Annotated in this window: 113 protein-coding genes (2 of these 113 only partly in view); all 113 read right to left on the reverse strand. The window is 37.9% G+C overall.

Annotation, left to right across the window (positions count from 1 at the left end; all coding sequences use genetic code 11):
- Positions 1-268, reverse strand: partial view of a 2-oxoglutarate ferredoxin oxidoreductase subunit beta gene (locus tag ACP3VS_RS00920; RefSeq protein WP_206700921.1) — the 5' portion only. It extends 110 nt beyond the left edge of the window; only the first 268 of its 378 coding nucleotides appear in the window; it begins with the start codon at positions 266-268; its stop codon lies off the left edge, out of view.
- Positions 269-476: 208 nt separating this feature from the next.
- Positions 477-1,343 (reverse strand): 2-oxoacid:ferredoxin oxidoreductase subunit beta, encoded by an 867-nt coding sequence (locus tag ACP3VS_RS00925; protein ID WP_012293343.1) that lies wholly within the window; start codon positions 1,341-1,343, stop codon positions 477-479.
- A complete protein-coding gene (locus tag ACP3VS_RS00930; protein WP_426388300.1) occupies positions 1,343-3,082 on the reverse strand; it encodes a 2-oxoacid:acceptor oxidoreductase subunit alpha in 1,740 nt (579 codons plus the stop codon). The genes ACP3VS_RS00925 and ACP3VS_RS00930 overlap by 1 nt, the downstream gene beginning before the upstream one ends.
- A gap of 258 nt (positions 3,083-3,340) precedes the next feature.
- The gene (locus tag ACP3VS_RS00935; protein ID WP_004224903.1) at positions 3,341-3,607 is read right to left on the reverse strand and encodes a stage V sporulation protein S; all 267 of its coding nucleotides are present in this window, start codon (positions 3,605-3,607) and stop codon (positions 3,341-3,343) included.
- A 178-nt stretch (positions 3,608-3,785) separates the two neighbouring features.
- Positions 3,786-4,583, reverse strand: coding sequence for a TIGR00282 family metallophosphoesterase (locus tag ACP3VS_RS00940; protein WP_031419033.1), 798 nt, complete (start codon positions 4,581-4,583; stop codon positions 3,786-3,788).
- 130 nt (positions 4,584-4,713) lie between these two features.
- Positions 4,714-5,700 (reverse strand): glycosyltransferase family 2 protein, encoded by a 987-nt coding sequence (locus ACP3VS_RS00945; protein ID WP_197223899.1) that lies wholly within the window; start codon positions 5,698-5,700, stop codon positions 4,714-4,716.
- A complete protein-coding gene (locus tag ACP3VS_RS00950) occupies positions 5,700-7,220 on the reverse strand; it encodes an oligosaccharide flippase family protein (protein ID WP_036167476.1) in 1,521 nt (506 codons plus the stop codon). Before ACP3VS_RS00950 ends, ACP3VS_RS00945 begins: the two co-directional genes overlap by 1 nt.
- A 32-nt stretch (positions 7,221-7,252) precedes the next feature.
- On the reverse strand, positions 7,253-8,380 hold the full coding sequence (locus tag ACP3VS_RS00955) for a glycosyltransferase (protein WP_332289567.1): 1,128 nt from the start codon (positions 8,378-8,380) through the stop codon (positions 7,253-7,255).
- Positions 8,381-8,408: 28 nt separating this feature from the next.
- A complete protein-coding gene (locus tag ACP3VS_RS00960; protein ID WP_281486688.1) occupies positions 8,409-9,494 on the reverse strand; it encodes a glycosyltransferase in 1,086 nt (361 codons plus the stop codon).
- A gap of 10 nt (positions 9,495-9,504) precedes the next feature.
- Entirely contained in the window at positions 9,505-10,203 is a 699-nt protein-coding gene (locus tag ACP3VS_RS00965) for a CpsD/CapB family tyrosine-protein kinase (RefSeq protein WP_012293336.1), read from the reverse strand.
- Entirely contained in the window at positions 10,203-10,919 is a 717-nt protein-coding gene (locus ACP3VS_RS00970) for a YveK family protein (protein WP_012293335.1), read from the reverse strand. Before ACP3VS_RS00970 ends, ACP3VS_RS00965 begins: the two co-directional genes overlap by 1 nt.
- 69 nt (positions 10,920-10,988) lie before the next feature.
- Complete coding sequence (locus ACP3VS_RS00975; RefSeq protein WP_230591371.1) at positions 10,989-11,924, reverse strand: O-antigen ligase family protein; 936 nt, start codon at positions 11,922-11,924, stop codon at positions 10,989-10,991.
- A 253-nt stretch (positions 11,925-12,177) separates the two neighbouring features.
- Complete coding sequence (locus tag ACP3VS_RS00980) at positions 12,178-12,942, reverse strand: tyrosine-protein phosphatase (RefSeq protein ID WP_012293333.1); 765 nt, start codon at positions 12,940-12,942, stop codon at positions 12,178-12,180.
- A 146-nt stretch (positions 12,943-13,088) separates the two neighbouring features.
- A complete protein-coding gene (gene rny, locus ACP3VS_RS00985) occupies positions 13,089-14,648 on the reverse strand; it encodes a ribonuclease Y (protein WP_012293332.1) in 1,560 nt (519 codons plus the stop codon).
- A gap of 523 nt (positions 14,649-15,171) precedes the next feature.
- Entirely contained in the window at positions 15,172-16,233 is a 1,062-nt protein-coding gene (gene recA / locus ACP3VS_RS00990) for a recombinase RecA (RefSeq protein ID WP_031419019.1), read from the reverse strand.
- Between the two features lie 160 nt (positions 16,234-16,393).
- Positions 16,394-17,653: a competence/damage-inducible protein A gene (locus ACP3VS_RS00995; RefSeq protein ID WP_012293330.1), complete on the reverse strand. Its 1,260-nt coding sequence runs from the start codon at positions 17,651-17,653 to the stop codon at positions 16,394-16,396.
- A gap of 17 nt (positions 17,654-17,670) precedes the next feature.
- Positions 17,671-18,249 (reverse strand): CDP-diacylglycerol--glycerol-3-phosphate 3-phosphatidyltransferase, encoded by a 579-nt coding sequence (gene pgsA, locus ACP3VS_RS01000; protein WP_031419015.1) that lies wholly within the window; start codon positions 18,247-18,249, stop codon positions 17,671-17,673.
- Positions 18,250-18,296: 47 nt separating this feature from the next.
- Positions 18,297-19,235 (reverse strand): helix-turn-helix domain-containing protein, encoded by a 939-nt coding sequence (locus tag ACP3VS_RS01005; protein ID WP_426388302.1) that lies wholly within the window; start codon positions 19,233-19,235, stop codon positions 18,297-18,299.
- Between the two features lie 16 nt (positions 19,236-19,251).
- The gene (locus tag ACP3VS_RS01010) at positions 19,252-20,037 is read right to left on the reverse strand and encodes a DUF3388 domain-containing protein (RefSeq protein WP_008178931.1); all 786 of its coding nucleotides are present in this window, start codon (positions 20,035-20,037) and stop codon (positions 19,252-19,254) included.
- 226 nt (positions 20,038-20,263) lie between these two features.
- Positions 20,264-20,521, reverse strand: a complete 258-nt coding sequence (locus ACP3VS_RS01015) for a DUF3243 domain-containing protein (protein ID WP_008178933.1) — start codon at positions 20,519-20,521, stop codon at positions 20,264-20,266.
- A 44-nt stretch (positions 20,522-20,565) separates the two neighbouring features.
- Positions 20,566-21,294 carry an elongation factor P 5-aminopentanone reductase gene (gene ymfI, locus ACP3VS_RS01020; RefSeq protein ID WP_012293326.1) on the reverse strand — a complete coding sequence of 243 codons (729 nt, stop codon included), beginning with the start codon at positions 21,292-21,294 and terminating at the stop codon, positions 20,566-20,568.
- Positions 21,294-22,592: an EF-P 5-aminopentanol modification-associated protein YfmH gene (yfmH, locus tag ACP3VS_RS01025; protein WP_012293325.1), complete on the reverse strand. Its 1,299-nt coding sequence runs from the start codon at positions 22,590-22,592 to the stop codon at positions 21,294-21,296. The genes ymfI and yfmH overlap by 1 nt, the downstream gene beginning before the upstream one ends.
- Positions 22,589-23,860 carry an EF-P 5-aminopentanol modification-associated protein YfmF gene (yfmF, locus tag ACP3VS_RS01030; RefSeq protein WP_012293324.1) on the reverse strand — a complete coding sequence of 424 codons (1,272 nt, stop codon included), beginning with the start codon at positions 23,858-23,860 and terminating at the stop codon, positions 22,589-22,591. Before yfmF ends, yfmH begins: the two co-directional genes overlap by 4 nt.
- A gap of 175 nt (positions 23,861-24,035) precedes the next feature.
- Positions 24,036-24,995, reverse strand: coding sequence for an ABC transporter permease (locus ACP3VS_RS01035; protein ID WP_012293323.1), 960 nt, complete (start codon positions 24,993-24,995; stop codon positions 24,036-24,038).
- A 1-nt stretch (position 24,996) separates the two neighbouring features.
- Complete coding sequence (locus ACP3VS_RS01040; RefSeq protein ID WP_012293322.1) at positions 24,997-26,043, reverse strand: ABC transporter permease; 1,047 nt, start codon at positions 26,041-26,043, stop codon at positions 24,997-24,999.
- Complete coding sequence (locus tag ACP3VS_RS01045; protein ID WP_031419011.1) at positions 26,043-27,590, reverse strand: ABC transporter ATP-binding protein; 1,548 nt, start codon at positions 27,588-27,590, stop codon at positions 26,043-26,045. Before ACP3VS_RS01045 ends, ACP3VS_RS01040 begins: the two co-directional genes overlap by 1 nt.
- Before the next feature lie 441 nt (positions 27,591-28,031).
- On the reverse strand, positions 28,032-29,114 hold the full coding sequence (locus ACP3VS_RS01050; protein ID WP_012293320.1) for a BMP family lipoprotein: 1,083 nt from the start codon (positions 29,112-29,114) through the stop codon (positions 28,032-28,034).
- A 54-nt stretch (positions 29,115-29,168) separates the two neighbouring features.
- Positions 29,169-29,897, reverse strand: a complete 729-nt coding sequence (locus ACP3VS_RS01055; protein WP_008178950.1) for a GntR family transcriptional regulator — start codon at positions 29,895-29,897, stop codon at positions 29,169-29,171.
- 186 nt (positions 29,898-30,083) lie between these two features.
- Complete coding sequence (locus ACP3VS_RS01060; protein WP_031419009.1) at positions 30,084-32,375, reverse strand: FtsK/SpoIIIE family DNA translocase; 2,292 nt, start codon at positions 32,373-32,375, stop codon at positions 30,084-30,086.
- Between the two features lie 153 nt (positions 32,376-32,528).
- A complete protein-coding gene (locus ACP3VS_RS01065) occupies positions 32,529-34,196 on the reverse strand; it encodes a ribonuclease J (protein ID WP_012293318.1) in 1,668 nt (555 codons plus the stop codon).
- Between the two features lie 259 nt (positions 34,197-34,455).
- A complete protein-coding gene (gene dapA, locus ACP3VS_RS01070) occupies positions 34,456-35,355 on the reverse strand; it encodes a 4-hydroxy-tetrahydrodipicolinate synthase (protein ID WP_012293317.1) in 900 nt (299 codons plus the stop codon).
- 13 nt (positions 35,356-35,368) lie between these two features.
- Complete coding sequence (locus tag ACP3VS_RS01075) at positions 35,369-36,406, reverse strand: aspartate-semialdehyde dehydrogenase (protein ID WP_012293316.1); 1,038 nt, start codon at positions 36,404-36,406, stop codon at positions 35,369-35,371.
- Positions 36,407-36,488: 82 nt separating this feature from the next.
- Positions 36,489-37,079 carry a dipicolinate synthase subunit B gene (locus tag ACP3VS_RS01080; protein WP_012293315.1) on the reverse strand — a complete coding sequence of 197 codons (591 nt, stop codon included), beginning with the start codon at positions 37,077-37,079 and terminating at the stop codon, positions 36,489-36,491.
- Positions 37,073-37,852, reverse strand: a complete 780-nt coding sequence (locus ACP3VS_RS01085) for an NAD(P)-dependent oxidoreductase (protein ID WP_012293314.1) — start codon at positions 37,850-37,852, stop codon at positions 37,073-37,075. Before ACP3VS_RS01085 ends, ACP3VS_RS01080 begins: the two co-directional genes overlap by 7 nt.
- A gap of 9 nt (positions 37,853-37,861) precedes the next feature.
- The gene (locus ACP3VS_RS01090; RefSeq protein WP_012293313.1) at positions 37,862-38,125 is read right to left on the reverse strand and encodes a hypothetical protein; all 264 of its coding nucleotides are present in this window, start codon (positions 38,123-38,125) and stop codon (positions 37,862-37,864) included.
- Between the two features lie 1,132 nt (positions 38,126-39,257).
- The gene (locus ACP3VS_RS01095; RefSeq protein ID WP_426388303.1) at positions 39,258-40,481 is read right to left on the reverse strand and encodes a M16 family metallopeptidase; all 1,224 of its coding nucleotides are present in this window, start codon (positions 40,479-40,481) and stop codon (positions 39,258-39,260) included.
- An 83-nt stretch (positions 40,482-40,564) separates the two neighbouring features.
- On the reverse strand, positions 40,565-42,679 hold the full coding sequence (pnp, locus tag ACP3VS_RS01100) for a polyribonucleotide nucleotidyltransferase (RefSeq protein WP_012293310.1): 2,115 nt from the start codon (positions 42,677-42,679) through the stop codon (positions 40,565-40,567).
- A gap of 447 nt (positions 42,680-43,126) precedes the next feature.
- Positions 43,127-43,651, reverse strand: coding sequence for a DoxX family protein (locus ACP3VS_RS01105; RefSeq protein ID WP_031419005.1), 525 nt, complete (start codon positions 43,649-43,651; stop codon positions 43,127-43,129).
- Between the two features lie 388 nt (positions 43,652-44,039).
- Entirely contained in the window at positions 44,040-44,309 is a 270-nt protein-coding gene (gene rpsO / locus ACP3VS_RS01110; protein WP_008178982.1) for a 30S ribosomal protein S15, read from the reverse strand.
- A 153-nt stretch (positions 44,310-44,462) separates the two neighbouring features.
- Positions 44,463-45,413, reverse strand: coding sequence for a riboflavin biosynthesis protein RibF (ribF, locus tag ACP3VS_RS01115; RefSeq protein WP_012293307.1), 951 nt, complete (start codon positions 45,411-45,413; stop codon positions 44,463-44,465).
- A gap of 12 nt (positions 45,414-45,425) precedes the next feature.
- Positions 45,426-46,337 (reverse strand): tRNA pseudouridine(55) synthase TruB, encoded by a 912-nt coding sequence (gene truB / locus ACP3VS_RS01120; protein ID WP_012293306.1) that lies wholly within the window; start codon positions 46,335-46,337, stop codon positions 45,426-45,428.
- Between the two features lie 125 nt (positions 46,338-46,462).
- A complete protein-coding gene (gene rbfA / locus ACP3VS_RS01125; protein ID WP_012293305.1) occupies positions 46,463-46,804 on the reverse strand; it encodes a 30S ribosome-binding factor RbfA in 342 nt (113 codons plus the stop codon).
- Between the two features lie 72 nt (positions 46,805-46,876).
- Entirely contained in the window at positions 46,877-47,155 is a 279-nt protein-coding gene (locus ACP3VS_RS01130) for a DUF503 domain-containing protein (protein ID WP_008178987.1), read from the reverse strand.
- Positions 47,155-49,422 (reverse strand): translation initiation factor IF-2, encoded by a 2,268-nt coding sequence (infB, locus tag ACP3VS_RS01135; RefSeq protein WP_031419004.1) that lies wholly within the window; start codon positions 49,420-49,422, stop codon positions 47,155-47,157. Before infB ends, ACP3VS_RS01130 begins: the two co-directional genes overlap by 1 nt.
- Positions 49,423-49,436: 14 nt before the next feature.
- The gene (locus tag ACP3VS_RS01140; protein WP_008178997.1) at positions 49,437-49,745 is read right to left on the reverse strand and encodes a YlxQ family RNA-binding protein; all 309 of its coding nucleotides are present in this window, start codon (positions 49,743-49,745) and stop codon (positions 49,437-49,439) included.
- Positions 49,742-50,020 carry an RNase P modulator RnpM gene (gene rnpM / locus ACP3VS_RS01145; protein ID WP_036167453.1) on the reverse strand — a complete coding sequence of 93 codons (279 nt, stop codon included), beginning with the start codon at positions 50,018-50,020 and terminating at the stop codon, positions 49,742-49,744. The genes ACP3VS_RS01140 and rnpM overlap by 4 nt, the downstream gene beginning before the upstream one ends.
- A 136-nt stretch (positions 50,021-50,156) precedes the next feature.
- The gene (gene nusA / locus ACP3VS_RS01150; protein ID WP_012293302.1) at positions 50,157-51,296 is read right to left on the reverse strand and encodes a transcription termination factor NusA; all 1,140 of its coding nucleotides are present in this window, start codon (positions 51,294-51,296) and stop codon (positions 50,157-50,159) included.
- 30 nt (positions 51,297-51,326) lie between these two features.
- A complete protein-coding gene (rimP, locus tag ACP3VS_RS01155; RefSeq protein ID WP_012293301.1) occupies positions 51,327-51,797 on the reverse strand; it encodes a ribosome maturation factor RimP in 471 nt (156 codons plus the stop codon).
- A 340-nt stretch (positions 51,798-52,137) separates the two neighbouring features.
- On the reverse strand, positions 52,138-56,469 hold the full coding sequence (locus ACP3VS_RS01160) for a PolC-type DNA polymerase III (RefSeq protein ID WP_426388305.1): 4,332 nt from the start codon (positions 56,467-56,469) through the stop codon (positions 52,138-52,140).
- 272 nt (positions 56,470-56,741) lie between these two features.
- Entirely contained in the window at positions 56,742-58,448 is a 1,707-nt protein-coding gene (locus ACP3VS_RS01165) for a proline--tRNA ligase (RefSeq protein WP_426388306.1), read from the reverse strand.
- A 148-nt stretch (positions 58,449-58,596) separates the two neighbouring features.
- Positions 58,597-59,859, reverse strand: coding sequence for an RIP metalloprotease RseP (rseP, locus tag ACP3VS_RS01170; RefSeq protein ID WP_012293298.1), 1,263 nt, complete (start codon positions 59,857-59,859; stop codon positions 58,597-58,599).
- A 46-nt stretch (positions 59,860-59,905) separates the two neighbouring features.
- Complete coding sequence (gene dxr / locus ACP3VS_RS01175) at positions 59,906-61,051, reverse strand: 1-deoxy-D-xylulose-5-phosphate reductoisomerase (protein WP_426388307.1); 1,146 nt, start codon at positions 61,049-61,051, stop codon at positions 59,906-59,908.
- A 62-nt stretch (positions 61,052-61,113) separates the two neighbouring features.
- Positions 61,114-61,914 (reverse strand): phosphatidate cytidylyltransferase, encoded by an 801-nt coding sequence (locus tag ACP3VS_RS01180; protein ID WP_012293296.1) that lies wholly within the window; start codon positions 61,912-61,914, stop codon positions 61,114-61,116.
- Positions 61,911-62,705, reverse strand: coding sequence for an isoprenyl transferase (locus ACP3VS_RS01185; RefSeq protein WP_008181400.1), 795 nt, complete (start codon positions 62,703-62,705; stop codon positions 61,911-61,913). Before ACP3VS_RS01185 ends, ACP3VS_RS01180 begins: the two co-directional genes overlap by 4 nt.
- A 315-nt stretch (positions 62,706-63,020) precedes the next feature.
- On the reverse strand, positions 63,021-63,578 hold the full coding sequence (frr, locus tag ACP3VS_RS01190; protein ID WP_031419001.1) for a ribosome recycling factor: 558 nt from the start codon (positions 63,576-63,578) through the stop codon (positions 63,021-63,023).
- The gene (pyrH, locus tag ACP3VS_RS01195; RefSeq protein ID WP_012293293.1) at positions 63,578-64,303 is read right to left on the reverse strand and encodes a UMP kinase; all 726 of its coding nucleotides are present in this window, start codon (positions 64,301-64,303) and stop codon (positions 63,578-63,580) included. The genes frr and pyrH overlap by 1 nt, the downstream gene beginning before the upstream one ends.
- Before the next feature lie 214 nt (positions 64,304-64,517).
- Positions 64,518-65,405 (reverse strand): translation elongation factor Ts, encoded by an 888-nt coding sequence (gene tsf, locus ACP3VS_RS01200; protein WP_012293292.1) that lies wholly within the window; start codon positions 65,403-65,405, stop codon positions 64,518-64,520.
- Positions 65,406-65,507: 102 nt separating this feature from the next.
- Positions 65,508-66,227 (reverse strand): 30S ribosomal protein S2, encoded by a 720-nt coding sequence (gene rpsB, locus ACP3VS_RS01205; protein ID WP_004269262.1) that lies wholly within the window; start codon positions 66,225-66,227, stop codon positions 65,508-65,510.
- 156 nt (positions 66,228-66,383) lie between these two features.
- Positions 66,384-66,959, reverse strand: coding sequence for a hypothetical protein (locus ACP3VS_RS01210; RefSeq protein ID WP_031418999.1), 576 nt, complete (start codon positions 66,957-66,959; stop codon positions 66,384-66,386).
- 9 nt (positions 66,960-66,968) lie between these two features.
- Positions 66,969-67,277, reverse strand: coding sequence for a hypothetical protein (locus tag ACP3VS_RS01215; RefSeq protein WP_012293288.1), 309 nt, complete (start codon positions 67,275-67,277; stop codon positions 66,969-66,971).
- A gap of 23 nt (positions 67,278-67,300) precedes the next feature.
- The gene (locus ACP3VS_RS01220; RefSeq protein ID WP_008180720.1) at positions 67,301-68,071 is read right to left on the reverse strand and encodes a FliA/WhiG family RNA polymerase sigma factor; all 771 of its coding nucleotides are present in this window, start codon (positions 68,069-68,071) and stop codon (positions 67,301-67,303) included.
- 703 nt (positions 68,072-68,774) lie between these two features.
- Positions 68,775-69,146, reverse strand: a complete 372-nt coding sequence (locus tag ACP3VS_RS01225) for a hypothetical protein (protein WP_426388308.1) — start codon at positions 69,144-69,146, stop codon at positions 68,775-68,777.
- Complete coding sequence (locus ACP3VS_RS01230) at positions 69,146-69,652, reverse strand: chemotaxis protein CheD (protein WP_012293285.1); 507 nt, start codon at positions 69,650-69,652, stop codon at positions 69,146-69,148. The genes ACP3VS_RS01225 and ACP3VS_RS01230 overlap by 1 nt, the downstream gene beginning before the upstream one ends.
- Positions 69,652-70,284 carry a chemotaxis protein CheC gene (locus tag ACP3VS_RS01235; RefSeq protein WP_012293284.1) on the reverse strand — a complete coding sequence of 211 codons (633 nt, stop codon included), beginning with the start codon at positions 70,282-70,284 and terminating at the stop codon, positions 69,652-69,654. The genes ACP3VS_RS01230 and ACP3VS_RS01235 overlap by 1 nt, the downstream gene beginning before the upstream one ends.
- Before the next feature lie 9 nt (positions 70,285-70,293).
- Positions 70,294-70,740, reverse strand: coding sequence for a chemotaxis protein CheW (locus ACP3VS_RS01240; protein ID WP_008180734.1), 447 nt, complete (start codon positions 70,738-70,740; stop codon positions 70,294-70,296).
- A gap of 27 nt (positions 70,741-70,767) precedes the next feature.
- A complete protein-coding gene (locus ACP3VS_RS01245) occupies positions 70,768-72,840 on the reverse strand; it encodes a chemotaxis protein CheW (RefSeq protein ID WP_426388309.1) in 2,073 nt (690 codons plus the stop codon).
- A gap of 15 nt (positions 72,841-72,855) precedes the next feature.
- Positions 72,856-74,007: a protein-glutamate methylesterase/protein-glutamine glutaminase gene (locus ACP3VS_RS01250; protein WP_031418992.1), complete on the reverse strand. Its 1,152-nt coding sequence runs from the start codon at positions 74,005-74,007 to the stop codon at positions 72,856-72,858.
- Positions 74,008-74,883 carry a MinD/ParA family protein gene (locus tag ACP3VS_RS01255; protein ID WP_012293281.1) on the reverse strand — a complete coding sequence of 292 codons (876 nt, stop codon included), beginning with the start codon at positions 74,881-74,883 and terminating at the stop codon, positions 74,008-74,010.
- Positions 74,880-76,076, reverse strand: coding sequence for a flagellar biosynthesis protein FlhF (gene flhF / locus ACP3VS_RS01260; RefSeq protein WP_012293280.1), 1,197 nt, complete (start codon positions 76,074-76,076; stop codon positions 74,880-74,882). Before flhF ends, ACP3VS_RS01255 begins: the two co-directional genes overlap by 4 nt.
- Positions 76,076-78,106 (reverse strand): flagellar biosynthesis protein FlhA, encoded by a 2,031-nt coding sequence (gene flhA, locus ACP3VS_RS01265; RefSeq protein ID WP_012293279.1) that lies wholly within the window; start codon positions 78,104-78,106, stop codon positions 76,076-76,078. Before flhA ends, flhF begins: the two co-directional genes overlap by 1 nt.
- 24 nt (positions 78,107-78,130) lie before the next feature.
- On the reverse strand, positions 78,131-79,219 hold the full coding sequence (gene flhB / locus ACP3VS_RS01270) for a flagellar biosynthesis protein FlhB (protein ID WP_012293278.1): 1,089 nt from the start codon (positions 79,217-79,219) through the stop codon (positions 78,131-78,133).
- Position 79,220: 1 nt separating this feature from the next.
- Positions 79,221-79,994 carry a flagellar biosynthetic protein FliR gene (fliR, locus tag ACP3VS_RS01275; protein ID WP_012293277.1) on the reverse strand — a complete coding sequence of 258 codons (774 nt, stop codon included), beginning with the start codon at positions 79,992-79,994 and terminating at the stop codon, positions 79,221-79,223.
- Positions 79,995-79,998: 4 nt separating this feature from the next.
- Complete coding sequence (gene fliQ / locus ACP3VS_RS01280; protein WP_012293276.1) at positions 79,999-80,268, reverse strand: flagellar biosynthesis protein FliQ; 270 nt, start codon at positions 80,266-80,268, stop codon at positions 79,999-80,001.
- A 13-nt stretch (positions 80,269-80,281) separates the two neighbouring features.
- Entirely contained in the window at positions 80,282-80,947 is a 666-nt protein-coding gene (gene fliP / locus ACP3VS_RS01285) for a flagellar type III secretion system pore protein FliP (RefSeq protein ID WP_012293275.1), read from the reverse strand.
- Positions 80,944-81,624, reverse strand: a complete 681-nt coding sequence (locus ACP3VS_RS01290; RefSeq protein ID WP_012293274.1) for a flagellar biosynthetic protein FliO — start codon at positions 81,622-81,624, stop codon at positions 80,944-80,946. The genes fliP and ACP3VS_RS01290 overlap by 4 nt, the downstream gene beginning before the upstream one ends.
- Before the next feature lie 4 nt (positions 81,625-81,628).
- The gene (locus ACP3VS_RS01295; RefSeq protein ID WP_008180756.1) at positions 81,629-81,991 is read right to left on the reverse strand and encodes a response regulator; all 363 of its coding nucleotides are present in this window, start codon (positions 81,989-81,991) and stop codon (positions 81,629-81,631) included.
- A gap of 21 nt (positions 81,992-82,012) precedes the next feature.
- A complete protein-coding gene (gene fliY, locus ACP3VS_RS01300; RefSeq protein WP_012293272.1) occupies positions 82,013-83,236 on the reverse strand; it encodes a flagellar motor switch phosphatase FliY in 1,224 nt (407 codons plus the stop codon).
- Complete coding sequence (gene fliM / locus ACP3VS_RS01305; protein WP_012293271.1) at positions 83,229-84,224, reverse strand: flagellar motor switch protein FliM; 996 nt, start codon at positions 84,222-84,224, stop codon at positions 83,229-83,231. Before fliM ends, fliY begins: the two co-directional genes overlap by 8 nt.
- Before the next feature lie 31 nt (positions 84,225-84,255).
- A complete protein-coding gene (gene fliL, locus ACP3VS_RS01310) occupies positions 84,256-84,684 on the reverse strand; it encodes a flagellar basal body-associated protein FliL (RefSeq protein WP_008180761.1) in 429 nt (142 codons plus the stop codon).
- Entirely contained in the window at positions 84,674-84,895 is a 222-nt protein-coding gene (locus ACP3VS_RS01315; RefSeq protein ID WP_012293269.1) for a flagellar FlbD family protein, read from the reverse strand. The genes fliL and ACP3VS_RS01315 overlap by 11 nt, the downstream gene beginning before the upstream one ends.
- Before the next feature lie 104 nt (positions 84,896-84,999).
- Positions 85,000-85,968: a flagellar basal body rod protein FlgG gene (gene flgG / locus ACP3VS_RS01320; RefSeq protein WP_012293268.1), complete on the reverse strand. Its 969-nt coding sequence runs from the start codon at positions 85,966-85,968 to the stop codon at positions 85,000-85,002.
- A gap of 86 nt (positions 85,969-86,054) precedes the next feature.
- The gene (locus tag ACP3VS_RS01325) at positions 86,055-86,423 is read right to left on the reverse strand and encodes a TIGR02530 family flagellar biosynthesis protein (protein ID WP_012293267.1); all 369 of its coding nucleotides are present in this window, start codon (positions 86,421-86,423) and stop codon (positions 86,055-86,057) included.
- Between the two features lie 15 nt (positions 86,424-86,438).
- Positions 86,439-87,125: a flagellar hook assembly protein FlgD gene (flgD, locus tag ACP3VS_RS01330; RefSeq protein ID WP_012293266.1), complete on the reverse strand. Its 687-nt coding sequence runs from the start codon at positions 87,123-87,125 to the stop codon at positions 86,439-86,441.
- 3 nt (positions 87,126-87,128) lie between these two features.
- Positions 87,129-88,388, reverse strand: a complete 1,260-nt coding sequence (locus tag ACP3VS_RS01335; protein ID WP_426388310.1) for a flagellar hook-length control protein FliK — start codon at positions 88,386-88,388, stop codon at positions 87,129-87,131.
- A 24-nt stretch (positions 88,389-88,412) separates the two neighbouring features.
- Positions 88,413-89,021, reverse strand: coding sequence for a MotE family protein (locus tag ACP3VS_RS01340; protein ID WP_012293264.1), 609 nt, complete (start codon positions 89,019-89,021; stop codon positions 88,413-88,415).
- A gap of 4 nt (positions 89,022-89,025) precedes the next feature.
- Positions 89,026-89,475, reverse strand: coding sequence for a flagellar export protein FliJ (gene fliJ / locus ACP3VS_RS01345; RefSeq protein WP_012293263.1), 450 nt, complete (start codon positions 89,473-89,475; stop codon positions 89,026-89,028).
- On the reverse strand, positions 89,476-90,801 hold the full coding sequence (fliI, locus tag ACP3VS_RS01350; RefSeq protein ID WP_012293262.1) for a flagellar protein export ATPase FliI: 1,326 nt from the start codon (positions 90,799-90,801) through the stop codon (positions 89,476-89,478). It lies immediately after the preceding gene.
- Between the two features lie 5 nt (positions 90,802-90,806).
- On the reverse strand, positions 90,807-91,598 hold the full coding sequence (gene fliH / locus ACP3VS_RS01355) for a flagellar assembly protein FliH (protein WP_036160963.1): 792 nt from the start codon (positions 91,596-91,598) through the stop codon (positions 90,807-90,809).
- A complete protein-coding gene (gene fliG, locus ACP3VS_RS01360) occupies positions 91,591-92,604 on the reverse strand; it encodes a flagellar motor switch protein FliG (RefSeq protein ID WP_008180783.1) in 1,014 nt (337 codons plus the stop codon). The genes fliH and fliG overlap by 8 nt, the downstream gene beginning before the upstream one ends.
- A gap of 15 nt (positions 92,605-92,619) precedes the next feature.
- On the reverse strand, positions 92,620-94,215 hold the full coding sequence (fliF, locus tag ACP3VS_RS01365) for a flagellar basal-body MS-ring/collar protein FliF (RefSeq protein WP_031418985.1): 1,596 nt from the start codon (positions 94,213-94,215) through the stop codon (positions 92,620-92,622).
- 117 nt (positions 94,216-94,332) lie between these two features.
- On the reverse strand, positions 94,333-94,638 hold the full coding sequence (gene fliE, locus ACP3VS_RS01370; protein ID WP_025113930.1) for a flagellar hook-basal body complex protein FliE: 306 nt from the start codon (positions 94,636-94,638) through the stop codon (positions 94,333-94,335).
- Between the two features lie 23 nt (positions 94,639-94,661).
- Positions 94,662-95,123: a flagellar basal body rod protein FlgC gene (gene flgC / locus ACP3VS_RS01375; RefSeq protein WP_012293259.1), complete on the reverse strand. Its 462-nt coding sequence runs from the start codon at positions 95,121-95,123 to the stop codon at positions 94,662-94,664.
- A 3-nt stretch (positions 95,124-95,126) separates the two neighbouring features.
- Entirely contained in the window at positions 95,127-95,519 is a 393-nt protein-coding gene (gene flgB, locus ACP3VS_RS01380) for a flagellar basal body rod protein FlgB (protein ID WP_012293258.1), read from the reverse strand.
- A gap of 580 nt (positions 95,520-96,099) precedes the next feature.
- Positions 96,100-96,879, reverse strand: coding sequence for a GTP-sensing pleiotropic transcriptional regulator CodY (gene codY, locus ACP3VS_RS01385; RefSeq protein WP_012293257.1), 780 nt, complete (start codon positions 96,877-96,879; stop codon positions 96,100-96,102).
- Between the two features lie 87 nt (positions 96,880-96,966).
- On the reverse strand, positions 96,967-98,367 hold the full coding sequence (hslU, locus tag ACP3VS_RS01390; RefSeq protein ID WP_012293256.1) for an ATP-dependent protease ATPase subunit HslU: 1,401 nt from the start codon (positions 98,365-98,367) through the stop codon (positions 96,967-96,969).
- Positions 98,367-98,912, reverse strand: coding sequence for an ATP-dependent protease subunit HslV (gene hslV, locus ACP3VS_RS01395; RefSeq protein WP_008181271.1), 546 nt, complete (start codon positions 98,910-98,912; stop codon positions 98,367-98,369). Before hslV ends, hslU begins: the two co-directional genes overlap by 1 nt.
- 21 nt (positions 98,913-98,933) lie before the next feature.
- A complete protein-coding gene (xerC, locus tag ACP3VS_RS01400; protein WP_012293255.1) occupies positions 98,934-99,833 on the reverse strand; it encodes a tyrosine recombinase XerC in 900 nt (299 codons plus the stop codon).
- A 285-nt stretch (positions 99,834-100,118) separates the two neighbouring features.
- Positions 100,119-101,432, reverse strand: coding sequence for an FADH(2)-oxidizing methylenetetrahydrofolate--tRNA-(uracil(54)-C(5))-methyltransferase TrmFO (trmFO, locus tag ACP3VS_RS01405; RefSeq protein WP_012293254.1), 1,314 nt, complete (start codon positions 101,430-101,432; stop codon positions 100,119-100,121).
- Positions 101,433-101,450: 18 nt separating this feature from the next.
- Entirely contained in the window at positions 101,451-103,529 is a 2,079-nt protein-coding gene (gene topA, locus ACP3VS_RS01410) for a type I DNA topoisomerase (RefSeq protein ID WP_031418983.1), read from the reverse strand.
- Between the two features lie 91 nt (positions 103,530-103,620).
- A complete protein-coding gene (gene dprA, locus ACP3VS_RS01415; protein ID WP_012293253.1) occupies positions 103,621-104,517 on the reverse strand; it encodes a DNA-processing protein DprA in 897 nt (298 codons plus the stop codon).
- A gap of 167 nt (positions 104,518-104,684) precedes the next feature.
- Positions 104,685-105,587 (reverse strand): succinate--CoA ligase subunit alpha, encoded by a 903-nt coding sequence (gene sucD / locus ACP3VS_RS01420; RefSeq protein WP_012293252.1) that lies wholly within the window; start codon positions 105,585-105,587, stop codon positions 104,685-104,687.
- A gap of 17 nt (positions 105,588-105,604) precedes the next feature.
- Entirely contained in the window at positions 105,605-106,765 is a 1,161-nt protein-coding gene (gene sucC, locus ACP3VS_RS01425) for an ADP-forming succinate--CoA ligase subunit beta (RefSeq protein ID WP_025113922.1), read from the reverse strand.
- 162 nt (positions 106,766-106,927) lie between these two features.
- Complete coding sequence (locus ACP3VS_RS01430; RefSeq protein WP_012293250.1) at positions 106,928-107,230, reverse strand: EscU/YscU/HrcU family type III secretion system export apparatus switch protein; 303 nt, start codon at positions 107,228-107,230, stop codon at positions 106,928-106,930.
- Positions 107,227-109,116 carry a hypothetical protein gene (locus ACP3VS_RS01435; protein WP_036160958.1) on the reverse strand — a complete coding sequence of 630 codons (1,890 nt, stop codon included), beginning with the start codon at positions 109,114-109,116 and terminating at the stop codon, positions 107,227-107,229. Before ACP3VS_RS01435 ends, ACP3VS_RS01430 begins: the two co-directional genes overlap by 4 nt.
- Positions 109,117-109,166: 50 nt before the next feature.
- Entirely contained in the window at positions 109,167-109,928 is a 762-nt protein-coding gene (locus ACP3VS_RS01440) for a ribonuclease HII (protein ID WP_012293248.1), read from the reverse strand.
- 154 nt (positions 109,929-110,082) lie between these two features.
- Entirely contained in the window at positions 110,083-110,955 is an 873-nt protein-coding gene (ylqF, locus tag ACP3VS_RS01445; protein ID WP_012293247.1) for a ribosome biogenesis GTPase YlqF, read from the reverse strand.
- A 57-nt stretch (positions 110,956-111,012) separates the two neighbouring features.
- On the reverse strand, positions 111,013-111,576 hold the full coding sequence (gene lepB, locus ACP3VS_RS01450; protein ID WP_012293246.1) for a signal peptidase I: 564 nt from the start codon (positions 111,574-111,576) through the stop codon (positions 111,013-111,015).
- A gap of 105 nt (positions 111,577-111,681) precedes the next feature.
- Positions 111,682-112,026 (reverse strand): 50S ribosomal protein L19, encoded by a 345-nt coding sequence (gene rplS / locus ACP3VS_RS01455; RefSeq protein ID WP_008181294.1) that lies wholly within the window; start codon positions 112,024-112,026, stop codon positions 111,682-111,684.
- Between the two features lie 116 nt (positions 112,027-112,142).
- On the reverse strand, positions 112,143-112,880 hold the full coding sequence (gene trmD, locus ACP3VS_RS01460; protein ID WP_025113917.1) for a tRNA (guanosine(37)-N1)-methyltransferase TrmD: 738 nt from the start codon (positions 112,878-112,880) through the stop codon (positions 112,143-112,145).
- Positions 112,880-113,395, reverse strand: coding sequence for a ribosome maturation factor RimM (gene rimM, locus ACP3VS_RS01465; protein WP_031418980.1), 516 nt, complete (start codon positions 113,393-113,395; stop codon positions 112,880-112,882). The genes trmD and rimM overlap by 1 nt, the downstream gene beginning before the upstream one ends.
- 368 nt (positions 113,396-113,763) lie before the next feature.
- Positions 113,764-113,997 carry a KH domain-containing protein gene (locus ACP3VS_RS01470; protein ID WP_004269410.1) on the reverse strand — a complete coding sequence of 78 codons (234 nt, stop codon included), beginning with the start codon at positions 113,995-113,997 and terminating at the stop codon, positions 113,764-113,766.
- 15 nt (positions 113,998-114,012) lie between these two features.
- Entirely contained in the window at positions 114,013-114,285 is a 273-nt protein-coding gene (gene rpsP, locus ACP3VS_RS01475; protein ID WP_004269411.1) for a 30S ribosomal protein S16, read from the reverse strand.
- Between the two features lie 94 nt (positions 114,286-114,379).
- On the reverse strand, positions 114,380-115,343 hold the 3' portion of the coding sequence (ffh, locus tag ACP3VS_RS01480; protein WP_031418979.1) for a signal recognition particle protein. It continues 395 nt past the right edge of the window; only the last 964 of its 1,359 coding nucleotides appear in the window; its start codon lies off the right edge, out of view; it ends in the stop codon at positions 114,380-114,382.

Here is a 115,343-nt window from a genome sequence, read left to right on the forward strand (position 1 = left end):
ACATTTCAAAACGAGCGGGTTCTAACGTAAAGACATCCTGAAAAATAGTCATTGGTTCTATTTGCTCATCCTTTAAAATAGACAAAAAGCCCAAAAATAACGAATGATCTTTGACCTCTATCAGTTTGCCCTCTACTAGCGCGTCAATATTTTCAGGTTGTTGAAAATTACAGTGTGTTGCCACATACCGCTCTAAATTCTGAGCACGCTGCCTTTCTTCACGTTCCCTTTTCTTTGCAATAAAATCAATGACGTTATTCACGTGCATCGCCTCTTTTTTTTCTTTTATTGTAGCATTTTCGGGGAGATTTTTACCTCTACCAGCCCCTTCTATTTGTTTTAGATTCACAACTTGAATATGATTTCACATATTTTTTGTATCTTTACTGCTGTTTTCTAACTCTACAAGCAATACATTCATACAACCAAAAAAGCATTTGGACTATTACCAGTCCAAATGCTTTGATTCTAGCATTTTACATAAATTCTTTTACTAATTCATTGAACTCATTTTCGCTCATTTTGATATCAATATCTGTTAATGGTAACTCGGAGTAACCAGGTACTTTTTCTTGATAGGACGTTGTTTCTGTATCATGATAAATAACGCCTGTTACTAAGCCCTCGTTCTCCATCACTGTACGCATTGCCATACCGCGATCAGTGTGGTCATAGCCTTCAACATCCGCTAGCTTTGTTAAGTTCTCTTTAAACCAATCGTATGTGTTCACTTTGTTATATGTGACACAAGGTGAAAAGACATTGATGAATGAGAAGCCTTTATGATTGATACCCGCTTCGATTAAAGCTGTTAACTCTTTAATATCAGTCGAGAAGCCTTGTGCCACAAATGTAGCACCACTTGTTAACGCAACTTCTAAAGGTTTTAACGATGGCTCAATTGCTCCACCTGGTGTGGATTTAGTAATAAATCCAGCAGCAGAGCGAGGCGATGTTTGACCTTTTGTTAAACCATAAATTTGGTTATCCATGACAATATACGTAATATCGATGTTACGGCGAATTGCATGAATGGTGTGCCCCATACCAATCGCAAATCCATCACCATCACCACCAGAAGCGATGACATGTAAATCACGATTAGCCATTTTTAACCCTTGTGCAATCGGAAGTGCACGACCATGAATACCATGAAATCCGTAAGAATTAATATATCCTGAAATACGACCCGAACAACCAATCCCAGAAATTACTGCAAGTTCATTTGGTTCAATTCCCACATTCGCAGCAGCACGTTGAATAGCCGCTTGTACAGAGAAGTCTCCACAGCCTGGGCACCAGTTTGGCTTTACTGCATTACGAAAATCCTTAAATGTTGCCATTAGCGAGTCAACTCCTTCACACGATTTTCTAATTCACCTGGCAAGAATGGTGTACCATTATATTTAGTGATTGTCGCGATTTTATCGTGACCACCTATGTTCATCTTCATAATGTTTGCCAATTGACCCGTATAGTTATTTTCCACAACGATTACTTTTTTCGCTTTCGCTACAAGTGGTGCCATTTCCGCAGATGGGAATGGATGAATTAAGCGAACATGTGCATGATTAACTTTCATTCCTTGCGCATTGAGTCGTTCTTGTACTTCTTCAATAGCGCCCCTTGTTGAGTTAAAGCCTACTAATAAAATATCCGCCTCTTCATGTGGAGCATTCACAAACACTGGATTATCAAATTTCAAATTCTCTAACTTACGGAAGCGTTTATCCATTTGAGTTTGACGATTACCCGTTGCTTCAGATGGCTTCCCTGTTTCATCATGTTCCACGCCTGTAACGTGGTGAATACCATGTAATGTACCAGGTAATACCCGAGGTGAAACCCCATCTTCAGTATCTTCATAGCGTTTGAAATAGGCTTTATCAGCGGCTTCTTCAAGATCATCAATCACAATTTTACCACGACGAATTTCAATCTTACTGTAATCAAATGGTTCTACAGATTGTTTCCCTAACGATAATTGTAAATCAGTCATTAAGATAACTGGTAATTGCAATTCCTCCGCAATATTAAATGCTTGAATTGTGTCAAAGAATGCTTCCTCCATTGTAGAAGGTGCAATAACTACTTTAGGAATTTCGCCATGTGTTCCGTATAGCATTGCCATTAAGTCTGATTGTTCTTGCTTTGTTGGTAGCCCAGTTGAAGGACCTCCGCGTTGTGTATCCACGACCACTAATGGCTGCTCCGTCATACCTGAAAGACCAATTGCTTCCATCATCAGTGAAAGACCAGGTCCAGCCGATGCTGTAAAGGAGCGAACACCACCAAAGTTAGCGCCAATCGCCATTGTTGCTGCGGCAATCTCATCTTCTGTTTGGATGACTGTGCCGCCGAATTTTGGTAGTTTCTTAATTAGATACTCCATAATTTCAGAAGCTGGTGTAATTGGGTAGGCTGCCATAAAGCGTGTCCCAGCTGCTAATGCACCAAGTGCTACTGCATCATTACCAATCATAAACATCCGACGTTTTCCATCTGCTGGAGAAAGCTCCCATGCACCTACGCGATCACCTAACAGCTCATTCATGATTTGACGACCACGAGTAATGGCCTCCATGTTTTTTTGAACGATCTCTTCGCCCTTTTTCCCAAAAATATCATCGACAACATTTTGGAACACTGCGTCCTCTAGGTTTAGCAATGATGCGGTTGCACCGATGGCTACCATGTTTTTCATCAATGAAGTGCCAAGCTCTGCTGCTATTTCTGTAAACGGTACAACAAATAATGGAGCCTTTGAATCTTCTGGTTTAACAGGATCAAATTTGGCATCCGCTAAAATAACACCATTTTCTGTAAGCTCTTTATAATTGACATCGATTGTTTCCTGATCGAACGCCACTAAAATATCTAAATCATCCGCAATTGCACGTACTTCTGTTGGACGAACTGTAATTTTATTATTCGTATGGCCACCTTTAATTCGAGAAGAGAAGTGACGATAACCGTATAGGAAATAGCCTAGACGATTCATTGCCATTGAGAAAATCTCACCTGTACTCTCAATCCCTTCACCCTGTTGCCCACCGACTTTCCATGAAAGCTGATGTAACATGTCAACAACTCCTTAAATCCAATGTGTACTATTATTTTTCCTTCATAAGTTTAACACGAAGAAACCTTCTGCACTATTGTTTCTCAACGATTTAGGCGAAAATCAGACCTTTGACTGAAAATCCTGTTCATAAAGTTGTAATTTTCAAATCTAAGCAAAATAACGAACCTATTTCAAGTGACATCTATCATATGTAAACAGGAAAACGAAAAAATGCCCGTCACTTATTATGTGACAAGGCATTTTACTTATTACTTTTTATCGAATACGTTTTTCCACTAGCAGCTTCAAGGCTGTACGTTCTTCACCAGCAATTAAAATATCGGCAAACGCCGGCGCGCAAATTAAATCTGTGCCACTTGGCGCTACAAATCCGCGTGCGATGGCCACTGCTTTCACGGCTTGGTTAAGTGCACCTGCCCCAACTGCTTGCATTTCTGCTTGCCCTTTTTCTCTGATTACCGCGACTAATGCACCTGCAACTGAATTTGGATTAGAGCGTGATGATACTTTTAATGAATCCACAATTATTCCTCCCCGTTTCGCGAATAGTGTTTACGCTCAACAACTCATGTCCCCCTTTTTGGACCTCAAGTTATTGTCCGTAGCACATTTTATGCGCCGCAAGACGGAAATAGACTAGTTTCACAAAGAATCCTGTTTCCTCGGAAAAAGTGCTGTAAATCAACATTCTTCGACTTATTTATCCTTGAAATGGATAATCTTCATTTATATAAATGCGTTCACAGGATTTAGCCTTCCCTGTTTGATTATCAATCTCTACAAAGAAACCACTTAATACCTCACGCCCTTTTTTCGGTACTTCAAAACGAGAAGGCATATTTGTTTGGAATTTATAAATGACACTTTCCTTCGTCATCCCTAAAATCTCATCATACGGACCTGTCATACCTACATCCGTAATGTAAGCTGTACCATTAGGATAGATACGAGCATCTGCTGTTTGAACATGTGTATGTGTCCCAACAACGGCAGAAGCCTTCCCATCTAAGTGCCAGCCAAGTGCAATCTTTTCACTAGTTGCCTCCGCATGGAAATCTACAAATACAAGCGGTGACGTTTGACGAGCTTCTTCAATCAATTTTTCTGCCATTGCAAATGGATCCTCATGTGGTGGTAAAAATACACGACCATGTAAATTAATGACAGATATTGTCACACCATTTTTAGAAATTTGCACCATACCTTTACCTGGCGCTTCTTCAGAAAAATTGGCTGGACGTATTAAATAATCAGCATCATCAATAAAATCAAATATATCTTTATTATCCCATGTATGATTACCCATTGTAATAACGTCTACACCCATTTGTAACAGGTCATTATAAATATTACGTGTAATTCCTCGACCTGCCGCAGCATTTTCACCATTGGCAATGACAACATCGACATTATATTTCTTTTTTAAACGAGGTAAATATTTCTCTACCGCATCTCGACCAATTGAACCAACAATATCGCCAATAAATAAAACTTTCATTTTTTCAACCACTCTTTCTTTCCATTACGTCTCTAAAAATTTGCCTTTAGAGACTTTACGTACCTTGAATAACATCATTAATTGTAACGCTAGGTGGAGGATTAAGCAAAATAAAATAAAAATCTGGCCATTATATCACTTTGGCTTTTTTCACCTTTATGTAGATAAGTGTAGAGGATAATGTAAGCCAATTCATTTTTATGAGCTTTAAAAAGATAATCTGTTTTAGATTACGGTTGATAAGCTTCACCTTCAAAACAGCTGGGTATGCTAGTAAAAAGGATTGAATGGCACTTTTAATGGCCTGCGGATTAGTTGGACATTGATGGAGAATAACAAGGAGCCCTTCAAATTGGTAATTTAAAAAGCTATTCTTTACTTCCTCATAAACTTCTCCATTTTGTAATTCCTCAAAAAGCTTTTTATACAACAAATCATAATTGTTTCTTATATTGCTCATAGCCCTGCTTGTAAGTGAATTTTGATTGTCAACATTATAGTAATAAAGCTGTCTTGGGACGTAGCAGATGGATTGATTTTTTATTACTGCTCTCGATAGAAACAACGTGTCTTCTGCAAAATTCATCGCTTCATCAAATCTTAGCCTATGCAAATCTATAAAGGATTTTTTATATAGTTTACAGCTGGCAAAACCAAAGTGCTTTTCACCTATTTCTGTAAATAATTTATTTAAACAAACAGTTGCACTATAAGTATAGTATGTCTTTGAAGGATAATATAGCTGCCTACTTCCCACTTCCTCCTGCCAAAATAAATCGCATTTAGCAATATTGCTACCTGTCAGCCTACAGGCGTGATACAGTTCTTCCAGCATAGTTAGCTCTAGCCAGTCATCCGCATCAACAAAAGTAATATATTGTCCATTAGCTTGTTCTATGCCTAAATTTCTTGCCTTACTAACACCACCATTGTCAATATCTAAAACAGTTATACGAGTGTCCTTCTGTGCAAATTTTTTTAAAACCGACAATGATTGATCATCGCTACCATCATTAATCGTAATAATTTCTATGTCCTTTAAACTTTGATGACAAATACTCGTAAGGCATTTGTTCAAATAGTTCTCGGCATTATAGACAGGGACAATCACACTCACTAAGACCAAAATTTTGCCCCTCCTTTACGTAATGACTCTATCCACCTTCTTCTCTGCTCTTTTGTCATGCCAATAGAGAAAAGGCTCCCGCCTGTCAAAACTGTATAATAAAAAATATAAAGGATGATAGAGCTCCAAATGATGGGAGGTTTCGTTAAATCCCATAGAAGCTGACTACAGCAAATAGCCAAAATAAATGCTAGAACTAGCCTGCTAATGGTCCGCCAAAAACCCAAAATATCCAAACCAATTTTTTTATAGTAATAAATATTCATGATAACTACATTTCCTATAAATAAAGAACATGCCGTAATAATTGCTGTGCCAATTTTCCCATAAAAAAAGATAACTGGTATGGATACAATCATATTGACCAGCGCCACAATCATTAATAAAATCGTTCTAAATTTAAAAAGATTTTTCGCTTTCAACACATTAATACCTAAATTTTGTATGAGATCAATACTGAATGGCACCATAATAATAAGAACAATCGCATAGATGGCCAAAAAATCTTTGCCTAACCATAGTAATAAAAATTCTTTTCCAAAAAGAAAGAATCCACCGAGCATATATCCCACTACTAAAAACTGAATAGCGCCCACTTTAATGAATAATTGGTTAATTTCTAATAACCCTTCTTCTTTTGTGACAAGCATAGAAATACGAGGTAGAAATAATCCACTTATGGCTAAAGCTAGTGACATAAATATTAATACTATTTGCATAGCCACTGCATAAATTGCAACATCCTCAGTTCCTTTTAATATGCCTAATAACACTTGATCCGTTTGCCAATAGATTTTATCAACGATGACTGTAATGAAAATAAAAAATGAATAGATAAAAATTTCTTTTATCAGCTTTTTGTTTTTCAAAGTAAAAGTAAATCGAATGGATAAGACCTTCATACAATAAATGGCATCCATTACTAAAAAGAGAATATTATAAATAGCGATAATATAGATTAACGTCACCGCATCGGTTCCCTGTAACAGAAAAAACAACATTGTCAAAGGCTGTACAATCACCTGTAGTAATGTTGTAAATTTAATAAAAATAAATTTTTCATATGCTTGTAAGATAGAAGTAAAAACACCTAGTGGGAATTGCACCGCTACACTAATGGTCATTATATAGCCCATTACTTTGGCTTTGGCTAATTGATCTCCTGATAAGCTTTGTCCAAAAATCATCTCTACCTGTGAAAATAGGAAAAAGCCTATCAATAATGTAAGACAGCCAATACTAATAAATAACTTCAAAAAAAATCCATTTAATGATGCCTCTAATGCCTTATCCGCAATTGCTCTATTTCTAGCAATATAGCGTACAATCGCATTGCCCAGCCCTAAATCTAAAATAGAAAGATAGCCAACAAGGACAATCATTAAAGAATATAATCCAAATTCTTTCTGACCAAGAAGCGAAATCATCAAGGGTGTAAAAAGAAGGGAAGAAATCATCGTGCAGCCGATTGTAAGATACGAAAGAATGGCTCCAATCTTAATTTCTTTCATGTGCACGCCTTTCTGTTAGTGAGGATTGGCTTTCATTCTTTTCTTTGAATAATAGCGGGATATAGAGATTGATATTGCTCTGCCACATGCTTAATTTCAAAGTTTGCTAAAACATGTGCACGACCAAGATTAGCTTTTTGTTCATATGTCTTTGAATCGTAATTTAATGCCCTATTGATGGCTTTCGATAAAGCGACCGCATCCTTAGATGGTACAACCTCTCCATAATTCCCTACTAAAAATTCACAATCCCCAACATTTGTAGTCACACAGCAAGTGCCACTGGCAAGTGCCTCTACCAACACATTCGGTAGCCCCTCTCCAGAAGATGATAAAATGAATAGATCAGCTGCAGCCATTAATTGTGGAATATCGTCTCTACTACCTAATAGGAATGTAAACTGCTCTAACTGCGCGTTTTCAATCATTTGCCGCAATACCTCATTAGAGCTTTCTATCTCATAGCCAACTAAAAACATATAAAAATCTTGTCGTTTTTGCTTTAACTGCTTTAAACTTGCCAGCAAATTTTCATAATCCTTTAAAGGGTCCCATCTACCTACATGCAATAAAATAGGTTGGTTCACTATGTTGAATCGCTCCAAATAATATTGACGCTTCTTACTAGGCTTATAAAAATCTGTATTTACACCATTTACAATAATTCGGTGCTGCTTATTCTTGTACCCAATAGCTTCATGGATTTCTTTCACCTTTGGACCACAAGAAATAATAGCGTCCACATGTTTAGATAATTTTGCACAAAGCATCGCAATAAAAATTGTCCTTCGTTTATTGTCATCTTTATTTAAATTACTATGGTGAATACCCCAAATTAATTTCTTTTTGAGTAATTTTGAAAGAATGTATCCAAGAAGATTAGCATGATACATCCAAGTTTGAATAATATCACTCTCTCGACATCGTTGATAACAACGAACAAAGGCAATTCCCATACTGCGTCGCATATCACATATTGTTACTTTGATGTTTAATTGTTGTTCAATATACTTACCATAAGTTCCTATCTCTGTTAGACAAATAACCTCTATCTCATACATGTCCCTATCCACGTTTTGTAAAAGACGGTAAAGCATTGCTTCTGCTCCGCCAAGACCTGTGGTAGTGATGATATGAGTAATTTTAATTTTTTTTTGGATAGTCTCATCCTTTGAATTAGTTTACTAGCTATGTGTAAAGCGCACATAATCTAATTGCTATTTCTTCTGCATCAAGACCTTTATTTTTAAGACTCTTCCTAATAATTTGCGGATTTGGTTTTACATTCATTTTTATAATAGCTTGCAGCCAACTATTAATATCTCCCTGTAGCTCTAAATACTGTAGTAATCCCACATTAAGATCTACCTCTTTTGGCAGTGTGGAAGAAACGATGGCTGGTGTACCACAAATTTGAGCTTCTAATAATACAATGCCAAAGCCCTCGAAATAAGACGGTAAAATAAACTTATCCATGAGTTGAAGGAGCTTAATACTATCTGCCCGTGGTCCCAAAAATTGAACATAATCCTCTACTTTTTGTTCCTTGACGAGAAGGCGAATTTCCTGCTCTAAGGGGCCATCTCCTATCAAAAGCAATTTAAATGGAATGTTTTGTTGCTTTAATTTAACAGCAAGCTCAATTAAAAAGGAATGATTTTTCACAGGTACAAAGCGACCAATATGCCCAATTACTAAATCCCCATCTTGAATCCCTAAATCTTCTGCTAAACTCTTTTTCTCTTCTGGCGATAAACGCTTTATCTTCTGCATATCAATTGGATTGGCAATAACCTCGTAGGGTCTTTTATGAAAGCAAAATTCACCCGCTTTTTGACTACACGCTACCAATTTCGTGGCATTTCCAACGCTTAGCCTTTTCAACAATGCTAACAGGGCTTTATTGTTCCATTCTTCAGCAACATTCGTATGGCTATGTAATACACGACATGATACACCTGCTAAACGAGCTGCTAGCATGGTAAAAACTGCTCGGTAGCCTGTATGATCATGAACGGCATCATATTGATATTGTTTTATAATCCTATAAATATTCCGCATATAAGAAAGTGGACCTTGCTCGGTAATATACGTTTCGTAAAATATTTTCGAACCTTGCTGTAAGAGAATATCATGATAAGTCCCCTTATTAAATGACACAAAATCAAAATGGTATGAAAATTTATTAACATTCATCCAAGTATCTACAATCATGGTCGTTATACCGCCATAATCAGTAGTGGGGATAATATGCAAAACCCTTTTCAATGTCATTCTCCACCTTTTATTCTTTTCCATAATATTGCTCGTACGTGCTGCCCTTCATTTTATAATTATTCAAGATGACACCTAATATATTGGCTTTAGCAATCGTTAAGATGGATTTTGATTTTACAACAGCTGCTTTTCCTACTGTGCCCGTATTAACAACTAAAAGAGTACCATCACATTTATTAGATAAAATTTGTGCATCCGATAAAAAAAGTAATGGTGGTGCGTCAATCATCACAATATCGTAGCGTTCTTTCACTTCGTGCAACAATAAAGTCATAGTTTCAGAGGCTAATAATTCTGTTGGATTAGGGGGGATAGCGCCACTCGAAATGATTTCCACACCATCTACAAAGGTTGCTTGAATCACCTCTTGTAAGGTCGCTTGACGTGATAATACAGATGATAAGCCAAAAACATTATCAAGATAAAATGTATGATGGAGCGTGGGCTTACGCATATCAGCATCAATAATGAGGACACGTTTTCCCTCCTGTGAAAACACAACACCGATATTAGCCGCATTGGTCGATTTTCCTTCACCTGCGATAGAGGAGGTGACTAGAATAGTTTTAACATCTTGATTGGGTTGCGAAAATTTAATATTCGCCCGAATGGTGCGATATTGCTCAGAAGGAATTGACATCATATCGGAAACTGTTACCAGCTTGCGAGCCATTGGGATTTTTTTTGTTTTTCTTTTGAACAGCATTAGGAGGACCCCCCGGCTCTTGATTTTTTACTATTGAGTAATTCAATATTACTGACAACTCCAATCACAGGTAATGATAATATTTCCTCGATATCCTGCTCTGTTTTAATCGTCCTATCAAGCGTTTCTAAAAAATAGGCGAGCACGAGTGCCAAGCTGAAACCACCAATAGTCGCTATTAGGAGGTTCAGCAATTTATTGGGTTTCACCGGTACTGGATGTTCACTGGATTGGGCAACAAAGAGAATATTAATATTGTCCACATGCATTAAAATAGGAATTTCCTCTTTAAAAATCTCAGCTATCGTATTGGCAATCTTCACAGCCCTTGCTTCATCTTCATCCTGTACACGAATATTAACCACTTGTGAATTATTGGCGCTTGAAACCTCTATTTGCTTCATTAATGTTTCGGGAGATGTTTCTAGTGCTAGGACATCAATTACCTTTGTTAAAATAACAGGACTTTTGATAATAACATTGTACGTATTAATTAAACGAAGGTCCGTATCAACATTCTGCGCTCCTATTAGTTGCTGATTCTCATAGCTTTTTTGATTGACCAATAATTGAGTTTCCGCTTCATAAATAGGTGTTTGAAGAAAATAATTAATGAAAACAGCAATGCCAATGGACAGTATCATCAGTATTAGGATGAAGAACCAGCGTTTTTGCCATACTTTTACTAGACTTTGAATTGTCATTTCTTCATTCACAAAATGGATCCCTCCTAATGTAGGCAGATAGCTGCAATGCTAATAAAGTATATTAAACAAGCCTATCGCTTATTCGGTCAATGTCGTCTTTTTGTCCGTATCTCTCAAGCTACCACTTACAACAAACACAAGAATATGGAGCACGTTAAAATAAAGAATTTCAAATGTAGAAACCCCTAACATTGCAACTATAATTAACGTCATCAAAACGGTAAGCTGGGCATTCATTCGGCGATAGCCTTTAGCAATGGCTAGCAAAAAACAGCAATAGCTAATCAATGCCAGTAGACCCGCTTCCTGTAAAATATTCATAAATGTATTGTGAGCATGAGATACACCTATAGTCCATAATGATTCCACACCATGCCCCCAAAATTGAACATGCTCAAAAACATATTGCCAAATTTCAAGGCGGCCATCTGTCATATTCGTAGACTTCTTTTCCATTTTTAATAAAATACTTTGTACAGCATCTTGCATCCTATTCATTTTCAAAAAAGCTATTAATACAACTAGAACAGTACCTGCAAAAAGAGCACTAAACTTTAGGAATGGCAGGAAGGCTTTATTCAAGCTTTTGATACTAGAAACAATTACTACAATCGTCACTAGTGCAACCGTGAACAATGAAGTACGTGCATTAGAAAGCAGTATGATATACATACAAATTAAATATATCGTCGTATAAAAAACAAATAATAAAATTAATTTCGGCTGTTGTCGTTCATGTAATATTTTCACGGCTAGCTGATAGAGTCTTATAAGTACAACAACCACTAACCCCATCATAGAAAACCCCATGGTATTGGGATTCTCAAATACACCTGCAAACCCTCCAAACATATAGCGCGCTTGTTGGAAACATACAAATATAAATGGGACATAGGCTATTAAAACACTATTCACAACAATATCCATGACATGCTCTTTCACAAGGTCATTAAAGAAAATAGAAACTGCTAAAAACATGCAATATAATTGAAGACTATTTTTCAATAAATTCATATCTTGGTTTACCCCTGCGGCAATGATACAAAAGAACGTATACATACTAAAAAAAATACTAGCTTGTACATTTTGAATAATAATTTTTTTATGACAAAGTATAGAGATACTAATTATAAAAAGGCTGAGAACTAAAGATAATTTATGGTAAATGCCATCGACGGGCTGCATAAGGCTCATTAAAATAAGAGCGCTAAACATTAATGTGATGAATAGTTTCATATTATTCTCACACTCAATTCTACATAGCTTATCAAAATAAAAGCCACCGCTTCTTCACAACAATATCCTCAAGTTCAAATCGCATGATAGGCTTGTTAGCTAAAACATTTGCATTATTCATGAGGAGTCGCTCAACCATCTCTATTTCATTCTTTTTCTCTAGATATTGAAGTGCCGCTTGGAAGCAAAACGTTCTTGTGCTTACATTATGGGCGTCAGAGCCAATCATATGAATGTAATTTGCTCTTACTAAAGCCAATGATAGTCGCTGCACCTCCTTACCAAATAAGCCTGTTAAACTACCTGTCGTTATTTGTGTAAATGCGCCTTCATGGATGAGGTCATCAAGTCTTTTCGGATTTTCTCTAATAGCAAGGTTTCGTTCAGGATGTGCCAAAATCGGTATATATCCAGCACATTTTAAACGTCTAATTATCTCTTTCGTATAAGCAGGGATTGTAGTTGAAGGAAGCTCTAATAGAATGTAGTGGGTGTGAGCTAATGTATGAAGTTGCTTTTGCTGAAGATGAGCCAAAAGCTCATCATGTAAACGAACTTCATGTCCTGTGTGGAGGGTGATTGGGATTTTTTGTTGCAGCAGTAACTGTTGTAAATAACGGACTAGCGCTTCTACCTTGCGATATGGGACATGATAATGTGGATGCATAGCATGTGAGGTACAGACTATATCTGTGATCCCCTCCCGTGCAGCTTGCCTCAACATGTTTAAGGAATCCGTTTCTTCTTTAGGTCCATCATCCACATCAAATAATATATGGGCATGAAGATCTATCATTTTGATCACATCTTTCTTCTTTAATCCATCTGCAGAAAATCTAGCCTTTTTCTTTTTTATGATGGATGCTCCTCAAACATGACTCTGGCTAAATTAAAAAAGAGGCTCTCTAGATATGAATCTAGAGAAACCTCTAACTTTCAATATTATTTCGCGTACTCTACAGCACGAGTTTCGCGAATGACTGTTACTTTAATATGACCTGGATAATCTAATTCTTCCTCAATACGCTTGCGAATATCACGTGCAAGACGATGAGAAGCTAAATCATCAATTTTTTCAGGTTGTACGATTATTCGGATTTCACGTCCCGCTTGAATTGCATAAGATTTCTCTACGCCATCATAGCTTTCTGAAATTTCCTCTAATTTTTCAAGTCTGCGGATATAGTTTTCAAGTGTTTCACTTCGTGCACCTGGACGAGCTGCTGACAATGCGTCAGCTGCCGCAACTAATACCGCGATAACAGATGTTGCTTCTGTATCACCATGATGCGAAGCAATACTATTAATAACGACTGGGTGTTCCTTGTATTTTGTTGCTAATTCCACGCCAATCTCAACATGGCTACCTTCTACCTCATGGTCAATGGCTTTACCAATATCATGTAATAAGCCTGCGCGACGAGCTAACGCCACATCTTCACCTAATTCAGCTGCCAGTAAACCTGCCAAATGCGCGACTTCAATTGAATGTTTGAGAACATTTTGTCCATAGCTTGTACGATATTTCATGCGGCCTAAAATTTTCATTAAATCTGGATGTAAGTTATGAATGCCAATTTCAAATGTAGTTTGCTCACCAGTTTCGCGGATTTGTTCATCCACTTCACGACGAGATTTTTCCACCATTTCTTCAATACGAGCTGGGTGAATGCGACCATCCTGTACAAGTTTTTCAAGTGCAAGTCGAGCCGTTTCACGACGGATTGGATCAAAGCCTGATAAAATAACCGCTTCTGGAGTATCATCAATAATTAAATCAATGCCTGTTAACGTTTCCAACGTACGAATATTACGGCCTTCACGACCAATGATGCGACCTTTCATTTCATCATTTGGCAAGTTTACAACAGATACTGTTGTTTCAGCTACATGGTCTGCAGCAAATCGTTGTAGTGCCAATGATAAGATTTCACGTGCCTTTTTATCTGAGTCTTCTTTTGCACGTGTCTCAGCTTCCTTCGTCATCACAGCAATATCAGTTGCTAGCTCTTTTTCTACTTCATTTAAGATAATTGATTTTGCTTCTTCTCTAGTTAAAGCAGAAATACGTTCTAGTTCTGTTTTTTGTGATGCAACGAGCTCGTCCACTTTGCTCTCCATCTGTTCAATATGCTGTTGTCTTTCAGCTAGAGCTTGTTCTTTACGCTCTAAGCTTGCTTCTCTCTTATTTAGAGTATCATCCTTGCGATCAAGATTCTCTTCTCTTTGCAATAAACGGTTCTCTTGTTTTTGAAGTTCTAAACGACGTTCACGAATGTCATTTTCGGCTTCAGTACGAAATTTGTGAGTTTCATCTTTGGCTTCAAGTAGTGCTTCTTTCTTTAATGCCTCCGCTTCTCGTTTTCCTTCTTCAACGATTGTTTCAGCGACATGTTTAGCACCAGTGATTTTTGAGTCATTCACTTTTTTCATGTAGATATAGCTAACAGCGGCACCAACGATGAGTCCAAGCAAAGCGGAGATGATAGTAATTCCATCCATATGAACACCTCCTCTTGCTATTTGGGTATTACAGTTTCAGTCGGCGCATACATCTATGTCCCTCGGCAAATTGTACAAGATTTTGTTAGCCTTTAAAACAAAATCCGTTTAATTGACCAAAGGTATTATCTGCATTCAGTAGGCGTTTTGACATCCTTCGAAAAGGATATTTAACTATAAAACTTTTGCTAAATGAAGATAAAATGTACTGCCTATTTAAAGTCATAATTCAGAAATTATACATATTTAATTGTATAGCTAGCCATCAGCTCTGTCAAGGATAGTCGGGCACCTGTTCGCCCTCTAAACAGAAAAAAAGTAAGTCCTATCCATTCAGTGAATTTTTTCCCTATAACTTTTACACTAGAAAAAAATTTACCTTTTATACCTTTTACGTCCACCCAGTACATAAGAAATAATTTCTGAGGCATATAGCTTCTATCTTATTATGTGTAAAAATTTTAGATTATAGACAAAAAAAGCATTGTTCCCTTAATAAATTGGGAACAATGCAATCGTTTGATTATTCTTCATCAAGAAGTGACATTAATTCTTCATCCATCTCGTCTTCTTCATGCGCAGCAATTGTATAGGAAGAAGCTGCAATACCATAAGAGGATCGAATTTTGTTCGAGATATCTTCCAAAACAGCAGGGTTTTCTTTTAAATACTGTTTTGCATTTTCTCGCCCTTGACCTAGACGCTCATCACCGTAGGCATACCAAGAACCACTTTTTTGCACGATGTCTAATTCTACACCTAAATCAACTGTTTCGCCTTCTTTAGAAATACCTTCTCCATACATAATATCAACTTCAGCTGTACGGAATGGCGGCGCTACTTTATTTTTGACAATTTTAATTTTCGTACGGTTACCAACAATATCATTACCTTGCTTAATAGCTTCTGCACGGCGAACTTCTAAACGTACAGAGCTGTAGAATTTAAGGGCACGTCCACCTGGTGTTGTTTCAGGGTTTCCGAACATTACCCCAATCTTTTCGCGAATTTGGTTAATGAAAATAGCAATCGTTTTTGATTTGTTAATAGAACCTGAAAGTTTACGTAATGCCTGTGACATTAAGCGGGCTTGTAAGCCGACATGAGAATCCCCCATATCTCCTTCAATTTCAGCTTTTGGCACTAGAGCAGCAACGGAGTCAATAACAATAATATCAATTGCACCACTACGAACTAGTGCTTCTGCAATTTCAAGTGCTTGCTCCCCTGTATCTGGTTGTGATAATAATAGCTCATCAATATTGACACCTAATTTTTGAGCATAGATAGGGTCTAATGCATGTTCTGCATCAATAAATGCTGCTTGTCCACCTTTTGCTTGTACTTCAGCAATAGCATGTAAAGCAACTGTTGTTTTACCTGACGATTCAGGACCATACACTTCAATAATACGTCCACGTGGATAACCACCTACGCCTAATGCAGCGTCAAGTGCTAGTGATCCACTTGACGATGTGGCAATTTCTAAATCGGTTTTTTCACCGAGTTTCATAATTGAACCTTTACCAAAATTCTTTTCAATTTGTTTTAAAGCCTGTTCTAAGGCTGCTTTACGATCACTCATTCATTTTCCTCCTTTGAAAACTGTTCACTGTGTTTGTCTATCTCTACTATACTTGTTTTTGAGAAAACACGCAAGAAAAAAGCGAACATTTATTCGATTTTTATACAAAATAAAAATTTGGATAGTTTTCCTCTACCCAAATTCCTATTTTCACTCTATGTTAATATCGTTTTGTATAACCGCGTTCTTCTAAAAGCTGCATTAAATAATGGCATGTAAATTTCACTGCACGAAGTCGATTTGTATTTCGCATACCAGATAAATGAAGTAAGTATGTAAGTGGCTCCTCATCATTGATGGCAATACCAATCCAAACCGTTCCTACTGGCTGATGGTCATGTGCTGTAGGCCCTGCTTCTCCTGTTAGCCCAATTCCAATGTTTGTACCAAATTGTTTCCGAACTGCACTTGCCATTGCAGCAGCACATTCACCACTAACAACGCCGTGCGTATCTATTAATTCTTGTGAAATACCAAGATGCTTTACTTTTGCTTCTGCCGCATAGGTCACGACACCTCCAATGAGTGCGTCCCCTACCCCTGGAATTTCTGCAAGCTCCGATTGAAACAATCCTGCTGTTAAACTTTCCGCAGCAGAAATAGTAAGATGATTATCTAAGAGCATTTCAACTGTCTTTGAAGCAAGTGAATCATCATCCATACCATACTGATAGTCACCAACAAGGGCCTGTATCTCAGCCACTTTGGCTGCAATAAGTTGCTGGGCTTGCTGTTCTGTTTCTGCCTTTGCTGTTACGCGCAATGTTACCTCACCATCCGACGCAAGTGGAGCGACGGTTGGATTTGTTTGAGCATCTAAAATATCCTGTACCTGAACTTCAAGTTCGGCTTCACCAATGCCATAAAAACGCATCACATGTGAGGCAATAATCCCTCCATCATTAAGCATCGCGGCAAGTTTAGGCTTCGCCTCAAATTGAAACATAGGCTCAAGCTCTTTTGGTGGCCCTGGAAGTAAGATATACGTATGATTATTATTGTTGAAAATCATACCAGGCGCCATTCCATGGTGATTGGCTAGTATTTCGCTTCCAGCTAGAATTAAAGCCTGTTTCCGGTTATTCTCCGTCATAGGACGTCCTCGCTTGGCAAAAAACTGCTCAATATAAGTTAATGCTACCTCATCAAACTCAAGAGAAACACCGAGATGGCGAGCAATCGTTTCTTTTGTTAAATCATCTTTCGTAGGTCCTAGTCCTCCCGAAAATATAATTAAATCTGCACGAGATTCTGCCACTTCAATAGCTTGTTCTAAACGTTTTGCATTATCACCAACTACTGTATGGTAAAAAACATTAATGCCTAGCTCGGATAACTGGTTCGAGATAAATCTCGCATTTGTATTCGTAATTTGACCTAGTAATAGCTCTGAGCCCACCGCTAGAATTTCAGCATTCATGATTCACAAGACCTTTCTTATTTAGACTCAAGTAAAACACGTCGATTAAGGTAGAAGTAGTCCCACCCAGACCATAGCGTAAAGAACAATGCTACATATAGCATTATCATATCAAAAGGAATACCAATGAGTTCGAAAATTGTGTTGTGTAAAAGCGCAGCAGCGATTGCTACTATTTGTGCCCAAGTCTTGATTTTGCCAAGCTGATTGGCCGCTACGACCTCTCCTCCACCTGCCAAAATAAGGCGTAAACCCGTAACAGCGAATTCACGGCTAATAATAATAATAATCACCCAGGCTGGTGCCATATCAAGCTCTACCATTAAAATAAAAGCTGCTGATACAAGTAATTTATCAGCTAAGGGATCTAAAAATTTCCCAAATGTAGTCACAAGATTATACTTACGTGCATAATAACCATCTACCCAATCAGTTGTCGAAGCTAAAATAAAAATAAGTGCACCTATAAAATGATGGATTGGCATCTCTGCCCCAAATAGAGTCAATGTTCCCCAGCCAAAATCAAACATCATAACAATGACAAAAAATGGAATAAGCAAGATTCGTGAGATGGTAATTTTATTTGGTATGTTCATTTTTCTAACACCTTTCATGATGAAAGAAAGTAGCCATCACATGATGACTACTGTTCTTTATTGAAATTGATGACGATATTTTGAGTTACAACTTGCTGTGCATATGTGAGAAGCTCGTCATTAATATAGATTTTAGCTTGCGTAGAATTACCAAGACGAATACGAACATAATTTTGAGTCGTCGCGTCGAATTCTACCACCTCACCAGCATTATAAACACGAGTATCCGTTAATAATTCTTGTTGCTGTTGATTACGAATACCAACAAATGTAGGACCTGAAACCTCAATTTTCAGTTTCAGTGTATCTGTACCTGTTAACGTGTATGAAGTTGTTGCTCCATCTGTTTCAACAGTACCCGCGGAAATGGTTTGCTTGATCTCTTCAGTTTGATCAGTTTGATCTTCATCAGTTGGTGTTTCTTCTTTAGAATCTGTATCTTTTTGGTCATTTTTCAGAGCATCTTTTTCTTCTTTTTCTTCTTTTTCTTTCTTATCTTTCGCACTATCAATAGGCTTAACATTCGTATCGTATTCAATTTCAGGAGACGTTGTGTTGCCTTCGCTTGTCCCTGGACTGTTTTTAGATTGCCATAGCACCCATATTGCTACAATGATTACGACAATAAATAACGCAACAATGATTTTCGGCATTGCCTCCATCATTTTATTGGAAGGGCCTTTCGTGACCTTTCTTCTGCTTGGACTATTCGTGATAGATTGACTTACTTGATCATTTGGAGTACTTGGCAGTTCATTTTTATAAGTCTCTAATATTTCTTCTGCATTTAAACCAACCGCATCTGCATATTGTTTAATAAAAGCTCGTACATAAAACGAGCCAGGCATAATGGAATAATTGCCCTCTTCAATTCCTACTAAATAACGCTTTTGAATTTTCGTTATTTCTTGTAAATCGTCTAAGCTGTAGCCTTTAGACAGTCTCGCCTCTTTCAGTCGAGTCCCTAATTCTGCCACTAATAACACCTACTTTAACATCAAATTAAAAATTAAATCCACCAAATGAATCGGATTCGGACATATGATTTTTTTCCATTATTTCATAAGTAATTTCTTCATCTGTGTGATGACGTAATTCAATAATATAATCAAAATCCTCTATTTTATATTCGGAATGCTGAACAAACATATCTGGATGCTCTACAACCTTGATGCATGGCATATTCATCATTTCACGCACTAATTGTAGATGTCGCTCATCAGATGAACGACGAGTCACAATACCATCTAAAATAAAGATATTATTACGACTAAATTCATCCCCCACTAATTTATTACGAACCGTTTGTTTTATCATCGTGGATGATAGAAAAATCCACTTTTTATTGGCACAAACACTTGCTGCTACTATAGACTCCGTTTTACCAACACGTGGCATGCCACGGATACCAATCAGCTTATGTCCCTCTTTTTTAAAGAGTTCGGCCATAAAATCGACTAAAATACCAAGTTCATCTCTTACGAAGTGGAAAGTGTTTTTTTCGTCTGCATCTCTTGGAATATAACGACCGTGTCTAATAGCTAAGCGGTCTCGAAGTTTTGGTTGTCGAAATTTGGTTACGTTAATATGTTCCATTGTCGAAACAATTGTACGAAAACGTTCAATTGCCTCATCGTTGTCTGTATGCACTAACATACCACGCCGATCCTCATCGACACCATTGATTGAAATAATATTGACACGAAGCATCCCTAAAAGTGAAGCAATATCTCCTAATAATCCAGGGCGATTCACCTGAATCTCATATTCAAAGTACCAATCGCTCAACACACTCGTTCCCTTCCTATTAGTTAACGTAAAAAATCCTTTATAAGTTCCATCATAGCTGATTTTTTATGTAATGGAAAGTTAGAATACATGGAATTGCGGCGTTATTTTTAAAAACTTACTATTTTTTTTGAATGCATAGAAATAAGGCTTACATACGTTCCCGTTTTCACAAAAAAATAAATTTTTTATATAGAAAAAAGAGGAGATAAGCTCTCCTCTTTTTTTATTGCACATGCTTATTTTGGACAAGCTTAACGACACAATTCGCCAATGCATGCTTTTCATCTTCAGAGGCAACGCCCCATAAATCCGACAGCACTCGCTCTTGCTCGTTTTTAGGATCTACATTTGAAGCTAAATATTCACCAATTTGGACAGCAGCTGCTTGAATCATTTTCTTAGGCATGCCACTTGATTCAGCTTGCATAACGTTTTGTCCTAAAAACGATGTCCATTTTTGCCAGTTTTCTAAAATGGTCATATGTTTCTCCTCCTTTACACATGTAGTATGTGTAAAAAAGAAGATTATATGTACCAACCACCATTTAATCGAATGATTTGTCCTGTCACGTAATCGGCTTTCCCAGACAAATAAAAACGAACCATCTCAGCCACGTCTATTGTTTGTCCAATTGAGCCTAGAGGAATATCCTCCAAAATATAATTAAGCTCCTCTTTGCTTAAATGACTGTTCATCGATGTATTAATGAAGCCCGGAGCAATGGCATTTACTCTGATACGAGATAATGCTGCTTCCTTTGCATAGGATTTAACAAATGCATGTTGTGCTCCTTTTACAGTTGCGTACAGCGCCTCCCCAGCAGATCCAGCTTCTCCCCATATAGAGCCGATAAATAATACATAGCTGACATCATGCTGACGAAGCTTTTCAGATAGTAAAGCTGTCAGCCTCATCGGATTTTGAACATGGACTCTCCATAATGCGTCCATATCTTCCACTGTTGTATCCTCTAGCAGCGAATAATGCGCTTGTCCATTTGCGAAAATAATAGCCTGCACATTAAAAATCTGTGCGGCTACCATTTCTGCTCCTGTTACAATTGAAAAATCCCCCTGTACAAGCATAAATTCTTGTGCAGGGAAAGTTTTAGTAAGTGTATCGCATAAAGTTTCTGCAGCATTTTTATTAGTTGAATAGTGTAAATAGATAGACCAGCCTTCTTCAGCCAAGCTATGACAAATAGCGTGACCAATTTCACCTGAAGCACCTAGTACAAGAGCAAACTTTTTCACTAGGCATCCTGCTTACTTGGTAAAATTTTAAACACGGTTTGTTGAGATTCACCCTGAACTGAGACAAACGCTTTGTACAAATCATCAATTGTTAATTCCTCAAGAACTGGTACAACATCAAATAAATTCATGTCATTAAAGGAATAACGAGTAAATTGGTTAGCGATAAATTCTATAGAATTCAAAGCACGTAAGAAGAAACCAATTTTTTTGCGTTTAATACGTTCAAGATCAGCACTTTCAAATTGTGAATTCCCTTCAAATTTGGCCAATTCTTCTTTAATTGCCGATGTTAATTTATCAGGCTCTGAAGAATCAGAACCAATCATTGCAAATCCAAAACCATTTTCTAATGTAAAATCAAACGCATATGTTTCATCAATTAAACCTTCTTCGTAAACACGTTCATAAAAATTAGATGTACGTCCAAAAATAAGTTCCAGCGCAATTTGAACAGATAGCTCATGCTTTAACATTTCTCGACCTGACAAATTGGTTTCTTTTGCCTTCAATCCAACATAAACCTTAGGCTTTTGTACATCCATGTTTAATGTTCGTTCGCTAATCGCTACCTCAGTTGGTTCTTCCTCAAAGAAACGTTCAATGGATGCAGGTTCAGAAAACTCTTTTTTACCCTGATTTTCACGGATAAAAGTCATCATTTCCTCTGGGTCAACCGCACCAATCACAAATAATAGCATATTAGATGGGTGATAAAACGTATTGTAGCACGTATATAAATGATCCGCCGTAATGCCATCAATCGATTCAATTGTCCCAGCAATATCAATTTTTACGGGGTGATGATGATACATATTTTCAATCGTACCAAAATATAAACGCCAATCTGGTTGATCATCATACATCGTAATTTCTTGCCCTATAATTCCTTTTTCTTTGTTGACAGTCGCTTCTGTAAAGTATGGCTCCTGTACAAAATTCAATAACGTTTCAGTACTTTTGTAAATGTTATCAGTTGAAGAGAATAAGTATGCCGTACGCGTAAACGATGTAAAGGCGTTAGCAGAAGCACCATATTCACTGAACTTTTGGAAGACATCTCCATCTTCTTTTTCAAACATCTTATGCTCTAAGAAGTGAGCGATTCCATCTGGCACAGTAATGCTTTCTGTTTGACCAATCGGTATAAACGTGCGATCAATAGAACCATACTTCGTTGTAAAAGTTACAAATGTTTTAGAAAAACCTTTTTTCGGCAATATATATACATCTAAACCATTTTCAAGCTTTTCATAATAAAGGGTTTCATCTAGTTGCTTAAATTCAATTGTTTTCATTGTGCGGCTTGCTCCTTTCCACTTAAGAAATAGACCGCTTCAAGCTGCACTTGCTTCGCCATGTCCACAACATCTTCCTTCGTCACAGCTTTCCACTTATTTGCCCAAGATTCTACAGAGAACTCCTCCGGTAAATCTTTATATTGATCAAAAATTTCGATTTGTCCACGGGCAGAATCCAAGGACTCTTTTAATTGATTCGTGAGCATAGCTTTTGTTTGTTCTAGTTCTAAATCTGTTATGTTACCAGACTGCATTGTCATAAGCTGTTCTTTAATTAAAGATAACGCCTTTTCCTCATTTTTAGCCTCAATCCCAGAAACTACAAATACAAGACCATAATGTGAAGCATAGGAGCTAGAAGCATAATAAGCCAGACTCTCTTTTTCACGAACATTCATAAATAATTTTGCATGTGGATAACCACCGAAAATACCATTAAAAATCTGCATTTTAGCAAAGTCTGGATTACCAAATCTTACAGGCGTACTAAAGCCAATGTGAAGCTTCCCTTGCTTCATCTCATGCTGTTCTCGAACATAATCGTTTTGAGGATGCTGTTGCGGAAGAACGGCTGGCACTTCTTCAGGCGTACGATCATTAAATGGTAGCGCTTTTTTTAATTTCGCTACAATTTCCTCTTCATTAATATCCCCAGCAACATAAATATCTATTTTATCGTTAGCTAGCATGGATTGATAAGCCTCAAATAAGGAGGAAGGTGTAATTTTTTGAATTTCCTCGACACTACCATTTGCCGAAATAGATGCTGGTTCATTTGGTCTTAGGATTTGCTGTAAGCGGAATTGAGCAAAGCGAGATTTATCATCGAAAATAGATTCAATACGTTGTATAACTGTCTTCTTTTCTCGTTCCACAATGGATTCCTTAAAGACTCCATTTTCTAAATTAGGCTCAAAAATAGCCGTATGCAGTAAACCAAGTACGTCATTTAACACACTTGTATTTGCTAAATAGTGATCATTTACAGTCTCCACATTCATGAGGACTGTATGCTCATTCCCTCTTTTAGACGTATCAAAATATAAAACAGTGCCATATAGATCGTCTAAAAAGCTTCGAAAAGCAGCGGTTGTTTTATATTTAGCATTACTATGCTGCAGGACATTGGTTAATACAGTACGTTCCGATGCACTTTTAGCCGTTAATGCTCTTCTCCATTTAATTGAAAAATTTACGGTTTTAAATTGGGTCGTTTGTCGGATATGCAAATTGACACCTTTGGCAAAAGGTATAGTTTTAAACATATGAAACCCTCCTATCCTTCTTAATATAACGATGTACTACACATACTATACATGTCTACTGTCTATAATTGCAAAAAGAATCCAAAGTATGTATGGGAAAAATTATAAATTATATGCATTCAACATGGAAAAAAAGACTGAGCATATTTCACTCAGTCTTTGATCATGACTTATTTTAACGCTTACCTTTAATATATGGTTGTCCACTTGCCTTAGGAGCATTCGCTTTACCGATAAAGCCTGCTAAAGCAAGGATTGTTAGCACATACGGTAAGATTTGTAAATAAACGGCTGGAACATTTTCGATGAAAGGAATTTGGTTCCCCGCAATACTTAATGTTTGTGCCAAACCGAAGAATAGGGCTGCACCTAGCGCACCAATTGGATGCCATTTCCCGAAAATCATGGCAGCGATCGCCATGAAGCCTTGACCAGCAATTGTTGCATGTGAGAAGTCATGTGTAATTGTTTGTGCATAGACAGCACCACCAAGTCCACCTAGAGCCCCAGAAATCATAACAGCAATATAACGCATTTTATTGACGTTAATCCCCATTGTATCTGCTGCCATTGGGTGCTCACCTACAGCGCGAAGGCGTAAGCCAAATGGAGTTTTATAAATAATAAACCAAGCACCAAATGCTACCACAAACGCCAGAATAGACGTACTGTAAACATCATGGAACAATAAACGACCAAAGAATGGGATGTCCTCTAAATAAGGAATTCCAAAACGGCGAATCGGTTGGTCAATCATATCTGTTTGACCTTTATCATAAATCATTTTTACTAAGAATACAGTAGCAGCTAAACCTAGTAAGTTAATAGCTACCCCTGATACCGTTTGATCAGCTCGGAAGGAAATAGAAGCAACGGCATGGAAAAGTGAGAAAATCGCACCAATTACAATAGCCGCTAGCATTGCTACCCAAACAGTTGCCGCACCTAATGATGAAGCAAATTCTAAATTAATAAATATACCAACAAAAGCACCAACAATCATTAAGCCCTCTAGCCCGATGTTGACAACACCAGAGCGTTCAGAGAATACCCCACCGATGGCTGTAAAAATCAAAGGTGTTGCATAAAGAATCGCTGAAGGGATGATGAAATATAACATTTCTAAAAAGCTCATGTTATTGTCCCTCCTTTTTCTTGCTCAGCTTCTGTAAGCCTACTCGAATAATATAGCCTGATGCTACGAAGAAGATAATTAACGCGATGATAATCGATACAATTTCTTCTGGAATACCGGCAGCATTTGGCATATTTAATGCACCATATTTTAATGAACCAAAAAGTGATGCCCCGAATACTACGCCAAGTGGTGTATTTGCACCAAGTAAGGCTACGGCGATACCATCGAACCCAATTCCTGTGAAGCCAGGTTTAATGGATGCGTTTTGGAACGTACCTAGAGCTTCCATCGCTCCCCCAAGACCCGCAAACATACCTGAAATAGTCATCGCTAAAATAATGTTTTTGTTAACACTCATACCCGCATAATCTGCAGCGTTTTTGTTGAACCCTACAGCTTTCAGCTCATATCCACGAGTTGTTTTTTCTAAAATGAACCACATAACTACAACCATTAATAGTGCAACAATGATCCCATAGTGAAGACTTGAGTTGTCTGTAAGCTCTCTTAAAAACGGAGAACGTAATGAAGCTGATTCATGAATACGTTCTGTTTTAAAGCTACCATCTGACAATTTTTTAATGACCGCGTTGGCAATATATAACGCAGTATAGTTAAGCATAATTGTCGCAATTACTTCATGCACTTTAAATTTCGCTTTTAAGAAACCTGCAATAAAGGCCCAAAATGCACCTGCTGCTGCTGCTGCAAGTAATGCCAATGGTAAATGAATGACTTTAGGTAGCTCAAATGCATAACCAACCCAAGCTGCAGCTAGCCAACCTAAAATAAGCTGACCTTCAACACCAATATTAAACAGCCCTGTACGGAAGGCAAACGCTACTGCAAGACCTGCCAATATATATGGTGTAATTTGACGAATTGTGTTCCCTATTGAGTATGAATCTCCAAATATACCTGTCCAAAGAGCGATATAACCTTGTACTGGGTCATAGCCACTGACTACCATGACGATAGCCCCTACAATTAAACCGATAATGATAGAGATGATAGGAACGAGTATATTAATGACACGATTTGACATTAGTCGTTCCCCTCCTTCGCATCATGCTTATTATTTTTTTTACTTTGGCCGGCCATTAATAAGCCAAGCTCTTGTTCTGTTGTTTCTTTAGGATTTAATTCATCCACAATTTGACCATCATAAATAACGGCAATGCGATCCGATACATTCATAACCTCATCTAATTCAAAGGAAATTAACAGAACGGCTTTTCCTTTATCGCGTTGCTCAATTAGACGCGAGTGAATAAATTCAATTGCCCCTACGTCCAGACCTCGTGTTGGTAGAGCGGCAATTAATAAATCAGGATTACGGTCAATTTCACGACCAATAATAGCTTTTTGTTGGTTACCACCAGATAATGCACGGGCAGGTGTCATTTCGCCATTCCCTGTACGCACGTCGTATTCTTTAATAATTTGATTAGCTTTCTCTGACACTTTTTTATAGTCCATGACAAAGCCTTTTGCTATAGGAGATTGGTAATACGTTTGTAGCGCAATATTATGACCAATTGGGAAATCTAACACTAGACCATGCTTATGACGGTCTTGCGGAATATGTCCAACACCTTCTTCTGTAATGCTACGCGGCTTCAAATTTGTAATATTTTTACCGTTTAGTTCGACAGTACCACTTTTAATTTTACGAAGACCTGTAATCGCCTCGATTAATTCTGATTGACCATTTCCATCAATACCTGCTATACCGACAATTTCACCTTTACGAACCTTTAAGTTCAGACCTTTTACCTTATCAATATCACGGTAATCCGTTACAACTAAGTCATGGATCGCAAGTACTTCATCAGTTGGATTCGCATCCGTTTTTTCTGTTTTAAATTCAACTTGTCGGCCAACCATCATTTCAGCTAGCTGATCAGGATTTGTGTCAGCGGTTACAACAGTGCCAATTCCTTCACCTTTACGGATAATCGTTACACGATCGGACACTTCCATAATTTCTTTTAGCTTGTGGGTAATCAAAATAATAGATTTTCCCTCCGCAATAAGACGACGCATAATTTGAATTAATTCCATAATCTCTTGTGGTGTTAAAGAGGCTGTTGGTTCATCAAAGATTAAAATTTCAGCACCACGATATAATGTTTTTAATATTTCAACACGTTGTTGCATACCAACAGTGATGTCTTCAATTTTAGCATTAGGATCAACATCCAAGCCATACTTCTCAGAAAGGGCTTGTACTTTTTTTGCTGCATCTTTTATATTGACAATACCCATTTTAGTTGGCTCGGAGCCTAAAATAATATTTTCTGTTACTGTAAAATTCTCTACCAACATAAAGTGCTGATGCACCATACCAATCCCTAAATCATTGGCAACATTTGGGTTTGTAATTTTCACAGCTTTCCCACGAACGCGAATTTCGCCACCCTCTGGTTGATACAAACCAAAAAGGACGTTCATCAAAGTCGATTTACCTGCACCATTCTCTCCAAGCAATGCATGGATTTCGCCTTGTTTCAGTTGGAGGGTGATATTATTATTCGCCACGAAATTACCGAATTCTTTCCGGATTCCTAGCATTTCAATCACATGTTCCAATATTGTCACTCCCTTAATAGGCACTTTTATAAAGTAATTCCGCCTTAGCGTTTAGTATCTGCCTCTACTATGACTGATGGCACAGATTAGCAATACATCCAGTATTCGAAATGTATATAAACTAGATGACCGTTAGAGCTTTTTTGCTACAGTTCACTAATTCTTTAGACCGCTTTCGTTACCAAAGGCTATCTTTTATTTACTGATTAATCCCACCTATAGAGGTAGGTGTTTTGCTAAATTAATACAGGAAAGGTCATCGTTAGAAACCTTTCTTCTATTAACTTGTTACCATCATTATGAAAATCATTAATACTACCTCTAAAAGGTTCATATAAATCTAGTTAAATAGAGAATTGCGAATAATCTAAATATAACGATAGATTGAAAAATCATCATAAGGTCCTTCTTAAAAGTCCCTTATGATGATCAAAAGATGAATTATTTTTCCACTTTTTCTGGAACTTTGATTTCACCCTTAGCAATTTTTTCTTTATATTCATCGATTACTTTTTGTACATCTTCTGGAATTGCACCGCGAGAATCTGCAAGTTTAACCCCATCTTCAGCTAAACCATAAACAAGTGTTTCTCCACCAGGGAAGTCACCGTTTTTCGCTCTGTTTGAAATATCTACTACTGCTGTGTTAACGCCTTTTAACATTGAAGTTAAAGTTACATTTGTTTTATCGTCTACTTTACCTTCTTCGTATTGGTCAGCATCTACACCGATTACCCATACATCCGCATTTGGATCTTTTGCTTTACGTTCTTTTGCTTCTGAGAATACACCATTACCAGTTGCCCCAGCAGCGTGGAAGATTACATCTACACCTGAAGAGTACATGCTGTTAGCAGTGATTTTTCCTAGATCTGCTTTATCAAATGCACCCGTATATTTTACTTGGATATCGATATCTGGATTTACTGCTTTAGCGCCTTCAACAAAACCAGCGTGGAAGCGGTTAATAACTGGAATATCTACGCCACCTACGAAGCCGATTTTACCTGATTTAGACATTTTTGCTGCAGCAACACCAGCTAAGAATGCACCTTCTTGCTCTTTGAACAGTACGTTTACTACGTTGTCTGCTTTAACTTCAGCATCAATCAATGCAAAGTGATTGTCTGGATTTTCAGCTGCTACTGCATCGATTGCATCAGCCATCATGAAACCGATACCATAAACTAAGTTAAAGTCACGACGTACTAAGTTGTTTAAGTTTGTTTCATAGTCAGCATCTGAAGCTGATTGTAGGTAGTCAAAGCCACCATCACCTTTTTTAAGACCGTGTTCTTTTCCGTAAGCTTGAACACCTTCCCATGCAGATTGGTTGAATGATTTGTCATCAACGCCACCTACGTCAGTAACCATTGCTACTGAAAATGATTCTTCTGATGTTTCTCCACCTGAAGCATTATCATTTTCTTTTGCAGGTTTTTCGTCTTTTGTACCACAAGCACCTAAAATTGCGCTTGCCGCTAATACTGATGTTAATACTAAACCAAATTTACGTTTTTTCATTTAATTAACCCCCCAAAGGTATTGTAATTAGCAGGAAAAAAATTTAGAAATGTTCTACACCCGTTTACGAACTACATGGAAGCTGAATTTATCAGCTCGGAAATAATTTTTTGAATAGAGCACTACTTGATCATGGTCATCGTAATGCAACTGCTTTAACACTAAAAGAGCTGTTTCACGTCCACAATTCAAAATCGGTGAAGCTTGTTCATGATACCCAACTGGATCAATATACGTAACCGCATAGGCAACATGAATTTTTCCAGATTGCTCAAGAGCAGAGAACAGTGAAACTTCTTTTTTTTCGACAAAGTCAGTAGGCAGGAAGCTTGCGGGTAGCTTGTCTATACAGTAAACTACTGGCTCACCATCCGCTGTTCTGACACGTTCAATTGTGAGTATTTTATCGTCGCCATCACATTGGAAGCGTTTTAAATCTTCCTCAGAAGGAATGTGCTCAGCCGCTTTTAAAAAACGCGAACCAGGCTCCATACCCGCTGCCTCGATCATAGAAGAAATGCTCGATAAATGCTCGATGCCTGATGTAAACAACGGCTTAGGGTTAACAAAAGTCCCAACCCCATGTCGGCGCACAATCACATTTTCCTCTTCCAACAGTCGAAGTGCTTCTCTAAGTGTTGCTCGACTGACTCCGAGTGATTTCGATAATTCAAATTCTGAAGGCAGCTTTTCATTTTCTTTAAAAATGCCAGCCTCAATGTCAGATTTTAAACGATCGATAACTTGAAGATAGAGATGACGATGATCTGCTTTAATAGTCACATATATCACCACCAAATCAGAGATCAGACATCTGATGTACAACATTCCTACTAATCGTTCATAAATATAACATTTTTGCAGAATGAAATAAACAGTTTTAAATAAAATCTGTTATAGAATTCATTCTTTCTTCAAAATCGTTGCAAATAATGGACAAAAATACAGGAAGGACCATCCATTTACTGTTTAATTGTCGTATTGATGAATAAGTACTTGACGAGGTTTACTGCCCTCAGGAGGCCCTACAATACCGCGTTGTTCCATCTGATCAACAATACGTGCAGCCCTTGAATAACCTATACGAAAGCGACGCTGAAGCATTGACACAGATGCTGTTTGCATACTGACAACTAATTGCACTGCTTCGTCATATAATTCATCGGTTTCCTCTAAAATTGTTTCTTCTTCAGTAGGAATCATCTCCTCTTGATACTGCGCCTTTTGCTGTTCTATAACAAAATTCACAACACCCTCCACCTCTTGATCCGATAAAAAGGCCCCCTGTACCCTTTTTGGTTTCGATGCACCGGCTGGTAAAAATAACATATCTCCGCGACCAAGTAATCGTTCTGCTCCGCCCATATCTAAAATCGTTCTCGAATCAATGGCTGAAGAAACCGCAAATGCAATTCTGGATGGAATATTAGCTTTAATGACACCTGTTAGAACATCTACACTAGGTCTTTGCGTTGCAATAATCAAATGGATTCCAGCTGCACGTGCCATTTGGGCTAAACGGGTAATTGAATCCTCCACATCACTAGATGCGACCATCATTAAATCTGCTAACTCATCTACAATGACTACAATGTAAGGTAGCTTTGGATGCTTTTCATCTGTTTGTTCATTGACCTTTTGAACATGATTATTATAGCCCTCAATATTTCGTGTTCCTGTATGTGAAAACAGGTCATATCGACGTTCCATTTCAGAAACCACTTTTTTCAAGGCTTGAGAAGCTTTTCGTGCATCTGTCACAACAGGCGCCAATAAATGGGGAATACCATTATAAACGTTTAATTCCACCATTTTCGGGTCAATCATCATCAGCTTTACCTCATGAGGTTTTGTACGCATTAGTATGGACACTACGATGCCATTTATACAGACACTTTTCCCACTACCTGTTGAACCCGCTACCAGTAAATGCGGCATTTTATTGAGCTCTGCAAGAACAGCTTGTCCCGTAATATCTCGTCCAAACGCTACTTGCAACAATGCTTCCGGCTTAGCGCCATCCTTCGATTCTAATACTTCTCGTAAAGTGACAATGGCAACCTCACTATTTGGCACTTCAATACCAATCGCCGATTTTCCAGGGATTGGTGCCTCCATACGGATATCCTTAGCAGCCAGTGCTAAAGCTAGATCATCTTGCAAATTAACAATTTTACTTACCTTGACACCAATATCAGGCAAAATTTCATATTTTGTAACAGCCGGCCCCAAATGAACTTGTGTCACCTTTGCCTTTACGCCAAAGCTTTGCAATGTTTGTTCGAGCTTTTTGGCATTCGCCTGGATAACGGAATATTCTCCACTTTGGTCATGTTGGGGTGGTAATTGTAATAGATTATAAGATGGAAGCTGGTAGTCTGCATTTTCTACAGTATCTGTCCCTTGCATATGGACCTCATCTATTGCTTCATCCTGTTCATGTTCCACTAAATCTGCCTGATCAAATATGGCTCTTTCCTGAGACACATTTTGTGTAAATGCAGAGATAATTGGCTCATGATGTATTTCTTCTTCTTGCTCAGGCATATCAGTAGTTTGATTGACCGCTGCAACCTCGTCCACACTTTCAGCTCTAGAACGACGATTGCTTGGCTTTTTAGGTGCATTTTTTTTCTTATCTCGATGTTTCTTTTTCCATTTACCAAATAAATCTGGCATTTTCTCTGCCAAATATGGCACCAATGCTTTCCCAGTCACCAAAATCAATCCGATAAAGAAAATAACCCAAGCAACAACCCTCGCCCCTGATGCTTCAAACAGTACATGAAGACCACTAAATAATAGGGCACCAATCATTCCACCACCAAGTGCATTACTGCGATGAATAATTCCCTCGGTATTGATTAAAATTCGCCATGATTCACGTAGAACCGAATCTGATAATAAGCCACCTGATTTTGATAATTGCTCAAATAAAATGCCATGACTAAAAATGGTTAAGCTCATAATAATAAGGAGCATACCCAAAATTAAGCGGTCTTTCATACCGACCTTTTTACGACCAATCATCATTAATAACGCCACGAATATTAGCATAAATGGAACCGCAAAATGTAAATTACCTAAAAGAAACATTGCGAATGTTTGTAGCGTACGTCCTATCATACCGTATTCAAAAATCATGATGACTGCCAGCGCAATTAAGAGCAGTCCTAGAATTTCATACATAAGGGGAGACATTTCTTTTTTTTCTGTTGTTGCTTTGCTTTTAGTAACCTTTTTTCTTTTACTAACTGCCATTTCTATCACCTTCTTCTGCAATCCATTTTATATATGTAGCGAATCATACCATGTAGAACTCTAACATTCCAAAAAAAGGATTTTCCACCGCAATTGGGAGAAAATCCTTTTCCATTTACTTTTCCTCAAAGCCTTGACGATGAGTCATTTGTATTAATATTCCATAATGATTGGGATAATCATTGGACGACGCTTTGTTTTCTGGAATAGGTACGTATTTAAAGTATCACGAATTTCTTGCTTAATATTCGTCCATTCAAATGTATCTTTCCCGACATATTTTTCAATGACAGTCCTTGCGATGTCCGATGCCTCGACCATTAACTCTTCTGATTCACGAACATATACAAAGCCGCGTGATAAAATTTCGGGACCAGATGCAATTTTCTTTTGGGCACGATTTAATGTAACGACCACAATGAAAATACCATCCTGTGATAATAATTTACGATCACGAAGAACAATATTCCCCACATCGCCAACACCGATCCCATCGATTAAGACATTACCAGCTTGTACACGTCCACTCATGCGCATTTTATTATTTTTATATTCGACAATATCCCCTTTATCAGCGATAAAGATTTGTGATTTTTGCATGCCTAGCTGTTGAGCTAATTTAGAGTGAGCAATCAGCATACGGTATTCCCCTTGAACAGGAATAAAATATTTTGGCTGCATTAAATTTAACATAAGCTTTAAATCTTCTTGACTACCATGACCTGATACGTGCACATTTTTGCTAGAAGTTAGAATTTCAGCACCAGCTTTAGAAATGGAGTTCATCGTATTAGCCATTTGCACTTCCATACCTGGTGAAGGTGTAAATGTAATTAAAACTGTATCACCTTGCTTAATTTTAATATCACGATGATGCTTACGTACGATTTTTTCTAGAGCGTCTAAAGGCTCCCCTTTATTACCTGTTGTAATAATGATAATTTCATCGTCTTGATATTTTTGCATTTCTGAAATTGGAATAATCGTATCTTCTTCTACTGTTAAATAGCCAAGCTGTACACCTAAATCTACAGCCTTTTCTAATGGTTTCCCGACAATCACTACTTTACGGAATGATTTTTGAGCTTGGGCAAATACTTGTTGAATTCTAATAAAATTCGATGCATAAACAGCTACTAAAATACGTCCCGGTGCTGAGTGGAATGTTTTTGATAATTGTTCTTCAATGACAATTTCCGATGTCGTATAACCTGGTCGTTCAGCTTCACAAGACTCAGATAATAGAATAAAGACGCCGTCTTCCCCTAACTGGGCCATTTTCGCTAAATCAGGTTTAAATTTACCTGTCGCCGATTGATCGAATTTGAACTCTCCTGTATGAACAATCGCGCCTTCAGATGTATGGAACACCACCCCTAACGAATCGGGAATACTATGTGTTGTGTGGAAGAATGTTACATACGTTGAGTTAAAATTCATACGACTACGATTTGTTACTTCAAAAAACTTTACCTGATGTGGTGCAGGTAATTCTTTCAAATGTTCCTTTGCTAGAGCAATTGTTAATTTTGAACCGTACACTGGTGCTTTTATTTTTTGCAATACATAGGCAATAGAGCCAATTGCATCTTCATGACCGTGTGTTAAGAATATACCTTTCACACGCTCTTTGTTTTCTTCTAAGTACGTAATATCAGGGATTACGATATCTATGCCTAGCATCTCGTCCTCTGGGAACATTAAGCCGCTATCTACTACAAATAGCTCTTCATCAATTTCTACTACGTACATTGCTTTTCCAATTTCGCCCACACCCCCAAGAGGGATGATTCGAATCAATTCATTTTTCTTTTTTGTCAATTTATTTCCTCCTAAAAAATATCCCGAACAGCAACCACTTAACATTTATTATACGGTTTGCTAAGCTTTTGCACAAATTAAAAATACATGTTTCACATCAGAAATATATTTTCTTATCTTTTTCTTATTACTAGTAGATGGAAATACAGATATTGGATTTCTATAGAAATAGAGTTATTAAAGTATTTTTGAGGATGCAATGTTATGAATTTCTCAACTAAAAAACGAGGCTGATTTGAATAATCAGCCTCGTCTATATTTATCTAAAACTTCTCGCTTTTTCTTGATACGTATCCCAAATTTTATCAAAATTTTCCTTCTCTTCATCTGTCATTTCCATCATTGGCAAACGAACATTGAGTGTATCAAAGCCTAGTTTTGTCATCGCATATTTAATAGGTGAAGGGTTTGGTTGAGCGAACAGCGCACGTACAAGAGGTAATAATGCTCGGTGAATTTTGGCTGCTAGCTTATGATTTCCTTCTTCAAACGCTTTAATCATTAATTGCATGTCATTGCCTACTACATGAGCAGCAACGGAAATAACGCCTGCCCCACCTATCGCCATTAGTGGCAATGTTAGGCCATCATCTCCACTGTATACTAAGAAATCATCATCTGGATCAACATTTTCGATAACATCGCCCATCTGATCTAAATTGCCGCTTGCTTCTTTAATCCAAGCGATGTTAGGAATCTTACTTAGTGCAACAGAAGTTTCATAGGCCACATTCACACCAGTACGCCCAGGGACATTATAGAGCATGACTGGTAGACTCGTTTGTTTAGCAATCGTTTCAAAGTGAGCAAAGATTCCACGTTGATTTGGCTTATTGTAGTAAGGAGCTACAAGCATTATGCCGTCTGCTCCATTTTCTTCTGCTTTATGAGTCATTGCTATAGAGTATGCTGTTTCATTGTCCCCTGTACCTGCAATAACTGGCACGCGACCAGCTACCTTTTCTACGGTAAAACGAACAACCTCTATTTTTTCTTCGGTGGACATAGTTGGATTTTCAGAAGTCGTACCACAAGCAACTATACAATCTGTACCATTGTCAATCAAATGATTAATAATACGTTCTAATTCTGGATAATTTATCGTGCCATCATCTTTGAACGGCGTAATCATAGCCGTTCCAATTCGACCTAAATTCATCCTTACACCCCTCTTATAGTAAGTTATCCTCAAGCATTGCTTCTGCAATTTGGATAGAGTTTAATGCAGCGCCTTTTAATAGATTGTCAGAAACGATCCATAGATGGAATCCTTTTTTGTTGTCTAAATCTTGACGGATACGTCCTACAAAAGTAGCGTCCTCCCCTTCTGCATAAATAGGCATTGGGTAAGTTTGTGTTGCAATATCATCTTGTAATACTACACCTGGTGCATTGCGTAATACGTCAAAAATCTCTTGGATTGATGTTTCTTTCTCTACCTCAATATAAACAGACTCTGAGTGACCTGAAACGACCGGCACACGAACGCAAGTAGCAGCAACTTTTAGCTCTGGTGCATGCATAATTTTTTTCGTCTCATTAATCATTTTCATTTCTTCGTATGTAAATCCATTATCTGTGAATTTATCAATTTGTGGAATGACATTACGAGCGATTGGGTAATGGCGCTTATCACTACCAGATGGTAAAATATTTGCTTCTACATCCCTACCTGCTTCCCAGTTTGCGCTTTGTGTTTTTAACTCTTGAATAGCAGAAATACCTGCACCTGAAACCGCCTGATACGTTGAAACCAGCACTTTTGTTAATCCAAATGCTTTACGAATTGGCTCAAGCGCAGCTACCATTTGAATTGTCGAGCAGTTTGGGTTTGCAATAATCCCTTTATGCTTCGCCAGGTCGCCTCGATTCACTTCAGGTACAACAAGTGGTACCTCTGGATCCATTCGGAAATGGCTCGTATTATCAATAACTACTGCACCTCGCTTTGCTGCTTCGGGTGCAAGCACAGCTGATACAGAACCACCAGCTGAGAATAAAGCGACATTGACGCCTTCAAAAGCTTCAGGTGTCGCTTCTTCAATTGTATATGTTTGACCATTAAACTCGATTGATTTCCCTGCTGAACGTGCAGAAGCTAGAAATTTAATGTTCCCTATTGGAAATTTACGTTTGATTAATTGCTCCATCATTTTTGAACCTACTGCTCCTGTTGCTCCAACAACCGCAACTGTTAACTGCTTTGTCATCTGTCATCTCTCCTTGAATACATGTTCCATAATGTGTGCTATTGTATCACAAAAATACTGAAAATTGTGTGTAATCTATGATTTATTTGAAATATTGTATCAACAGCGGTTGTAATTGCTTTTTCTGAGTAATTGCTGCATGAACAGTATCTACCATTCGGTCAAAATCAGCAATAAGGGAATTGGGTTTGGAATGAGGAGAGTCCTGACCAAATGGGATAAAATAAATATTTTTGGCATTTAACAACTTCATTATATTGATACCATTTAAGCCGAGTGCATCATTCGTTGAAATTCCTAAAACTACAGGTGATCCATTACGTAAAGTTGCCTTTGCTGCCATAAGTACAGGGCTATCTGTTGCCGCATTTGCAAACTTACTAATACTATTACCTGTCATTGGAGCAATCACCATAGCATCCAGTGGATTGGATGGGCCAAATGGCTCTGCTTCTTTTATTGAAGAAATAACTTTTTCTCCAGTTAAAGCTTCTATTTTTGCAATCCATTCCTCCCCTGTACCAAAGCGAGTTGCTGCATGTAAAACGGAATGGGTAATGATTGGTATAACTGTAGCACCTACATCCATAAAATTTTGAATTTTAGGTATGACATCTTCATACGTACAATGGGAAGCTGTAATACCTAGGCCAATTCGTTTCCCCGTTAACAATTTTCTTCCTCCTCTATGGCCTTGCACAGAATTTCAGCAGCATTATGTGCAAAGTATTTCCCAGGCAATGATGGCAACAGCACATATGTTTGAAGTTGCTCAGCATCTATATCTAAGCAGCCTGGCTCTGAGGCTAAATCATATAAAACTGCTGGAACATGATCTTTAAACGATTCTGTAATCCATTTAGCTGGAATGGTATTAATAAATGTACCTTCATTAATTGACCATAAACGATCATCTAAGTCCGTAGCTTTATAGCCATATGCTTTAGCTTCACTCACTTGTACAACCGAACGTGCAACAATATGAACATTAGCTCCCATCTTAACAAGTAAAGAAGCGAGCATTTTGGCGATACGTCCGAAACCTGCGATTGTAAAGTTTTGTCCGTAAATACATTTTTGCTCGAGTCCGTAAAACGTGGCGATAAACCCCTCTGCTGTTAATCTAGCATTTTGCCAAATAAACGATTCTTGTTGCAAGTAGCAAAGGGATTCATTTTTTTCTAGCAGATGCTTCCAATGCATAGTTAAACGACCTGTATAGAATTTAACCTGTGATATACCATATAGCTGTTCCACTTCTATTTTTAAAGGAAGGATAGGTAGAATAATTTTATTTGGTTGAAATTCTAAAACAAGCTTATTTAACTCCTCGTTCCAAACTGTCGTTCTTTTATAAAACACTGTTCTCGATGGACTTCTTAACATTGTTGCTAGTTCCTTTAATCTGGAGTCCTCACCGATAACGAGCCATTTTTCGTTTTCCAAAAGCTCACCTCACTGTAAATATTCTGACTGTACTGTAGATGTCTTGTTAAATAAAATTCGATCTTCACCAATTAATATAATTTCGTTCCAAGGGATCATTTCACTAACTTTCATTTTCTTTTTTTGGAAAGGTAATTTATCTTTGACAATTTCAAAACCATGTATTTTTCCTGTTTGCACATCTAATAGGCATTCTGTATGAGCCAGGATGCCAAAATGTACACCGCCCTCAATTTGAATTAACTCTTTATCCACCATCTCAGATAGTAGCATTCCTCATCTCCCTCCTTGAGCCGTTACCTCAATATATGCCGAGTTTTTGTAAATCGTGCCCCCTACCAAAAGTAGGAATATATTGCATTCACACTCCCTTCTGTATGTAGTGTATATACACAGATATGTGAGGTGAGGAGTTTGCATATCCAGTTAAGCAATGCCAGTGATAAGCCCATTTATGAGCAAATCACTATCCAGCTCAAAGAAGCCATTCTAGCCAATAAATTCTAAGCAGGTGATTCCCTACCATCCATTCGCGCTTTAGCTAAGGATTTAAAAATATGTGTAATGACTACAAACATGGCTATGCCGATCTAGAACAGGACGGCGGCTTTACTGAAACAGTCGCTGGGAAAGGTAGCTTGTTACAGAACGTAACCAGGATTTCCTACGTGAGGAGCTTTTGAGACAGGTAGAGGAACATGTACAGAAGGCCGTAAGATTAGCGAAAACAGTTGATTTATCAAATGAAGAATTACAAAATTTATTCACTTTCATGTTAGAGGGGGATCAGTAAGAATGTATGCCCTAGCAATCCATGAGTTACAAAAGGATTTGAAGGATTTTCACTAAAAGGTGTAAGTTTTCAGTACCTCCAGGAACGGTAATGTGCTTCGTTGTTAAAAAAGGAATATGGCGATTTATTAATTTTTAACAAAAATCTTGTCGAGCATGAACAATCGATAAAAAAAGACATTGGCGTGGTTTTGGACGAATTACATGCCCTGAAACGCTTATTGCGACTCGGCTCGACAATGAAAAAGGGATTAAATCATGGAATACAGATTATTACTTTGAACGATTTGCTGTTCAGTCATGACCTTTATCCGGTGTCCCCATTTGCGCTCGGATACTGTCTTGACAGTCGAAGCATATGTAGTTTCTTGATGTTTTGTTACATCTTTTTTAATTTCTTGGTCTGTACCTTTCTCTTCTTGTTCAGCATATCCTACCCGTGCAGGTGATAATGCAGGTGCTCCAACATATAGCTAATTTTCCACATTTTATATTTCCTCGTGAATGGTAATGATTTACAATATTGATTACATGCCTAATTGATACTATAAAAAAAGAGGTGTCTCCATAATCATTTGAGACACCTCTCTTAAGGCTTTACGATGAGGTAATTTTATTCACTTGGTCCAATAATTGAAATAGCTGGCTCTGCCTTCAAAATTTTAGCAATCAATCGATCCACTGAGGCCATAGATACAGCATCTATAGAAGCTAATACCTCGTCTACTGTACGATGTTTACGATGAACGAGCTCACTTGTACCATTACGATTCATACGTGCGCCAGTTCCCTCTAATCCAAGAACAAAGCTACCCTTCAGCTGCTCTTTTGCATTATCAAGCTCTTCTTCTGTGACGCCATCCGCAACAATATCGAGTAAAGTAGCATCAATAGTATGTTGTAGCTGCGCTAATTGTTGACGGCTAGTACTGCCGTATATGGTGAACGCCCCAACATCTGCATAACAGGACTGGTATGAGAAAATGGAATATGCTAGTCCTCTTTCCTCCCGTACTTCTTGAAACAATCGTGAGCTCATATTGCCACCAATAATATTATTTAACGCAATAAAGCTATACATATCAGGGTCCTTTACACCAATAGCTGGGTAGGAAATAGCTAGATGTGCTTGCTCAGTATCTCGAATTTTTGAGATTTCTCCAGGATGAAATGAGGGATTTGTCAGCACAGGTGCAATCGCAACAGAAGAAGGCTGATATTGTCCAAATAATCGTTCAATCGTTGCCATTAGTTGTGGTGAAATATTGCCCGCAATGGAAATAACTACAGACTCAGGACCATAATGCTTAGCCATGTAATGTCGAATCGCCTCTGCAGTAAATGTCTTTAAAGTAGCTGCACTGCCCAATATCGGACGGCCCAGTGCATCATTTGGATACATGACACTCCATAGCTTTTCATGTACATCATCGTCTGGAGCATCTTCACTCATTAAAATTTCCTCTAATACCACTTGCCGTTCTTTTTCTAATTCTTCTTCTGCAAATGTAGAATTAAAAAACATATCAGCCAAAATGGAGACTGCTAGCTCTGCATGATGATCTAAAACTTTTGCATAATAACATGTATTTTCTTTAGATGTAAAGGCATTTAATTCTCCTCCTATCCGATCAAATTCTTCCGCAATTTGACGAGCCGAACGAGTTGCTGTTCCTTTAAACAACATATGCTCTATAAAATGTGTAATACCGTTCTCTTCAGGTAGCTCATAGCGTGAACCCGCATTAACAAAAATACCCAAAGCGACTGATCTTACATGGTTAATTTGCTCTGACACAATACGAACACCGTTCTGACATGTATGTACTTGAACCAAAAAATCTCCCCCAACTGTATATTTCTTTATTATGAATAAACTATTTAAAAAGGCTGCGCATTAGACGCAGCCTTTTATCTTTATTATTTTTGTTGTTCAGCGCGTTCTTTTTCCTCTTGTAGTACTACTTTACGAGATAAATTCACACGACCTTGTTTGTCAATTTCAATTACCTTTACTAGTAATTGATCGCCTAGTTTTAAGACGTCTTCCACTTGCTTAGTGCGTTCCTCTTGAATTTCAGAAATGTGAAGCAAGCCATCTTTACCTGGGAAAATTTCACAAAACGCGCCGAATTTTTCAATACGCTTCACTGTCGATAAGTAGTATTCACCTACTTTAGCTTCTCGTACGATATCCTCAATAATTTGTTTTGCACGTGCATTCATTTCTTCATTAGCTGAAGAAATATAGATTGTACCATCTTGTTCTGTATCAATCTTAACGCCCGTTTCTTCAATGATTTTATTAATTTGTTTTCCGCCAGGTCCAATAACATCACGAATTTTATCTGGATTGATTTTAACAATTACGATTTTAGGTGCAAATTCAGATAATTGTTTACGTGGCTCTGCAAGTGTTGCAAGCATTGATTCTAAAATATGCATACGGCCTACTTTAGCCTGTGTCAATGCTTCTTCTAAAATATTGCGAGATAACCCATCGATTTTAATATCCATTTGTAGAGCTGTTACACCTTTAGCTGTACCAGCCACTTTAAAGTCCATATCACCTAGATGATCTTCCATTCCTTGAATATCCGTTAAAATAGAATAATGTTCACCTTTTTTAATAAGGCCCATTGCAATACCTGCAACTGGTGCTTTTAATGGAACACCAGCATCCATCATAGCTAACGTGGATGCACAAATAGAAGCCTGAGAGGTTGAACCATTTGATTCAAGTACTTCTGATACACAACGAATTGTATATGGGAAAACTGATTCATCAGGAATGACTGCTTCCAGTGCACGCTCCCCTAAAGCTCCATGACCAATTTCACGACGACCTGGTCCACGAATTGGTCCTGTTTCACCAACCGAGAATTGAGGGAAGTTATAATGGTGCATAAAGCGTTTTGATTCTTCGACACCTAAACCGTCAATAATTTGCACATCACCAAGCGCACCTAATGTACAGATAGAAAGTGCTTGAGTTTGTCCACGTGTAAATAGACCTGAACCGTGTGTACGCTGTAATAAGCCTGTTTCAGAAGAAAGTGGTCGAATCTCGTCTAGCTTACGACCATCTGGACGAATTTTATCTTCAGTAATTTGACGACGTACTTCATCTTTTACCATCTTATCAAGAATTGTATAAACCTGCTTCATCGTGTCATCATCGGCTTCTTGCTCTTCATAGGAAGCAATAATACGATCTTTTACAGCTTGAATTGCCTCATCACGAGCATGTTTCTCAGCCGTTTGAATAGCATCATGCATATCAGTCTCACAAGCAGCTTTTATATCCGCTTGAATTGCTTCATCAATTTCAAATAATGTAACTGGTTTCTTTTCTTTTCCTACCTCAGCTACAATTTGCTCTTGGAATGCGATGATTTTTTTAATTTCTTCATGCCCAAACATAATCGCTTCTAACATTACCTCTTCAGGAACTTCAAGTGCGCCTGCTTCAACCATGTTGATAGCGTCTTTGTTCCCTGCTACAGATAAATGAATTGTCGATTGGTTCGATTGTTCCACTGTTGGATTGACAATGAATTCCCCGTCAATATAACCAACTTGTACACCTGCGATTGGTCCATCAAAAGGAATATCAGATATAGCTAATGCTAATGAAGAACCAACCATTGCTGCCATTTCAGACGTACAGTCAGAATCATTTGACATAACCATAGAGATTACTTGAACTTCGTTACGGAAACCATCTGGGAACATCGGACGAATTGGACGGTCGATTAAACGGCTCGCCAATATAGCTTTTTCAGATGGACGCCCTTCACGCTTAATAAAGCCGCCAGGAATTTTACCTGCAGCATATAGACGCTCTTCATAGTTTACTGTTAATGGGAAGAAATCAAGTGGTTTAGGTGATTTTGACATTGTGGCTGTAGATAATACTGACGTATCGCCATAGCGTACTAATACAGCACCGTTTGCTTGTTTTGCTAACTGTCCTACTTCAATTACAAGTGGACGGCCAGCCCATTCATAGGAATAGACTTTCTTTTCGTTCATTCAATGAACCCCTCTCTATTATAAAAACACTTACTTCGTCTGTATGTACTAATTGTAAGTGTACCAAAAATGCTTGTTCTATGCTAAAAAATATTTCATGAAATAATCATACATTTAAATTCAGTTATTGCCAATTTATTTAAGATTTATTTCTATATTTTATTGAAAAAACATTTTTATACTTTTGTTATATGGAATTAATTTAAATTGATTCCTTCCTGACGAAAAGTAATGTATGTAAATAGATATAAATGCTTCTTCACATTATTATTTCAAGTGCAGGCTATACACAATAGATTTATTATAACACGGTACTTGTCATACATCCTACTAGTATAAAGAAAGTTAAGTATGTAGTAAAGTTTAAGTGTGTCAAGAGAAGAAATTTAAAATAAATGCCCCGTCAAAATAGCATTCACGGGGCATTTCGCGTCTTCTTTATGTAAATTATGTCGTTTTAGACACCGGTCGACCTATTTTATCTTTGTTTTTTACTTTTTGGATCATATTGCTGAAAGCTGGTAGGACGAAACGATCCAATCCAAACTTACCGGCATTGAAGCCTGCTGCTGCTATAAAGATAGCAAGTAAAATATCCCAAGGGTTACTTGATATAGTACCTGCCATTAAAAATGCGAAGTTCATAACCATCCCAAAAAATGCAGCATATGTTGTTAAACATCCTAGTATTAATCCCAGGCCGACTAAAAATTCTCCCCATGGAATAAGGAAATTAATAATTTCAGCATTGGGTAAAGCAAATGATTCAATAAACTTTACGTATAGTGGATATGCTAAATCCTCACCGCTCGTTACTGGATTTGCTATAGCATTTGCTAAAAAACCGGATGCATCAAATCCATTCATCAATTTTCCCCAACCGGCTGTTAGCCAATGCCAACCTAGATATATGCGAATAATGGTCAAGATTCCTGCAACAATATTATTCTCTCTTAATATTTTGTTAAACATTCAACTGCACCTTCTCACCATAAATTTTGTTTTTACATTTCACAAGCTGAAGTAAGCTGTTATAGATGGTGGACTGTTATGAATGGCCATTCATTGCTATAAAAAAAACAACCACTATTGATTAGTTCATTGATTCAACTCTATTTCTTTTGTCGCATGGACAACAAAGGTAGATTACCATATAACTAGTTGAATTTGGTTGCGAAATGTGATTAGAATATATCATCCTTTTATTGACTAGAACATGTTTTTTCTAGCTCGTTCACCGGAGCGTAAAAAAGTTATGGCTGATTATCGAACAAAATATAAATAGAGACGAGAAATAAACCATCCTTTTATTCAAAAAAAAAAAGACTGTAGACAAAAGTTTGTCTACAGTCCGCTGTAATTAGCGACGTAAGCCTAAACGGTTGATTAGTTCACGGTAACGTTGTACGTCAGTTTCACGAAGATATTTTAATAAGTGACGACGACGACCTACCATTTTAAGAAGACCACGCTCAGAGTGGAAATCTTTTTTGTGTGTACGTAAGTGAGTATTTAGAGCATTGATTTCTGCTGTTAATACTGCAACTTGTACTTCTGGTGAACCAGTGTCACTTTCGTGAGTACGGTACTCAGCGATAATTTCGTTTTTACGTTCTTTTGTAATAGCCATTTGTATGGACCTCCTAAGAAAAATTATTTATCCCCATTAGCACAGTAAACGTTGGAGTCTTCGATATACCGAGCTAAGGTTGAGCATTATGCACTTATGAATGTTACCATAAATGATTGAGTCAAGCAAGTAAAAACCGTAGCTCAGTTGACTCTATTGTAAATCGTTAAAATATTGTATAGCTTCTTGTTTATCTTTTTCAATTTGCGTTTTTAAAGCATCAATACCGTCAAATTTTCTTTCGCTTCGTATACGTTTATACCAAGCTACATGTACTTCTTCGCCATAAATATTCTTATCAAAATTTAAAATATGAACCTCAATGGACAATTGCTTATCGTTCGGATCTTTAAACGTTGGTTTGTAGCCTACATTACAGACACCATCATACCAAGCATTTTGGACTAGCAGACGGACAGCATAGACCCCACTTGCAGGAATAAAAGTTCCTTCTAAAGCTTGGACATTTGCTGTTGGGAAGCCAATTGTTCGACCACGTTTATCTCCATGTACAACCATTCCGTTTATTTCAAATGGACGCCCTAATAATGTTCTCGCTGCTTCCATATCACCCTCTTGTAAAAGTTGACGAATACGGGTTGAGCTGATTTTCTCCACATCATCCGTCTTCTTCTCAACGATTGTCACACCATAATCCCCATTGCTTAATGCACGCATATCGTCCATTGTACCTTTACCAAATGCCCCAAATGAATAATCGAAGCCAGCTGTCACATGTTGTATATTTAATCCACGAATAAATGTATCAATAAATGCGGCTGGAGATAGTTTAGCAAAATCAGATGTGAAATGGACAACAAACACTGTATCCACGCCTTGTTCCTCAAAAAGCTGCAATTTCTGCTGTAAGAGTGTAATATAGAAAACCTTTTCGTTACGCCCTCCAAGGACTAATGATGGGTGCGGGTCAAATGTCATTACTGCGCTTGGAATTTGCCGCTTCTCTCCCTCTTCCTTTGCTGCCTTGATAACTGCCTGATGCCCTCTATGTACACCATCGAAAAAGCCAAGCGCTAATGAATAGGGCTGCATGCTTTCTCTTTGCTGTAATTGATGTGGGTATTTTAAATGAATGACCTCCATTGAAAAATCCTCCTACTCTATCGTCGGAAACATCTTGTGTGGTTTCATCAAGCCTGCCTTTGAAGGGTGAGCTTGATAAACCGCAACTGCCTTTCCATTGATTCCAAAGACAATTTTATCATGTATCTTTAACAATGTATCTGCTGGAAGCACTTGTCCATTAAAAATTTCTTTTTCATTGGCAGAAGTAATCTCAATATATGGATAGTCTGTTAATGCATACTCGACAGGTAAAATACAAGTAGCCACCTGCTCTTCATCCATGAGCTCAGCCACCTGTGCCAGCGTAAAACAGTTATCGCGCGTAAAGGTACCTGAAGCAGTACGTACGAGCTCTTTCATATGGGCTGGATAACCAAGTTCCTCCCCAATTTGGACAGCTAATGTACGGATATAAGTTCCTTTACTACAAGCGATACGAACAGGGAATGTAATCTCCTGTCCCTCGTAGGATTCATTGTCATCGAGAAGTTCTAGAGCATAAATGGTAACTTGGCGAGTCGGTCTTTCAACTGTCTCACCTTTTCGAGCATATTCATAGAGGCGTTTACCATTTACCTTAACAGCAGAAAACATGGGTGGAGTTTGTTCAATAATTCCTGTTAATGAAGCTAAAACCTCTTGTAATTGCTCACGAGAAAACTTTTTAATAGTCTGATCCTGTGCAACCGTTTCGCCCTCTGCATCCTCCGTTGTCGTTGTACGACCAATGGATATAATAGCTTCATAGGTTTTACCTGCATCTGTTAAATATTCTGCAATTCGAGTGGCTTGGCCAATACAAATTGGTAGTACACCCTCCACGCCTGGATCCAATGTCCCTGTATGTCCAACCTTTTTTGTACGTAAAATTTTGCGTAGTTTAAAGACACAATCGTGGCTTGTCATGCCTCTTTCTTTCCAAAGCGGTAAAATACCGTTCATATAAATCCTCCCAAATTGCCTTTAAAATAAATATTGCACCTAGCATATTTGCCAGGACAAAAAACTTCTTCATGAAGATAAAAAGCCTGCCTGCATGAACATGCAAATGGCAGACTTTTATTAGCTTATTCTTTGTGTAAATCTCTTAGCAAAGTATCAATACGATTTCCGTACTCAATCGATGAATCGAATTCAAAGATTAACTCTGGTGTACGTCGTAAACGGATACGTGAACCAATTTCTGATCGAATAAAACCAGAAGCCTTTACTAAAGCTTTAAGCGTTTCCTCGCGTTCACGTTCATTGCCTAAAGATGTGATATAAATAGTCGCTTGCTGTAAATCACCAGTTACCTCAACACCTGTAACAGTAACAAAACCAACACGCGGATCTTTAATTTTACGGCCAAGAATATCACCAAGCTCTTTTTTCATTTGCTCAGCAACACGGTTTGAACGTAGAGACATAATTTGTCACCTCTATTTCAGTACAGATAGTTGGTCTTTTTATGCTATAGTATCCCAACTACCTACTATTCCTTATAAATAGTCTCGCCACACATTAAGCTGTTCCCATGATGGATTTGACTCTAAATAATGGAGCGCGTGATTAATTTCCCGTTCAGCTGCTTCTTTCGATGATGAAACAGCTACAAGTGCTAATTTTGTGCGCTGCCATACATTTTGATGGTCAATTTCCGCAATAGAAACATTAAATTTCTGCTTTGTGCGGGTAATCATACGCTGTAAGACAGCACGTTTCTCTTTTAACGAATGGGCAGTTTGAATGATAAATTCAACCTCTGCGTATACAATCATTATACTCGTTTAACTTCTTCCATAATGTAGGCTTCAATAATGTCGCCTTCTTTAATATCGTTGAAGTTTGTAATAGTAATACCACATTCGTATCCTCTTGCTACTTCTTTTACTTCGTCTTTGAAGCGCTTAAGCGTATCTAATTCACCTTCAAAAATAACTACGTTATCACGGATTACACGTACGCCTGAATCACGCGTTACTTTTCCTTCAGTTACATACGAACCAGCAATTGTACCAACTTTTGATACTTTAATTGTTTGGCGAACTTCTGCTTGCCCAATAATTTTTTCTTCAAATTCAGGATCAAGCATACCTTTCATCGCTTGCTCAATTTCTTCAATTACTTTGTAAATGATACGGTGTAAACGAATATCTACGCCTTCTTCTTCTGCAGCACGTTTTGCATTGACATCTGGACGTACATTGAAACCAATAACAATAGCATTGGAAGCAGCAGCTAGAGAAATATCAGATTCCGTAATGGCACCTGCACCAGTGTGAATAATTTTCACATTTACGCCTTCTACATCAATTTTCATTAATGAAGCAGCCATTGCTTCTACAGTACCTTGTACGTCTGCCTTAACGATTAAATTCAGCTCTTTCATTTCGCCTTGGCTCATTTGCTCAAATAAGTTATCAAGCGTTACACGTTGTTTTTCAGAACGTTGTGCTTGGATAGCTGACATCGCACGAGTTTCCCCAACTTGACGAGCTGTTTTTTCGTCTTCAAAGACAACAAAACGGTCTCCTGCTTGAGGTACATCATTTAAACCAGTAATTTCTACTGGTGTTGATGGTCCAGCTTCTTTCACACGACGGCCTTTGTCGTTCACCATTGCACGAACTCGACCAAATGTATGACCAACAACGATTGGGTCACCCACTTTTAATGTACCATCTTGCACTAACAGCGTAGCAACTGAACCGCGTCCTTTGTCTAGCTGAGCTTCAATGACTGTTCCAAGTGCTAAACGGTCAGGGTTTGCTTTCAATTCTCCTACTTCGGCAACAAGTAAAATCATTTCTAGTAATGTGTCAATGCCTTCACCTTTTAATGCAGAAATTGGTACGAAAATTGTTTCTCCGCCCCATGCTTCAGGAACTAAGCCATGTTCAGTTAATTCTTGCATTACACGATCTGGATTGGCTGATGGTTTATCCATTTTATTCACAGCTACAATGATTGGTACTTCCGCTGCTTTTGCGTGATTGATTGCTTCTACTGTTTGTGGCATTACACCATCATCAGCAGCTACTACTAAAATGGTTAAATCTGTTACTTTTGCACCACGTGCACGCATTGTTGTGAAAGCAGCGTGTCCAGGTGTATCAAGGAAGGTAATTTTCTTGTCACCTTCTGTTACTTGGTAGGCACCAATATGCTGCGTAATGCCCCCAGCTTCACCTGCAGTTACTTTAGTATTACGAATTGAATCTAATAATGTTGTTTTACCGTGGTCAACGTGACCCATGATTGTTACAACTGGCGGACGTTCTGATAATTCAGCTTCATTTACTTCTTCTGTTTGCTCGAAGTGTGTCTCTAAGTCCGTGATATCTACACGAATCTCCTCTTCCACTTCTACACCATAGTCTGCGCAAATTAATTCAATTGCATCCTTATCTAATTCTTGGTTAATTGTTGCCATTACCCCAAGCATAAATAATTTTTTAATAATTTCTGATGGCTCACGGTGTAATTTTTTTGCTAATTCTGCCACTGATAATGATTCAACAAAAGTAATTTTTTCTGGAAGTTCCTTTTGTTTAACTGGTATTGATGGTTGATGCGTTTTTGGATGGCGACGTTTGCCTCCATGAATCCCTGGTTTTGGACGTTGGTTGTAACCACCGCCACCTCTACGATTATTATTATTGTTATTATTATTATTTTGTGTCATATTTCTATTTTGATTACCTTTTGTATTCTTAGATTTTTCGTTAGACGAATTTGAGTGTTGCTGATTATTTACTTTAGGCTTAGAAGTAGCAGATTGCTGCCTTTGACCTTCTTGCTTTTTCACCGAATGGTTTTGTTGGCCATTCGATTGAGATTTTTGTGAAATGTTTTGAGTTGCTTGTTTTCCTACATTTTTCTCAGGTGTTGCTTTAAATGTTTGGTTTAACTTTGACACGATGTCTTTCTCTAACATAGACATATGATTAGTTACACTCACATTTAATTTACTAAGTGCTTCAATAACCTCTTTACTCGTTTTATTCACTTGTTTCGCATATTCATGAACTCTGATTTTGGTCATCTGCTCACCCCCGATTATTTTTCGTTGAGTAGACTAGACAATTTACTTGCAAAACCTTTATCGGTAATCGCTAAAGCCACTCGGGCCTCCTTACCTGTAGCATGTCCTAGATCATAACGATCTCCAATTACATGATACTCAACGTTGTAGTACGTGCACTTATCTTGAATTTTCTTACTTGAGTTTTTAGAAGCATCGTTTGCAAGCAGTACTAACTTAGCATTGCCATTGCGGACTTCCTTTACTACTAACTCTTCTCCTGAAATCACTTTACGGGCTCTTGCCGCAATTCCAAGCAAATTAAATATTGCTTGATTGATCATAAAATTGACTCCCTACGAATTAGCAAAATAAGCTCCTCGTAAATTTCTTCAGGTATTTTCACATCAAGTTGGTGCCCCAATACATTTTTCTTACGAGCGATATCGATTGCCTTCTCTGATTTAGAGACATAGGCACCACGCCCAGGTTTTTTCCCGGAGACATCTACACTTACTTCGCCCTCTTTCGAACGAACAACACGTATCATTTCTTTCTTAGGTAGCATTTCTCCAGTTGCTACACATTTACGAAGAGGTACTTTTTTGTTAACAGCCATAAGAATCACCATTCCTCTCTGAAGCTTGTCGTAAGAGGTGGACAAGTCATGCTCTACTTGACGCTCTGACAGTATTCAGTCGGCGTAGGGGGCCCACTGAATACTGTCAGTTAACTCGTCACACGGGCTTTCTTACTTATTCTTCGTCGTCCTGATATAAGTCTACTGCCACTTCTTCAAAATCACTTTCTTCATCCACAGCAGGTACGAAAGTGCTTGTAGCAGACGGATAGATACCTAATTCACGTGCATCTGTCTCACTCTTAATATCAATTTTCCAGCCAGTAAGCTTTGCAGCTAATCGTGCATTTTGTCCACGTTTACCAATAGCTAGTGATAATTGATAATCTGGTACAACAACCGTTGTAGATTTTTCTTCTTCGTTTACTTGTACATCTAAAACTTTTGATGGACTAAGCGCATTGGCAACGAATACAACAGGATCTTCCGACCATTCTACGATATCGATTTTTTCACCGTTTAGTTCGTTAACAATCGTTTGTACACGAGCACCTTTAGCTCCCACACAAGAGCCTACTGGATCTACTTCTTCATTGTGTGCATAGACAGAAATTTTTGAGCGATCTCCTGCTTCACGAGCAATCGATTTAATCTCTACAATTCCTTCATAAATTTCTGGTACTTCCATCTCAAATAATCGGCGTAATAAGCCAGGATGTGTTCGAGATACAATCACTTGCGGACCGCGTGTTGTACGTTCAACCTTTGTAATATACACTTTAATGCGATCATGTGGATGGTAAGTTTCGCCTTGGATTTGTTCATTGACTGGCAATGCAGCCTCAACTTTTCCTAAACCTACATAAATATTTCGCGCATCTAAACGTTCCACAACACCAGTTACGATATCATCTTCACGATCGACATATTGCTCGTAGATTAAACCACGTTCCGCTTCACGTACACGTTGTGTTACTACCTGTTTGGCTGTTTGTGCAGCAATACGACCGAAGTTACGTGGCGTTACTTCTTGTTCCACGATATCTTCTAATTGATAAGCAGGGTTAATAACCTTTGCGTCTTCTAAAGAAATTTGTAGACGATCGTCCTCTACTTCTTCCACAACATCTTTACGTGAAAACACACGAATAGAGCCCTTATCTAAATTTAAGTCCACACGAACATTTTGTGCTTGGTTAAAGTTGCGTTTGTAAGCTGTAACTAATGCCGCTTCAATTGCTTCAATCAACACATCTCTTGAAATTCCTTTTTGTTCTTCTAGCGCATTCAGCGCATCTAACAAATCACTACTCATTTTGTTTTCACTCCTAAATATGCATTATGCTTAAAAATCGATGGCTAGTCGTGCCAATGCGATTTTTTCTTGTTCTATTGTTACTGTAATTTTACGCGTTTTAATGCGTACTTCCATCACTAATGTATGTTCCTCGTAGGATGTTAAGTAGCCTTGGAATTCCTTCATGTCCTTAATGGGCTTATAGGTTTTTACATAAATAAACTTACCAATTGCTTTTTCAAAATCAGCATCCTTTTTTAATGGACGCTCCGCTCCAGGTGATGAAACTTCTAAATAATAGTTTTGTGTAATTGGGTCTTTTTCATCCAATAACAAACTTAGTCGTTCGCTTACTTGAGCACATTGGTCAATGTCGATGCCCCCTTCTGGTGTATCAACATAGACGCGTAAAAACCAGTTACGTCCTTCTTTTACGAACTCAATATCCACTAACTCCAGATTTAACTCATCTACTATTGGTTTAGCGAGCTCTTCAATTAAAGATGGTACTTTGCTCATTATTTCCTCCTGTATCTATTCTAGCGTGTCAATCATTCATTACAGTATTGGTGGTGTAATGAACCATAATAAAACAGAAATTCCACCAGTTGCTTTGGTGAAATTTTACGGTCTTACCTGCTGTTAGTCAAAATTTGTTTTGCTACGGTATAACAACAGAAAAGAGCGGGTAAGCCCCACTCTTTTGCTGGAAAAATATCAACAAATTATTACCATTAGAATAGCATAGTTCTTGGTATAATGCAAATTTCCTTCATGAAAGATAACCATATTGTGACAGGATTTTGAAATGACTAGATTTTACAGATCAAACTTTGAATGATTAGCAGCTCATTGATCCTTAAAAGAGTGATAGCTGATTAGCATCCGGCATTCCTTCCAAACAGCCCAACTGATCCATGTATTCAATTAGTGTTTTCGAAACACGACCGCGTTGCTGTAAATCTTCCTTCGATAAAAACTCTCCATCTTCTCGAGCAGCCACTATCGTTTTGGCTACGTTCGTACCAAGTCCTGGGATTGCATCAAAAGGTGGAATTAATGTATTGCCTTCAATGACAAATTCACTTGCCTGTGAGCGGTACAAGTCAACTTTTTGGAAGCTCATGCCTCGCTCACACATTTCCAGTGCTAGCTCCATCACTGTTAATAAGTTCTTTTCTTTTGTAGAGGCATCTAGACCTTTTAAATTGATTTCGTCAATACGGGCCCGAATCATTTGTGAACCTTGAACCATAGCAATTAAATCAAAGTCATCTGCACGTACCGTGAAATATGCTGCATAGTACAGGATTGGAAAATGGACCTTAAACCAAGCAATACGAACCGCCATTAATACGTATGCGGCAGCATGGGCTTTCGGGAACATATATTTTATCTTTTTACATGACTCGATATACCATCCTGGTACTTTATTGGCGAGCATCTCTGCTTCAAATTCCTCTGATAAGCCTTTCCCTTTACGTACAGACTCCATGATTTTAAATGCTAACGATGGCTCTAGACCTTGGTAAATTAAATACACCATAATATCGTCACGACAACCAATTACTTCTTTCAAGACACATGTCCCGTTATGAATTAATTCTTGTGCGTTACCTAGCCATACGTCTGTTCCATGAGATAATCCGGAAATTTGCACAAGCTCTGAGAATGTAGAAGGCTTTGTATCCTCTAACATTTGCCGTACGAAGCGAGTACCGAATTCAGGAATACCTAATGTTCCCGTCTTACAGCCAATTTGTTTTTCAGTTACACCTAACGATTCAGGTGAACTAAAAATTTGCATAACGACAGGATCATCAGTAGGAATCGTTTTCGGATCTATTCCTGATAAATCCTGTAGCATTCTAATAACTGTCGGATCATCGTGTCCAAGTATATCTAGTTTTAAAATATTATCATGAATCGAGTGGAAGTCGAAATGGGTTGTGCGCCATTCTGCATCCTGAGCATCTGCTGGGAACTGTACTGGAGTGAAATCAAAAATATCCATATAATCAGGTACTACGATAATTCCCCCTGGGTGTTGCCCACTAGTTCGCTTAACCCCTGTACATCCTTGCACTAAACGATCCACCTCAGCTCCGCGGAAATGTAAGTTGTGATCATTCGCATAGCCTTTGACATAACCATATGCTGTTTTCTCCGCCACCGTACCGATTGTTCCTGCACGGTACACATAATCCTCACCAAATAATACCTTGGTATAATTATGGGCCTTCGGCTGGTATTCACCAGAAAAGTTTAAATCGATATCGGGTACCTTATCCCCTTTAAAGCCAAGGAAGGTTTCGAATGGGATATCTTGTCCATCTTTTTTATAAGGTGTTCCGCATTCTGAGCAGTCTTTATTCGGTAAATCAAAGCCTGAGCTAACCGAACCATCATCAAAAAACTCGGAATGCTTACAATTTGGACAAACATAATGCGGAGGCAATGGGTTAACCTCCGTAATTTCCATAAAGGTTGCCACTAATGAAGAGCCTACGGAACCACGAGAACCTACTAAATAACCGTCAGCTAAAGATTTCTTAACCAGCTTCGCAGAAATTAAATAAATTACACCAAAACCATGTCCTAATATAGATTTTAGTTCTTTTTCAATTCGAGCTTTTACAATTTCGGGTAGCTCCTCACCGTAAATATGATGAGCCATTTCATACGTTAAATTGGTTACTTCATCATCAGAGCCTTCAATTTTTGGTGTATATAAATCATCCTTAATCGGCTTAACATCTCCAATGCTATCAGCTACTTTTTGTGCATTCGTCACAACAACTTCTTTAGCTAGATCTGGTCCTAAGAAATCAAATTCTTTTAGCATTTCATCCGTTGTTCTAAAATGCACCTCAGGTAGTTTGGATCGATTTAAGATGTTTGCACCACCTTGAGAGCCAACAAGTATTTGTCTAAACATAGCATCAGTTGGGTCTAAATAATGAACATTTCCCGTTGCGACAACTGGTTTATCGAGCTTCTTCCCTAACTTAACAAGCTTTCGAATGATATCCTCTAATGTCCATTCATCACGGACGACATTCCGTTCAATTAATGGTGCATATACCGCCTTCGGTTGTACCTCAATATAATCATAGAATTTTGCCACCTGTTCGGCTTCTTCCGGTGATTTATTCATCATCGTTTCAAATAATTCACCATTACTACAACCAGAACCGACTAATAAACCTTCTCGATATTGCTCTAGAACAGCTCGTGTCACACGAGGAACTCGATAGAATGTCTTTGTATGGGAGTGTGAAACAATTTTAAATAAATTCTTTAAGCCCGCATTATCAACAGCTAAAATAGTACAATGCATCGGTCGACCTTTTTTATAGGCATCCCCACCACCGATATGTTTATTAAAATCATCATGGTATTTAATGACTAATTCATCGGCATCTTTTAATAATTGTAAAAGTAAATAGCCTGTCGCCTCTGTATCGTATATCGCTCGGTGATGTTGTGTTAATTCAATATTGAATTTTTTACAAAGTGTATTTAAACGGTGATTTTTCATTGTAGGGTAAAGTAATCTAGCTAATTCTAATGTATCAATGACTGGATGTGTTGTTCCTTCAAGACCAAATTTTTTATAGCCTGTATATAAGAAACCAATATCAAATGACGCATTATGAGCAACAACAATCCCATCCCCAATAAATGCATGAAACTCTTTAATGACTTGCTCTACTTCTGGGGCATGACGAACCATATCATCGGTTATACCTGTTAATTCAATGGTCGTTGCTGAAAGCGGATGATGCGGGTTTGCAAAGCTTTCATATTTATCGATGACATGGCCATCTTTAATCTTTACTGCCGCCAGCTCAATGATTGTATCGTAAGCAGTGGATAATCCGGTTGTTTCCACGTCAAAGACAACATAAGTGGCATCTGCTAATAAGCGATGCTCTGGGGCATATGCAATAGGTACACCATCATCGACTAAATTAGCCTCCAAGCCATAAATTACTTTAATGCTATGTTTTTTCCCTGCTGCATAGGCTTCTGGGAAGGATTGTACAACAGCATGATCTGTAATAGCTACTGCTGGATGACCCCATTTTGCTGCCTGTGCAACAAGACGATCAACGGGCGTCACAGCGTCCATTTGACTCATCGGTGTATGCAAATGTAGCTCTACTCGCTTTTCACCCTCTGGTGCCAGATCCTGACGTGTTTCTTTTTTTATTTCATTAATATCATTCGCCATGACGATTAAATCACGAATAAATGTGTCTGTTTGGACGGAGCCTCGAACTTTAACCCACATTCCCTTTTTTAGGTGCTGCATCAATTCGGCATCGTCATTATCACGTGAGAACATTTTGACGATAATAGAGTCCGTATAGTCAGTAATTTTAATTTGTAATAAAGAACGGCCACTTTTCAGTACTTTAATTTCCGTATCAAAGACAAAGCCTTCCACAATAACACGGCGTTCTTCTTCAACAATGCGTTTAATTTCCATAATTTCATCATCTTTAATATGCATACCAAGCTGGAATGGACGATCACCAAGGTTCGCAATAGCTGGATTGTCCTTCTTCTCCTGCTCTCGTTTTTGGAAGTCCTGCATCGCTTGTTGAGATAAAGCCGCTTCTTCCATACGTTTTTGTTCCATAAACGCTTCCTGAGCAGCAATCATTTCTTCAGTTTGTTCTTGAAGTACAAAGTCTATCACCATTTTTGGAAAACCGAATTGACAATAGCTATCTGCTAGCTTGTCGGCATACTTCGTTTTTAACATCATAAATTCCATTTCCTGCATACAGGCCAATGTAATTTTCTGACCATTCCACATCGGCACTTGAGAGATGAGGCAATTTTTCAAAGTTGGTGCCATCTCATCAATTTGCTCGACAACATTTAGCCAATAAGCTTGAACAAGTTCCTCCGTTACACTTTTCTCTTGTGTCTCAATGGTTGTATAAACTTGTGCGATTGCTGAAAATTTATCTGTTAAATGGGTACGGAAAAGCTGGTAAAGCGGAAATGGCAGTATATCACGCAATTGAATAGTAAAATGCCATAGTCTATCCTTTTTATGGACTGTTAGCCGTGATAACTCACCTTCCTCGAAAAATGACATGTACACATCATCTGTTAACTCTAGTTGCTGCAAAAGCATTCGAAATCTCGTTCTTGCCTCTTGTTGCTGTTCCAATTTATCGACACCTACTTTCAGGAGGAGGCAGTCCATATAAGCCTCATATTCTAATTTATCTTCAACATAGGACAAGAATGCCAGAAAAAAATTCGCTCCCTAACTGCGGGCGCTCTTCAAGCTTAACAGAGAGTCTAAACTATCTGTTTTGTTTGCTTGGCTCACTGTCCCGCAGAATTGTCGCGAATTTATTTATCCCTATTTTATCAAAATTACATGAAAGCCTCTATTAGAAGCATTCACTTCCATTTAAAACCAATCATGACAGGTTATTAATTTTTACGGAAAAATTCATTTAAGCGGTCAATCACTTCTTCCTTTTTCCATTCAAATGTTTCTCCAGTTTGTCTGAACTTCACTTCCACAATACCTTCTGTTGCTTTTTTACCAACTGTTACGCGAACAGGTAAACCAATTAAATCAGCATCCGCAAATTTAACGCCAGCACGCTCAGCACGGTCATCTAGTAGTACATCATAGCGATATGATTTTAGTAAGCCGTAAAGCTCATCTGCTAAAGCTACTTGCACTTCATCTTTAGTATTTACAGGTACAACATGGATATCGTATGGAGCTAATTGTGTTGGCCAAGTGAAGCCATTTTCATCTTGGAAATGCTCAGCTACCGCAGCTAGAATACGAGAAACACCAATACCATAGCAACCCATAATAAATGGTTGAGATTTCCCTTGCTCGTCTAAGAAAGTACCATTCATTTTAGCAGAATATGTAGTACCTAGTTTAAAAATATGACCAACCTCAATGCCTTCCGCAAATTTAATCGTACCTTGTCCATCTGGAGAAGGATCACCCTCTTGAATAAAACGAATATCTAAGTAGTCATTCACAGCAAAATCACGCTCAGGATTAACATTTACTAAATGGAATCCATCTTCATTCGCACCTGCAATACCATTACGAATAGATTTAATCGCATGATCAGCTACTACTTTTACGTCTACAGGTAACTTCACTGGCCCAATGGAGCCAACACCACAACCTAATAGCTCACGAATCGCTGCTTCACTTGCAAGCTCTACAGAACCCGCTTCAAGCGCATTTTTCAATTTAATATCATTGATTTCATGATCTCCACGCGCAAGAACAACTACAAGCTCTCCATCTACATCAAAAACAAGAGATTTTATAACATGGGCAGGTTTTACTTGTAGGAATGCTGAAACTTCCTCTATTGTTTTTTGATCTGGTGTCGCTAATTTTTCAACTTCTTTTAATGCTTCATCAGATGTCTGGTAATCTGCAATAACTTCAGCCATTTCAATATTTGCTGCATAGTCAGATGTATCTGAATAGGCAATTGTATCTTCTCCAATTTCTGAAAGGACCATGAACTCATGTGTACCTTTTCCGCCGATAGACCCTGCATCTGCGATAACAGCACGATAGTTTAAGCCAAGACGTGAGAAAATATTAGAATAAGCACGATACATATCATCATATGTTTCATCTAAGCTTTCACGAGACGCATGGAAAGAATACGCATCTTTCATAATAAATTCTCTTCCTCGTAGTAAACCAAAGCGAGGACGTTTTTCATCACGGAACTTCGTTTGAATTTGATAAAGTGTTAACGGTAATTTTTTATAAGATTTAATTTCATCACGTACTAACGTTGTAATTACTTCTTCATGTGTTGGCCCTAATGCAAAATCACGGTCATGACGGTCTTTCAAGCGCATTAATTCTGGACCGTATTTTTCCCAGCGACCTGACTCTTGCCAAAGCTCAGCAGATTGTAGAGATGGCATTAATAGCTCAATCGAATTGATGGCCTCCATCTCTTCTCGAATAATTGTTTCAATTTTTGATAACACACGTTTTGCAAGCGGTAAATACGAGTATACCCCACTTGTATTTTGACGAATAAACCCTGCACGTAGTAATTGCTTATGTGACTTTACCTCAGCATCAGCAGGTACTTCACGTAACGTTGGGATAAATGTTTTACTTTGCTTCATTCAGTGTTCCACCTTTTTTAATAGATAAGTTTATACTCTCAATAGCATAAACAAATTTAGCTTTGAGCGCAATGTTTCGTAGAAAATGCGCCCAAAGCTATAAATAAAATTCCTTTTAATTGTAAAGTTAGAATTTACTAGTCATTGATTAAAAGAAAAATCTCTGTATATCATTCCATGTGACAACTACCATTAAAATCATTAGTAGAACAATTCCTACAAAATGGACAATTCCTTCTTTTTGACGGTCAATTGGTTTCCCACGTAAAGCTTCAAAACCAAAGAATAATAAGCGACCACCGTCTAAAGCAGGTAATGGAAGTAAGTTCATAATTCCTAGATTTATACTTAACATTGCAGCCCAATTCATTAAGTTCATAATTCCATACTGAGCAACTTGCTCGGTTGCTTTATAAATACCTACAGGACCGGATAAAGCGTCTATTGTAAACTTACCAGTAATCAGCATACCTAGAAGCTCAAATATTTTGACAGTCATATTATAGGTTTCTTGTGCCCCATAGACAACAGCCTTTAGAGGATTAAATTCTCTCGGGCTATCGTAAAGCACTCCAATTTGACCATACTTTTCTCCATCCTGTTGGACTTCCTTCACAGTCATGTTTAAGTTGACAGATTGTCCATCTCGATCTACGGTCACCATAATCTCTTCGTTTGGATGATCCTGAATAATTGCAGCTAAATCCTGCCACTTTTCAACAGCCTGTCCATCAATGGCTGTCACTCTATCACCTGCAAGCATCCCAGCCTCCGCAGCTGGATTATTTTCTACAACTTCAGAGATAACTGGCTCATATGTTGGAACTCCGTGAATTAATCCAATAACTAAATAAATTACAAAAGCTAGAATAAAGTTAAAAAATGGACCTGCGAAAATAGTCATCGCTCGTTGGCCAACCGTTTTTGCATTAAATTGACGATCATGAGGTGCAATGACCAGCTCTCGTCCATTTTCCACAAGAATACAATCTCTCGCTACTTGATAACGAACTAATCTTTCTTCTTCATCATAGCCCTCTACAAACAAATCTTTTTCTAAATCAGCACGCTCAACTTCTAAAAATAACAAATCTGGTAATTGCTTATTATTTTGATTGAAAATAATTTTTTTAACAACATTATCTTCATTGACAACAAGCCCTATTCGATATCCTGGCTGTAATTCAGTGCCATCCATATCTTCGCCAGCCATTCGTACATATCCACCGATAGGCAATAAACGAATAGTATACATTGTTTCTCCATGTGTTCTACCATAAATCTTGGGTCCCATACCGATGGCAAATTCACGTACTAGAATACCTGCTCGTTTGGCGAATAAGAAGTGTCCAAGTTCATGGAAGAAGACGAGTAAACCAAATATTAAAATAAATGCAATGGCTGTTTGCATAATACCCCACCTTTAAAAGCGATTAGTTAACGATACATTGCTCTCGTTATTTTACCATGTCTAACACTATTTTTCTTGTTTCACTGTCCACCTGTAAAATCGTTTGTAAATCTGGTATTGCAATGTTTTGGTGTGCTTGCATCACACGTTCAATCGTCTCATCGATTTGAAGGAATGTTATTTTCCCTTGTAAAAAAGCTGCAACTGCTGCTTCATTTGCTGCATTCATTGCTGTTAGGATGGTTCCACCAGTACGGCCAGCCTCGTATGCTAAGCGCAATGCTGGGTAACGTTCAAAGTCCATTTCTTGAAAATGCAATTGACCAATTTGCGCTAAATTTAGTCTCTGACCATTATGTAACGGGATACGATCAGGGTAACTTAAAGCATATTGGATAGGAACGCGCATATCTGGTGTGCCTAATTGTGCAATCACACTAGTATCATGATACTCAACTAGAGAGTGAATAATACTTTCTCTATGCAAAAGTACATCTATTTTTTCATATGGCATATCGAATAAAACATGCGCCTCAATTACTTCTAAACCTTTATTCATCATTGTTGCAGAATCTATCGTAATCTTTGCGCCCATAGACCAATTCGGGTGATTCAGTGCGTCAGCCACAGTCACATGTTTTAATTGGTCCCGTGTTTTATCGCGGAAGCTACCACCTGAAGCAGTAATAATTAAACGTTCAATATCTTTGGGGTTTTCACCATTCATCGATTGGAAGATAGCAGAATGCTCACTATCAACTGGCAAAATAGTTGCGTTGTATTTTTTCGCTTCAGCCATTACTAAATGTCCAGCTGTCACAAGTGTTTCTTTATTTGCAATCGCAATTGTTTTTCCCATTCGAATGGCTGCTAAAGTGGATTCCAGCCCAACACTTCCAAGTACAGCATTAACAAGAACTTTCGAAGCCGGATGTGTAGCAACCTCCACTAAGCCTTGTGCGCCAAATGTGAAGTGAATAGTCGGATACTCCTTAGCAAGCAGTAGCGCATCTTCTTCTAGCTGCACAGAAACTAATTCGGGCTTTAAGTTATCAATCATTTCTCGTGTTTTCTCCATATTTTTCCCTGAAGAGAAAGCAACTAATTGAAAAGCTTCACGTTGTTCTTTTAAAATATCGTAGGTTTGCCAACCGATTGAACCAGTTGCACCTAATAAACTAATTTTTTTCACAACACATTGTCCCCTTTTTCTATCTAAGCAAATGTATGAATAGAAGTCCTTTATAGTTCGGATTAATTACCAAACAAATGTAAAAAATGAAGTAAAGGCACAACGAACAATAGACTATCGAAGCGATCTAATATCCCGCCATGCCCCGGTAAAATATTACCTGAATCCTTTACATCAAAATGACGCTTAATAGCAGATTCCACCAAATCGCCCATCTGACCAATAATGGAGGCGAAAATTGTTACGAATACAAGTGTTATATAACCATTTGCAAATGGGTAAATAAGTTGCATACCGACAGCGAAAATGACAGCAATGACAATTCCACCGATGAAGCCTTCAATCGTTTTCTTTGGTGAGATTTCAGGCCATAACTTGTTCTTACCAAATTTTCTTCCGACAAAATAGGCACCTGAATCCGTTGTCCAAACGACCAATAAACAATAGACAACGTACTCTAAACCTACATTTCTTGTTTCAATTAAGTAATGGAACCCTAAACCCACATAAAATGCGCCTAATAAAATAAAACCAACTTCATCAAAAGTTATTTTATTTTTTACCAAGACTACATAAATAAGGAGTAGCATCATTAGACCATAGACTACCATTAGAGTAGACGAATAGCCTATTAAGTCTACAACCTTTTCACTCCAGTCCTTCGGGATAACAAGCAAAATTAAAGTGACCAGCCCTAAAAAGCCAGGCACAGAAAAAATGGAAATACCTTTCATTTTAAGTATTTCATAAAAACCGACAATAGCCATTGCTAGCACAAGTATGGCAAATGGTACTTTTCCATAAATAACGAATGGTATGAAAAATGCTGCTGCAATTATTGCGGTAATAATTCGTTGTTTCAAGTTGTTTCTTCTCCCTTCAACCCACCATAACGGCGATTACGTTTTTGATAGTTTTCCACCGCTTCCAGTAAGGTTTCCTCACTAAAATCTGGCCACAATGTATCTGTAAACCAAAATTCTGTATAGGCAAGCTGCCAAAGCATAAAGTTACTTAAGCGCACTTCACCACTTGTACGAATTAATAAATCCGGTTCAGGCAAATGGGCCGTCATTAAATGAGATGTTAAGCATTCTTCTGTTAGGTCTTGCATTGTTAATTGACCGTCCTGTACTTTTTGAAGCATCATTTTCATGGCATTAACCATCTCAGAACGACTTCCATAATTCAGGGCGAAATTTAAAATAAGACCTGTATTATGCTTCGTTTCTTCCATTGCCTCATACAACGCTTTTTGTGTATGGGCAGGTAATAAAGATGGATCTCCAATCATTTCGACACGTACATTGCGTTCCATCATCTCGGGTAAAAAGGAACCTAAAAACTCGACTGGTAGCCGCATCAAAAAATCTACTTCAGGTTTTGGCCGTTTCCAGTTTTCAGTGGAAAACGCATATACAGTTAATACCTTAATGCCTAAATCTGACGCAAATCTCGTGACCTTACGTACGGTCTTCATTCCCTCATGATGACCAGCAACACGGGGCATAGCTCGTTTTTTTGCCCAACGTCCATTTCCGTCCATAATAATCGCTACATGGGCAGGAATCGGCTCGCTTTTAGTTAGGGCCACACGCTCCTCCAATGATAGTGTATCCATATTTATTTGTTTACCTAATAGCTTTTTAAACATGCTAACTCCCCCACTACAACTAATCGGACGTATACTAACCTATCATAACAAACAAAAGCGCTTTTTGTCTTTTTTTTCCCCTCTAAATTGACTATGTATGTACTAGCGTATTTTAGAACTATACACATTTTTAAAGAATAAGTTTGTTAAAAAATTAATCAATATTTATGTGATGCACAGCTTTGTATATTTCATCTATGCTTTTCTCTATGATTCAGCTCATATTCGAATGGTAAAGAGAAAAGACGTCCTGTTATGTATAGGACGCCTTCATCTCATCAAAAAGTTCCATCATAGACATGTAAAACGTTTGTTTTACACTTCTAAAATTTCTTTTTCTTTATCTTTCGTTACTTGATCCACTTTGACAATGAATTCATCTGTTAATTTTTGAATATCATCACCATAGCCACGTAGATCGTCTTCTGTGATTTCGCCAGCTTTTTCAAGTTTTTTCAAATCATCATTCGCATCACGACGTACATTACGTACAGCAATTTTTGCGTCTTCTGCTTCTTTTTTCACTTGCTTCACTAAATCTTTACGACGCTCTTCAGTAAGAGCAGGAATCATTAAGCGAATGATAGAGCCATCATTTGTTGGTGTGATACCGATATCTGATTTCATAATTGCTTTTTCAATTTCACCTAAAATTGTTTTATCATAAGGTGTAATCACTAATAAGCGAGCTTCTGGTACAGAAACACCCGCAAGCTGATTAATTGGTGTCGGGGCGCCATAATAATCAACCATAATACGATCTAATAACGATGCGTTAGCACGCCCTGCACGAATTGAAGATAGTTCACGTGTGAAAGCTGCAATTGTTTTGTTCATTTTTTCTTTTGCTTGTTCTAATACTTGTTTTGCCATTATGCATTCCTCCTAACAACTGTTCCGATTTTTTCGCCTAGTACAGCACGTTTAATGTTGCCTGGTTCCGTAATTGAGAAAACAATTAGTGGAATATCATTATCCATACATAGGGTAGAAGCTGTTGAATCCATTACTTGTAAGCCTTGTTGGATAACGTCTAAGTATGTGAGTGTATCATATTTAATGGCTGTTGTATCCACTTTTGGATCTGCTGAATAAACGCCGTCAACATTGTTTTTAGCCATTAAAATCGCATCTGCATCAATTTCTGCTGCACGTAATGCTGCCGTCGTATCGGTTGAGAAGAACGGATTACCTGTCCCTGCTGCAAAGATAACGACACGCTTTTTCTCAAGATGTCTAACTGCTTTACGACGAATGTATGGCTCCGCTACTTGAGTCATCACGATAGAAGATTGAACACGTGTTTCAATGCCTAATTTTTCAAGAGCATCTTGTAAAGCTAGGGAGTTCATTACAGTTGCAAGCATGCCCATATAGTCAGCTGCTGCACGATCCATCCCCATTTCACTACCTATTTTTCCACGCCATATATTACCGCCACCTACAACAACAGCAACTTCTACATCAAGATCCACTACTTCTTTTACTTCTTCTGCAACAGACTTGATTATTTTTGGTGATAAACCGAAGCCCGCTTCTCCAGCTAACGCTTCACCACTTAGTTTAATAACTACTCGTTTATATTGCGGTACACTCATTGTAAACCTCCGTAAGACTTTATTTAAAAAATCTCTATTCCCTTTTCCATTATAGTATATCTAACAATAATTGCTAGTTGAGAATAAGGCAGAATAGAAAATTCTATTACTATTTTCGTTCATTTCGGAAAAATAGGGAACACGCTATGTTGTGTTCCCCATTTTTTTCTAGAAAATCTAGATATTATTTGATTAGGATCAAATGCCCGCTAAATTAGTTACCTTTAACTTGGCTCATTACTTCTTCTGCAAAGTTATCTTCACGCTTTTCGATACCTTCACCTACAGCATAACGTACAAAGCCGTTTACTGAACCACCAGTAGAAGCTACGAAATCACGTACTTTTTGGTCAGAGTTTTTAACGAATGATTGATCAAGTAGGCACACGTCTTCGAAATATTTACCAAGACGACCTTCAACCATTTTAGCAACGATGTTTTCTGGTTTACCTTCGTTAAGAGCTTGCTCAGTTAATACTTTACGCTCACGTTCAACTTCTTCAGCAGAAACTTCATCGCGAGAAACATAAGTTGGGTTGATTGCAGCGATGTGCATTGCAACATCTTTCGCTGCTGATGCATCAGTAGAACCTTCTAAAGTTACTAATACGCCAATACGGCCTCCCATGTGTAAGTAAGCACCGAATGAATCTGCATCCGTTTTTGTTTTGATTTCAAAACGACGAAGTGTGATTTTTTCTCCAATTGTTGCAACAGCTGTAGAAATTTGATCTTCAATTTTTACACCTTCAGCATTTGTAAGCTCTAGAGCAGCTTCAACTGATGCTGGTTTCGCAGTAAGTAATTGCTCCGCTAAAGATGAAACCAATACTTGGAATTTGTCGTTTTTTGCAACGAAGTCAGTTTCAGCGTTAACTTCAAGGATGATTGCTTCGTTACCTTGTTCTAAAATGTAAGTAGTACCTTCCGCAGCGATACGGTCAGCTTTTTTAGCAGCTGAAGAAAGACCTTTTTCACGTAGGAAATCGATTGCAGCTTCTAGATCGCCATCAGTTTGTACTAGCGCTTTTTTACAATCCATCATACCAGCGCCAGTTTTTTCGCGTAATTCTTTTACTAATTGTGCAGTAATGTTTGCCATTTAGTGTTTCCTCCTCAAATTGGTTGAACAAAGTTTTAATGATAGGTTCTAAAAAAGGTGATAAGGGTTTTGAGCCACTTATCACCTTTTTGTAAACGTGAATTACTCAGCAGCAGCTTCTACAGCTGGAGCTTCTTCTTCACCTTGTTTTGACTCGATTAAAGCGTCAGCCATTTTAGCAGTTAAAAGTTTAACAGCGCGAATAGCATCATCGTTAGCAGGGATTACGTAGTCGATTTCATCTGGATCACAGTTTGTATCAACAATACCTACTAGAGGGATGTTTAATTTACGAGCTTCAGCAACCGCAATACGTTCTTTACGTGGGTCAACCACGAACATTACGTCTGGAAGATCGTGCATATCACGGATACCGCCTAAGAATTTGATTAGACGCTCGTGTTCTTTTTTAAGTTGGATTACTTCTTTTTTAGGAAGAACTTCGAAAGTACCTTCTTCTTCCATTTTTTCGATTTGTTTCATACGTGCAACACGTTTTTGAATTGTACCGAAGTTAGTAAGAGTACCACCTAACCAACGTTGGTTGATGTAGTAGTTGCCTGAACGTTCAGCTTCATCTTTGATCGCTTCTTGTGCTTGTTTTTTCGTACCAACGAAAAGAACTTTACCACCGTCTTGACCAACTTGACGCATGAAGTCATAAGCTTCCTCTAATTTTTTAACAGTTTTTTGTAAGTCGATGATGTAAATCCCGTTACGTTCTACGAAGATATATTTCTTCATTTTTGGGTTCCAACGACGAGTTTGGTGACCGAAATGTACACCAGCTTCAAGTAATTGTTTCATAGAAATTACTGACATGTGAATTTCCTCCTAGTATGTTTGGTTTTTATCCTCCGCATTTATCTTCTGCAACAAGCTACCCTAATCTTAGAGCACCACTTACTACATCAAAATGCGTGTGTAGTAATAACACCATTTGCAACTATATCATAGCTTTTCCCAGTTAGCAACAATTTAGTGATGAAATTTCAGTAAAAGCTCGATTTCTGTTTTTCCCTTTTGCAGTTGTTTCGCTATTTCTTCTGTTGATTTACCCTGCTTAGCTAAATTTAATGCCTGTTGCTCCATTGTTAGCTCTTTAACTTCTTCCTTTTGCTCTACTTTTAAAGGCATCGGTGAGGAAGCTATTGTTTCAGTTGTCTGTCTCTGACGGGAATAAGCATTGGCTACAATATTTTTAGGAACATAGAGCCTAGCATCTTTATCTAAGCTTAATGGACGGTCCTTTTTCAGCTCTTGCTCTGCTGCCGAATAAGCCTGCTCCTGCTGAGGTTCATAGCTTACCGTTTGCTGAACGCTAGTTGCTGCTAACTCTGAAGGTGAGACATTTTGTAGTTCTTTAATAAGACGGTCGTTTTCATCTTTCATTTCTGTTAAATAGACACTAATGGTATCGTCCATTTCACTCATTAAGCGTTCTTGCTTCTTTTCTAAATCCTTAAATTTTGCTAGCTTAGTATTTAAAATAATAAGGAAGTAAAATGTAAGTAGCTGTAAAAAGAATAGTACCGCTATTAGTATGGTTGTCATTGTAAACTCCTATCCACTAAAATCCACGAAATTACCTTTAAACGGATGTTGTGCCTGTTTTTCTTGTTGATCCTGTTGCTTTTTCTTCTTTTTGTAAATATCCGTTAAGTATTCGCCACCTGCATCTTCATCCTCATTTATTTCATCCATACCTTCTGATGTATTGACAATTTTTTGCTTGCGTTCTATTTCCTTTTTTAACGCTTCATTGGCATGTGCTTGTTGAGCTAAAGCTTGTTGTTGTACTTGATCAGCCATTTTCCCAGCTTCAAATGTTTTAGGAATCGCAATTTGCAATTCAACCCCTTTTAAACTCATCGGAATCTCTCCCTCAAGGATATTTACGCATTCATCATTTCGCTAGATAATAATTTACGTAACTTTAAAAGCGCTTTGGAATGGATTTGGGAAATACGTGATGTTGATAATTCAAGCATTTCACCAATTTCAGTCAAAGTTAGTTCCTCCGTATAAAATAAACTTAGAACCAATTGTTCTTTTTCATTAAGCTTCTGAATATTTTCTGCTAAATCATCTAATAACTCTGATTTAACCACCGATTGTTCAGGTGTTTTTGTCGTATCGTCTCGTATGACAAACGACTTTCCATCTACCTCTTCTTGGTCTTGTTGTTCATTAATGGAAAGAACATTAGAAAAAAAATGCTCTTGTACTGTCTGATAAACATCTTCCACAGGTACTTCCATATGCTTCGCAAGTTCCTCAGGTGTAACATGACGCATATATTTTTGCTCTAATTGCTCAATCTGAGCATCTAATTTTTTGGCTTTTTCTCGCGCTGAGCGTGGTAGCCAATCTTCCTTACGAAGCCCGTCTATAATGGCTCCCCTTACTCTAAATGAAGCATATGTATCAAATTTCAAATCTCTATTAATATCAAATTTATTTAATGCATCAAATAATCCTATCATTCCTAAGCTCGTTAAATCATCTCGAGATACACTCTTTGGTAAACCCGCACTAATACGTTGAACATGATAAGATACTAAAGAAATATATTTTTTTATGAGTAAATCACCAGCATCTGGATCACGCTCATGTATCCAGCGATTCCACAGTTTTTGCTCATCGTTCAGAATTGGTTGTGTCATGAAATCCACCTCTCTAAAAAACGCCTTTACGCGCCCGTTTGCCACTGACTACTTGCGCTCATAAAACTTTTCTTTCATAAGGATTTCTCCATTATTTTTTATAAAATCCATAACCGTTCTACTCTTAGCATCACGCAACAGAGTAAAAAAATGGATAAGCTATTGCCATCTTTCCTACTATTATAACAAAAATCGACTATAATTTCATTTGTTTCTCTTAGTCTCTCTTCGTTTTATACAAACAAATTATAATTGTCCCCCTGTTATACATTAACCTAGTATACAGTTTGAAAATATGTCTAAATTATTAAGCTTTTACTTTTTAATTTTGTTAGTTCTTTTTACATATATACTAATTCTTATAAGAAGTATTTTGACTCTTTATCTATTGATTTTTTCAGGTATAAATACCTTTAAAATTGCAATATACTCACCATTTGTCTATAACAGCCAAAAAAAGGATGGCTAGTTGACCGAAGCGTAATAGTACCACTTTTGACATTATTGCTTTCCATAAAATTAGATACGATATGCCATTAAAGATAATTATCTTACGTTGAGAGTTGCGGGCGATTGCTTCAGCAGCAAGAAGCATCCACTAAGACTATGTTTGCACTAGTAAATTTCACAAAAGTTTCCCCCTACCATACAGTTTTTCCTGAGCGATCAAATAAAAAAGAGCCGCTCATGGCGACTCTCTGTTTTAAGCATTCACTTGTTGTTCTTCTTCTCGATTCATCATCGTTCGAACCACTTGTGCAATCTCCTCTGAGTTCTCATCTTGAAATTCAACGGTTGAATTAGCCGAAGCAACTTCTTGATTTGTGCCTTCAGTAGTCGTTTGTTCATTGTCTCCTAGTTCACCTTCCACTGCTTCCTCATTTACCTCTGGCGTATACAATATGTATGCTATTAAAGTACGTACGATATACATCACAAGGAATACAATGATTGCTGTGATAAAAGATCCGATAATGACTCGAAGGGGAGTGTAAGGCTTTTGAAATGTACTAAAAAAATATATAGTAAAAGCTATTAATGCTCCCCATAGGTTATAAAATATGGAACCAAACATTAGATTTCGCTCACTCCTTGGTTAACTGTTCGAATATGTAATGACGATGTGGCAGGATTAAATTCAATCGTTCTACCACTGTTTCCACCAGTATCCTCGGCCACTAAAGGAATTCCATGTCTTTTCAATTCATTTTTAACAGCTTCTACATTACGAGGACCGATGCGCATTGAATCTTTGTCCGAAGTAAATTGAAACATCTGTGCGCCCCCAGCAATTTTTGCCTTTAGTTTAAATTTTTGAACGCCCTCTAATTTTAATAGATCAATCATTGCTGCTATTCCCGAATCTGCAAATTTTGCTACATTGATTGACTCAGATCTTCCCAAGCTTGAATCTGGTAACATCACATGGATTAAACCAGCAATTTTTTTTGACTCATCATATAAAATAACGCCAACACAAGAACCCAGACCAGAAGTTCGAATCGTGTTAGGTAGCTTTACTACATCCATTTGTGCAATTCCTACTTTAACCACTTGCCCACTATTACTGCTTAGCATCATCAGGAAACCCCTAATGCTTTAAAAATAGCATCAAATGAGTCGGGATCTGGTAATAGGAAGAAATGACCTCTCACAGTTTCATGGTCTTCTACACCTTCTTCAAAAATGGATGTATTTATAACAATGACATTATCACTTACATGTGATAATTCTATTAAACCAATACTTATAATTGCACCAAACATATCAACGCTTAGGCCTGGCACAGTTGGATAAATTTTCAAATTAGTGAAGTCCGATAAGGCAGATAAATAGGAACCTGATAAAATATTTCCCATTTCTTGCATAGCTGATAACCCTAGTTCAGAAACAGGTCGTTTTTTAAAATCAAATGTCTCATCATGAATGAGTCGACGAATAAAACGGTTTGCCTGTTCAATAGGGAGTATAAAGAACATACTTCCTTCAGCATCACCTTCAATGCGAAGGTAAATACCAACAACGACATTTTCTGATCCGCCAGCCAATTCCATCATATCGTTAAAGGACACCATTTCTACCTTTGGCACACGCATATCAATTTTTTTCCCAAGTAAATTGGAAAGTGCTGTCGCGGCATGCGCAGCACCAATATTGCCAATTTCCTTTAATACATCTAAATGTAGCGAGGTAATCTTTTGATTAAATGTCATGATCGATCCCTACTTTAGTGGATTTAATACTTTTTCTAAATGTAATAAGATTAATAATCGTTTTTCTACTTTAGCAACACCTGAAATAAATTCTTCCTCAAGTGAGCCAACAACTTCTGGTTGTGGTTCAATCGCACTTGCAGGAATATCAATTACATCGTTTGCTGAATCTACAACAAAGCCTACTTCCATATCTTCTAGTGAGATAATGATAATACGAGTTGTTTCCTCATGTTCTGAAATAGGTAATTCAAAGCGTTCACGTAAATCCACTATTGGTGTTACGACTCCGCGAAGATTGATAACACCTTTTACATATTTCGCCGTTTTCGGTACACGCGTAATATGCATTAACTTTTCTATACCCTGAACATGGGACACTGGAATTGCATATTCTTTATTGGCTAGTTGAAATACAATTACTTTAATACTTTCTTGTTCCACTGCGTTTGTCATCTTTTACACCTCTCTTATTCATTCACCTTATTTTATTAATGCGTTACAATCCACAATTAAGGCTACTTTACCATTTCCTAAAATAGTCGCACCTGAAATAGCAAAAATATTTGTTAAGTAATTTCCTAAAGACTTCAAGACAATTTCTTGTTGTCCAATGAAGGAATCCACCACTAAACCAGCAAGTTTTTCACCTTTGCGAACAATCACTACTGAATGGAATTCTTCATCTTGCGGCTCTGTACGAGGTACTTCAAAGATTTCCTCTAAGAATACCAACGGTACAACCTTGCCACGGAAGTCGATTACTTTTTGATTATGCGCATTCATAATCTCCGATGAACGGATAATAGATGTTTCAATTATAGATGATAATGGAATTGCATAAATTTCTTTTTCAATTTCCACAAGCATGACAGAAATAATCGATAATGTTAGTGGTAATTGGATAGAAAAGATGGAACCAACATCTTGTGTCGATTCAATTGAAATATTACCGCCAAGTGATTCAATCGTCGTTTTAACAACATCTAACCCTACTCCACGACCAGATACATCAGAAATGACATCAGCAGTCGAGAAGCCTGAAGCTAAAATAAGCTCATTGATTTGATTATCAGACATTGAGTAAGATTGTTCTTGCGTCACAATACCTTTTGAAATAGCTTTCGCTAGTACTTTATCACGATTAATTCCTGCACCATCATCTTCAATTTCAATAAAGACATAGTTCCCACTATGGTAAGCTCGTAGGACAACCGTACCTTCTTCTGGCTTACCTTTTGCACGGCGCGATGTTGGGTTCTCAATGCCATGGTCTACAGAATTTCGGATTAAGTGAACAAGCGGGTCACCAATTTCATCGATAACTGTACGATCTAGCTCTGTTTCAGCACCAATAATTTCAAGATTAATTTTCTTATTTAAATCTCGTGATAGCTGACGAATCATTTTTGGGAAACGGTTGAACACTGTTTCAACTGGCACCATACGCATTGTTAAAATGATTGTTTGCAAATCACCCATAACACGGCTCATTCGCTCCACAGTTTCGTTTAGTTCACCATGGTTTACCTCTGTGGCAATAGATTGTAATCGACCACGGTCAATGACAAGTTCTTCAAACAAATTCATTAAAATATCAAGACGTTCAATATTTACACGAATCGTTTTATTCCCAACAGGTGCATGATTTTTTTCAACCTTTGCTGGTGCTGCTGTTTTTACAGACTGCGCGACTGGTTCAGGTTTAGAAGGGTCAGGAGTAGATGTAGATTCTACTTCCGCTACAGCCAATGCAGTTGCAGCCACTTCTTGCTGTGATTCATATTCTCTTTCACTAAATTTCTTTTGGTCAATTGCTGTAACAATAACTTCTTCAACCTCTGAAACTTTCATGATCTTTTTCTGCATATCTTCTGCTGATTCTTTTGTCACAAAGGCTACATAAAACTGTTGATCAAATTGTTCATCTTCTAGCTTTTCAACAGATGGACTCGATTTAATAACCTCTCCATCTTTTTCTAAAATCTCAAAGACCATAAATACACGTGCAGCCTTTAATAGACAATCTTCTCGTAATTTTACTGAAATTTCATAGGCATGGAAACCTTGTTCAGCCGATTGTGTGATAACTGTTTGTTCAAAACTATCATATTCTAAAACACATTCCACAGATGCTGGTTCTGCAACGGTTGCAACCACCTCTGGTACTGCTTCCTCACCTAACTCTATTCGCTTAAGTTGAGCGACAGTTGCTGACACATCACGTTTACCATCACCGCCGTTCGCAATATCCATAACCATTTCTTCTAGATGGTCAACAGATTCAAAGACCACATCCAAAATTTCAGGTGTTACATGGATTTTTTCATTACGAATTGCATCTAATACATTTTCCATTTTATGTGTTAAATCGGCTAAATCTTCAAAACCCATTGTGGCAGACATACCTTTTAAAGTATGGGCAGATCGGAATATTTCCCCAACAATTGCCAAATCATCTGGATTTTTTTCTAATGCTAATAAATGTTCACTACATGCTTGTAAATGCTCTTTACTTTCTTCGATAAACATCTCTAAATATTGATTGACTTCCATAAGAGGACACCCCTTTTAAGGCAAATATTTCATTATTGTTAGTGCTATATCATCTACATCGGCTACTTCATCAACTAGTTGCGTTTCTACCGCTGCTTTTGGCATACCATATACAATGCAAGTTTCTGCTGACTCAGCAATGGCAATAACATTACCGGTTTTTTTTAATGCTTTCAGTCCATTCGAACCATCATGCCCCATACCGGTCATAATCACTGCTACTTTATCAAAATCCTTATATTGACTAACATCTTCAAACATCACATCTACTGATGGTCTATGACCTGATCTTGGCGCTTCTTGATTATCAAGAACAATACCAAAGGTTGTCCCTACTTTCCTAAGCTTTAGGTGATAGCCACCTGGGGCAATATAAGCCACTCCATTTTGTAAAATATCTCCTTGCTCCGCCTCCTTAACAACTACTTCACTTAGCTGATCTAGACGCGTAGCGAGAGATTTTGTAAATCCAGCAGGCATATGCTGGACGATGAGGATAGGAGCTTGAATAGACTTAGGAATTTTTGTAATGACCTCCTGTAGCGCACGAGGTCCTCCTGTAGATGTACCGATTAGCACAATCTTTTTCCCCGCTTTATTCCATTCAGTATGCGACTTAGTTATAGCTACTTTAGAAGCAGTAGCATTCACAGGAATAGGTATTTGATGTTGTTGTAAATCTTTGTTTACGGTACTCACTTTTGTTACTGAATCTTGTTGTCGTTTACTACCAGAAGGTTTTTTCAATTTGGAAATTGGCACCATTGCTGCTTGTTCTACTTTGTGAACAAGCTCACTTTGGATTTTATGTAAATCAAGAGATATTGTTCCGCTTGGCTTTGCGACAAAATCTACAGCACCACTTTCAATAGCTGCTATAGCATTTTCTGTTCCACGCTGAGTGGTGCTAGAGAGCATGATTACAGGAACTGGACATTGTATCATTATTTCTTTTAATGCATCTAGCCCATTCATTTCAGGCATCTCAATATCCATTGTCACAACTGATGGCTTCAATGATTGTATCTTTTTGATTGCATCTTTTCCATTTCGTGCAGTTCCAACTACTTCCACCTTCGAGTTGCCAACAAAAAAGTCACTAATTAGCTTTCTCATAAAAGCAGAATCATCCACAACTAATAGCTTGCTTTTATGTAAAAAGTCCAATTAATCACGCCCTTTCGAAAAAATACTTCTTAGTTTCGTTAAAAATTTCTTCGCTGTCTGATCATGTGCATGTATTTCCTCCACACGGTGCTCCATAAAACGAATCACTATGAGTTGTAATGTCTTAGAAATCAGTGCGTCTGGATAAGCAAGTGAAAATGGGACTTGCTCACGCACAGCCTTCCGCACAATCGAATCTTCGGGTAATGAACCGAGAATCGTGACTTCTTTGTCTAAAAAACGTTTCATGGCTAATTTTAAACGTTCGTTTGTTTCGATGCCTTCTTCTTTACTAAATGCACGGTTACAGAGGACAAAAAACTGCTTATCAGCATCTCGCATATGAATATATTTCATCATAGAATAAGCGTCCGTAATTGCGGTCGGCTCTGCCGTTGAAATTACAATAATTTCGTCTATTGATGTGAGTAAATCTAGCGACCAATTTGTGGCACCTGCCCCCATATCAAATAAAATATAATCATAGTTTTTCTGAAGTTGTTCAAATGCTTGAATAAGCTGCTCAAACATCATTTCGGACCAATTAAAAATATTTGTCATGCCCGACCCACCTGATATATATCTTAAACCATGGGGTCCTTCAAATATTACCTCTTCTAGTAGCTTATTTCCTTCTAAGAAATCTTTCAAACTATTGGAAGCACTTTTCCCAATTAAAATATTGATATTTCCCATCCCAATATCCATATCTACAATGACAACTTTTTTCCCCTTTTGGGCCAAAGACAAGGCAAAATTCATCGTGAAGTTACTTTTACCAACCCCACCTTTGCCACTGACAACTGCAATTGCTCGACCTAAATCGCCTTGCTGCTTCATCATTTTCAAGCGTAATGTTTCAGCTTGGTCTCTCATTTCTCTTCACCTTGAAAAAACAAATTAAGTACTGCTTCTAAATCAGCTTCTTCAATATCTTCTGGTACTTCTTGACCATTCGTATAGTAAGCAAGTCCTTTATTATATTTAATCATTAAATTGAGCATTGTGCCAATAGAATTTGTTTCATCAATTTTTGTGAATATAAATTTTTCAATTGGCAGCTGATTAAATTGGTCGATAATGTTCGCCATATCCTTTTCTTTCGTGGTCATCGCCAGTACTAAAAAGGATTCTGCTTGATCATCAAATTTTATAAGACGTTGAAGATCATCCACATACTTGATCTCTTTATAATTTCTACCAGCTGTATCAATAAACACTAAGTCTAAATGTGATAACCTTTGAATAGCTTGTTCGAAATCTGTTGCATTGTAAGCAATTTCAACGGGTGCCTGTAAAAGGCCAGCATAGGTTTTTAGCTGTTCTATTGCTGCGATTCGATACGTATCTGTCGTAATAAATCCAATTTTCTTCTTCTTTTCTAAAACTGCTCTAGCTGCCATTTTGGCGATTGTCGTTGTTTTACCCACGCCTGTAGGACCTAATACGTTGATATATTTTCTTTCATAGGACAATCCTCCAATAGGCAGATCTTCTAATCTCTTACGTAGTAGATTTTTCGTTACCATTTTACATTGTGAGAAATTTATTTCTGACGCTTCTTTGAAATGCATAAAAAGCTCATCACCTATCGTTGTGATGAGCTCTTCATTTAGCTCTTGCTGTCTTAAGTATTCAATGAAGGGTAAGAGTTCATCGGGATATTGAGCTTGGGTAGTCTTTTTATGCATCGATTGCATTAAAGATTTTAAATCTGCAATTTCCTTCCTCAATTCTTCTGAAATGCCAGTGTCCTCGTTTTTAACTACATTTGGCGATGGTTGATCTTGATGAATTTTTGCTTGAATCGCATTTGTAATATCTTGTAGTCTCACATTTTCCTTAGTTGCGATAGGTAGTGCTACAGGCGTTGGTGCTGGAGCCACTTGACTTGGCTCCATCCCATCCACTCCTGCAACTACTTCGAAACTTTTTTGTTTAATCATACCGAAAAATTTCTTCGTGATGACAACTTTAGAATTCAAAATGACAGCGTCCTCACCAAGTTCTGCACGTACTTGCTTCATAGCCTCTGGTATGGAAGATGCATAATATTTTTTCATTTTCATTAAACATTCACCACCCCAACACTTTGAATTTCAATAGAAGCATCCAACTCATTATAAGAAAGAACTGGAATTTGCGGGAAATAACGCTCCGTTAGCTGTCGTAAATACATACGCACTGCGGGAGAACATAAAATAATAGCCGATTGTTCCATAAAGGACACACGCTCTATTTCTGCTGCAATTGTCTCTAGGACCGTTTGGGAATCTTGAGGATCCATTGCTAAATAATTTCCGTGATCTGTTTGCTGAATACTATCAGCAATCATTTTTTCTACTTTACCTGAAACTGTAATAACTTTTAATGCTGAACTATCTCCCACATACTGAGATGTAATTTGACGGGCCAATGATTGACGAACATACTCGGTTAAGATATCTGTATCACTAGTTACCTTTGCATAGTCTGCTAGAGTTTCAAAAATAATTGGTAAGTTCCGAACAGAAACATTTTCTCGCAGTAGTTTACCAAGTACTTTTTGGATTTCTCCAGTCGATAAAGGTGTCGGTGTTAGCTCTTCTACTAAAATAGGATGAGTTTCTCGTAAGTGATCTATTAACTGCTTCGTCTCTTGACGACCTAATAATTCGTGAGCATTCGCACGAATTATTTCGGTTAAATGCGTGGATACCACACTTGGTGGGTCCACAACCGTGTAGCCATAAATTTCAGCATCTTCCTTCACTTGCTCTGTAATCCACTTAGCTGGCAATCCAAATGATGGCTCTACTGTATCAATACCTTCAATAGAATCATCATCACCTGGGCTCATAGCTAAATAATGATCCAGTAAAAGCTCACCTCGTGCCATTTCGTTTCCTTTAATTTTTATTCGATATTCATTTGGTTGAAGCTGAATATTATCTCGAATACGAACAACCGGGATGACAATCCCTAATTCTAGTGCTAACTGACGACGGATCATAATGACACGATCTAATAAATCCCCACCTTGAGCAGCATCTACTAATGGAATTAATCCATAACCAAATTCAAATTCGATTGGGTCCACATTTAATAAATTCACAACATTTTCAGGGCTCTTCATGCCGTCTGTTGCCACTTCTTCTTCAATTTCAAGTAATTCCTCTTCATCCTCTGGTTTCTTACGTTCCATCATATAAGCTCCAGCAATGAGGGATAGACCTATTGGGAGTGTTACCCAGTTAGGAATTGGTGTAAATAATCCTAGTAATACTATGGTACCTCCAGCTACATAGAGTAACTTTGCTTGAGCAAATAATTGTCCTGTTATATCCTGACCAAGACTTCCTTTAGAAGAGGCGCGAGTTACCACAATCCCTGTTGCTGTTGAAATAAGCAAGGCAGGAATTTGGGAAACAATACCGTCCCCAACGGTTAGCTTAGAAAAATGAGTTGCAGCTTCTGCAAATGGGAGTCCCATTTGGACAACTCCGATGATGATTCCGAATAATAAGTTGATAATAACCATGACCATCGAGGCAATGGCATCCCCTTTTACGAATTTTGTGGCACCATCCATCGCTCCGTAGAAGTCCGCTTCGCCCGCTACTTTTTCACGTCGTTCGCGTGCTTCCTTTTCGGAAATTATTCCTGCATTTAAGTCAGCATCAATACTCATTTGTTTACCTGGCATTGCATCGAGTGTGAAACGAGCTGCTACTTCAGCTACCCGCTCTGCACCCTTTGTAATCACAATAAACTGAATTAATACTAGAATTAAAAAGACAACTAAACCTACGAGAATATTTCCCCCGACTACGAAATCACCAAATGTTTCTACGACAGATCCCGCGTCCCCATTTGCTAAGATCGCACGGGTTGTGGAAACACTCAGTCCTAATCGGAATAAGGTTAAAAGTAAAATAACCGAAGGAAAAATAGAGAAGTCTAATGCTTCCTTCATACTCATTGCTGTTAGCAGTACAATTAATCCTAATGTAATATTAATGACAATTAAGAAACTTAACATCCACGGAGGAAGAGGGATGATGAGCATCGCAACGATTAAAATAACCGCACCTAAAACCCCAATATCGCGAACTTTCATTTGTGTCCCTCCTACTAAAAAGCTTTAAATTTTACGTTTAATACGGTAAACATAAGCGAGTATTTCTGCTACTGCCTTGAAAAATTCTTCTGGTACGGGATCACCAATTTCAACTTGATCATACATGGCGCGAGCTAAAGGCCGATTTTCCACCATAATGACGTCATGCTCTTTGGCAATCAGCTTTATTTTTTGAGCGATAAAGTCTGTACCCTTTGCAATTACCCGAGGTGCATCCATGCTTTCCTCGTCATATTTGAGGGCAATCGCATAGTGAGTAGGGTTAGTAATAACCACATCTGCACTTGGAATCTCTGACATCATCCGACGCATCGCCATTTCGCGCTGACGTTGTTTGATTTTCGATTTAATCAGCGGGTCACCCTCACTATTTTTATATTCATCTTTAATATCTTGCTTAGACATTTTAAGATTTTTTTCATAATCAAATTTTTGATACAGCCAATCCAAAATGGATACACAAAGTAAAACTAATGATGCCGCTATGCCCATAATGCCGACAAGTTTTCCGACTGTAATGAGCGTTATCCATGGACTTTTAAAGGATAAAGCTAAAACCTCTGGCAGGTTTGTCCAGATAATAATTGTCGTTACACTACCGATAAAGCCAATCTTTAATACAGATTTCAGCAACTCTACGATTGCCTTTACCGAAAATATTCTTTTCAACCCTTTTATAGGGTCCATCTTTTTCAGATCAAATTTCATTGGCTCCAAAGTAAATAAAAAGCCAAATTGCAAAAAGTTACCTGCAAGTGCTCCAACAACAGCTATTGCCATAATCGGTACAATAATGAAAGCCATTTGAATTAATGTGTCTATAAATAAGTGCATCACACTGTCAATAGTCAGTGTTTCGATGCGTATGTTATGGATAAAGGTTTGTCTAAAAAACGCTAATAGCTCATCCCGTAAAGAACCTGCAAAGAAAAATAAGAAGATAAAGACCATCAGCATGACGATGGCACTTGTTACATCTTGACTCTTAACAACTTGTCCCTTTTTTCGAGCATCTTGGCGTTTCTTTGGCGTCGCCTTTTCAGTTTTTTCTCCTGAAAAAAACTGGATATCTAAATTGAGTAGTAGTTTCATGTTATCCACCACCTAAAATGGCCATTAAATCACGCATGCCGTAAATCATAATAGTGATTAACTTTTGAATAACTTGAATCATTACAGCCATCATTGTAAATAACACTAAAAAACTAACTCCTATTTTAATAGGAAAACCAACAACAAATATATTTAATTGTGGTACTGTTTTCGCAGTTATTCCTAAAGCTAAATCGACTAAAAATAGGGTAGCCACAACAGGTGCAGCCATCTGAAATGCAATGGCAAAAACGGCTGTAAATGTTGTGATGATAAATTGCGGAAAGCTATCATTTGTAAAACTAGGGAATTGATCCATAGGTAAAAATTGATAACTATAGTAAATTCCATCAAGAATCATATGATGTCCATTAATGGCTAATAATAAAAGGAATGCTAGCATATTAAAGAACTGTCCTATTAATGGACTTTGAGCACCTGTTTGCGGATCAATAATATTGGCAATGGCAAAACCCATTTGGAAATCAATAAAGCTCCCTGCAATTTGAATGGCAGACATAATAATATAACCTACTAGACCGAGTAACAGGCCAACAAGTGCTTCTTTCATCACTAATAATATGTAATCATCATTGAATGCAAATGGCTCAACATCAATTGTGTAATACATCATCCAAGCTAAAACCAATGCGAGAGTAATTTTGACTTGTGGTGGTATGGTTCTATAGGAAAAAAAAGGAACCGTAACAAAAAATGCTGAAACACGCACAAGCACCAATAAGAAAACCGTTAAATGCGGAATTAATTCATTCATGGACTCACCCTATATAACGTGTTAAATTCTCAAAAATGTCTCTCGCATAGCTAGTAACTTGAGATAGCATCCATGGGCCAAAGAACACGATGGCCACTAAGACGGCGACAATTTTCGGTACAAAAGCTAATGTTTGCTCTTGAATCGAAGTCGTAGCTTGAAAAATACTTACAGCCAAACCAGTGATTAAAGCTACTAATAGTAATGGACCGCTTGTTAGAAGGATAATCATAATGGCACGTTCTGCAACGGAAATAACCAATTCACCTGTCATACTGTATCATCCCCTAAAAACTTTGTAGTAGCGATTTCATGACGAGATACCAGCCATCGACCAGAACAAACAATAAGATTTTGAACGGCAATGAAATCATTACTGGCGGTAACATCATCATCCCCATCGACATTAATGTACTCGCAACAATCATATCGATCACTAGGAATGGAATAAAAATCATAAAACCTATTTGAAATGCTGTTTTAATTTCACTTAAAGCAAATGCTGGCACAAGCATTGTCAGTGGGATTTCTTCCACTGATGCTGGTTTTTCTGCTTGATTGTACGATAAAAACAAGTCTAGATCCTTTTGTCTAGTATGCTTACTCATAAATTCTTTAAATGGCAAGCTTGCCCGATCATAAGCTTCCTCTAAACCAATTTCTTCAGAAAATAGTGGTTGCAAAGCCTCTTTATTGACCTCTTGAAAGGTTGGCGCCATAATGAAGAACGTTAAAAATAAGGCTAAACCAACAATCACCTGATTAGGTGGCATTTGTTGTGTAGCCAGTGCCGTACGCACAAAGGATAAAACGATGACAATACGAGCAAAGGATGTCATTAAAATTAAAATACTTGGTGCCAGTGATAAAACAGTTAGTAGTAATAAGAGCTTAACAGATGTTGAGACGTTGGTTGGATCGCTATTGGAAAAAATATTGATTAAATCATTCATTTATCATCCTTCTCCTTTTGCTTCCATCTCTCAATCTCTTCACTGCGCTCCTGTTTAATTTCGGATATCTTTTTTTCAAAGAGCTTGCCAAATGTCTCTTGCTTTTGTTCATTTTGCAAATTCTCTCTATCTTTTTTCTTAAACTTAGAAAATACTTCTGCAATATAAGGTGATGTTGCTGCAAGTTCTTGCCTTTCGTTATATAGTGCTAACAGTGCTTCTATTTCTTCAGGATCAGTAATTTCACGTAATAGCTGAACGTCTTCACCGACCCCCACTAAATACATGGTTTTACCTACTTGTAAAAGCTGTACTGATTTTTGCGCACCTAACGATAAACCGCCTAAATTTTGTATCATTTGATTACGTTGAAAGTTTAAATTACGTTTATTTAAAAACTTCATTAAACCATAAAACAAAGCTACAACAAAAATAAGCGCTAAAACCATTTTTATGTATTCCCATGCAGATATATCTCCAGCTGCTGATACACTTGGTTCTTGTTTAGCAGCTGGATCAGTCGTATCTCCATAACAAGCTTCTGGGTCTTTAATGCAATCTGTCACACTATTCGTATCAGAGTCTGCATAAACAGAAGTTGGTGTCGGGTACAAAAACAGGAAGGATACAAGAAATGCAAAAATCATCGTTAAACGAAATGATTTTAACATTTTCATGCAATCATCCTAGCGCTTTTTGGATCGCTTCAATTACTCGGTCTGCTTGGAAAGGCTTAACAATAAAGTCTTTCGCACCAGCTTGAATTGCATCGATTACCATTGCTTGTTGTCCCATTGCAGAACACATGATTACAGTTGCACTTGGATCTGATCCCTTAATTGCTTTAAGAGCCGCAATACCATCCATTTCTGGCATTGTGATATCCATTGTTACTAAATCTGGCTTCAATTCGTTGTACTTTTCAACAGCTTGTAATCCATCTGCCGCCTCTCCAACAACCTCAAATCCATTTTTCGACAAAATATCCTTGATCATCATACGCATAAATGCAGCGTCGTCTACAATCAAAATTCTTTTAGACATGGTTAACTCCTCCAATTGAAACTATCTTAAATTATTTAAACGCTCTGCTTGACTTAAAACATCTGTAATACGTACACCAAAGTTTTCATCAATAACAACGACTTCACCTTTAGCGATTAAACGACTATTCACTAAAATATCAACAGGCTCCCCTGCTAATTTATCTAACTCAATAATCGAACCACTGGATAGTTCTAAAATCTCTTTAACAGAACGTTTCGTACGTCCTAACTCTACAGTAACTTGCAATGGAATATCAAGTAGCATATTTAAATTTCTAGCTTCAGATTGAGAGATTACATTTGAATCGAAGCTAGCAAATTGTGCTTGTTGAACATTCACTGGCTGTGCAGCTCTCGCTGGTTGAGCAAACTGCTGTGGCTCCTGATAAACAGGTTGTTGCATAGTTGCTTCCGGCTGCTGATAAACAGGCTGTGCAGGCGGTGGCATAACAGGCGCTTGTGTTTGAACAGGTGGTGCTGTAATTGGCGGTGCCTCAGGTGCTATCGTTGCAGCCACAGGTTCTTCAATAGACTCAGTTTCTCCTAATAGAGATTTTACGATGTTTTGACTAAATTTTAGCGGTAATAATTGCATTAAATTCGAATCAATTAAATTACCAATTTTTAATCTAAAGGATACTTTAACTAGCAAATCATCTTCAGGGATATTTTCTCGACCTTCATTTTGAGAAATATTCATTAAGTCAATTGTTGGTGGCGAAATATCTACTTTTTTGTTGAATACTGTTGACATAGATGTAGCCGCAGAGCCCATCATTTGATTCATTGCCTCTTGAACAGCACTTAACTGAATTTCTCCTAAGTCAGGTTTCGGATTTAATCCATCGCCACCTAACATTAGGTCTGCAATAATAGCTGCATCAGATTGTTTAATAACAAGTAAATTCATACCTGTTAAGCCAATCGTATATTCCACTTGTACAGCTACATAAGGATGTGGAAACTCCTCTTCTAATTTATTTCGATTAATCATTGATATACTTGGGGTAGTAATATCTACTTTTTGTCCTAATAACGCCGATAGTGCTGTGGCAGAACTACCGAAAGAAATATTGCCTACCTCACCTAATGCATCTTGTGCAAACGAATCAAGGTAATCCTCTACTCGTAAATCATTTGTTTCATCAATTGAAGAAGCTTCAGTGCCGCTGTTTTTATCTTCCAACGTCTCGCCCCTTAATAACGCTTCAATTTCTTCTTGGGAGAGCATTTCATCACTCATCTTCGTCTCCTCCTTTCAAAGGGTCGATAATCTGGATTGCTAATTTTTTGCCTTGCTTACCTGGTTGAACAGTGAATTTTGGTAATGTCCCTACCTTCAATAGAAGTGGGTCATTAATTTTTTGCTCTAACTGTATAACATCACCAATTTGCATTGTAAGGAAATCCTCTATCGTGATATCCGTTAGCCCTAATTCAACTGAAAGAGGTAATTTTGCTTGTTTTACGCGTGTTTCAAGCATTTTTGTTTGCTCTGGAGACATTTCTTTCGTATTTGTTTGCATCCAATAGCGAACAGAAAGATTTGGAACAATCGGCTCCAATACAACATGCGGAATACAAATATTTATCATACCGCTTGTTTCACCAATAATCGTATTTAACGAAATGACAACTACTGTTTCATTTGGTGAGATCATTTGTAAAAATTGTGGATTCACTTCAAGTTCCACTAAAATCGGATCTATTTCCGCAACATTTTCCCAAGCCTCGCGTAAATTGTCGAATGAGCGTTCAAAAAGGTTTGTCATAATTTTTGTTTCAATTTCAGTTAGATTATCCACATTACTATGACTCGCCCCACTACCGCCCATTATACGATCAAGCATGGAATAGGCAATGTTCGGATTTATTTCCATCAATATATTACCATCTAATGGTGGCACTTCAAATACATTTATGAGTGTCATATTCGGAATCGAACGGACGAACTCTTCAAATGGTATTTGGTCTACTGAAGCAACCGTAATTTGCACATAGCTTCTAAGCTGTGCAGAGAAGAAGGTTGTCAATAGTCGTGCAAAATTTTCGTGTATTCGGGTCAAACTTCGGATTTGATCTTTTGAGAAGCGGAGCGCACGTTTAAAGTCATAAACTTTAACCTTACGTCCCTCATCCTCCTTTTTTATGTCATCTGCTGACATTTCCCCAGTTGATATAGCGGAAAGCAGCGCATCTATCTCGGATTGAGATAACACATCTCCTGCCATTTGCCCACCTCCATTTCAAGCAGTTTCTGTTTTATTGAGTGATGAAGGAGGTAAAATATACTTCCTGGACTTCTCCCTCTTGCATCAATTCATTTACTCTAGTTTTTAATGATTTTTGGAAAATTTGCTTTCCTTGCTTACCTTCTAAATCTTTTTGCTCCATTTCAGAAAGCTCTTGAATGGCAATGTTTTGCACTTGGAAAACACGCTTTGTTAATTCTGCAGCAGCATCTTTGCTTGTCGTTTGAACTTTTAATGACAAGCGCACTACTCTTTTATCTGCAAGATTCGTCGTGATTTCTGGAATCTCCACGGTTGCCTCAACAATTTCATCAATGGTTGGTTCAATAGCTCCTGTCGGTTTATTAAATTGTGTAAGCAATACAAACAAGATAACCCCGATCAGTATGACTGCTACTAGCAAAATAATAATCATTGTTAACATTTTATTATTCTTCATCTTTTTCACCTCGTAGATGCGGGTTGGATAGTATTTGTATATTGTTATAAAAGGCAGTTACCTTTTGTCGCACCTCATCTTCACTCTCTAAAACAATAAATTTTGTTCCAGTTGTTAAAGTAATGGTCGTATCTGGAAATGATTCGACTGTTTCTATGTATAAAGCATTTAATGTAAATGCTTTGCCATTAAGACGTGTTAGTTCAATCATTGAATTAGGGCCGGGTCTAGCATGAGAGCCGGCCCGACCCTCCCTCATATGAAAATATGTTTATTAAAACGTCCATTATGAATTAAAGGACTTCTAATCAATCATTAACGTTTTAAGTTTACAAGCTCTTGTAACACTTCATCTGATGTTGTAATAATACGAGTATTCGCTTGGAAACCACGTTGAGCTACAATCATCTCTGTAAATTCTTCCGATAAGTCTACATTGGACATCTCAACTGTTCCAGGTACTACTTTACCCATCCCTGCAACAGTGGCTACTTGTGCATATGCAGCACCAGAGTTTGCCGTTTGTTGATAATAGTTTCCACCAACCTTAGCAAGACCACCAGCGTTAGGGAATTTAGCCATAATCAGCTGCCCAGCCCATTTGCGATTACCATTTAGATCCACATATTCGATCGTACCATTAGCTCCGATGCTAATCTCTTTAGCAGTCGTTGGAATACGGATTGGTCCTACCTCTCCATCTTCAGGGTCTAGGACACCATCATCATCAAATAAGTTGGCACCTTCATCTCCTGAAGCAATTGGTGCATCATCTGGATTAATACCATCGTCATCAGCTTCCATAACAATGTCTTCCCCAGCAGAAACACCTACTAAATATTTACCGTCAGCATTAACTAAATAGCCATTGCTATCCATATAGAAAACACCATTACGAGTAAATAGGGTATTGTTGAATCCTTCTTCACCGATGAATCCACTATCTGGGTCTGGAGCTCCATTTGCATCAGCAACCATGAAGAAGCCATCTCCTTCAATCCCTAAGTCCAGCCCACGCCCAGTACCTTGTAAAGAGCCGCCACCATGTATTGTGTCAATAGCTGCTAATTGTGAACCTAAACCAACTTGTTGTGGGTTCACACCACCTCGTGTTGCTGTTGCGGCAGATGCACCGGCTTGTGTTTGAGACATTAAATCTTTAAAAAGTACACGCCCTTTTTTAAAGCCAACAGTATTAACATTCGCAATGTTATTACCAATAACATCCAGCTTTGTTTGGAAGTTTTTAAGACCTGAAATACCTGAATACATAGAACGTAACATAAGTTTTCGTTCTCCCTTCAATTTTTATTTGTGTGCTTCTATCAATCAGCATCACGAAGGCTTCCTTTCATAAGAAGGTCCAGCCTTTAAAGCACGATCGTGCCATCAATATTTGTAAATAACTGTTGCTTTGCTTCCGTGCGATCCATTGCTGTAATGACAGTAGCGTTTTTAGCACTGACAATTAAAGCTGCTTGATCCATCAAGACTAATGGCTGTTTAACACCTTTTGAGTGAGCTTCAAATACCTTATCCGAGACAACCTGCCATTCTTGTTCAGAGATGTCAATTTTACGCTCCGTGATACGTTCATGCGCATGTTTGCTCACCTTCAGCTCTTGCTTTGAAGCTTCCTGTAAATGGGCTTTAAAGGATTGCTGTGAATGAATGGGTGTAGGTTGATTTGCACGAACAGATGGATGCAAGGGTACACGATGAATTGAAAATTTATCCATCACTTTTCCCCACCTTTATTCGCTTATAACTGTAAAATCTTTATCAGTTAGTTTTTTATCATTATCTAATAGGTAGTAAATGACGCCATCTTTATTGGAAACAGAAACGATTCTCCCTTGTAATTCCTGCTCACCATCTTGATATGTCACTTTTTTACCTATCAATTTACTAGCCTGAACAAGTGGAGATTCTGGCACAGGATTATTCCCATCTGGACTTGTTCCAGAGCCAAGGATTCCAGAAATATTACCAGGCGTTATTTCTTTCCCATCTGCTAATTTGAAGACAACACTGCCATCTACAAATTTCAAGGATTCAATTACACCTGAGCCTTCATTTACGATTGGCTCTCCTTTTTCATCTGTTTTATCTGAAATCTCATGCCATTTGACTTCTTTACCAACAAAGGTAGCATAATTCATCATTTGTGTTTGTTGCTGTGATGCTAATAAAGATTCTACTGCCTTTGTCATGTTCTGCATTTGTTCTAAAGAAGAAAACTGCGCCATTTGTGAAATGAATTCTCGGTCATTCATTGGATTTGTTGGATCCTGATGCTGTAATTGGGTAATTAACAGTTGAAGAAAGGCATCTTTGCCAAGTTCACTATTCCCTGTTTGTTTGGTTGGTTTTTTATAATTCGAATAGTAAAGATCGTCCGTTATGGATGCATTCTTTACTTTAGACGTTGAATCCGCCATCCATTACACCTCCTCGTTTAATAAATAGTCACTAAAGGATTTCTCTTCTTCATCATCCTCAGTTTTTTGCTGCTGTTCTTCGTCCTGTTGTTGTCTAAAGAAATTATTAAAGAAGTTTTGATCACGTTGCTGGCGATCTGCATCCTGTAATGATTGTGCAATATCCAGACGATCCACTTGAATGTTCTGCTGAACAAATGCCTGTTTTAGCTGATGTGCTTGACTATCAAGCATTTCACGTCCATGGGCTGTAGAAGCTAGTAGACGAGCTGTCAATACACCATCATTTTGCACAAGCTCTATACGAATTGTACCTAAATTTTCTGGATACAATTTGATTGTTAATCGTGTGATCCCTTGTGCATTGGAAATTTGGGCTCTATTGATAATGGCTTGCATTTCTTTTAATAAAGCCTCTGACTGTGCAGGCTTAGCAGTAGGTAAAGTTACCTGGAACGTATCTGGTTTGGTTTGTACCGTTTGCGGTGTCACCATTTCATGAGAATTTGTCTCACTTTGCTTGGTCATTTGGACTTGCTGGAAGCCTTGTAATGAAAATGTGCCTGTTGATTTGGTTGTTGTTACTTGTATCGTTTCGACTTGCGTTTGTAACGTCGTTAAAAGACTTTTAACGGTTGTTAACAAATTTTCTTGCGGAGCTGTTAAGTCCGACTTTTGTCCTACTAATTGTACTAGCTTTAACACTTGAAGAATTTGCGTTGCCTCTTTTGGTGTTACTTGACCTTCTCCTTGTAGTGCAGTACCTATCAGCGATTGTAGAATTGGCGCCTGAGCATCTACTAATGATAATAGCTCCCAAACGTCACTAGCTTCTTTTTCTTCTCCTAATAGCTGCTGAACTATTTTTTGGAGCTGCTCATCATCAATACCTAATGCGTTTAGTATATTGTTTAATTCAAGCATTTCGTCCATAGACACTGCTTTACCTTCTTCTCCAAGCTGAAGTATTAATAATCCATCATCGTGTGAGACTCCTAATAAATCTAGTACCTCTTCCAATGAATCAGCGTTTAAAACCTGCTGTAAATCAGCCAGTTCATTGTTTGAAGTAGCTTGTGAAGATTGATTTGGTTGGGTTGAGGAAGATAGGACTTGTCCAAAAACAGAGCCGAATTTTGATAAATTATCCTGTTTCGATGTTCCATTAATCTTTCCATCAGAGCTACTAACTGTTGACGGTTTTGTTGCCGCATTTTTAGTAGGGGCTGATTGTGTTATCATTTTCATCATTGCTATATCCACTCTTTTCACCTCCTTTCGTGATTTCTACTGTTTAGCCATGAGCTCCGTATATTTCGCTGCATCCTTAGCGTCCATTTTCTCTAAAATTGCTGCTAGTTTATCAGGTTTTAAATTGGTTAAAATGCGCAGTGCTTCTGCATCGCTCATATTAATTAATACCGGTGCTGCAGATTTAGGAGACATTTTATCGAACGTCGATAATATATCATTGAAATCCCGCTTCACATCATCTTGTTGTCGATTTAATTTTTCAATTTCAAATTGAAGTTGCTCTTTTTCAATCGTAAGCTTCTCTTTTTCAGATGTTGTTGTATCCAACTTTTTTTGTAGTTGTGTAATTTCTGCTTCTTTTTCTTGAATCTCTGCCTGTAAATTAACTATTTTCGAATCATTGTTTACGACAGCATCTTTTGCTTGCTGTTCTTCTGAAGGAACAAAAGGTAAATTGCCAATTGCCTTTTTTCCTAAGTCAAAAACATTTGTATTCATTAACGTAGCCACAACAAGTAAAACAGCTACTACAAACATAAGTGGCAGTACGATCCAAGTAAAAAACTTTAGAAAGCCTCCAGCTTTTTTCTTAGGTGGCTGTTCTACTAATTCTGCTGTCAATCGATTGTCTTTTTTCACCATGAAATCACCTGATTTCTCTCTTGTTATACGTTAGCAATGAAATTTCATCTAAAAAAAGGCTTTCTATACGATCCTGCTCTTGTTGGAAAAGCTTAAAATCCTTTTCTTTCATTTTTTCAAATTTACGTACTTCCAAGTTTTTTTCTAATAATTTATCTTCGTGCCAATTCATCTTTGCACGAGCTTGTATCACTTTCTGCTGTACATCTGCAATTGTCTTTTCAAGACTATCAATAAAACGTGCATAGTGATGAATTTCATCAATAGATGAACCAACAGTTAAGCGATCCTGCTGGAAGGCAATTAAATCTTCCTTCTTTTTAAGCAAGTCATATAACTTAGTAGCTACTTCCTCAAAAGAACGGACAGATTCTTTATAGGCCATTTCAGTTTCGTTTTTTTCTTGCTCACGAATTGTTAGTACTTTTTCAAAACGATATACATAACTGACCATCTAGTTTACACCACCGTTCGATAAGGATAGTAGCTCATTCACACTTTCTTCCAAAGTCACTTTGTCCAAATAACCCTGTTTGAGATAAGTAGTTATAAGCGGTTCATAATGAATAGCTTCATCAATTTCTCTAGACGTCCCACGTTTATAAGCGCCAATATTGATCAAATCCTCAGATTTGTCGTATGTATAATAGAGTTCTCTTAATCGTTCAGCAGCTTTTTTATGCTCTGGCGCTGCCACATGATTCATCAAACGACTAACACTTTTTAAGACGTTTATAGCAGGGTATTGCCCTTTATTTGCTAGATTTCGATCAAGCACAATATGACCATCTAATATCCCTCGCACCGTATCAGCGATTGGTTCATTCATATCATCACCATCTACTAAGACCGTATAAAATGCAGTGATAGAACCCTTTTCATTAGTACCTGTACGTTCTAGTAATTTAGGTAATATCGCAAATACAGATGGGGTATATCCCTTCTGTGCCGGCGGCTCTCCTGTGGCAAGGCCAATTTCACGCTGAGCCATGGCAACACGTGTTACAGAGTCCATCATCAACATGACATTTAAACCACGATTTCTAAAATACTCGGCGATTGCTGTTGCAGTAAACGCCCCTTTTATCCTCATCAATGCCGGTTGGTCAGAAGTAGCAGCCACAACTATGGACCGACTTAGACCTTCGGGGCCTAAATCACGTTCAATAAATTCACGGACCTCACGTCCACGTTCTCCGATCAGAGCAATTACATTCAAATCTGCTTGTGTATTCCTCGCAATCATTCCAAGAAGTGTACTTTTTCCGACCCCTGAACCAGCGAAAATCCCGACACGTTGCCCATTACCAACTGTCAGCATACCATCAATAGCCTTTACGCCCACTTCAAGTCTTTCGTTAATAGGTGGACGTGTCAGTGGATTTGGTGGATCTTGCTCTGTCGGAACCGTCATTAGCCCTTTTGGTAGCAAGGTGCCATCAATAGGATTACCCATAGAATCTAACACTTTCCCTATTAGCTCTGGGCCCACTTTTACTTCTAGTGGAGCCCCCGTCCCTTCAACAAGACAACCAATAGATATTTCTCTTAAAGAAGTGAAAGGCATTAAAACAACAATTTCATCTTTAAAGCCCACAACTTCAGCTAAAATGATTTGGTGACCATTGTTTACAGTTTCCACATGAATTTTACAAACATCACCTATGGAACTATCTGGACCTTGCGACTCAATCATCAAGCCGACAACTCTAGTGACTCTACCAAATTTTTTAAATGTTGGCATATGAGGAATATGTTCGATTAATTGAGCCGTCTTCATCTAGATCATTCCTTACTTTCTAATATTTCATGAAGCTTTAATCTTAGTTCGTTCAATTGCTCATCGACGCTCACTACTATACGACCATGATTTGTTTCGATATAGCAATCCGTTTCATTGTTCAAATCTTCATTAACAAAAATCATAAATGGTACATCAACCGGGAACATTTCAGCTAATTCATCGCGATTAGCAGTAATTAAAGCGTGATAGGCTGGTGACACATAAATTTTAATTTCTTTCATTTCTCTTGCTTCTTTTAGCCCTCTACGGACAATTGACACAAACAGATCTGGATCACGTTCTAATGACGCGCCAATTATTCGTTCAGCTGTCGTTAAGCCAAGCTCTAAAATCACTGCTTCTTGATCATCAATATATTTTCTAGCATTTTCTTTTGCCTGATTAATCACTTCATTCGCAGTTTGAAGGGACTCGGCCATTGCTTCAGTAGATTTGTTCACACCGTCTTCATAGCCTTGGCCAAATCCTTCGTCATAGGCTTCTTGAACTCGATTCGGTCTTTCTTCTTCCCAACTTAGCTTCAAATGCTCAATCTCTTGAAAATGCATTTGCTTTTCTTGCTCAAACGCTTCACGTTCGACTTGTAAGGAAGCTCTTGCTTCTGCAAGTAAACGATCTCGCTCAGCCATTATTTCTTCTATTGATAATTGATGTTGGGATGAACCATCTTCACCGTCTTCTAAATCAAGCACTTCAAACATATCCCGGATTTGTATCTCTTTTACATTATCGCTATCGGATTGAGTGTAAATTGAACGGATGATTCTAGACAATGACGTCATCTCCTCCACCACGTGCAATAATAATCTCACCAGCATCTTCTAGGCGACGAATAACAGCAACAATTCGAGATTGTGCCTCCTCTACGTCACGTAAACGTACAGGTCCCATAATTTCCATTTCTTCTTTAAATGTTTCAGCCATACGTTGAGACATATTGCGGAAAATAATATCTTTTACCTCTTCGCTTGATACTTTCATTGAAAGGAGTAAGTCTTCGTTTTCACAATCACGAATAACACGTTGAATGGAACGATTGTCGAGCGTAACGATATCTTCGAATACAAACATGCGTTTTTTGATTTCTTCTGCAAGCTCTGGATCTTGGATTTCAAGCGCATCAAGGATTGTTTTCTCAGTTTGTCTATCAACACCATTAAGAACTTCAACAACTGCATCAATACCACCGGTTTCAGTGTAGTCCTGAGTAACTGTAGATGATAATTTACGCTCTAACACCGATTCTATTTCACTAATGACCTCTGGTGAAGTCGATTCCATAACAGCGATACGTTTTGCAATGTCAGCCTGTACTTCCTGTGGTAACGAAGATAAAATCACTCCCGCTTGCCCCGCTTCTAAATATGAAAGAATCAGGGCAATCGTTTGTGGATGTTCATTTTGAATAAAGTTAAATATTTGTGCTGGATCAGCTCTCCGTGCAAAATCAAACGGTCTCACTTGTAATGATGATGTCAGACGATTAATAATGGTCTGAGCTTGTTCAACACCAAGTGCTTTTTCTAATACTGTTTTCGCATAACCAATACCACCTTGCGTGATATAGTCTTGAGCTAGGGCAATATTGTGGAATTCTTCTATAATCTCTTCCTTAACGTTTGATTCTACTTTTTTAACACTTGAAATTTCTAATGTTAAACGTTCAATTTCTTCCTCTGTTAAATGTTTATAGACTGAAGCTGAAACTTCAGGCCCTAATGAAATTAACAAGAGAGCGGCCTTTTGTTTTCCTGTTAATTCCTTATCTTTCTTGGACACAGCCGAACCTCCTAGTTAGTCTTCAGCAATCCAACTACGCAGTAACTTCGCAAAATCGTCTGGCTTATCTTTTGCCATTTTTTCTAGCTGCTTACGACGCATTGTAGCTTCCGTTTCAATTTCTTCATTAATATCGTCAATCATTAAATCTTCTTGTTCTTCTAGGATACTTAGCTCTTCTTCTTCCTGCGCACGTTTACGAGAGCGGATAATGAAGAATGCTAACAATAAAATAACAGCTAACAGGATACCGCCAATAACCCAAACCCACCAAGGAATTATTGGTTTCTCATCAGCAACTTGTGTGGCCTTACCATATAGAGGCTGAACAGATACCGCTACTTTCTCATCAATTTGCTCTTGAGTAAGCTCAGCTGCCACGTCTTTTGAAATGGTTGTACGTACAATCGTACTTAAAATTTTCTCAATATCTTCACGGACGCCATCTGGTAATGACGCTGCATCTGTTGCTGTTGGTGGTTCAACAATTACTTGAATCCCAATATCTTGCACCTTATAAGGAGCTTCTTGGATATCTTTACGTATACGGTTCACATCATTATTAATCGTCTCTTCTGTACGTTCATAATCACCGTTACCCGATGTACCTTCATTATAAGTAGTAAAGTTATCAGTAGTTGTTTCAGCTTCAGGTGTTCCAGTAGCTGCTCCCGCCCCTGTTCCAGAATATTGCTCAGTAATTCTTTGAGCACTAATGGCGATACCTTCCATGTTTTCTTCATCAACAGGTGTCACAAGATTTTCTTCACGATTTTCTTTCTTGAAGTCAATATCCGTAGTGACAGAAACCATTACTTTATCTTGTCCCATCAACGTACCAAGCATATTTTGTACTTGACGTTGTAAATCACGTTCAACCAACTTTTTCATTTGCAATTGACCTTCAGCAGTTGTTGTTGATGCTCCATCTGTTGTGGCTGCATTTAAGTCAAAGTACTCAGAGAATTGGTTTGAGATTACGATGTTTTCAGTTTTTAAATTGGGAATACTTTTTGACACCAAATTATACATAGTTGTAATTTGCTGCTCTGTAAATTTATATCCTGGATCTGTATTTAATACGATAGATGCAGTTGCATCCTCTTTCACATCTGTTACGAAGACTCCTTCTTCAGGAACAGTAATCATAACCTTTGCATCTTTAACACCTTCAAGGTTTCTAAAAAGTTTAGCGATTTCAGTTTCAGTAGCAGCTTTTTTTAATAGATTAAATTCATTATCTGTCATACCAAACCCTGAACTGTTTGCAAATGAGTAATCAATCGTACCCGTTTGTGGATATCCTTCTGATGCTAATTGCACTAATAAAGAGTCAACTTGCTCCTCAGGCACTAAAATAGATGTTCCGCCTGGCGCAATTTGATATGTTACACCTTGTGAATCCAGTGCTTCTTTTACTTGTCCAATTTCTCTTGTTGATAAATCTTTGTAAAGTGGAACATATGTAGTTTTTGAAGCGAAAAACGTTACAATTGCCGCAAGGGCAATGACGCCTACCAAGGAGCCAATCATAACCATTTTTTGCTTTTTACTTCGACTTTTCCAAAATTGACTGGTGTCGTTTTTTATTTTCGTCAATCGTTCATTCATTATGAATCCTCCGGTTATAGTGAATAACCTAGCCATCAATAAATTGCGAAATTTATGAGCCCACCATTTAGGTAGTCATTAATCTATATTGAGAGGGGTCTCCCCCTCAATAACAGATTAAACGCTCATTCGCATTATTTCTTGGTAAGCTTCAATCACCTTATTGCGAACTTCAATTGTTGCGTTTAATGTAATGCTCGCCTTTTGTGAAGCAATCATTACCTCATGCAATTCCACATTTTCACCTTTAATTAGCTTTTGAGTAAAATTATCGGATGTGATTTGCTGGTCATTAACTTTGGCTATTGCCTCTTTTAACGAGTTCGCGAAGCTTTGTTGAGCTTCATAAGGTGTCGTATTAAGTTTATTTGTTTCATTTACAACCTGAGTAGGTGTCATTAGCGAAACGGACGAAATAGTCATTATGTATCTTCCTTTCTTCTTATTTATTTACCAATCTCTAATGCCTTTGTAAGCATAGATTTATTTGCGTTAAATACTGTTACGTTTGCCTCGTAGGAACGAGTAGCTGACATTAAATCTACCATTTCTTTTAATGGGTCGACATTCGGCAAATTGACATAACCATCTGCATTTGCATCTGGATGAGTTGGATCATAAACAAGTTTGAAAGGTGTTTCTCGGTCTTCTGAAATACGAGTTACTTTCACACCATTACCAACACCGCTTTTGGCGTCTTTCCCAAGTGCCACATTCATAAACTTTGAAAATTGTCCTTCTTGTGCTGTAAACGTTACTGACTTTCGTCGATATGGCTCCCACTCTCCATTAACTTGACGAGCTCGAGTTGTATCCATGTTAGCCATATTAGAAGAGATAACATCCATACGTAATCGTTGGGCAGTTAAAGCTGAGGCAGTGGTATTCATCCCATGGAAAATAGACATCTATTACTTACCTCCTTTAATAACTGTGTTTAATGTGTTTAATTTCCCGTTTACACGATCAATTAAAGCATTGTAGTAAATTTGATTCTCTGCTAATTTCGCTTGTTCAGCATCCATATCTACTGCGTTGCCATTATTTCGGTATCGTAGGTTTTCTATATTATTGACACCAGGTGTAGATTGTCGAATTGTGAAATCATAATGTCTATTGTCAGTTCGATAGGCAGAAATAGCGATACCCTTTTGTTCCGCCAACATTTCCTTAAAACTAACATTTTTCGCCTTATAATTAGGTGTATCGACATTCGCAATATTGTTTGCGATTGTTTTATGATTCAAAGTTGCATAGGAAAGTCCATTTTCCAAGCTACTAATAGTTCCTCCAAATAAATTCAAAACTGTTCACCTCATTTTATTAAATTCTATGTACTTGTTAATATATTCAATAATACAATTGTAATTAAGATGCTACCTAGTGTCTATTGTCTTTTGTCACTTTTTAATAGTATATACGCCCTATTTTTTTATCGCCACAACCGGGACAATACTTCCGCATCCCTTGTAGCTGTAGGCTTTACAAAAGGTTGGTTAACATCTAGTTATTTTACACTATTTCGACAGTGTTTACGATTTTAGTATTAAATTTGCCTTTTTATGAGCTTTATCGCCTTTTAAAATGAAATTAATTTAAGGTCCCATTTTACTAGTTCGACAAATACCTGAATATTCTAATATAAATAACCAACAGTTTATTTACCATTATTCTAAAGTATCACATATTTCATTTTTGTATGCTAATTGTAGTGACAATTTTATGAACGACTTTAGGATAAAAGAAACAAAAAATATCAATATTCTCCAAACTTGTATTTATACAAAAAATAACAAGCTAATGTACGGATAAATTTTCAGTGTAGTGCACAAGAAAAGGCGCCTAGTTTTACCTAGACGCCTTCATTATCTTCTTCAAGAAGTATTATTTCATTTTAATTTCAGCTAATGCATTTAAGAACTTGTCATTTAACACTTTAATATAAGTTCCTTTCATACCTAGAGAGCGAGACTCAATAACACCTGCTGATTCAAGTTTACGTAATGCATTGACGATCACTGAGCGTGTAATGCCAACTCGGTCTGCAATTTTAGAAGCTACAAGTAAACCTTCGTTACCATCAAGCTCTTCAAAAATATGCTCAATAGCTTCTAATTCACTGTACGAAAGTGAATTAATGGCCATTTGTACGACCGCTTTGCTACGAGCTTCCTCTTCAATTTCTTCAGATTTTTCACGTAAAATCTCCATACCAACTACTGTTGCACCATATTCTGCTAGGATTAAATCATCATCTTCAAATTGAGAAGATAAACGAGCAAGGATTAATGTTCCTAAACGTTCCCCACCACCAACAATTGGTACAATTGTTGTTAATGCGTTTTGGAAAAGATCTTTGTTTTCCACAGGGAAAGCAGTATGTTCGTTATGGATATCTAAATTAGAGGATGTTTCTGAAATTGTAAACAAGCTATGTGTGTATTCTTCTGGGAATTGTCTCTCTTCGAACATTTTTTTCATACGCTCATTTTCAATTTGTTGGTGAATTGAAATCCCTAATAATTTACCTTTACGACTTAAAATATAGACATTACTATCAATAATATCTCCTAGTGTGTCAGCCATTTCTTTAAAGTTTACAGGCTTACCAGCAGAAGCTTGAAGCATCGAGTTAATTTTACGTGTTTTTTCTAATAAATTCATTATATGTTCCTCCTATAAATAATCCGAAGAGTATTCACTTAATATTCTAAAGGTTTTTACTACTGAATGATACTGAACAGCTTTATCTTACAATATAAACTGTGACAAATCTTTGTTTTTTACGATACCTGCGAGTTTTTGATCTACATAGGCTGCATTGATCGGTATACTCGCTGGTGCAATTTCAGCTGCTTCAAACGACAGCTCTTCTAGTAATCGTTCTAAAATCGTGTGCAAACGACGGGCTCCGATATTATCTGTTTCCTGATTAACCTCTGTTGCTATTTCCGCAATACGTTCAATGGCATCAGATGTGAAATTGATTTCCACACCTTCTGTTTCTAGCAATGCCTTATACTGCAGAATGAGCGATTGGTCAGGCTCTTGTAAAATACGGACAAAATCTTGTTTTGTTAATTTTTCAAGCTCTACACGAATTGGGAAACGTCCTTGCAATTCCGGAATCAAATCTGAAGGCTTCGACATATGGAACGCACCAGCAGCTATAAATAGCATGTAATCAGTTTTCACAGCCCCGTACTTCGTTGTTACAGTTGAACCTTCTACTATTGGTAAAATATCTCGTTGTACACCCTCACGAGATACATTTGCAGAAGAATTCCCTTCTTTACTAGCTATTTTATCGATTTCATCAATAAAAATAATACCAGTTTGCTCCGCTCTAACAATTGACTCCTGTGCCACTTCATCTGCGTCTATCAACTTATTTGCTTCTTCTATTGTTAAAATACGACGCGCATCCTTTACCTGCACACGGCGTTTTTTCTGTTTTTTAGGCATTAAGCTAGATAGCATATCTTGCATTCCATTGTTAGCAGACATATCCATTCCCGTGCCTTGTAATGCATCAAAAATGGATGGAGTTTGTTCTGTTACCTCTACCGTAACCCATTCATTTTCCAATTTGCCATTTCGTAAATCAATAGCAATTTGTGCACGTTTAGAGCGTACTTCCGTCTCATCAGACGACGTATCGTCCGTAGAAGTTTGTTCTTTCCCTCCAAATAACATTTCGAATGGATTTTGCATGCTCTGTTTCTTTCGCAATGATGGGACTAAAAGTTTCACAATAGCTTCATTTGCTAATTGCTCGGCTTGTTCCTTAACTGATTCCATCATTTCTTCTTTTACAAGACGGTGAGAAGCTTCTACTAAGTCACGTACCATTGATTCAACATCGCGTCCTACATAACCTACTTCAGTAAATTTTGTCGCTTCCACTTTTACAAAAGGAGCATTTGTAAGCTTCGCAATTCTTCTGGCAATTTCCGTTTTTCCGACACCAGTTGGCCCAATCATCAAAATATTTTTTGGAATAACCTCTGCCTTCATATCCTCATTTAACAGCGAACGACGATAACGGTTGCGCAACGCAATAGCTACAGCTCGCTTAGCTTCATTTTGTCCAACAATATAACGATCTAAATGCTCAGTAATTTGTCTTGGCGTTAAATTTTTTTGCGTCATTAGCTCAGCGCCTCCACGATAATATTATGATTCGTAAATACACAGATCTCAGCAGCAGTTTCTAATGCTGCTTCAGCAATTTCACGAGCAGTCATCGTTTCACCTGCATATTTTTTCAATGCTCTACCCGCTGATAAAGCATAATTTCCACCTGAACCAATGGCCAAAATTCCATCATCGGGTTCAATGACCTCACCAGTACCAGAAACAAGTAGTAGTGTTGTTTTATCCATGACCAATAGCATTGCTTCTAGTTGACGTAGCATTTTATCTCCGCGCCATTGTTTGGCAACCTCTACTGCAGCACGTTGTAAATTACCGTTATATTCATTCAATTTGCCTTCGAACATCTCAAATAGTGTAAATGCATCTGCAACAGAGCCCGCAAATCCTGCCAGAACCTGCCCATTAAACAGACGTCTGACCTTCTTCGCTGTACCTTTCATCACAACTGCATTTCCTAATGTAACTTGACCATCACCAGCCATGGCACAGCCTCCGTTATGATGAACTGCAAATATCGTAGTCGCATGAATTTGTCCCATCTGCTTTCCTCCTTAACTCTATTATGCCCTTGGATGAGCATTCATATATGTTTGACGTAGGTGCTCTTTTGTTACATGTGTGTAAACTTGTGTAGAAGATAAATGCGAGTGGCCCAATAACTCCTGCACCGTTCGCAAATCCGCGCCATTGTTTAATAAATGTGTGGCAAAAGTATGGCGAAGCATGTGTGGGTAAATTTTCGTATGGAGCGAGGCCTTGTCAATCATTTCGTTTAAAACATGACGTACCCCTCGAGGAGTAAGTTCCCCACCTCGCATATTGACAAACAATTGCTGATGATTAGTCTTTTTCATCAATCTAGGACGAGCCTGCTCTATGTAGTCCAGCATTGCTAAACTTGCAAATTGACCAAATGGGATAATTCGTTCTTTTCGACCTTTTCCCATAACTCGTATGATGGAATAATGAAAATCTACATCCTTAACTTGAATGGAAGTCAGCTCACTTACACGAATACCTGTCGCATATAACAGCTCTAATATAGCCATATTTCTCAACGATTTCAAATCATCCCCGGTATTCGCATCAAATAACTGCATCAATTCTTCTTCATAGAAGAAATTTGGTAAACGAGATTCTTTTTTAGGATGATAAAGAGAACGAAATGCCCCATCATCAAATCCATACTGTCTATTTAGAAAGCGGAAGAAGGAGCGTATTGAGGATATTTTTCTAGAAATAGAAGCCCTTGCTCTTTTTTCGTCGTACAACTTTGTTACATAAAGACGTGCATGTATATATTCAACACTCGCTAAATCATTAATTCCTTCCCTTTGTAAGAAGGCCAAAAAATCCAGCAGGTCTGATTCATATTCTCGCACTGTATGAACAGAGAAGTTCTTTTCAACTTGGATGTAAAGCATGAACTGTTCGAGTGCATCTTGGGACGAAACTAACATAGAAAGATTCACCACCAATAATTTATTAATAATTTTCTCAAATGACTGACACTTGTAATATAACGGATAAATAATTCTTTGTCATCTCTTACAAGTTTGTATCGTATTCCATCATTAATAAACATACATATTGACACTATACCTATCTTTGTAAGATAGCAAGTGTAATTAGTTATATTTTGAGAAAATCTCCATACAAAATAATAAAACATGTCTAAGCAAGCATTTTGTCTACAAAAAGAAAAAGCCTCTAAGAGTATAACAACTTTTAGAGGCTTTTGGCAATTAAATTGTTTGTGAATTCACAAAATTATGAATTGTGCTTATTGCGCGTGTTGCATGCATTTCTGCACGCTCCGGCTTTGAACGTCTACCTGGTGGTAACTCAGGGAAAATTCCAAAGTTAACGTTCATTGGTTGGAAGTTTTTCGATTGCGCTTCTGTTATATAACGCGCCATGCTTCCTAACGCCGTTTCGAATGGGAAAATAATCGGTTCTTGTCCCAATGCTAAACGAGCTGCATTTATACCAGCTATTAATCCACTTCCAGCTGATTCCACATATCCTTCGACACCCGTCATTTGACCTGCAAAGAAAATATTCTTTTGTTCACGAAGTTGGTATGTTTTCTCTAACACTTTTGGTGAATTAATAAAAGTATTTCGGTGCATAACACCGTAACGTACAATTTCCACGTTTTCTAATCCTGGGATTAATTGTAATACTTCTTTTTGAGGGCCCCATTTAAGATGTGTTTGGAAACCAACAATGTTATAAAGAGTACCAGCAGCATCATCTTGGCGTAGTTGTACTACGGCATAAGGACGTTTCCCTGTTTTCGGATCTTCAAGACCGACTGGCTTCATTGGTCCAAATAACATGGTTTTCTCTCCACGAGACGCCATAACTTCGATTGGCATACAGCCCTCAAAGTAAATCTCTTTCTCAAATTCTTTTAATGGGACTACTTCTGCTTCAATTAATGCTTGACGGAAACGATCAAATTCTTCCTTCGTCATCGGGCAGTTTAAATATGCTGCTTCACCCTTATCATAACGAGATTTTAAATAAACCTTATCCATATCTATACTATCTTTTTCAATAATTGGTGCAGCTGCATCATAAAAGTATAAATAATCTAGACCCGTTAAACCTTGAATTTTTTCAGCCAAAGCTTTCGAAGTTAAAGGACCTGTAGCAATAACTGTTATACCTTCAGGAATTTCTGTCACTTCTTCATGAATAACTTCCACAAGTGGATGATTTTTCACTGCCTCTGTCACATAACCTGCAAACTCATGACGGTCTACGGCTAATGCTCCTCCAGCAGGCACAGAACATTGGTCTGCTGCTTTTAAAATGACAGAATCTAAAATACGCATTTCTTCCTTAATAACACCTACAGCATTTGTTAATCCATTTGCGCGTAGTGAGTTAGAACAAACAAGCTCTGCAAATTTATCTGTATGGTGTGCAGGCGTTTGCTTTACTGGACGCATTTCATAGAGTCTTACTTTCACACCTCGTTTTGCTATTTGCCAAGCTGCTTCACTACCTGCTAGCCCCGCTCCTATTACATTTACTACTTGTTCAGTCATGATTTTACCATCTTCCTATCATTGTGTTGGTGCTTCTTCATAGTCACATTTTGTACATTGAATTTGGACACCTTTTTTAATCTTTTTCTCTACTAATAATGCACTACATTTCGGGCATGGTCTACTAATTGGTTTGTCCCAAGATACAAATTCACACTCCGGATATTGATTACAGCCGTAGAATAAACGCTTCGTTTTACTTTTACGCTCTACAATTTCGCCCGTTTCACATGACGGACATTTTACACCAATAGGTTTCATAATAGCTTTTGTATTTCTGCAGTCTGGGAAATTCGAGCAAGCCATAAACTTACCATATCTACCCAGCTTATAGACCATTGGTGATCCGCAAAGCTCACAATCTTCTCCAGCTGGCTCATCTTTTATTACTACTTTTTCCATAGCTTCATCTGCATGTTTAACATGGACTTCAAAGTCTTTATAAAACTCTTCCACAATATTCTTCCATTGACGACTACCTTCTTCAATATCATCTAAATCTTGTTCCATTTGTGCAGTGAATTCGATATTTATGATATCAGGGAAAAATTCTAGTACGAGTTGGTGTACGATTTCACCTAGCTCTGTTGGCATAAAGCGTTTTGCATCTAACACAACATAGCCACGGCGCTGAATTGTATCGAGGGTCGGTGCATATGTGGACGGGCGACCTATACCTAATTCTTCCATCGTTTTAACAAGTCGCGCCTCTGAATAGCGTGGTGGTGGCTGTGTAAAATGCTGCTTAGGTTCAATTTCAAGCGATTTTACTTGATCACCAATTTCCATCTCAGGTAAAAGCTTTGTCGTTTCCTCCGTTTGATCGTCTGTACCTTCGATGTATAGCTTCATAAAACCTGCAAATTTAACTTGTGAGCCGTTCGCACGGAATAAAACATCACCATTTTGAAGATCTACCGCCACAGTATCAAGTATAGCCGGAGCCATTTGGCTTGCAATAAAGCGCTCCCAAATCAAGCGATATAAACGCAACTGGTCACGACTAAGAACTGCCTTTAATTCCTCTGGTGTTCTCATCGTACTTGTTGGACGTATTGCCTCATGGGCGTCCTGCGCATTTGAAGCTTTCTTCGTCTGCTTTATTTCTGTTGCAATATATTCTTTTCCATACTTTGATTCGATGAAAGCAATCGCTTCCGTTTTTGCCGTTTCAGAAATACGTGTGGAATCGGTACGCATATAAGTGATTAACCCGACTGTACCCTCTTTTTTACCAATATCAATACCTTCATATAATTGCTGTGCAAGCATCATCGTTTTCTTTGCTCGGAAATTTAATTTTCGCGCTGCTTCTTGTTGTAACGAAGAGGTTGTAAAGGCTGGTGCAGCATTTCGTTTACGCTCTTTTTTAGAAACATTCACAACATGAAAGTCTGTCCCTTTGACACCCTTTAAAACTGTCTTTACTTGTTCCTCATTCGTTAGCTTAATTTTGTCTTTGCCATTTCCATAGTAAAGTGCATCAAATGATTTTTTACCTTTTTCAAAAGTACCCTCAATTGTCCAATACTCTTCTGGTTGGAAGTTTTTAATTTCATTTTCGCGATCAATAATCATACGCAGCGCTACAGATTGTACACGACCCGCTGATAAACCCTTTTTCACCTTTTTCCAAAGAATTGGGCTGATATTATAGCCAACAAGTCTATCTAATATTCGTCTTGTTTGCTGTGCATCTACTAAATCCATGTTAATAGGACGCGGATTCTTAAATGATTCAAGAATCGCATCTTTCGTAATTTCGTTAAATACAACTCGACAATCCGAGTTAATATCGATATTTAATGCAGTCGCAAGGTGCCAAGCAATTGCTTCTCCCTCGCGGTCTGGATCGGCCGCTAGATAGACTTTCTTTACTTTTTTAGCCGCAGATTTTAATTCCTGTAAAACAGGTCCTTTACCACGAATCGTAATATATTTAGGTTCAAAGTTATTTTCTGCACTCACACCCATTTGGCTACGTGGAAGATCCCTTACATGTCCAACAGATGCTTTCACCTTATATTTTTTGCCTAAATAACGTTCAATTGTTTTTGCTTTTGCTGGTGATTCTACAATCACTAAATAATCCGCCATCTATGTCTCCCCCTTAGCGAGGTCTTTTACTAAATTTTTAAGTTACCTGTTGCAAAATGTATAACAGATTTTAAGATAATGCAACTTTTTTTCAATTTTTGTTAGAAAACAGGTCTAGTGTTTCAACGATTTGATGACCATTCATTACTGGAATTGCTCCTTCTACAAGTAATTGATTGGTCCCTTTGGACTGTGCTGCATCAATAGGTCCCGGTACCACAAATATATCCTTCCCCTGCTCTAATGCAAGCTCTGCTGTAATAAGCGTACCGCTTTTTATCGCTGCCTCTGTCACAACTAACGCTTGAGCTAAACCACTAATGATTCGATTACGCATCGGGAAATGCCATTTCTCGGGCTTCATATATGGAGGATACTCAGTTATTAATAACTGTTGATCGGCCATATCCATCGCAAGTACTTGATTTTCTCTCGGATAGAGATAATTAAAACCATGTCCAAGCACAGCCATTGTGTGCCCTCCCATATCGATTGTTGCCCTATGTGCCATTGTATCAGCGCCTCTAGCAAGCCCACTTACGACCGTATACCCACATTGAACAAGAGGTGGGACAATTAGGTCTAACGCTCTTTTCGAATACGCTGTAGCCTTCCTAGAGCCTATAATTGCTATCTGTTTCTTGTTTGTTAACAGGGAATATCGACCTTTCACATACAATACAGTAGGAGGACTGGATATTTCAAATAATTGCGCCGGGAAATAAGGATGATAAAAAGGTATGGGGAAAATATTGGCCCGTGTATAGGCCTCTTCAAATGGGATTGTCATAATTTGTCGAAAGCTTCGGGAAATTTGTAATGCTTTATGTGCCGATATTTGTAAAATATTCGCGATTTCACCATAATGAGCTTCTTCAAAAGTGTTTAAAACGTTCACTGGGGACAATAATCGTTGAAGTTTTTGAAGAGGTAAAGGATATACATAATGCAAAGCTAGTAATCTCTGTGTATCTACTGCAAGAATCATTTTACAAACCTCCTTTATAATAGAAGAAAGTAAATGACCGCATGGTGTTTTGAACACAACTTTGTGTGTAATTTTCAATACAGGAAATAGGAAATTGATAATGAAGGAAGATAAACAGTGTATAAATAAGGAAAAAGATGTAGCCACTATGTGCTACATCTTCCATTTTAATGGGTTTTACACTTTTCGTATAGCCCTTTTTCTTTAATTACTTTAATAAGTGTTTCACCAATAACAGATGGTGTTTCTGCTACCTCAATGCCTGCCGCATTCATAGCTTTAATTTTCTCTGCAGCTGTTCCTTTACCGCCAGAAATGATAGCACCTGCGTGCCCCATACGTTTACCTGGAGGTGCAGTTTGTCCACCAATAAAGCCAACGACAGGTTTCGTCATATTGGCTTGAATCCATGCAGCCGCTTCTTCCTCAGCTGTACCACCGATTTCACCAATCATAACTACTGCATATGTTTCTGGGTCATTATTAAACGCATCAAGTACATCGATGAAGTTTGTACCATTTACAGGGTCTCCACCAATCCCAACAGCTGTTGTTTGACCAATACCAGCTTGTGTTAATTGATGTACTGCTTCATACGTTAATGTACCAGAACGAGATACAACTCCTACATGACCTTTTGTATGGATATAGCCAGGCATGATACCGATTTTACATTCATCAGCTGTAATAACACCCGGACAGTTCGGACCTACTAGGCGAGTCTTTTTACCTTCCATGTAACGTTTAACTTTCACCATATCAAGAACCGGAATATGTTCTGTAATACAGATTGTTAATTCTAATTCAGCATCAACAGCTTCTAAGATTGCATCTGCTGCAAACGGAGCAGGAACGTAGATAACTGAAGTTGTCGCGCCTGTTGCAGCTACAGCTTCTGCCACTGTATTGAAAACAGGAACTCCTTCGATTTCAAGTCCACCTTTACCTGGTGTTACACCTGCTACGATCTTAGTACCATACTCAAGCATTTGCTTCGTATGGAAAAGAGCTGTTTCGCCCGTAATCCCTTGTACAATTACCTTCGTATCTTTGTTAATAAATACAGCCATTGTTCTCCCTGCCTTCCTTAGCCTACTAGTCCCACAATTTTTTGTGCACCGTCAGCCATTGAATCCGCTGCAACGATGTTTAAACCAGATGCATTTAAAATTTCTTTTCCAAGTTCTACATTCGTACCTTCTAAACGTACAACTAGTGGCACAGCTAAACCGATTTCTTTAGCAGCTGTCACAACACCCTCAGCGATAATGTTACATTTCATAATTCCGCCAAAAATGTTTACAAAAATGCCTTTTACGTGTGGATCAGAAAGGATAATTTTGAAAGCTTCAGTTACTTTTTCAGCTGTTGCACCGCCCCCTACATCAAGGAAGTTGGCCGGGCTACCGCCGTAGTAGCTAATTGTGTCCATAGTCGCCATAGCAAGACCAGCACCATTAACCATACAGCCAATGTTACCATCTAATGAAATATAGCTTAAATCATATTTTGATGCTTCGATTTCTTTTGGATCTTCTTCATCGAAATCGCGTAATTCGACAATATCTTTATGTCGGTATAATGCATTGGCATCAAAATTGAACTTAGCATCTAGTGCTACTACCTCGCCTTGTCCAGTTACAACAAGTGGATTAATTTCAACAATTGATGCATCTTTGTCGATAAATGCTTGATATAAACCTAACATTAATTTAACAGCTTTCCCTACAAGGTTTGCTGGAATATTCATATTAAACGCCATACGACGTGCTTGGAAACTTGTTAATCCAACCACTGGATCAACTACTTCTTTGAAGATTTTTTCCGGATTTGTTTCCGCTACTTCTTCAATATCCATACCGCCTTCTTCGGATCCCATCATTGTAACGCGGGAAGTTGCACGGTCTAAAACTAAACTTAAATAGTATTCTTTTTGGATATCAGAACCTTCTTCAATATATAAGCGTTTTACTTCTTTTCCCTCAGGACCTGTTTGATGAGTCACTAAAATTTTCCCTAATAATTCTTTTGCGTACGTACGTACCTCATCAAGGTTTTTAGCGATTTTTACACCACCTGCTTTACCGCGTCCACCTGCATGAATTTGCGCCTTGACTACAGTTACATTAGAGCCAAGTTCCTTCGCTACTTTCACTGCTTCATCAGGGGAAAAAGCAACTTTTCCGTTTGGTACAGCTACACCATATTTTCTCAGAATCTCTTTCCCTTGATATTCATGGATATTCATAATACATCCTCCCATCAAACATTTGCATAGAATTGTTTTACTAACATAGTCTATTCTAACGAAACATTCTGATAAAGTCTACACTTTGTCTTTTGTTCGAATTTTCTCTATTATTATGACGCATTCTTCTATTTTGTGTACTAAAACAGCTTGCAAAAATAATCAGAATACTTCATTTTTTCTATATTTTCGCGCATGTTCTTGATCCAAACGATAAATAAAAGCAAAAACCTCTGCCACAGCCTGATATAATTCCTCAGGAATGGACTCGTTTAAATCTAATTGACCAAGCAGTTGAACTAGGTTAGGATCCTCATAAATCGGCACATTATGCTCATTAGCCCTTGCCAAAATGTTCTCGGCAATTTTCCCTTTTCCCTTTGCTACAACAGTTGGACTATCGAATTGACCAAGTTTATACGTTAACGCAATTGCCTCTTTACGGGTGAATTTTTCTTCGCTCATACGCGGATATCCACCCCACTCTGTTCCTCTTGCTGTTCTATTACAGGACTACTTTTGACCACTTGCCCCTTGTCAAATTGCTTCATAAAAACGCCTGATAATTGATAATTTTTCTCTGCCAGCCCATTTTTTAATGCTGCCTTTAGTGGTTCTGCAAGAGATTGAATCTCCAAATATTCATTAAAGACCGTTACTGTAACCACTCGATTTTGAACCTGCATATCAATGACCGTTTCTTGCATGGAGGCCATTTGTAAATAAAATAATACCCTTGCATAGTTGGCATCAATCTTACCATCATCCTTCATGCGACCATTCCATTGCAATGTTGCATCCATTCTCTTACCGAAAAACTCAAGCGGTACTTGCATAATTAATTGATGTTGGTGTCCATTTTCTCCTGAAGATAGTTGCATCCCATTCATTCGTGTCATTAGCATTTCTGCCGCTTCCTTCAATTGCGGTGTCATATTAGTTTCCTGCAATAATGTATGAAGCTGTGGTTTTAATTGATGTGCAATCATTTGTAAATCCGCTGATTTATTTCCGAGTGTCGCCTCATAGCTTACCCCTAAATTTTTCAATACCGTTTTCATAGCATGCTCCATTGCCTTACTATCCATCGAATTTTGAACAAGAGCGTCTGCTTGTGTCACTATTTGTTGAACAAAGGGCTGTGAAGAAGCGATGCTATTTTTTACGAGATTACGCATCAGGGCTTCATTTTGTAATGGAGAAGCTACCTCTTGCTTTACTAAAGACAGTAGATGATCTTTTACTGACAGTCCTTTTATGTCCTGTGTAAATAAATGATTAGACATATTTTGCGAAAAGGCTTTTAATAATTGATCTTGCATTTGCTTAGCAAAAATATCTAATGTTTGCTTGGTAACAGGCAATTGATTAAAACGATCAATTAGTTGATTAATCTGTTGCTTTTGATCATTTGTTAAAAAGTGCTGATTGGTTGTCCATGATTTAAGCTGTTCAATCAGCTGAGCAGCATTTTCAGGCTTCGTTGTTAGGATAGCTTGAACGACTTGACCCGCTTGCTGCATTTGCTGAGAAGCTTTTGCATCATTCATACTTGACCAATTTTGCAATGTAGCCTGATTCGGTATTATCCCAGACTCCTTTAAGATCGACAGAGCTTGCATTTTTTCACTGGTTGTAGCGGTATTATTTGTTAAATTTTCGAGAACTTTCGCAAGAACCACGCTACCCGTTTCTACTTCAAATGGCTTTGCAATAGCTTGTACTTGTTGCATTAAATTTTGCTTAAGCTGTTCAGGTAAGGCTGTATCTCTTGCTAGAAGCTGTGCAAAGTTTTCCATAATAGCCGCCATGCCAGAAGTCTTCTGTCCACTAATTAGCGCTTGAAAGACCTCATTAGTCATGGGCATTTTAAGCTCTATCATTTTTTGAATCGTTTGCAAAGCATCCATTTTAGATATACCTTCTGGTAATGCCTTTAACCACATTTCAGCTTGTAATAGCTGATCTTTTGAAATAGGTAGCTCCGCCTTCATAAAATGTCCTAATAATTGCTGCATCTCTGCTGTCTTAGGTAAATTCATGGATTCTAATAGCTGATTAATTTGCTGGCTTGGTGAAGTGGTGGGCGTCATCGGTCCTGACACCACTTTTAATTCTGCTTGTGGGTCTGTTCCTGTTACCTGGAAAAAATGGGCATCTCCAGCTTTTAATGGAACTTCAAGTTTAGCTATAAATTTTTGATTTCCTACTTGTATCTCTGCCATTTGATCAGGGTATAATTTCTTAATCGTTCCATGAAATACTTGCCCTTGTTTTAAGGCAAGTGGTTGATTACTTGCAGTTATTTGATTTTGTTGCATCTGGATTGGATTAAATGATGTGGCTGTCATATAAGATACTCCTTTCATCAATTACTCCTTCGGTAATTGGTACTAACGTATTATTCAAACATGGATTTGATCGGCTCGAACGATTTACGATGGTGTATCGTTGGTCCGTATTCTTCTAGTGCCTTTAAATGCTGCTTTGTACCATAGCCTGCATGTTGTGCAAAACCATACATAGGAAAATCTTTATCTAATTGTTCCATGTAATCATCTCGGGCTGTTTTAGCTAGAATGGAGGCTGCTGCTATTGCTAAGCTTTTGGCATCTCCTTTAATGATGGAATCCTGAGGGATAGCCATAGGTAATGTCATGGCATCTACTAAAACGTAATCAGGTTTTCTCGATAACGATTCCACACTTGCCTTCATAGATTGTTTGGTCGCCTCATAAATATTAAGCTCGTCTATTTGTTGAGCCGATTGGAAGTGAATAAAATAACTAATAGCATGTTTTTTAATTAAAGCGGCAAAGGCATTTCGTTTATCCTTCGATAATTGCTTAGAATCATTCAAACCAACTAGAGCCTCACTATTTGTTGGCAAAATTACAGCTGCTGTAACGACGGGCCCCGCTAGAGGACCACGCCCCGCCTCATCTACACCTGCAATTAATGCATCTATTCCCCCATAGCTTAAATCGAATGCCACTTTTTCTTGATGTTCCTGAATCAATTGCCGCTTTTTGTCTTGCTTCTTCTGCCAAGTAAGCCAAGCCTTTTGGACACCTACTCGTTCATCTTCCGCAATACCCGACATCCACTCTTGCCATTCTTCCGCATCTTTTAGTGCAACTGTAATTTCTTTAATACTTTTCACTTTCTTACTCCTTCTTGCCTCTACGCATTAAACCTAAATCCATTTCAGTCATTATGTAGCTCAGATTTTTCCTCTATATAATTATTATCGGTAGAAAAATTCATTCCTAAAAGAAAAACTGCCACAAAGAGGGTGTGACAGTTTCCAAAACTTTTTATTGTTCCGATTCTTTTTCTAGTTGTTCATTAACAAAATCAAATGTTAATTTGCCTAATTGCAAGCCACGAATATCTCGCACGATTAGTTGAGCTACTTGATCATAATCAATTTCTCCACCTGCACCAAACACACGTCGAAGTTTCCCAATATGGTCAAAAGTTTCAACCAAGTCTTCATGGATGAACCCAAAGCCGTAACGCTCCTCCATACGCTTTGGATAATGAACGGATAAGAAGCGTAAGCCATATACTGCTAAGTCTTCCATGTTTGTTATGGTGTCTTTAATAGCACCCGTTAAAGCTAATTTAAAGCCTACTTCTTGATCTTCGAATTTTGGCCATAAAATCCCTGGCGTATCTAATAGCTCAAGTTCTTTCCCAACCTTAATCCATTGCTGCGCCTTTGTTACACCTGGGGTATTCCCCGTTTTAGCAATATTTTTTTTCGCCAAGCGATTAATCAATGTGGACTTCCCAACATTCGGTATTCCAACAATCATTGCACGAATAGCTCTAGGCTTCATCCCTTTTGCTTTCATGCGATCAAACTTTTCTTTTAATATTTCCTGTGCTGCTTTCGTTACTTGTTGTAAGCCTTTACCCTCAAGCGAGTTAATAGCGACTGCTTTATGACCACGCTGTGCAAAATATTCTACCCATTTACGTGTTTCTTGCTCGTCTGCCATATCTGCCTTATTCAAAACTAATAAACGAGGTTTTTGATTGATGACTTCGTCAATCATTGGATTACGAGACGATAAAGGTAAACGTGCGTCTATTAACTCAAATATAATATCAACAAGCTTTAATTTTTCCGTTACTTCACGTCGGGCCTTTGCCATATGCCCTGGAAACCATTGAATTGTCACTGCTGTGCCTCCTAAACTAAAAGAAAAAGGGAGTTCCTAAACGCTCCCTTTCTTGCATTACTTTACAATTTTTATGTCATTAAACGGCCAGAAAATCAAACTTGTGTTGCCGATGATTTCCTTTTGATCTACTAGACCAATATGTCGACTGTCTTTACTATTTCGACGATTATCCCCCATGACAAAAACATACCCTTTTGGAATCTCATCTAATGAAACATCGATGTCTTTTAAGGTAAAGTCTTCTGTTAATGTTCCCCCTGTAATTTGAGCTTTATAAGCATCTAAATAGGGCTCATCAATTGGCTCACCGTTGATATATAATTGATCATCTTTATATTCCAGTGAATCTCCTGGCAATCCAATTACACGTTTAATGTAATTTTTTTGTTCAGGTGCATGAAACACAACAATATCAAAGCGTTTCGGTTCACCAATTTTATAACCAATTTTATTCACAATCATGCGGTCGCCATCTTCAAGGGTTGGCATCATGGACTCACCATCAACTGCAATTGGTGTAAATAAAAAATATCGTATAATTGCAGCAATCGCAAATGCAATTAATAGCGCTTTTGTCCATTCCCATAATTCATTCTTTTCTTTCACCTGTTTTTCCATTGAGAAATGCCCCCTTGTCTAACACTATTTTAGTTGATAGGGAATTAAGATGACAAGCAAAAAGAAAAGGAGCTTGCGTACAAGCCCCTCACTTTTAAGTCATAATTATCGAATTTCTTTAATACGAGCAGCTTTACCACGTAGGTTACGTAGGTAGTAAAGTTTAGCACGACGTACTTTACCACGACGTACAACTTCTAAGTTAGCGATTTTTGGTGTGTGTACAGGGAATGTACGCTCAACACCTACACCGTAAGAAATTTTACGAACTGTGAAAGTTTCGCTAATACCGCCACCACGACGTTTAATTACTACACCTTCGAAAAGCTGGATACGTTCACGAGTACCCTCTACTACTTTCACGTGTACCTTAACAGTATCACCAGGACGGAAAGCAGGTAGATCCGTGCGAAGTTGAGATTTTGTAATTTCTGTAATAATGTTTGACATTGTTTTCTCTCCTTAGACAGATGCTCTTGCACGCAATCTATGCCACAGCGGAACACCGTAATTCAGTACTTCACATAGAAGTACAGATTAAATGTTATCATAAATATACTAGGCAATCAAGCATCTTGTTGATTGTTTTTAAGTTTTTCTAAATACAATTTTTGCTTGTCAGTTAAAGGATATAGATCAAGTAAATCAGGACGACGTTCAAAGGTTCTTTTCAACGATTGCTCCTCACGCCATTGCTCAATTTTTGCGTGATTGCCCGATAATAAAACATCTGGCACCTTCATTCCTCGAAATTCTGCTGGTCGAGTATAATGAGGATGCTCTAAGAGACCAGTTGAAAAGGAATCTTGTATATGTGAATCTTCTTGGCCTAATACACCTGGTAATAGGCGTACAACACTATCGATAACCGTCATGGCTCCTAGTTCTCCACCTGTTAAAACGAAATCCCCAATAGAAATTTCATCTGTTACAAGGTGCTGGCGTATACGTTCATCATAGCCTTCATAGTGACCACATAAAAAGACTAATTCCTTCTCTTGTGACAATTCTTCTGCTTTTTTTTGGGTGAATCGTTCTCCCTGAGGGCACATTAAAATGATGCGTGGTTGTTTTCCTGCACAAATTGCTTCTACAGCGCTAAACATCGGCTCAGGCTTTAAAACCATGCCTGCTCCGCCACCATATGGATAGTCGTCAACTTGATTGTGCTTATTCCCCGAAAATGTACGGATGTCGGTTACCTCTAGCTTGACCGCATTTTTTTCTTGAGCTTTCTTTAAAATAGAAGCCCCGAAAACACCTGAGAACATATCGGGAAAAAGGCTCAGCACATGAATATTCATCATAATAAACCTTCCATTACGTGAATGACAATTTTCTTCTCATCCACATCAATATCTTTCACGATATCTTCTATATAAGGGATATAATGCTCCTTCTTTGAGCCTTTAACCACCCATACATCATTAGCACCTGTTTGTAGAATATCGTTCACAACACCAATTGTTTCGCCTTCTTCAGAAACAACTGTACAACCTATAATCTCATGGAAAAAGAATTCATTTTCTTCCAGGAGATCATCAGTCATTTGATCTTTTGTCACTTTTAACAAACCTTCTTTAAACGGCTCGACCAAATTGATGTTATTCATGCCTTCGAATGTTAATAAAATAAAGTTTTTATGACGACGCACAGATTGAATCGTTACCCAAGTTGGCTTTTTATCGTCCTTTTTAAAGGCAGCAAGCTTATTCCCTACCGCAAAACGCTCTTTTTCAAAGTCTGTTGTCGATAATATACGCACCTCTCCTCGAATACCGTGTGTATTGACAATTCGACCTACATTAAACCATTCCATTCAACTATCACCTCATTAAAACGTACTACTCTCTCCAATTGCATTCGCTTTCTACCTTTTCCCGTAGTTAGCAAATTTACTTCGGAAAAATGTAGGTTCAGCTAAGACAATCAATTGTCTCGTCCATATTAATATAATCAATTGCCTCTAGCTGTAATCTTAGTTAAAACTTTATGCCCTGTTTTTCCTAAATAAAAAGAACAATTCTAGGCGAAATAAAGAAAAAAGGAAGGAACCTACAAGCTCCCTCCTTCTTAGTCCAGATATTACGCTTCATGCTAAAGGCCACTTCGAACTCCTAAGCGACATGTAAACACACCTATCAGGACTCAATTGTACTCGTTGCAAGAGCGCGAAAATCTTTTCTATTAATCCAATATATCGACGTAGGTCTTCTTTTGATGGTGACTACCTGCCGCTGAATAAACAATTGTACGAATTGCTTTCGCTACTCGCCCTTGCTTGCCTATGACTTTCCCTCGATCCTCTGGATGAACAAAAAGTTTATAAACAATTCGATTTGCATTTTCATCCGTCTCAATACGAACTTCTTCTGGATAATCGACTAACGGTAAAACGATTGCTTCAATCAGCTGCTTCAAAGACGTCGCCCCCGATTATTTACTGAATTTTTGGTTATGGAATTTCTCCATGATACCTTGTTCTGAGAACAGGTTACGTACTGTATCTGATGGTTTTGCACCGTCAGCTAACCATTTAAGAGCTTTCTCTTCATCAATGTTTACAGTAGCTGGTTGAGTTAGTGGGTTGTAAGTACCAACTGTTTCGATTTGACGGCCGTCACGTGGTGAACGAGCGTCTGCAACTACGATACGATAGAAAGGAGATTTTTTAGCTCCCATACGTTTTAAGCGAATTTTAACTGCCATTTTAATAGCACCTCCGAATAAGTTTCACACAAGATAGTATATTATCAATGTTTAGGTTGTTTGTAAAGTGTTTTTTCTTAACACCTAAAAATTATTATTTAAACAATGAATCAAAGCCTGGTAATTTCATTTTTTTCTTGCCCTTACCACTTGCCATTCCAGTCATTTGCTTCATCATTTTTTTCATTTCATCAAATTGCTTAATCAGACGATTCACCTCTTGAATAGAAGTCCCTGAACCTTTAGCAATGCGCTTTTTACGGCTGCCATTAATCAATTCAGGATTCGTCTTTTCAGCAGGCGTCATGGAGTAAATAATCGCCTCTACACGCCCCATTTGCTTATCATCAACTTTGACATTATCTAAGCCTTTGATTTTGTTTGCACCAGGGAGCATCTTTAAAATTTCATCTAGAGGTCCCATTTTTTTAACTTGCTGTAGTTGCTCCACGAAATCATCAAATGTAAAGGATTGAGTCTTGAATTTTTCTTCTAACTCTTTGGCTTTTGCCTCATCTACATTTGCTTGGGCCTTTTCGATCAGCGATAGAACATCTCCCATACCTAAAATACGAGACGCCATACGTTCAGGATGGAAAGGTTCTAGCGCATCCATTTTTTCGCCCATACCGACAAACTTAATCGGTTTCTGCGTTACAGAACGTATAGATAATGCCGCACCACCACGAGTATCACCATCAAGTTTCGTTAACACAACTCCTGTAATACCAATAGCCTCGTTAAAGCTTTCTGCTACGTTCACGGCATCTTGACCTGTCATTGCATCAACAACAAGAAAGACCTCATCTGGCTCTTTTAATGCGCGTATATCTTTTAATTCTTGCATCAAATCCTCATCGATGTGCAAACGGCCGGCCGTATCGATAATTACGACATCGTGATGATCTTCTTTCGCCTTTTCAATTGCCTGACGCGCAATCTCTACAGGAGAAATATCAGTGCCTAACGAAAAAACTGGTAATGAAAGCTGTTTACCTAATGTTTCTAATTGTTGAACAGCTGCTGGACGATAAACGTCGGCTGCTACTAACAATGGT

The sequence above is a fragment of the Lysinibacillus sp. VIII_CA genome, assembly GCF_049943995.1.
GTDB lineage: Bacteria > Bacillota > Bacilli > Bacillales_A > Planococcaceae > Lysinibacillus > Lysinibacillus pinottii.

What these genes read in the sequence shown, in the direction of transcription:
- ACP3VS_RS00925 (WP_012293343.1), bottom strand. Translation starts at nt 1,343, where the DNA reads ATGGCAACATTTAAGGATTTTCGTAATGCAGTAAAGCCAAACTGGTGC.
- ACP3VS_RS00930 (WP_426388300.1), bottom strand. Translation starts at nt 3,082, where the DNA reads ATGTTACATCAGCTTTCATGGAAAGTCGGTGGGCAACAGGGTGAAGGG.
- ACP3VS_RS00940 (WP_031419033.1), bottom strand. Translation starts at nt 4,583, where the DNA reads ATGAAAGTTTTATTTATTGGCGATATTGTTGGTTCAATTGGTCGAGAT.
- ACP3VS_RS00950 (WP_036167476.1), bottom strand. Translation starts at nt 7,220, where the DNA reads ATGAAAGAAATTAAGATTGGAGCCATTCTTTCGTATCTTACAATCGGC.
- ACP3VS_RS00960 (WP_281486688.1), bottom strand. Translation starts at nt 9,494, where the DNA reads ATGACATTGAAAAGGGTTTTGCATATTATCCCCACTACTGATTATGGC.
- ACP3VS_RS00965 (WP_012293336.1), bottom strand. Translation starts at nt 10,203, where the DNA reads ATGCTGTTCAAAAGAAAAACAAAAAAAATCCCAATGGCTCGCAAGCTG.
- ACP3VS_RS00975 (WP_230591371.1), bottom strand. Translation starts at nt 11,924, where the DNA reads ATGAATTTATTGAAAAATAGTCTTCAATTATATTGCATGTTTTTAGCA.
- ACP3VS_RS00980 (WP_012293333.1), bottom strand. Translation starts at nt 12,942, where the DNA reads ATGATAGATCTTCATGCCCATATATTATTTGATGTGGATGATGGACCT.
- rny (WP_012293332.1), bottom strand. Translation starts at nt 14,648, where the DNA reads ATGGATGGAATTACTATCATCTCCGCTTTGCTTGGACTCATCGTTGGT.
- recA (WP_031419019.1), bottom strand. Translation starts at nt 16,233, where the DNA reads ATGAGTGATCGTAAAGCAGCCTTAGAACAGGCTTTAAAACAAATTGAA.
- ACP3VS_RS00995 (WP_012293330.1), bottom strand. Translation starts at nt 17,653, where the DNA reads ATGAATGCTGAAATTCTAGCGGTGGGCTCAGAGCTATTACTAGGTCAA.
- pgsA (WP_031419015.1), bottom strand. Translation starts at nt 18,249, where the DNA reads ATGAACATACCAAATAAAATTACCATCTCACGAATCTTGCTTATTCCA.
- ACP3VS_RS01015 (WP_008178933.1), bottom strand. Translation starts at nt 20,521, where the DNA reads ATGACCATTTTAGAAAACTGGCAAAAATGGACATCGTTTTTAGGACAA.
- yfmH (WP_012293325.1), bottom strand. Translation starts at nt 22,592, where the DNA reads ATGAAAACAATTGAATTTAAGCAACTAGATGAAACCCTTTATTATGAA.
- yfmF (WP_012293324.1), bottom strand. Translation starts at nt 23,860, where the DNA reads ATGTTTAAAACTATACCTTTTGCCAAAGGTGTCAATTTGCATATCCGA.
- ACP3VS_RS01035 (WP_012293323.1), bottom strand. Translation starts at nt 24,995, where the DNA reads ATGAGCTTTTTAGAAATGTTATATTTCATCATCCCTTCAGCGATTCTT.
- ACP3VS_RS01040 (WP_012293322.1), bottom strand. Translation starts at nt 26,043, where the DNA reads ATGTCAAATCGTGTCATTAATATACTCGTTCCTATCATCTCTATCATT.
- ACP3VS_RS01050 (WP_012293320.1), bottom strand. Translation starts at nt 29,114, where the DNA reads ATGAAAAAACGTAAATTTGGTTTAGTATTAACATCAGTATTAGCGGCA.
- ACP3VS_RS01060 (WP_031419009.1), bottom strand. Translation starts at nt 32,375, where the DNA reads ATGGCAGTTAGTAAAAGAAAAAAGGTTACTAAAAGCAAAGCAACAACA.
- dapA (WP_012293317.1), bottom strand. Translation starts at nt 35,355, where the DNA reads ATGAATTTAGGTCGAATTGGAACGGCTATGATTACGCCGTTCAAAGAT.
- ACP3VS_RS01075 (WP_012293316.1), bottom strand. Translation starts at nt 36,406, where the DNA reads ATGACAAAGCAGTTAACAGTTGCGGTTGTTGGAGCAACAGGAGCAGTA.
- ACP3VS_RS01090 (WP_012293313.1), bottom strand. Translation starts at nt 38,125, where the DNA reads ATGCTACTATCTGAGATGGTGGATAAAGAGTTAATTCAAATTGAGGGC.
- pnp (WP_012293310.1), bottom strand. Translation starts at nt 42,679, where the DNA reads ATGAACGAAAAGAAAGTCTATTCCTATGAATGGGCTGGCCGTCCACTT.
- ACP3VS_RS01105 (WP_031419005.1), bottom strand. Translation starts at nt 43,651, where the DNA reads ATGTTTAACAAAATATTAAGAGAGAATAATATTGTTGCAGGAATCTTG.
- rpsO (WP_008178982.1), bottom strand. Translation starts at nt 44,309, where the DNA reads ATGGCTATTACAAAAGAACGTAAAAACGAAATTATCGCTGAGTACCGT.
- ribF (WP_012293307.1), bottom strand. Translation starts at nt 45,413, where the DNA reads ATGGAGGTCATTCATTTAAAATACCCACATCAATTACAGCAAAGAGAA.
- truB (WP_012293306.1), bottom strand. Translation starts at nt 46,337, where the DNA reads ATGAACGGTATTTTACCGCTTTGGAAAGAAAGAGGCATGACAAGCCAC.
- rbfA (WP_012293305.1), bottom strand. Translation starts at nt 46,804, where the DNA reads ATGTCTCTACGTTCAAACCGTGTTGCTGAGCAAATGAAAAAAGAGCTT.
- ACP3VS_RS01130 (WP_008178987.1), bottom strand. Translation starts at nt 47,155, where the DNA reads ATGATTGTATACGCAGAGGTTGAATTTATCATTCAAACTGCCCATTCG.
- infB (WP_031419004.1), bottom strand. Translation starts at nt 49,422, where the DNA reads ATGACCAAAATCAGAGTTCATGAATATGCGAAACAAGTGAATAAAACG.
- ACP3VS_RS01140 (WP_008178997.1), bottom strand. Translation starts at nt 49,745, where the DNA reads ATGATCAATCAAGCAATATTTAATTTGCTTGGAATTGCGGCAAGAGCC.
- rnpM (WP_036167453.1), bottom strand. Translation starts at nt 50,020, where the DNA reads ATGGCTGTTAACAAAAAAGTACCTCTTCGTAAATGTGTAGCAACTGGA.
- nusA (WP_012293302.1), bottom strand. Translation starts at nt 51,296, where the DNA reads ATGAGTAGTGATTTGTTAGATGCGCTGAATGCGCTAGAAGAACAAAAA.
- rimP (WP_012293301.1), bottom strand. Translation starts at nt 51,797, where the DNA reads ATGAGCAAAGTACCATCTTTAATTGAAGAGCTCGCTAAACCAATAGTA.
- ACP3VS_RS01165 (WP_426388306.1), bottom strand. Translation starts at nt 58,448, where the DNA reads ATGAAGCAAAGTAAAACATTTATCCCAACGTTACGTGAAGTACCTGCT.
- rseP (WP_012293298.1), bottom strand. Translation starts at nt 59,859, where the DNA reads ATGCAAACAGCCATTGCATTTATTTTAATATTTGGTTTACTCGTCTTC.
- ACP3VS_RS01185 (WP_008181400.1), bottom strand. Translation starts at nt 62,705, where the DNA reads ATGTTTAAAAAGCTATTAGGTAAACAAATAAATATGGATACACTATCA.
- frr (WP_031419001.1), bottom strand. Translation starts at nt 63,578, where the DNA reads ATGGCAAAACAAGTATTAGAACAAGCAAAAGAAAAAATGAACAAAACA.
- pyrH (WP_012293293.1), bottom strand. Translation starts at nt 64,303, where the DNA reads ATGAGTGTACCGCAATATAAACGAGTAGTTATTAAACTAAGTGGTGAA.
- tsf (WP_012293292.1), bottom strand. Translation starts at nt 65,405, where the DNA reads ATGGCAAACATTACTGCACAATTAGTAAAAGAATTACGCGAAAAAACT.
- rpsB (WP_004269262.1), bottom strand. Translation starts at nt 66,227, where the DNA reads ATGTCAGTAATTTCTATGAAACAATTACTTGAAGCTGGTGTACATTTC.
- ACP3VS_RS01210 (WP_031418999.1), bottom strand. Translation starts at nt 66,959, where the DNA reads ATGACAACCATACTAATAGCGGTACTATTCTTTTTACAGCTACTTACA.
- ACP3VS_RS01215 (WP_012293288.1), bottom strand. Translation starts at nt 67,277, where the DNA reads ATGAGTTTAAAAGGGGTTGAATTGCAAATTGCGATTCCTAAAACATTT.
- ACP3VS_RS01220 (WP_008180720.1), bottom strand. Translation starts at nt 68,071, where the DNA reads ATGACACAACCAATTCTGAACGATGAGCAAAAACTGTGGAATCGCTGG.
- ACP3VS_RS01225 (WP_426388308.1), bottom strand. Translation starts at nt 69,146, where the DNA reads ATGTTTGGTTCCATATTTTATAACCTATGGGGAGCATTAATAGCTTTT.
- ACP3VS_RS01230 (WP_012293285.1), bottom strand. Translation starts at nt 69,652, where the DNA reads ATGATGCTAAGCAGTAATAGTGGGCAAGTGGTTAAAGTAGGAATTGCA.
- ACP3VS_RS01235 (WP_012293284.1), bottom strand. Translation starts at nt 70,284, where the DNA reads ATGACATTTAATCAAAAGATTACCTCGCTACATTTAGATGTATTAAAG.
- ACP3VS_RS01240 (WP_008180734.1), bottom strand. Translation starts at nt 70,740, where the DNA reads ATGACAAACGCAGTGGAACAAGAAAGTATTAAAGTAATTGTATTTCAA.
- ACP3VS_RS01245 (WP_426388309.1), bottom strand. Translation starts at nt 72,840, where the DNA reads ATGGAAGTCAATCAATATTTAGAGATGTTTATCGAAGAAAGTAAAGAG.
- ACP3VS_RS01255 (WP_012293281.1), bottom strand. Translation starts at nt 74,883, where the DNA reads ATGAGAGACCAAGCTGAAACATTACGCTTGAAAATGATGAAGCAGCAA.
- flhF (WP_012293280.1), bottom strand. Translation starts at nt 76,076, where the DNA reads ATGAAAATGAAAAAATATTATGCATCTTCCATACCAGAGGCTATGAAG.
- flhA (WP_012293279.1), bottom strand. Translation starts at nt 78,106, where the DNA reads ATGAAAGTTCGCGATATTGGGGTTTTAGGTGCGGTTATTTTAATCGTT.
- flhB (WP_012293278.1), bottom strand. Translation starts at nt 79,219, where the DNA reads ATGAAACTACTACTCAATTTAGATATCCAGTTTTTTTCAGGAGAAAAA.
- fliR (WP_012293277.1), bottom strand. Translation starts at nt 79,994, where the DNA reads ATGAATGAATTAATTCCGCATTTAACGGTTTTCTTATTGGTGCTTGTG.
- fliQ (WP_012293276.1), bottom strand. Translation starts at nt 80,268, where the DNA reads ATGACAGGTGAATTGGTTATTTCCGTTGCAGAACGTGCCATTATGATT.
- fliP (WP_012293275.1), bottom strand. Translation starts at nt 80,947, where the DNA reads ATGAATGATTTAATCAATATTTTTTCCAATAGCGATCCAACCAACGTC.
- ACP3VS_RS01290 (WP_012293274.1), bottom strand. Translation starts at nt 81,624, where the DNA reads ATGAAAATGTTAAAATCATTTCGTTTAACGATGATTTTTGCATTTCTT.
- ACP3VS_RS01295 (WP_008180756.1), bottom strand. Translation starts at nt 81,991, where the DNA reads ATGTCTAAAAGAATTTTGATTGTAGACGACGCTGCATTTATGCGTATG.
- fliY (WP_012293272.1), bottom strand. Translation starts at nt 83,236, where the DNA reads ATGAGTGATGAAATGCTCTCCCAAGAAGAAATTGAAGCGTTATTAAGG.
- fliM (WP_012293271.1), bottom strand. Translation starts at nt 84,224, where the DNA reads ATGGCAGGAGATGTGTTATCTCAATCCGAGATAGATGCGCTGCTTTCC.
- fliL (WP_008180761.1), bottom strand. Translation starts at nt 84,684, where the DNA reads ATGAAGAATAATAAAATGTTAACAATGATTATTATTTTGCTAGTAGCA.
- ACP3VS_RS01315 (WP_012293269.1), bottom strand. Translation starts at nt 84,895, where the DNA reads ATGATTGAACTAACACGTCTTAATGGCAAAGCATTTACATTAAATGCT.
- flgG (WP_012293268.1), bottom strand. Translation starts at nt 85,968, where the DNA reads ATGTTACGTTCTATGTATTCAGGTATTTCAGGTCTTAAAAACTTCCAA.
- ACP3VS_RS01325 (WP_012293267.1), bottom strand. Translation starts at nt 86,423, where the DNA reads ATGGATAAATTTTCAATTCATCGTGTACCCTTGCATCCATCTGTTCGT.
- flgD (WP_012293266.1), bottom strand. Translation starts at nt 87,125, where the DNA reads ATGGCGGATTCAACGTCTAAAGTAAAGAATGCATCCATAACGGACGAT.
- ACP3VS_RS01340 (WP_012293264.1), bottom strand. Translation starts at nt 89,021, where the DNA reads ATGGTGAAAAAAGACAATCGATTGACAGCAGAATTAGTAGAACAGCCA.
- fliJ (WP_012293263.1), bottom strand. Translation starts at nt 89,475, where the DNA reads ATGGTCAGTTATGTATATCGTTTTGAAAAAGTACTAACAATTCGTGAG.
- fliI (WP_012293262.1), bottom strand. Translation starts at nt 90,801, where the DNA reads ATGAAGACGGCTCAATTAATCGAACATATTCCTCATATGCCAACATTT.
- fliF (WP_031418985.1), bottom strand. Translation starts at nt 94,215, where the DNA reads ATGAATGAACGATTGACGAAAATAAAAAACGACACCAGTCAATTTTGG.
- fliE (WP_025113930.1), bottom strand. Translation starts at nt 94,638, where the DNA reads ATGACTATTTCGTCCGTTTCGCTAATGACACCTACTCAGGTTGTAAAT.
- flgC (WP_012293259.1), bottom strand. Translation starts at nt 95,123, where the DNA reads ATGTCTATTTTCCATGGGATGAATACCACTGCCTCAGCTTTAACTGCC.
- codY (WP_012293257.1), bottom strand. Translation starts at nt 96,879, where the DNA reads ATGAATTTATTAGAAAAAACACGTAAAATTAACTCGATGCTTCAAGCT.
- hslU (WP_012293256.1), bottom strand. Translation starts at nt 98,367, where the DNA reads ATGACGCAAAAAAATTTAACGCCAAGACAAATTACTGAGCATTTAGAT.
- hslV (WP_008181271.1), bottom strand. Translation starts at nt 98,912, where the DNA reads ATGGGACAAATTCATGCGACTACGATATTTGCAGTTCATCATAACGGA.
- xerC (WP_012293255.1), bottom strand. Translation starts at nt 99,833, where the DNA reads ATGTTAGTTTCGTCCCAAGATGCACTCGAACAGTTCATGCTTTACATC.
- trmFO (WP_012293254.1), bottom strand. Translation starts at nt 101,432, where the DNA reads ATGACTGAACAAGTAGTAAATGTAATAGGAGCGGGGCTAGCAGGTAGT.
- topA (WP_031418983.1), bottom strand. Translation starts at nt 103,529, where the DNA reads ATGGCGGATTATTTAGTGATTGTAGAATCACCAGCAAAAGCAAAAACA.
- dprA (WP_012293253.1), bottom strand. Translation starts at nt 104,517, where the DNA reads ATGATTCTTGCAGTAGATACACAGAGATTACTAGCTTTGCATTATGTA.
- sucD (WP_012293252.1), bottom strand. Translation starts at nt 105,587, where the DNA reads ATGGCTGTATTTATTAACAAAGATACGAAGGTAATTGTACAAGGGATT.
- sucC (WP_025113922.1), bottom strand. Translation starts at nt 106,765, where the DNA reads ATGAATATCCATGAATATCAAGGGAAAGAGATTCTGAGAAAATATGGT.
- ACP3VS_RS01430 (WP_012293250.1), bottom strand. Translation starts at nt 107,230, where the DNA reads ATGAGCGAAGAAAAATTCACCCGTAAAGAGGCAATTGCGTTAACGTAT.
- ACP3VS_RS01435 (WP_036160958.1), bottom strand. Translation starts at nt 109,116, where the DNA reads ATGACAGCCACATCATTTAATCCAATCCAGATGCAACAAAATCAAATA.
- lepB (WP_012293246.1), bottom strand. Translation starts at nt 111,576, where the DNA reads ATGGAAAAACAGGTGAAAGAAAAGAATGAATTATGGGAATGGACAAAA.
- rplS (WP_008181294.1), bottom strand. Translation starts at nt 112,026, where the DNA reads ATGTCAAACATTATTACAGAAATTACAAAATCTCAACTTCGCACGGAT.
- trmD (WP_025113917.1), bottom strand. Translation starts at nt 112,880, where the DNA reads ATGAATATTCATGTGCTGAGCCTTTTTCCCGATATGTTCTCAGGTGTT.
- rimM (WP_031418980.1), bottom strand. Translation starts at nt 113,395, where the DNA reads ATGGAATGGTTTAATGTAGGTCGAATTGTCAATACACACGGTATTCGA.
- rpsP (WP_004269411.1), bottom strand. Translation starts at nt 114,285, where the DNA reads ATGGCAGTTAAAATTCGCTTAAAACGTATGGGAGCTAAAAAATCTCCT.